Below are 115,343 nucleotides of genomic sequence, written 5' to 3'. Positions count from 1 at the left end.
GGGCACGCCGGAGAGTCGGGGGGCGTCGGCGCCAAGACGGCCCGGGTCGTGACGGTGTTCTCGGCGAAGGGCGGCGTCGGCAAGACGACGTTCGCGACGAACCTCAGTGCCTACCTGGCCTCTACCGGCTCGCGAGTGCTGCTCATCGACCTCGACCTCGCCTTCGGCGACGTCGGCATCAGCCTGCAGATGCTGCCCCAGAACTCGATCATCGACCTGGTCAGCATGGCCGGCAACATCGACGAGCAGGCCATCAAGGCCGTCGTCACCAAGCACGACAGCGGCCTCGAGGCGATCAGCGCGCCGGCCGAGCCGAGTGACGCGGACCGGGTGCCGGGCACCACGGTCGCCGAGCTCGTCCGCGTGGCCAAGCGGCACTACGACTACGTCATCCTCGACACCCCGCCGGCCTTCACCTCGCACGTCCTGGCGGCCTTCGATGACAGCGACCTGCTGATCCTGATCGCCACCCTCGACATCCCCGCGGTCAAGAACCTGCGCCTCACCCTCGACACCCTCGACCTCCTCGGCAACAAGAAGGAGTCACGCCTTGTCGTGCTCAACCGCTCCGACGCGAAGGTCGGGCTCCGACCGGAGGACGTCGTCGCGGCCATCAAGCAGGACATCGCCGTGATGGTGCCGAACAGCACCGCGGTGCCGGCCTCGGTCAACCGTGGGGTGCCGATCATCCTCGACGAGCCGAAGCACGCGGTGAGCGTCGCCCTGCGCGACCTCGCCGACCGCTTCATCCGTGTCCCCGACGCCCCGACGGGTGCGGCCGACGCACCCGGGACGTCACAGCAGTCCCCCAAGGCCAGCCGCTGGTCCCTGTCGCGTGGAGGTAACCGATGAGCCTGGCCGACCGGCTCGAGAGCGTCCGTCGCAGTCAGGCGTCTGCGACCGAGTCCAGTGCGAGTGCGCCCTCGGCCAACGACCGGCCGCGCCTGATCGACCCGTTCGCCACGGTGAAGGCCAGCGTCCACCAGGCGCTGATGGACTCGCTGGGTCCGCAGCTGTACGACCCGCACCTCGACCAGAACGAGCTCGAGCAGAAGGTGCGGCACACCCTGCAGGAGGTCATCGACCACGAGGACACGCCGCTCTCGCTCGCCGACCGCACGCGGATCTCCCAGGAGGTCTCGGACGAGATCCTCGGCCACGGTCCGCTGGAGCCGCTGCTCCGCGACAGCGAGATCACCGAGATCATGGTGAACGGGCCCGACCAGATCTACGTCGAGCGCGCCGGCAAGCTGTATGCCGTCGAGACCCACTTCGCCTCCGACGCCCACCTGCGCCGCACGATCGACAAGATCGTGGGCCGCGTGGGTCGCCGCGTCGACGAGGCCAGCCCGCTCGTGGACGCCCGCCTGCCCGACGGATCGCGTGTCAACGCGGTGATCCCGCCGATCGCCTTGGACGGGTCGCTGCTCACCATCCGCAAGTTCGCGACCGACCCGTTCACGGACAAGGACCTCATCGCCTTCGGCACCTTCACGCCGCAGGTCCGCGACTTCCTCTCGGCCTGCGTCCGGGGTCGCCGCAACATCATCATCTCCGGTGGTACCGGTTCGGGTAAGACGACCCTGCTCAACGTGGTGTCGTCGTTCATCCCCGCCGACGAGCGCATCGTCACGATCGAGGACGCCGCGGAGCTCCAGCTCCACCAGGACCACGTCCTGCGGCTGGAGTCCCGCCCCTCCAACATCGAGGGTCGCGGCGAGATCGCCATCCGTGAGCTCGTCAAGAACTCGCTGCGTATGCGCCCCGACCGCATCGTCGTCGGTGAGTGCCGTGACGGCGCCGCCCTCGACATGCTCCAGGCCATGAACACCGGTCACGACGGCTCGCTCACCACCGTGCACGCCAACAGCCCGCGCGACAGCCTGTCCCGCCTCGAGACCATGGTGCTCATGGCCGGCGTCGACCTGCCCGTGCGAGCCATCCGCGAGCAGGTCGCCGGCGCCGTCGACATGGTCATCCAGCAGGCCCGTATGAAGGACGGCTCGCGTCGCGTCACCGCGATCAGCGAGGTGATCGGCATGGAGGGCGAGATCATCACCATGCAGGATCTGTTCACCTTCGACTACAGCGCCGGCCGGGACGAGCAGGGTCGCTTCCGCGGCGCGCTCAAGAGCAACGGGCTCCGGCCCAAGTTCGCCGACGACCTGCGTGACCAGGGCATCGAGCTGCCGGCAGACCTCTTCATCAAGGGGTTGTGATGGTGCGTGGTACCCAGCGCGCCGGCCGCGCGCTGCTCACCGCGGGACTGGTCGGGCTCCTCGCCGCAGTGCCTGCCTTGGCCGCGGACAGCTCGGTCACGGTGACCGGGATCGAGGTCAAGTCCGGCAACCTGATCGGCCTGATCTCCTCCACGTCCGGGTCGGACATCGACCCCTCGCTCGACGTGACGGTGGCCGGGAAGACCTACCCGGTCGACGCGATCACCAGCGGCTCCGGCTCGCCAGTGGCCCGGACCGCGATCATCGTCGTCGACACCAGCGGCTCGATGGGGACGACGGGGATGGCCACCGTGCGCTCCGCCGTCGGGGCGTTCCTCAAGAGCGTCCCCGACGACGTGCGGATCGGCGTCGTGTCGTTCTCCGGCAAGGCCAAGCTGAACCTCCCGCCCACGGGCGACCAGGGCAAGGTCCAGACCGCGGTCAACGCCCTGACCGCCGACGGTGAGACCGCGCTGTACGACGGGGTCACCCTCGCGGTGAAGTCGCTCGGCAGCAAGGGCGAGCGCAGCCTGTTGATCCTCAGCGACGGTGGTGACACCGCGAGCACGGCCACCCAGGCCTCGACCGTGGCCGCCCTGAAGGGTGCCAAGGTCCGCGCTGAAGCCGTCTCGTTCAAGTCCACCGACAGCAACGTCAGCGTGCTCCAGAGCTTCGCCAAGGCGGGCGGCGGCAGCGTCGTCTCCGCGGCCAACGCAGGCAGTGTGCAGAACGCCTTCACCTCCGCTGCCAAGACCCTCGCCTCGCAGCTCAGCTTCTCGATGCCGCTCCCGGTGGGCGTCGGTGGCGCCCAGAACGTCAAGATCTCCGGCCAGTCGAACGGCAAGCCGTTCGCGACGACCGCGCTCGTGGACTTCGGAGCCGGCGTGGCCGCCCCGACCAAGGCGACCTCGGACAACTCACCGGTCGTCGGCCCCACCGAGGACGTCGTGAAGGCGGCACCCAAGCCTGCGGTCCTGCCGATCCTCGGGGTCTCCCCGATCCTCGGCATCGCCATCGGGGCGGTCTTCCTGGCCCTGATGGTGCTGGTGATCTCGCTGGCGAGCTCGTCCTTCAAGTCCGGTCGCCGCACCCGGGTCGAGAACATCGACCGCTACGTGGCCGCCGGCACCGCCGCGATCGGCAAGGCCAAGTCCCGCCCGAACGTGATGTCGGAGAACCTCGTGTTCCTCGGCGAGCGGATGATGGAAGGTCGCTCGTCGACCAGCAAGACGATGGCCCACATCCAGCGTGCCGACCTGCCCCTGCGCGCAGGAGAGTGGTGGGTGCTGCGCATCGTGGCTGTCGTCGCGACGGTCGCCGCCTCGATGATCTTCTTCCGTGGCGGCCTCCTGGCGACGATCGCGGCTGCCCTGGGCGGTCTGGTGGTCGGGATCTTCGGGCCGGCCTTCGTCCTGCGCTTCCTCTCCAACCGTCGGGGCAAGAAGTTCGACAGCCAGCTGCCCGACGTGCTGACCCTGGTGGCCAGCAGCCTGAGCACCGGCTTCTCCCTGCCGCAGGCGCTCGACGCCGTGGCCAAGGACGCCGCCGAGCCGGCCGCGAAGGAGTTCGCCCGGGCCCTGGCCGAGACCCGCATCGGCTCTGACATCGCGGACTCGCTGGAGCGGATGTCCGACCGGATGGACAGCGACAACATGCGCTGGACCTCGATGGCCATCCGGATCCAGCGTGAGGTCGGTGGAAACCTGGCCGAGACGCTGCGCACCACCGCCAAGACGCTTCGTGAGCGTGAGGAGCTCCGTCGCCACGTCCGCGCCCTCTCGGCCGAGGGCCGGCTGTCGGCCTACATCCTCGTCGCGCTCCCGATCGGGGTCTTCCTCTACACGATGAAGACCAACCGTGAGTACATCGAACTCCTCTGGACCCGACCGATGGGTATAGCCATGATCATCGGCGGCGTCATCTCGCTCGGCATCGGCATGGCCTGGATGCGCAAAGTCGTGGATGTGAAGGTCTGATGGGAACAATTCTGCTCGTCCTCGCGCTCGTCTTCATCGGTGGAGCTCTGGGCACTCTGGTGCTCGCCACGGGCCTCGGCGCCGGCCAGCCCACCGGGGTCGCTCGGTCCCTCGACCTGATCGAGCGGACCATCGACAAGAACGAGGTGGGCAAGTCCGACCTCCCGGCCATGGAGCGGCTCGTCGCCCCGATGCTCAACCAGACCCGCGCCCTCGCGCAGCGCCTGTCGCCGACCGGGGCCAACGACCGCATCGTGCGTCGGCTCAACCTGGCCGGCAACCCCGGCTCCTGGACGGTCGAGCGGGTGATGGGCGCCAAGGGCATCGGCCTCTTGGTGGGAGCGGTCCTCGGCTTCCTGTTGGGCGGACAGCTCAGCATCCGCGGCCTGGTCATCTGCGCCGCCGCCGCGGCAGCCGGGTTCTTCCTGCCCGACCTGCTGCTCATGAACACCGGCCAGAAGCGCCAGGAGGAGCTGCAGCGCGGCCTCGCCGACGCCCTCGACATGCTGACCGTCTGTGTGGAGGCCGGTCAGGGCTTCGACGCGGCGCTGCTGCAGGTCGCTCGCTCCACCACCGGCCCGATCTCGGGTGAGTTCGCCCGCGTGCTGTCGGAGATCCAGATCGGCAAGACGCGAGGCGCGGCGTTCTCCTCGCTGGCCGCCCGCACCACGGTCTCCGAGGCCAAGACCTTCGTGAGCGCCCTGGTCCAGGCCGACCGGCTGGGTCTGCCCATCGGCAACGTGCTGCGCGAGCAGTCCAACCAGATGCGTCTCGTGCGCCGTCAGCGGGCCGAGGAGAAGGCCATGAAGGTGCCGGTGAAGATCCTCTTCCCGATGCTCCTGTTCATCTTCCCCGCCCTGTTCATCGTCATCATCGGCCCCGGTGCCATCCGGATCGCCGACACCTTCGGGAACATGTGAGCTGACCCCACCAGCCGGTACGACAGAAGGACCCCGCCACCGGCGGGGTCCTTCTGCATGCGGTGCGTCCGCGGCACACCCGGTCGCTGTGGTGGGTATGCCGCGTGGTGCTGGTCAGTGCCGCGCGTGGCCCACCGACTCGGCCTTCACCAGCCCGAGGCGCAGCGCGGACATCACCGCGGAGGCGCGGTTGTGGGCGCCGAGCTTCTCGTAGACCTTGGAGACGTGGGTCTTCACGGTCGACTCGCTCATGTAGAGCTTCTTGGCGACGGCCGCGATGGAGTCACCGGCGACGAGGCGGTCGAGGACCTCGGCCTCACGGGGCGTGAGGCGGGGCTTGTCGCTCGAGTCCCGACGGCGCAGCGCCTCGGCGAGCCCGGTCGCCATGAAGGCGTCGGGCGCGACGGCGGCCCGGCGGACCGCGGCGATGACCTCGTCGGAGGGGGCCGACTTCAGGACCAGCGCCGACGCGCCCAGGTCGAGCGCCTCCAGCAGGGTCTCGTCGTCGTTGTGCATGGTCAGGACCACGATGCCGAGCCGGGGCGAGGCCTCGCGCGCGGCGCGGGCCAGCACCAGTCCCGAGCCGTCGGGCATGGACACGTCGACGACGAGCACGTGGATGAGGTTCTGGGCGAGGACGGTGCGTCCCTCTGCGATGCCTCCCGCCTGGCCGACGACGGCCAGGTCGGGCTCGCTGTCGATCATGCGGCAGACGGCTTCGCGGACGAGGGTGTGGTCGTCGATCACCACGACGTTGATGGTCATGAGGGCTGGGGGATCCTTTCGTTGGACAGCGTTGCTGAGGGAGCGGCGCCACGAGCACGCATGCGCATGCGGAGGGCGACGCCTTCAACGCCGAAGGGTTCGATGGAGATCTCCCCGCCGAGGCTGAGCAGGGGATGGTCGCCGAAGTCGCGTTCGGTGAGGGTGCTGGTGCCGTCGTGAGCCATCCACAGCTCCACTCTCGGGGCTGCGACGTTGAGCCGCACCTCGACGGTCTCGGCATTGAGGGAGTGCCGGGCGTCGGCCAGCATCCGCAGGAACAGTCGGTAGATGAGGACCTCGGTGTGCGCGGGCAGCCGGAACCCGGTCTCGCTGAGGTGCATCCGGGTGGTCACGCCCGACGACGACCCGAAGTTCTGGAGCCGGGCGCCGATCATCGCGCCGAGCCCGGTGTCGGGGCGCACCGCGATCCGCAGGTCGGCGATGTGCAGCCGCAGGTCACCCAGGACCCGCGACACGTCCACGCGCAGGGCGTCCAGCTCGTCGGCGAGGGGGGAGTCGGCGCCGCGTGCCTTGCGCCGCACGGCATCGATGCCGAAGCCGAGCGCGACCATCTCCTGGGCGATCCCGTCGTGCATCTCCCGGGCCAGCCGCTCGCGCTCCTCCAGCCCGGCGCGCTCGCGCAGCCCGGCGAAGAGCACCGACAGGTCGATGTTGGCCGCATGGCGGTCAGCCACGCCCTGGGCCGCGACGAGGTCCTCCTCGCGGAACGGCGTGACCAGGGGGCGGTCGGCGACCAGGAGGCCGAGGCGGTCGCCCTTGTCGTCGTTGAGGGGCACGACGATGACCGAGCGGGCGACGAGGTCGTCCTTCCACTCCGCGAGGGTCGCCTCGCCGCGTCGCCAGGTCCACGCGAGGACGGAGTCCTGCTCCATGGGGTCGGGCCAGGGCGTGCGGTCAGCGCCACGGATGGCCAGCGGCACGGCCGGGTCGTCGCCGTAGCCGACGAGGATCGCGCTGCGGGCCGAGCGCATCTGGTTGCTGAGGTCCTGGAGCGCCATCTCGGCGGACCCGGGCGCGTCGAAGCCGGTGTCGAGGGTGTCGGCGAGCTCGTGCAGCCGGCGGAGCAGCAGGCTCGCCTCGGCCGCCACGTTGGCGTCGGGGAGCACCTCCTCCGGCTCGAGCTCGCGGGACCAGGCCCCGAGCAGCCCGAAGAGCACGGCCAACAGCGAGGCGAGGGTGATCAGCTGGGCTTCGGGCGGCGTCAGCTGCTTGAGCCACTGCGAGGTGGCCAAGGCGACGACCAGGCCGACCAGCGGCGCGGAGAAGGCGCCGGTGCGGGCGAACCGCGATCCGGCGTGGTAGGCGGGGATGAGGATGAGCAGCTTGGACCACGATCCCTCGCTCCCCATGCCGATCCCCGCGGAGACGACCCCGACGACCAGCAGCGCGATCAGCTGGGTGTTCCGGAAGGCGCCCTGGATGACGGTGAGGTACCCGAGGCTGGCCGCGGCGAGGTCGAGCGTCACCACCAGCAGGATCCACGGCAGGGCCGTGACGAAGCTTCCGTCGATGTAGGCGAACAGTCCGGCCACTGCGGCCATCGACAGGCGGAGCCGGGTGGACACGGCCAGATGGGGCAGCCAACGCATACACGCCTCCCGTCTCACGTCCCCGGCGCCCAGCAGTTGTCCACAGGCCGAGGCCCAGACTAGTCGTGTCCCCACGCTTGCGCCCCCCAATCAGCGGCAACACACCGTCGAGCCCACGATGTGGCCCATGTCGCGCGAGCGCCCATGGTCCAGCCCGGTCGGAGCCGTCGACGCTCTCCGTGCCCTGACCGACCTCGCGCTCCCCGTCGGCTGCGCCGCCTGCGGGCGCCCGGACCACCTCCTGTGCCCCGCCTGCGAGGCCGACGTGGCGGCCTCCCTGTGGCCGAGCGGCCCCAGGGCCGTGCGTCCGCGGCCGGTCCCGCGCGGGCTGCCGCCGGTGCACAGCGCAGGCCGGTATGCCGGGTCGCTGGCTGCCGTCGTCACGGCCTACAAGGACGACGGCCGCCGCGACTGCACCGGCCTGCTGGGCGGGCTGCTCGCCGGCTCGCTGGATGCCGCGGTGGTGGGGTGTCCGGAGGTGGTCGCGCGCTGGCGCCGCGGCGACGGGCCGGTGCTCGTCGTCCCGGTGCCGTCCTCGGCAGCCGCCCGTCGCCGGCGGGGTGACGCGCCGCTGCGGGCCCTGGCCGAGCGCGCCGTCACCGGCTTCGACCCGACTGAGGCGGTCCTCGCCGACGCGCTGCGCGCCCGGCGCCGGGTGGCCGACCAGGCCGGCCTCGGGGCGCGGGAGCGGGCCGTCAACCTCGAGCACGCGATGGCGGTTCGACCACGCTGGGGGGCCGTCGTCGACGGGGCGGCGTGCGTCGTCGTCGACGACGTCCTGACGACCGGGTCGACCCTGGTCGAGGCCGCCCGCGCGCTGCGTGCGGCGGGCGCGACCGTGGTCGTGGCCGCCACCATCTGCGCCACCCAGCGGCGCTCCGGCGGCCGGACCGGGTCGCTGTCCCACGGGTTGGAACGGCACCCGGGGCCGGGTTTCCCCGTCCACGAACCGCCTGAGCACGGCATACAGGTGGCACACCACGGACTCCGGGCAAACGCTGAACCAATCCTTGTGTCGTAAACCTCCGGCGTGGTCTACCGTCGGTACATGGCCCCCCTGGCCCCCGTGCACGTCACGCGAACAGGGCGCCTCGGACGCGGTCCGAAGGGCGCTCTGCGGCAGGGAGCGGAGCAGCAGGACACGCCGACCACCGGGTGCTCCCGCACGCCCGCGTGGAGGTGCTGCCGCGGCTGACCACCGGGCTGCGCAGCCCGACCCACACTCCCGCCGAACCCATGGAGGAACACCGTGGAGATTGTCGTCACCGGACGCCACATGCAGGTCTCAGACCGATTCCGTGACCACCTCGACGAAAAGCTCGCCAAGATCCCGCAGCTCGCCCCCCGGGTGCAGCGCGTCGATGTCATCGTGAGCCACGAGCCCAACAAGCGGCAGGCGAAGTCCTGCGAACGGGTCGAGATCACCTGTCACGTGAAGGGCCCGATCGTGCGGGCCGAGGCATGTCTCGACGACAAGTACGCCGCGCTCGACCTGGCGCTGGACAAGCTGATGGAACGCCTCAGGCGGGCCCAGGACCGCAAGCGGGTGCACCGCGGGAGGCACGCACCCGAGTCGGTGGCCGCTGCGACGGCGCGGATCCAGGAGCCCGGCGCATCGACCGGCGAGGACCACGTGCACGACGGCCTCGACGGTGACGGCGACCGGTTCGGCGCCCAGGGCAACTCGCCGGTCGAGATCCGCGAGAAGATCCACGCGACCGTGCCGATGGCGCTCGACCAGGCGGTCCGCGAGATGGAGCTCGTCGGGCACGACTTCTACCTCTACCACGACGAGGACACCGGCCAGCCGAGCGTCGTCTACCGCCGCAGGGGCTGGTCCTACGGCGTGATCCACCTCGACGTCACCGAGGACGAGGGCGCGGAGCGCAAGGTCTCCTGACCTGCGACGACGACGACACCGGGCGAGCCCAGAGGGCGTTTCGTCCGGTGTCGTCGCTGTCCGTGACAGTATGTGCCTCGTGTCGAATGGGGATGGTGTGCTGGGCAGCGGTGCCGACCCGATCAGGGTCGTCATCGCGGACGACCACGTCCTCTACCGCCGGGGCCTGCAGATGGTGGTGTCGCAGGACGACGACATCGAGATCGTCGGCGAGGCGGGTGACGGCAAGGAGGCCGTCGACCGCACCGTCGAGCTGCTTCCCGACGTCGTGCTGATGGACGTGCGGATGCCCCACACCTCGGGCATCCAGGCCTGCCAGACGATCAAGGCCCTCGTGCCGTCGACCAAGATCATCATGCTGACGATGTCCGACGAGGAGTCCGACCTCTACGAGGCGGTCAAGGCCGGTGCCAACGGCTACCTGCTCAAGGACGTGCCGGGCGAGGAGATCGCCGACGGCGTGCGCGCGGTGTTCAACGGCGACTCACTGCTGTCACCCTCGATGGCGTCCAAGCTGCTCGCCGAGTTCGCCCACATGAGCAAGCGCCAGGGCGAGCGCCCCAGCGGCGTCGGCGCCCCGCGGCTGACCGACCGCGAGCTCGAGGTGCTGCGGCTCGTCGCGCGCGGGCTGGCCAACAAGGAGATCGCCCACCAGCTGTTCATCTCCGAGAACACCGTCAAGAACCACGTGCGCAACATCCTCGAGAAGCTCCAGCTCCACTCGCGGATGGAGGCGGCCATGTACGCCGTCCGCGAGAACCTCCTCGAACCCGGCGAGTGACCTGCAGGCCTGGTTGACCAAGGACGTGGCGTGACCACTGAACCGGTGCGGCTGACGCGTGCCCAGGCACGGCGGATCGCCCTCGCCGCCCAGGGCTTCGCCGAGCCGCGCCCGGCGCCGGGCAGCGCCACGATGCGGCACGTCCAGCGCGTCATCGACCGCGTGCAGATCGTCCAGATCGACAGCGTCAACGTGCTCACCCGCAGTCAGTACCTGCCGTTCTTCTCCCGGCTCGGCCCCTACGACACCGCCCTGCTCGACCGGGCCCGCGACCGCGCCCCGCGTCGGCTGGTCGAGTACTGGGCCCACGAGGCGAGCCTGATCCCGCCCACGACCTGGCCGCTGCTCGACTTCCGCATGCAACGCGCCCTGCAGGACTCGTGGGGCGGCATGCAGCGGGTCGCCCGCGAGCACCCCGAGCTGGTGGCGGCGGTGCTCGCCGAGGTCGGCGCGCGGGGTCCGATCACGTCACGCGGCCTGGAGGCCGCGCTCGAGCACGACCTCCCGCGCCAGCGTGACGAGTGGGGCTGGAACTGGTCGCTGGTCAAGAGCGCGCTCGAGCACCTCTTCTGGGCCGGCCAGATCACCAGCGCCGGCCGGACCAGCCAGTTCGAGCGACGGTATGCCGCGCTGGAGCGGGTGCTGCCCGGACACCTCGCCGCCGAGGTCGCCGACCCCGCAGCCAGGCCGCCGCACGACGTCGCCTTCCGGGAGCTGGTCCTCATCGCGGCCCGGGCCCACGGGGTGGGCACCGAGCAGTGCCTGCGCGACTACTTCCGGCTCAAGCCGGAACAGGCCCGGCCGGCCCTCGAGTCCCTCGTGGCGGAGGGGGCGCTCGTGCCGGCCACGATCGAGGGCTGGAAACGGCCGGCCTACCTGCACCCCGAGGCGCGCCGGCCCCGGAAGGTGCACGCCCAGGCGCTGCTCAGCCCGTTCGACTCGCTGGTCTGGCAGCGGGACCGCACCGCCGCGATCTTCGGCATGGACTACCGGCTGGAGATCTACGTGCCCGCCCACCTGCGGGTGCACGGCTACTACGTCCTGCCGTTCCTGTTCGGCGACGCGCTCGTGGCGCGCTGTGACCTCAAGGCCGACCGAGCGGCAGGGGTGCTGCGGGTGCAGGCTGTGCACTGGGAGCCAGGGGCCCCCGAGGCGGCCCGGGCCGCCCTCGACGACGAGCTGGCCCTGATGGCCGGCTGGCTGGGCCTGGCCGGCGTCGCCTGACAGGCGTTCCTTGGCGGGGCGCCCCCGTGGCGGGATCCTGCCGGGGGTTGTCCGGAATGCGCTGTCAGGCGCCGACGGTTGGCAGATAGCCTGCGACAGTGACGATTCCTGCCGCTACCCAGGTGACGACCCCGACCCGACGGCCGGCCATCCACCGGGCCTGGTGGGTGGCGCTCGTGATCCTCGGCGCCCTCGTGGCCGCAGCCGGCTTCCGGTCGTCGACCGGGGCCCTGCTCGAGCCGCTCGAGTCCGAGTTCGGCTGGTCGCGGGCCACCACCTCCGGCGCGGTCACGGCCAACCTGGTGATCTACGGGCTGACCGCGCCGTTCGCGGCCGCGCTCATGGAGCGGTTCGGCCTGCGCCGGGTGGTCTGCCTCGCCCTCGTCCTCGTGGCGCTCGGCAGCGGGCTCACCACCGTGATGACCGCCCCCTGGCAGCTGTGGCTGCTCTGGGGGGTGTTCGTGGGCGTCGGGGCCGGGGCGATGGCCCTCGTGCTGGGGGCCGTCGTCGCGAACCGGTGGTTCGTGGAGTCGCGCCGCAGCCTGGTCACCGGGGTGTTCTCCGCAGCCGGTGCCGCTGGACAGCTGGTCTTCCTCCCCGGGATCGCCGCCCTGGCCACCGGGCCGGGCTGGCGCTGGTCGGCGCTCGTGGTCACCGGCGCGGCCCTGCTCCTGGTGCCGCTGGTCCTGCTGGTCGTCCGCGACCGACCGGCCGACCTCGGCCTGCGGCCCCTGGGGGCGCACCCGGGTGAGCCGCTCGACGAGCCGGCCACGCGGCATACCGGGTCGCAGGTCGGGCCGGGCCGGCTCGCCGTGCGGACGCTGCGCGAGAGCACGCGCTCGCGGACGTTCTGGATCCTTGTCGGCACCTTCTGGATCTGCGGCTGGTCCACGAACGGGCTGATCGGCACGCACTTCATCCCCGCGGCGCACGACCACGGCATGCCCGAGACCACCGCCGCCGGGCTGCTCGCGCTGATCGGCGTCTTCGACCTGGTCGGCACGATCGCCTCGGGCTGGCTCACCGACAAGGTGGACCCGCGGCTGCTGCTCTGCGGCTACTACGGGGTCCGGGGGCTCTCGCTGCTGTTCGTGCCCGCCCTGCTCGGGCCGGACATCCACCCCAACCTCTTCATCTTCATCGTCTTCTACGGGCTCGACTGGGTGGCCACCGTGCCGCCGACGATCGCGCTGTGCCGCCGACACTTCGGGGTCGCGCGCTCGGGGGTCGTCTTCGGCTGGGTCTTCGCGTCCCACATGGTCGGCGCCGGAGTCGCCGCGAGCTATGCCGGCTGGGTGCGGCAGAGCACGGGCGACTACTTCACCGCGTGGCTGACGGCCGGCGGGCTGTGCCTGTTCGCGGCGCTCGCCTGCCTGGCGATCTCCCGGTCCCCCGAACGCGGCTCGTGGAGCTCGGAGGGGGAGGACGCCGAGGTGGGCGCGGTGGCCTGACCGGGCCCACCGGTCGGCGGCGGTGAGCCCACCCGTCGGCTGCGTTGACAGCCGTGCTTGGCTTGGCGCATGACGGACCTCCGGACCTCCGACATCGTGGTCACCGACAACCCGGCCGAGCACCGGTACGAGGCCCGCATCGACGGGGCGCTCGCAGGCTTCTCGGCCTACCGCTTCAAGGGCGCCCACATCGTCTTCACGCACACCGAGGTGGACGACGCCTTCGCCGGGCAGGGCGTCGGCGGGGTGCTGGCCAGGGGCGCGCTCGACGACGTCCGGGCCCGGGCCGAGCACGACGTCGTCGCGCTCTGCCCCTTCATCTCCGCGTGGATCGCCCGGCACCCCGACTACCAGGACCTCGTCGCCCACTAGGGCTCCTCGTCGGAACCGCACTGTGCCGTCGACCGGAACCCCGCTGTGTTGTCGACCGGAACCCCGAATGCGCCCGGCGCGTTCGGCCGTGGGGAGCGTTCCCCGCCCGCGGGTCCACGGCGTCGCGTCGACTCGACTAGCCTAGGTCGGGCCTTGCCACCCGGATGACCACGGCTGCGGTCGTCCGGGCGTAGCAGGAGATCAGAAAACTTCAGGAGATGTTGCGTGTCCAAGATCGTCGAAAAGCTGCTGCGTGCCGGTGAGGGACGCATCCTCAAGAAGCTCCACGGGATCGCCGCCCAGGTGAACGCGATCGAGGAGGACTTCGCCGCGCTCACCGATGCCGAGCTGCGGGCCGAGACCGATGTGTTCCGCAAGCGCCTCGCAGACGGTGAGACCCTGGACGACCTCCTCCCCGAGGCTTTCGCGGCGGTGCGCGAGGCGTCCAAGCGGACCCTCGGCAAGCGTCACTTCGACGTCCAGCTCATGGGTGGGGCCGCGCTCCACCTCGGCAACGTCGCGGAGATGAAGACCGGTGAGGGCAAGACCCTGGTCGCGACCCTGCCGTCCTACCTCAACGCCCTCGAGGGCAAGGGCGTCCACGTGGTCACGGTCAACGACTACCTCGCGGAGTACCAGTCCGAGCTGATGGGCCGCGTCCACCGCCTGCTGGGCCTCGAGACCGGTGTCATCCTCGCGTCGATGACGCCCGAGCAGCGTCGCGCCGAGTACGCCAAGGACATCACCTACGGCACGAACAACGAGTTCGGCTTCGACTACCTGCGCGACAACATGGCCTGGTCGGTCGACGAGCTCGTGCAGCGCGGCCACAACTTCGCGATCGTCGACGAGGTCGACTCCATCCTCATCGACGAGGCGCGCACGCCGCTCATCATCAGCGGTCCCGCCGACGCGGCGACCAAGTGGTACACCGAGTTCTCCAAGATCGCCGACCGGCTGACCCGCGGTGAGCTCGAGTCCGGTGAGGGCGACTACGAGGTCGACGAGAAGAAGAAGACCGTCGGCGTCCTCGAGGCCGGCATCGCCAAGGTCGAGGACTACCTGGGCATCGACAACCTCTACGAGTCCGTCAACACCCCGCTGATCGGCTACCTCAACAACGCCATCAAGGCGAAGGAGCTGTTCAAGCGCGACAAGGACTACGTCAACATGAACGGCGAGATCCTCATCGTCGACGAGCACACCGGCCGCATGCTGGCCGGCCGTCGCTACAACGAGGGGATGCACCAGGCGATCGAGGCGAAGGAGGGCGTCGAGATCCAGAACGAGAACCAGACGCTCGCCACGATCACCCTGCAGAACTACTTCCGCATGTACGACACCCTCTCCGGCATGACCGGTACGGCCCAGACCGAGGCCGCCGAGCTGAACTCGATCTACAAGCTCGGCGTCGTGCCGATCCCGACCAACCGCCCCATGGTGCGCAAGGACCAGGCCGACCTGGTCTATCGCACCGAGGAGGCGAAGTACACCGCCGTCGTGGACGACATCGCGCAGCGGTATGCCGAGGGGCAGCCCGTGCTCGTCGGTACCGTCTCGGTCGAGAAGAGCGAGTACCTCTCGGACCAGCTGCGCCGCAAGGGTGTCCCGCACGAGGTCCTCAACGCCAAGCAGCACGAGCGTGAGGCCGCGATCGTGGCGCAGGCCGGTCGCAAGGGGGCCGTCACGGTGGCCACCAACATGGCCGGCCGAGGCACCGACATCATGCTCGGTGGCAACCCCGAGTTCATGGCCGTCGCCACCCTCAAGCAGCAGGGCCTCGACCCGGTGGAGACGCCGGAGGAGTACGAAGCCGCGTGGGACGCCGCCCTGGTCAAGGCCGAGGAGGCCGTCCAGGCCGAGCACGACGAGGTGACCGAGCTCGGTGGGCTCTACGTGCTGGGCACCGAGCGGCACGAGTCGCGCCGCATCGACAACCAGCTGCGTGGCCGCTCCGGTCGCCAGGGTGACCCGGGCGAGTCGCGGTTCTACCTCTCCCTGCAGGACGACCTCATGCGGCTGTTCAACGCCGCCATGGTCGACCGGTTCATGACCACGGCCAAGATGGAGGACGACGTCCCGATCGAGTCCAAGATGGTCAGCCGCTCGATCCAGAGCGCGCAGGGCCAGGTCGAGGGTCGCAACTTCGAGATCCGCAAGAACGTGCTGAAGTACGACGACGTCCTCAACCGCCAGCGCACGGTCATCTACGACGAGCGTCGTCGCGTCCTGGAGGGCGAGGACCTGCACGAGCAGATCCGGCACTTCATCAACGACGTCGTGGGCGGGTACGTCGACGCCGAGACCGCCGAGGGCTTCGCCGACGACTGGGACCTCGACCGCCTGTGGACCGCCCTCAAGACGCTCTACCCGGTGTCGGTGACCCCGCAGGACGTCCTCGAGGCGGCGGACGGGTCACTCACCCGCGACAGCCTGCGCGAGGTCATCACCTCCGACGCGCACCACGCCTACGACGAGCGTGAGGCCCTGCTCGGCGCCGAGGTCATGCGTGAGGTCGAGCGCCGGGTCGTGCTGTCCGTGCTGGACCGCAAGTGGCGCGAGCACCTCTACGAGATGGACTACCTCCAGGAGGGCATCGGCCTGCGGGCGATGGCCCAGCGCGACCCGCTGGTCGAGTACCAGCGCGAGGGCTTCCAGCTCTTCGAGGCGATGAACGAGTCCATCAAGGAGGAGTCGGTCGGCTACCTGTTCAACGTGCAGGTCGACGTCGACCAGCCCGAGGAGCCCGCTCCGGCGCTCCAGCCGGTCAGCGTGTCCGACATGCTCGCCGGGTCGGGGCTGTCCTCGGCCGCGACCGAGGTCGACGAGACCGTCGACGCCTCGGCCGGGTCGAGCAACGGCGGCCGGGCCGCGGACGCCGACCTGGTGCCCGCCGAGTCCGCCCTGGCGGCGGAGCGGCATCCGACGTTCCGGGCCAAGGGCCTCGAGCAGCCGGAGCGTCGTCCGCAACAGCTGCAGTATTCCGCGCCGAGCGAGACCGGCGACGTGGAGCACCGGGCGGTGGGCTCGGTCAACGACACGCTGACCGAGGACCAGCTCAAGGGCGCGTCACGCAACGGTCCGTGTCCCTGCGGCTCGGGCAAGAAGTTCAAGATGTGCCACGGGAAGCCGTGACGCCGACGTCCTGACCTCAGCCGACCTGGAGGGCCTCGACCCGCCAGCGCCCGTCGATGCCCACGAGCCGGAAGGCCAGCGCGCGGACCCGGCCGCCGTCGACCACGACGGCGCTGGCCTCGGCCACTCCGTCGGCCGGCTCGCACACGCGGACGCCACGCACCACGGTGCGCCGCGTCGACCCGGCCCCGCGCCGGGCTGACACGGCCGCGCGGCGGGCCACGGCGGCATACACCTCCGGGGTGGTCCAGCGCAGCACCTGAGGCGCCGGACGGGCTCCGGCCATCACCTCGACGAGCCCCTGGGCGATGTGGCCGGCCCACTCGCGGGGGTCGGGGAGGTCGTCGCGCCGGGTCGGGCGCTCGCCGAAGAGCTGCTCGTCGGTCATCGAGTCGAAGTCGACGGCGAGCGCGTCCTGGATGTAGCGCGGCGGGACGCGGTCCTCGGGCACCCAGGACTCGAGCTCGCTCAGCACCGGGGGCCGGGTGCGGGGAGCCGGGACGATCCGCAGCGGGGTGAGCCGTCCGGGCGCCGTCGGGGTGGGGGAGGCGCCCCGCGCGGGGCTCACGGGTGGGCTCCCACGGGTGCGCGCAGCCGCTGTCCGGGCCGGAGGAGGTCGGGGTCGGGACCGATCACGTCGCGGTTGGCTGCGTACCAGTGCGGCCACGCAGCGGCGACCTCGGTGTCGGTCGCCCCGGGGCCGAGGTGGCGACGCGCGATCGTCCACAGCGAGTCGCCGCGGTGGACGACGACCTCGGTCGAGGCCGGGGCGCTCGGGCCGGTCACGAGGCGCGCGACGGGGGCGGGCGGGTGCACCGGTCGCGACGGGGTCCAGCCGGGCCCGGTGACCGAGGGCGCGGTGACCGAGGGCGCGGTGACGGAGGGCGCGGTGACGGAGGGCGCGGTGACGGAGGGCGCGGTGACGGAGGCTGCTGTGGCGGAGGCCTCCGGGGCGGCTGGTGTGGGTGCCGAAGGCGAAGGCGAGGGCGTGGCCGCCGGCAGGGTCAGGACGAACCCGGGGGAGCGTCCCGCGGGTGCGCCGGGCCCGCCCACGCCGCCCACCGAGCCGGTCGCGGTGCCCGGCGCGAGGGTGGCACCGACGGCAGCACCCACCAGGATCGCGGCGACCCGTCTCGTCGCCGCGGGCGCCACTGTGCGCGACCACCGTCGAGCCCGGTCGCCGAGCCGGCCCGGGAGGTGGGCCGCGCAGGCGATGGTGGTGCTGACCACCAGCCACCCAGCGAGGAGCACGCAGGCGGCCAGGACGACGACCAGCACCGCCTCTTCGAGGCTCGCTGGTCCGGGGGCCCGCACGACCCGCCACGCACTCCGTGCCCCTCCCAGTGCGAGCAGCTCCAGCCCGGCCAGCGCACCGATCGCGGCGACCGGCCTCAGGCCTGCGCCGATCCCGCGGCGTCGGCTCACGGACTCGTTGAGCACCATCCACACCCCCCGTGGCGACTTGCCTTGTATCGTTTCCATGTGGTTGCGTCTGCTTGATGCGGTTTGACGGTAACAACGTGGAGCCATGGTGGCAAGGGGAGGACGATGCGCTGGGACGACCTGTTCTCAGACCTGGGGGCCCAGTGGGACGCCGAGGCGCGGCGCGAGCTGGACGGCGAGGTCGCCGACCGCACCAGGCGGGAGCGGGCGCAGGTGGGCCTGCAGGAGCGGCTGGCGGCGGCCCTCGGCGGGCGGGTGGCGCTGACGGTGCGCGTGGTCGGCTCGCTGCCGGGGCGGGTCCTGGAGGTGGGTGACGGGTGGCTTCTGCTGGCCACCGAGCCCGGCGGCCTGGCGCTCGTGCCGTTCCCCGCGGTGACCGGGGTGACGGGGCTCCCGGCTCGGGTCGACGAGGCCGGTCCAGGACGTCGCTTCGGGCTCGGCTACGCCCTGCGCGGGCTGAGCCGCGACCGCGCCACCGTGCTCGTGACCGACCTCGACGGGGTGGTGGTGAGCGGCACCATCGATGCGGTGGGTCGCGACGTGCTAGAGCTGAGCGAGCACGCCCCGGACCTGCCCCGCAGGGCGGGGAACGTCACCGGGCGTCGCCTCGTGCCGTTCTCCGCGGTGGTGCTGGTGCGCCCCGCCCGACCGGCCGGGGCGCAGCCGGGTCAGTCCTGACCCTGGCCGAACGGGTGGGCGGCGACGAAGGTCTTGGTCTCGCTGTACATCCGCTGGATGTACCCCTCGAGCTCGGCCACCTCGACGCGCCACTGACCGCGGCCGCCGACCTTGATGGCGGGCAGCTCTCCGGAGCGGACGAGTGCGTATGCCTGGGCTGACGAGATGTCGAGAACTTCCGAGACCTCGGAAAGCTGAATGAATCGCTTTGCCACGTTCTTCCCCTCTTCTTCCGCCAGTCGCCTTGACTGGGAGCAGACCTTTCCTTGACCGAATTTTTACCATGTTCTTGTGGCTGCGTCTGTTCGTTGGACAGATTCTGGCATCTATAGCCGTTTGGGGGAGTTGGCCTCCCGACCTTGTGGATGACCCGCGAACCTGTGGACTGAGCGGGTCTGGCCCCTCCCGGCGCGCCATGATGACCGCTCCGGTGCGCTCGTTTGCCCCGGTCAGGAGCCGATGAAGACGTGTTGACGAAGGGGGACCTCGCCATGACTGACCTCGCTGCGCCCAAGGCGGTCCGGCTCCAGCGCCCGGGGTGGCGCGACGCCCGCCTCGGGGTGGGGGTGCTGCTCGTGCTGTCCTCGGTCGGCCTCGGCGCCTTCGTCGTGGCCCACGTCGACGACCGGACCGCGGTGTATGCCGCCCGCGGAGCCTTGGTGCCGGGCCAGCGGCTCACCGACGACGACCTGAGCCGGGTCGACGTCCAGCTGGGGGCGGAGCTGACCGCCTACCTCTCGGCGACCGGTGGCCTGGCGCCCGACCGCTTCGTGCTCCGGCCGGTGCCCGCCGGAGAGCTCGTCCCGGCCGCCGCGGTGGGCGACCGGGACGAGGTCGGGGTCCAGCCGCTGGTCCTCACCGTCGATGCCGGCTCCGCGGCCGCCCTGCAGGTGGGGTCCACCGTCGACGTCTACGTCAACCGGGTCGACCCGGCCGCCGGCAGCGGCTCGGCAGGGGGCTTCCTCGGGCCGGAGCTCACCCTGCAGGCCGTCTCCGTGTCGAGCCTGCCCCGCAGCACGGGCGGGCTGGGAGGTGGCTCGGCGGGTGACCGCGCCGTGCAGGTCATGGCCCCGACCCCGCGGATCAAGGAGATCATCGCCGCGGTCGACCTGGGGGCGCGGGTGACGGTGGTGCCGGTGGCCGGCTCGGCCCTCCGGGTGGAGCAGTGACGCGTCAGGTCATCGCCGCCCTCGACGCGTCCTGGGAGTCGGAGCTGGTCGCGGCGGTCGAGGGCACCGCCGGCTACACCGTCGCGCGGCGGTGCGCCGACCTCGCCGACCTGCTGGCCGCCGCAGCGGCGGGGCACGGGGAGATCGCCCTCGTCTCCGCCGACCTGCGCGCCCTGGACCGTCCGGCGCTGCACGAGCTGGCCAGCCACGGGGTCGAGGCCGCCGGGGTGGTGGGGCCGGGCGACGAGCCGGGTGAGCTCCGACTGCGCCAGCTCGGCCTCCAAGTCGTCCTGCGCGCCGACCTGGCCAGCCACGAGATCGATGACGCACTCGACTCCCTCGAGGCGGTCCACGGCGGGCCGCCCCCCACCGGACCCGACGGGCTGGCCGGTGGCCACCTCGACGACGGCGCGGCACCGCCGACCCCGGCGACCGTCATCGCGGTCTGGGGCCCGACCGGCGCGCCGGGTCGCACGACCGTCGCGGTCAACCTGGCCGCCGAGCTCGCCCTCCGCGAGCCGACCCTCCTGGTCGACCTCGACACCTACGGCTCGTCCATCGCCCAGGTGCTCGGGCTGCTCGACGAGGCGCCGGGGGTCGCCGCGGCGACCCGCGCCGCCGACCAGGGTGGGCTCGACCTCGCGGGGCTGGCGCGAGTGGCTCCGGAGGTGAGCCCCGGGCTGCGGGTGCTGACCGGCCTACCGCGGGCCGGGCGGTGGACCGAGCTCCGGGCGCCCTCGGTGGCGCACGTGCTGGCCACCGCCCGGGGACTGGTCCGCTTCGTCGTCGTGGACTGCGGCTTCGCGATCGAGGACGACGAGGAGCTGTCCTACGACACCCTGGCCCCCCGGCGCAACGCCGCCACCCTCACGGCGCTGGAGGAGGCGGACGAGCTGGTCGTGGTGGGCACGGCCGACCCGATCGGGCTGCAGCGGCTGGTCCGGGCGGTCCAGGACCTCGCCTCGGTGCCGTCGCCCCGGGCCCGGGTGGTGGTCAACCGGGTCCGGCCCACGTCCGTGGGGCCGCGCCCCGAGCGCCGGATCGCCGAGGCGCTCGGGCGCTTCGCCGGGATGGACGACCTCACCTTCCTGCCCCTGGACCAGCCGAGCCTCGACGCGGCCGTGTTCGCCGGGACCACGCTGGCCGAGTCCGCGCCCCAGTCCGCGCTGCGCAGGGCGCTCGCCACGCTCGCTGACGGGTATGCCGCGCCGTTGCCCGAGCGTCGTCGCCGACGTCGCTGACGGGCCCGGCCCCGTCGGGTCAGGAGCTGAACAGCAGGGTGAGCCCGCCCACGGTGTAGCCGACCATCAGGACGAGCAGAGGCACCTGGCCGAGCACGGCGGCCCGGCGCGGGAACAGCGTGATCGCGCGCTCGTGGGCGGCGACGACGCCGAGGACGTGGCCGGTGATGATGGCCACGACCTGGATGCCGGCCACGAGGCCGGGGGCGATGAGCGCGGCCGAGGGCGACACGCCGGCGGTGCCCAGCCAGTTGGCCCCCGTCCCCAGGGGGTCGCTCATCTTGGCGAGGCCGTTGGTGCCCTCCCACACCCACAGCGACCAGTAGTGCGCGACGAGGTACCCCGCGGCGATCGGGATGAGCGAGGGCGCGAAGGCCGTGGCGATTCCTCGCACGCTGACGCCGGCGAGGCGCGCCGACAGCACGGCCGCGGCATACAGGGAGCCGGCGACGACGAGGCTGAAGGTGACCAGCGCCCCGGTCTCCCACAGGCGGGCGGGGAGGCTGGACGACTGGACGAACGTGTACCAGCGGGTCTCGCCGGAGAAGCCGTCGTACGCGGTGGTGCCGAGCATCACCGACGTGACCGCGAGCAGCCCGGGGGCCGCGTCGAGCTGGAGCGGTCCGTGCAGGGGGGTCCGCAGCACCCAGCGACCGTCGGCCCGCCGGCCGAGGGGGCTCAGCGTGCCGTAGAGGGACGACCAGGAGGTGAAGGGGTCGCCTCGACGCAGGTAGGGCGTGCCGAAGGTGAGGGCCAGGACGATGCTGACGATGAGGTAGCCGAGCACCGCGATGCGCAGCACCGGCTGGTCGGCGTTGTCGGGGGCGATCAGCTCGAGCCAGGCGAAGGCGAGCAGGCCGGTCGCGGCCGGCCAGAAGCCGAGGCGGTAGTCCGCGAGGGCGAAGTCGTCGTCGATGCGGGCCGCTCGCAGGATCCCGGTGCGGATCCAGCGCACCGGGTTGAGCAACCGCCAGATGCCGCCGAACACGATGGACAGGAAGGCGAGCCCGACCCAGAGCCACACGTAGACCACGGAGGGCACCGGGTTGTTCGCGTCGTCCTTGCCGAAGGCCAGCGCCAGCAGGGTCCAGGCCGTGATGGCGAGCGACAGGATGACGAACAGCCCCCGGATGGCGCCGCTGTCGAGGGCCAGCGCGACCGGCATCGGGAGGAGGCGCCCGTCCTGGGCATCGAGCCGCGGTTGCTTCCAGAGCAGCCCCAGCGCGACGAACGACACCACGAGGGCCAGCCCGGCCCCGACGAGCAGGAGCGTGAAGGGGAGCGGGAGGTCCTCTCGCGACCCCACGCCGTGGGCGGGCACGAGGCCGGGCACGAGAGCGGGCAGGGCCGTGGCTGCGGGTAGGGCGGCGAGGGCGCCGGGTGTCACCGGACCGCGATCTTCATCAGCCGCAGCTCCGGGTGGTGGGTCTCCACCTCGTAGACGCCGGGCTGCGCACCCGTGACGGTGACGCTCAACGGCATGCCCGCGACCAGGTCCTTCTCGATCTCGAACCCGTGGATGTGGAGCTGGTCGGCGTGGTCGCTGGTCACGGTGAGGGTCAGCTGCTCGCCGACCGCGAGGTCGACCGTGGCGGGCGCGGGAGTGACCTTCGAGCCGGTGACGGTGATGGCGATGGTGCGGCCGCTCGCGCTGGAGCTGCTGCTGGACGAGCTGGAGCTGCTGCTCGAGGAGCTCGAGGACGTCGTCGAGGAGGAGGTGGACCCGCCCGTCCCGGACTCGTCGCCGGAGCTCCCACAGGCGGCCAGACCGAGGGCGAGGGGCAGGCTCAGCGCCAGTCCGGCGGCACACGTCATCGGCCTGCGCAGGGTCATCTTCGTCACGAACCCGAGTCTAAACAGCGCTTTCTGACACGATGAGCGGGTGCCTGACCGCCTGAGCTCCCTCGACGCGTCGTTCCTCTACCTCGAAGAGGCGACGACGCCGATGCACGTCGGTTCGGTCATGGTGTTCGACCCCCCGAGCGACGGGTTCGACTACGACCGGCTGGTGCAGCTCATCTCCACCCGCATCGCCTTCGTGCCCCGTTACCGGCAGCGGATCCGGCAGATCCCCGGCCGGCTGGCCAACCCGGTGTGGGTCGACGACGAGAACTTCGACGTGACCTACCACGTGCGCCGCTCCGCCCTCCCGCGGCCGGGCAGCGACGAGCAGCTGCAGGAGTTCGTCGCCCGGATCCAGCCCCGCGCCCTTGACCGGCACCGCCCCCTGTGGGAGGTCTACCTCGTCGAGGGGTTGGCCGAGGGGCGCTTCGCGATCGTGACGAAGTCGCACCAGGCGCTGGTCGACGGCATCAACGCGGTCGACATCGCGCACGTCATCGTCGACGGCGACCCGGCAGCCGAGGGACTGGTCACCGACACCTGGCGACCCTCCCGCGAGCCGAGCGACATCGAGCTGCTCACCGGCGCCCTCGTCGACGCGGTCCGGCGGCCCAGCGAGGTCGTCGAGAACATCCGCGGCGGCATGGTCGACGTGAAGGCCGTGGGCACGCGCGCCCTTACTGCCGCAGGCGATGTCGTGTCGACGCTGGCCCGCACGGCCGCCCGACCGGCCCCCCACTCGCCGCTCAACGCGCCGGTGGGGGAGGCCCGCCGCTACGTCATGATCGGCACCGACCTCGAGGACTACCGCAAGGTCCGCAGCCGGCTCGCCCGGGGCAACTACGCCGACGACGTGTCGATCAACGACGTGGTGCTCGCCACCATCTCCGGTGCCTTCCGCACCTGGCTGCTGACCCGTGGCGAGTCCGTCCACTCCGGGACGACGGTGCGGGCGATGGTGCCCGTGAGCGTCTACGACGAGGACGCCCGACACGTCGGCAGCCGGCTCACCGCCTGCTTCGTCGACCTGCCCGTCGGAGAACCCGGCCCGTCGATGCGGCTGCACCAGATCGCGTTCGCGATGCGGCAGCAGATGGAGGGCGGCCAGGCCGTCGGTGCCGAGTCCCTTGCCGGACTGGCTGGATTCGCGCCGCCGACCCTCCACTCCCTCGGTGCCCGGCTCGGGAGCGCGGTGTCCCGGCGGCTGTTCAACGTCGTGATCACCAACGTGCCCGGCCCCCAGCACACCCTGTATGCCGGTGACGCGCGGATGCTGTCCACCTACCCGGTGATGCCGCTCGCCAAGGGACAGGCCCTGTCGATCGGGCTGACGTCCTACGACGGTGGCGTCTACTACGGCCTCAATGCCGACCGCGACTCGATGCCCGACATCGACGTCCTCGGCCAGAGCATCGTCGACTCCCTCGGTGAGCTGCTGGACAGCCACCGGTCCAAGGCGCGATGACACCGCCCGCGGCGCCCGGTGCGGCGAGCCGTCGTGGCGGCCCGCGGCGTGGCCTCGTGCTCGGGGGCGGCGGGGTGCTGGGCGCCGCGTGGATGGTCGGTGCCCTCACCGCGCTCGAGGCCGAGCTCGGGGTGGACGTGCGCGAGTTCGACGAGCTCGTGGGCACCTCGGCCGGCTCCGTCCTCGCCGGGCTGCTCGGGGCCGGGGTCTCGGTCGCCGACCTCCTCACCCACCAGCTCGACGGCAGCATCGACGTCGGGCCGCTGGCCGGGTACGCCTGGGACTACGAGAAGGACACCGGCGGCGACCGACCGGGTCTCCCGAAGGTCGGGCTCGGGTCGCGAGAGCTGTTGCGGCGCAACGCACTCCACCTCCGCCACCTGCCCCCGACCGCCGTCCTCTCCGCGATCCTGCCCGAGGGTCGCGGCAGCATCGAGGCCGTCGGTGCCATGGTCGGCCACGTCGTCCCGGACGGGTGGCCGCCCCGAGGCGGGGTCACCGTCGTGGCCCTCGACTACGACACGGGGGAGCGGGTGGCCTTCGGTCGGGAAGGTGCTCCGGTCGTCGACCTCCCGGCCGCGGTGATGGCCTCGTGCGCGATCCCCGGCTGGTACCAGCCCGTGCGCATCGGTGCGCACCGCTACATCGACGGCGGCGCCTGGTCGTCGACGAACCTCGACCTGATGGCCGGTCTCGGCCTCGACGAGGTCTACGTGCTCGCCCCCCAGGTGAGCTTCGTCCGCGACGCCCCCACCCACTGGCGCACCCGCGTGGAGCGGCAGTGGCGCAACCGCGTGACGCTCCGGGTGCTGCGCGAGCTGGGCAAGGTGCACGACGACGGTGCCGAGGTGACGGTGCTCGGCCCCGGCGAGGAGGACCTCGAGGCGTTCGGGTCCAACCTCATGGACGTCAGCCGCCGGCCGGCCGTGATCGCTACCTCGCTGCGCACGTCGGCCGTGGCCCTGCACGACCCGGCACCCCTACCCGACCGTGCCGCCTTCGACGATGTCGGATCACTCAGTGAGGACGTGGGATGACCCAGACCAGGATCTACGTTCCCCTGCTCCCGGAGGCCGTGCGCCGGCTGGCCGCAGACCGCGAGATCGGTCCTGCGCCGGTCGCCGCCTTCGGCGTTACCGAACGCATCGAGCGCGCCGACCCGACCGGCCTCGAGGAGGAGTGGGAGTATGCCGCGCTGACCGAGGCCGCGGACGCGGCAGCCCTGCTCCAGGGCACCACGGTGGCCAAGCGGGTCGTCGCCGCCGCGGACGTCGACCCCGGCGCGGTTTCGTCGGACGGCACCCGTGAGTCCCTCGCGGCCGTGACGGTCGCCAGCCCGGTCTCGCTGCGACAGGTGGTGTCGTTCCACGTCGACGAGGAGGCGGGCGACCAGGGCATGGAGGACCTGCTCTGGTACGACGCGACCGAGCTCGACGAGGTGCTCCGCCTGCTCTGACCCGGTCGGCTGCCTACTGCCACACGGCCGTTCCGCTGCCACTACGGAGAACGCTGGTTCCCCGGACCTGTCGACCACCTCGATGCTCGAGGTCAGGGCGGGAAGTCCGGAGGTGGTGTGGAGACCGACACGCAGCGCCAGGGCCGGCTGGCCGAGGCGGTGGCCGCCAACCTGGCCGGCTCGGCGACGCCGCACGTCGTCGTGGTCCTGCCCGCGTTCAGCCTCGGCGAGAGCCTGCTGGCGCACTACGCCACCCGCCTGGGCGCGTACGAGCACCGTTACCTGCTCGCCACCCTGATGATCCCCAGGATCCCCGGCTGCGAGCTGGTGTTCGTCACCTGCCAGGCACCGGAGCCCGAGGTCCTCGACTACTACGACCGGCTGGGCTCACCCGGCCACCCGGGTGGCCTGCTGGAGCGGCTGCACGTCCTGACGGTCGAGGACCACTCGCCCCGCGCGGTGTCGGCCAAGCTCCTCGACCGTCCTGACCTCCTCGAGCGGCTGAGCAGCCTGACCGACGGCCGCCTCACCCTCCTCGAGCCGTGGAACGTGACGGACACCGAGATCGAGGTCGCGCGCAGGGTCGGCGCGCCCGTCAACGGCACCGCACCGGACCTGTGGCCGCTCGCGTTCAAGAGCGCCGGCCGCAGGCTGTTCCGCGAGGTGGGAGTGCCCACGCCCGCGGGCGTGGAGGACGTCCGGGACGTCGAGGGGGTGGGACGGGCCGTGGCCGCCATCCGGCGCACCCGCCCCGAGGTCACCGCGGTGGTCGTCAAGCACGACAACAGCGGTGCGGGTGACGGCAACGTCGTGGTGCCGGTCCGCGACACCTCCGGTCGTCCCCTGGACCCGGCCGATCTCGTCGGCGCCCTCGAGCAGAGCCTTCCGCCGTGGTACGTCGCGGACCTCCGGGCCGGGGGAGTCGTGGAGGAGCTCTTGGAGGGCGGCGACCTGCGCAGCCCCAGCGCCCAGGTGGACGTCCTTCCGGACGGCTCCGTGCGGGTGCTGGCGACCCATGAGCAGATCCTCGGTGGCGACAACGGCCAGGTCTACTCCGGCTGCCGCTTCCCCGCCGACCCTGCGTATGCCGCGCGGCTGGGTGCGCACGCCGTGGCCGTGGGCCAGTGGCTGGCTGACCGCGGCGCCCGGGGCCGGCTGGGCATCGACTTCCTCGCCGTCCGGCACCGGGAGGGCTGGGACGTGCGCGCGCTGGAGGTCAACCTCCGCAAGGGCGGGACGACCCATCCGTTCACCGCCCTGCGTCACCTGGCCCCCGGGACCTACGACGCGGCCACCGGGAGGTACGAGCTCGCGGACGGCAGTGGCGCACGGTGCTACCGCTCCACGGACGGCCTCATGGACCCGGCGTGGACCCGACTCTCCCCGACCGCGGTGATCGAGGCCGTTGCCGCAGCGGGACTCCAGTTCGACCCGGCGCGACGGGTCGGCGTCGTCCTGCACATGCTCAGCTGCCTGCGCGTCGACGGCCGACTCGGGGTGACCGCGATCGCCGCCGATCCCGACGAGGTCGAGCGACTCTACGAGGCGACCGAACGAGCCGTGCGGTCCCTCGTGACGGCCTGACCCCGACCTCTCCGGTGCCGGCCGTCAGGCGAGGGCGGCGAGCCAGGGGTCGACGATCGCGTGGAACTCCTCGGTGCGGTCGCGGCGTACGCAGTGCCCGGCGCCGTCGACGACCCTGATGTCGACCTGCGGGTTGGCCAGCTCGGCGGCGCGCCCGCGCACGGCAGGGGTGACCGGCCCGCCACGCTCGGCCAGCAGCACCAGCGTCGGCACCTCGATGGCGGCGACGAGCTGGTCCCACGGCTCGAGCAGGTTCGCGATGCCGAGGTCGAGGAAGGCCAGGTCCACCTGGGCCTTGGACTCCACCCACGGGGCGAGCTCGACGTCGGGCCAGGTCGGGTTGTCGGCGCGACCCTTCTCGAGCTGCCCGGCGGGGTCGTCGGCGAAGGCGCGGCACTCCGCGACCCGTTCACGCACGATGCCGCGCGGCTGCACCCGTTCGGCCGGGTCGCGCCAGGCGGGGTCCTCGAGCACGACGCCGGCCACGAGGTCCGGTCGTCGCGCGGCCAGCGCCCCCGCGATGCCACCGCCCATCGAGTGGCCCACCACGAGGACCCGGCCGCCGTGCGCGGCGGCGACCTGCGAGACGGTGGCCTCGGCCGCGGCATACATCGCCTCCATCGGGTCGGGGGAGGCCAGCTGCACGGGCGTGAACCGCGGTGAGCTGCCGTGGCCGAGCAGGTCCACGCCGACCACGCGGTAGTCCGCGGACCAGCGGCGCACCGCGTCCGGCCAGCAGTCGCCGGAGTCACCCAGTCCGTGCAGGAGCACGACGGTGGGGGCGCTCGGGTCGGCGGGGCCGGACCAGCGGTAGGCGAGCTCGGGGGCGTCGAGGGCAGGCGGCATACGTGACACCATAGGTCCGCGCTGCGCTGCCACCGGAGCTGTGCGGCAGCCGCGCCCGAGCCACCGAAGCGACCCCGAGGAGCCAGCCCACATGGATGCCGTCACCCAGGTGCCCGTCCCCGTCAACGAGACCGTCCTGGACTACGCGCCGGGCAGCCCCGAACGCGCCTCCCTCGAGGTGGCGCTCGCCGAGCTGGGCAGCTCCCGCGTCGACCTGCCCCACACCATCGCGGGCAAGCGGGTCATGGGCACGGGCAAGAAGATCGAGGTCCGCCAGCCGCACGCCCGCCGCAAGGTGCTGGGCACGATGCGCAACGCGACCCTCGGTGACGCCCAGGCAGCGGTCGACGCGGCCAAGGCGGCGGCGCCGCAGTGGCGCGAGACGTCGTTCGACGACCGCGCCGCGATCCTGCTCAAGGCGGCCGAGCTGCTCTCCGGCCCGTGGCGTGCGCACCTGAACGCGGCCACCATGCTGGGCCAGTCGAAGACCGCCTACCAGGCCGAGATCGACGCGGCCTGCGAGCTGATCGACTTCTGGCGGATCAACGTCCACTTCGCCCGGCAGATCCTCGCCGAGCAGCCGCCGCTCAACGCCAAGGGCATCTGGAACCGCACCGACCACCGCCCGCTCGAGGGGTTCGTCTATGCGATCACCCCGTTCAACTTCACCGCGATCGCCGGCAACCTGCCGACCGCGCCGGCGCTGATGGGCAACACGGTGGTGTGGAAGCCCAGCCCGACCCAGCAGTTCGCGGCGCAGCTGACCATGTCGCTGCTCGAGGAGGCCGGGATGCCGCCCGGCGTCATCAACATGGTCACGGGCGACGGACTCAACGTCTCGAAGGTCGCGCTCGCCGACCCCGACCTCGCCGGCATCCACTTCACCGGTTCGACCCCGACCTTCCAGCACCTGTGGCAGGAGGTCGGCGCCAACCTGCCGAGCTACCGCACCTACCCGCGCCTGGTCGGCGAGACCGGCGGCAAGGACTTCATCCTCGCCCACCCGTCCGCAGACCCGGAGGTGTTGCGCACGGCCATGATCCGCGGCGCCTTCGAGTTCCAGGGGCAGAAGTGCTCGGCCGCCTCGCGTGCCTACGTGCCGCGCTCGCTGTGGAAGAAGATCAAGGCCGACCTCGTGTCGATCACCAACGGCCTGAGCCAGGGCGACGTCACGGACCTGTCCAACTTCATGGGCGCGGTCATCGACGAGCGGGCCTACGCCAAGCACACCGCCGCCATCGACCGCGCGCACGCCACTCCGGGCGTCGACGTCGTGGCCGGTGGCACCTACGACGACAGCGAGGGCTGGTTCATCCGCCCGACCGTCCTCGAGATCGACGACCCGACCGACGAGTCCTTCCGCACCGAGTACTTCGGCCCGATCCTGTCGGTGCACGTCTACCCGGACCGCCAGTACGACAAGGTGCTCGATCAGATGGAGTCGTTCGCGCCGTTCGGCCTGACCGGCTCGATCATCGCCCAGGACCGCTACGTGATCGCCGACGCGACGTCGCGACTGCGGTTCGCGGCCGGCAACTTCTACATCAACGACAAGCCGACCGGTGCGGTGGTGGGCCAGCAGCCGTTCGGCGGTGGCCGGGCCTCGGGCACCAACGACAAGGCCGGTGCCGCCCAGAACCTCCTGCGCTGGACCAGCGCCCGCTCCATCAAGGAGACCTTCAACCCGCCGAAGGCACACGCCTACCCGCACATGGGCTGACGCGGGCGCGCCGGGTCGCCTCAGCGCTTGAGCCAGGTCTTGGCGGTGGTGGCCTCGATGTCGATGGCCTCCTCGATCGGCGGCGCGGCGGCCTTCTCGATCTTGCCGCCGATCAGCGGCACCTTGGCCTTGAGCTCGGCCTCGAGCGTCTCCACCGTGCCGCCCGCGCCGGGGGCCAGCATCAGGGTGCCCTTGAGGGCGATGGGTGCGCCGGCGACCGCCATCTCGACCGTGCCGCGCCGGCCCCCGCCGGCGGCGGCCGGCCCCCAGTCCTGGGTCTCGGTCACCTTCAGGGTGTCGCCGACCATGGACTTGGCGAAGTCGGGCAGCCCGTCGCTGGGCAGGATGCGCTCGGTGGTGATGACGGTGTGGTCGCCGACGGTCTCGACGTCCGCCGAGTGCTTGATGGCCGCGGTGGCCGCGCACTTCGCCTCCTGGAACTTCACGTCCGACAGGACCGCGAAGACCTCCTCAGGGGTGGCGGCGTACTCGATCGTCTTGGCGATCTTCATGCGTCTTCTCCTGTCACCGGGGTGCTGCCCACCAAGCGGCGGGACGTCGCCTCGCCAGCGTAGCCATCGGGGCTCAGGGCCGCGACGAGGCCATCCGCAGGCGCACCTGCTGGCCGGGCACCAGCTGGGCGGCGAGGTCCGCGGCGCGCTCGGTGACCACGGCGACGACGGGGTAGCCGCCGGTGACCGGGTGGTCCGCGAGGAACACCACCGGGCGCCCGTCGGCGGTGACCTGCACGGCACCCCTGACCACGCCCTCACTGGGGAGCTCGCGGTCCTCGAACTGTGGCGACCTCGTCAGGACGGCACCGTCGAGGCGCAGCCCGACGCGGTCGCTGGCCGGGTCGATGGTCCAGGGCGACGAGGTCAGCTCCGCGACGTCGCGCAGCCAGTCGCGACGCGGGCCGGGTAGGAGGTCGAGCACCACGGTGCCGCTCGACGGAGTGGGGACAGGGGCGACGTCGACCGTCGGCTGGCCCACGGGGGAGCCGACCCGAAGCAGGTCGCCCTGGCGCAAGGGTGCCGGACCTATCGCGGAAAGCGTGTCGTACGAACGTGATCCGAGCACCGGCTCGACGTCGATGCCGCCACGGACGCTCAGATAGGTGCGCAGTCCGCTCGTGGGTCGGCCCAGGTCCAGGACCGCTCCGTCGCCGACCGTGAACGGGGCGGCATGACCGACCCGGCTGCCGTCGACGGTCGCGGTCGTGGGTGCGCCGGTGAGCACCACGGTGACCGCGCCGTGGGCGCGCAGGGCCAGGCCGCCGTGGTGGGCCTCGATGGCAGCGCGGTCGGTGTCCTGTCCGAGCAGCCGGGCACCGAGCGCGTGGGCCCCGCGGTCGGCGGCCCCAGACGGGCCGACCCCGAGCTCGGACAGCCCGGGGCGACCGCGATCCTGGACGAGGGCCAGGGGGCCGGTCGCGAGCACCTCCAGCCGTGCGTATGCCGTCTGGCCGGCGGTGGCCGCCCGGTCACCAGTCATGGCGGTTCCGTCCGTGTCGACACCAACCACATCGACCCGGTCACCATCGACCCGGTCACCATCGGCCCGGTCACCATCGACACTGTCGACATCGACACGGTGCACATCGACACGGTCAGCATCGACGAACTGCACCCGCAGCCCGGGTCGGAGCAGTGCCGGTGGGTCTCGGTCCAGGTCCCACAGGACCTGCTCGGTGCGGCCGATCAGCTGCCAGCCGCCGGGGGAGGACCGCGGGTAGATGCCACTGAACTCCCCGGCCAGCCCGACCGCCCCGGCGGGGACGCGGGTGCGGGGTGAGGCGCGGCGTGGGACGTCGAGGCGAGGGTCGCCACCCACGAGGTAGGCGAAGCCCGGCGCGAAGCCGCTGAACCCCACCCGCCAGACCCGGCCGGTGTGGGCTGCGACGACCTCCTCGGGCGACAGTCCGGTGAGCTCGGCCACGTCGGCGAGGTCGGGGCCGTGGTAGTGGACCGCGATCTCGACGTCGGCGGCGTCCCCGGCCTCGGCCACCGCTGTACCCGACGAGCCCGAGAGCGTGCGGATGGCCGTCTCGGCGGCCGAGCGGACCCGGCCCAGGGCACCCGCCGAGTCGACGACGAGCAGGAGGGTGCGGGCGCCGGTCACGGCGTCGACGAGGCCAGGGGCGCGGTCGTCGACCCACAGGCGTCGGTTCAGCTCGAGCACCTCCTCGAGCGTGTCGACCTCGGCGAGGAGGGCCTGCTCGCCGCTGGGCAGCAGCCGACCGGTCACGACGGCCTAGGAGTCAGCCGCGACGAACGGCCGGATGGTGACACCGGCCGCCTCGAGGCCGGTCCGCACGGCCGTGGCCATCGACACGGCGCCCGGACTGTCACCGTGGACGCACAGGGACCGCGCGGCGACCGGGACCGCTGAACCGTCGGAGGCGTCGACCCGGCCGGTGACCACCATGCGCACGGCCCGTGCGGCCACCGAGTCGGGGTCGTGCAGCACGGCGCCGTCCTCGCTGCGGGGGACCAGCCGGCCCTGCGGCGTGTAGGCGCGGTCGGCGAAGGCCTCGGACACCGTCGGCAGCCCGGCGGCCTGGGCGACGGCCAGCAGGACCGAGCCGGGGAGTCCGAGCACGGGCAGCGACGGGTCCACCCGACGCACCGCCTCGACCACTGCAGCGGCCTGGGCCTCGTGGTGGACGACCGCGTTGTAGAGGGCGCCGTGCGGCTTGACGTAGCGGACCTTCGCGCCGACCGCCGCGCAGATGCCCTGGAGGGCGCCCAGCTGGTAGACGACGTCGGCCAGCAGGTCGGCCGGGTCGAGGTCGATGAACCGGCGCCCGAAGCCTGCGAGGTCGCGGTAGCCGACCTGCGCACCGATGACGACGCCGCGCTCGGCGGCCTGTCCACACACACGCAACAGCCCCCGGGGGTCGCCGGCATGGAAGCCGCAGGCGACGTTGGCGCTGCTGACGACGTCGAGCATCGCCTCGTCGTCGCCCAGGGTCCACCGCCCGAACGACTCGCCCAGGTCGGCGTTGAGGTCGACGGTCGTCACCGGCGCAGGGCTTCCGCGTGGGTGGCCAGCACGTGCTGCGACTCGCGCAGCACCAGGGCCAGGCGGTGCCGGCGCTGGGCGACGAGGCCGGTGACGGCGTCGAGCTCGGCCTGGATGCGTTCGGCGGACGCGAGCTGGTGGGCGCTCACCTCGCCGTCGGCGACCCCGCTGACGCCCCAGGCCGTGCCGACCTCCCCGTCGTCACCCACCCGGAGACCCGCCTGGCTGGCGCGGGCGGCGACTCGGCGGCTGTCGGCGACCGCCTCGGACAGGTCGGCGGCGTGGGCCTGCAGGGCCGAGCCGACCCGGTCGACCTCGCGGGCCGCGGCGGCCGTGGCGGCGTCGAGCGCCGCGACGCGTCGTCGGGCCGGCCGCAGCACCGCGCCGGGTCGAGCGAAGCCGTCGTGGTCGAAGCAGTCATGGTCGAAGGCGTCGTGGGCAGCGCGGCCAGTGGTCCGCAGCCGGGTGGCCAGCTGGCGCAGGGTGCCGCCCAGGCGCGAGCAGGAGGCCGGGTCGCCGGCGACGAGGCTCACGACCGCACCCGATCGTCGCGTCCGGCCGGGTCAGGGAGTCCCCCAGGGTCAGTAGGTCCGGTGGGCTCGGCGAGCGAGGCGACGTGCAGCTGACCGGCGAGGTCGGTGGCGGTCGCCTCGATCTCGCGCAACAGGTCGGCGAGCTGCTCGACCCACCCGTCGAGGACGGCCTGGGTCTCCCGGTCACCCACCTCGGGGAACTGCTCGAGGACCTCCTCGGCGCCATCCCTCGCGCACTCGCGCAGCGGCCCCAGAGCCGCACCGAGCGAACGGAGACGGTCGGGGTCGACCCGGGCGGGCGGCATACCCCTCACTGTAGTGAGGTCATGGCAACGGCCCCCGGAGATACCCACATGGGGCACTCCGAGGGCCGTTCGTCACGAACGAGGTCCGATCAGTACCAGTGCTTCCTGCCGCCGATGGCGCGACCGGTGCCACCCAGGATGGCCAGGACGAGCCCGATCACGATGAGGATGGCGCCGATGGTCACCAGGACCTTGAGGCTGCTGACGAGCAGACCGAGGATCAGCAAGACGATGCCGAGGACGATCACGTGGAACTCCTTTTGATCAGGGGATGCAAACACTCCACCTCACCACACATTGGGGCAAAAATGCACTTTGACCTGCGAAAACGTTCCCTGTATGGGGCACGAGGGGCGGGGTGTGCCGCCTGCGACACGTGAGCGATAGTCTCGGCTGGGTCGCACAGCGTGGTGCGACGGCAGTGCACGACCACCCGCACTGCCCGACGAACCTAGTGAGGATGAAGTCGACAGCCATGTCTGCGTCGCTGGAGCAGTCCCGTCAGCAACTCCTGCACACCGCCGCTGAGCGCGCGGACCACGCCGGTGGTGAGGCGGTCGAGGAGTTCCTGCGCACCTACTACCGCCACGTGGCCACCGAGGACCTCCTCGCCCGTGCCCCCGAGGACCTGCTCGGCGCGGCGATGGCCCAGCGCGAGCTCGCGACGAACCGACCGGTCGGCACCGCGAAGGTCGAGGTCTTCAACCCTGCGGTCGAGGAGCAGGGGTGGGCCAGCGGGCACACCGTCGTTCAGATCGTCACCGACGACATGCCCTTCCTCGTCGACTCGGTGAGTGCCGAGCTGCAGCGGATGGAGCGCGCCGTCTACCTCGTCGTGCACCCGACGATGCGGGTGCGCCGCAACGCCGCGGGCCAGCTGGAGGAGGTCGTCCTCGACGGCGCCGCTGCGGCCGGGCAGCCCGGCCAGGACGACGGGTTCGGCCTGGTGCGCGAGTCCTGGATGCACCTGGAGATCGACCGCGACAGCAGCGCCTCCGAGCGCGCCGCCATCGCCGACGGGCTGCGCCGCATCCTCGGCAACGTGCGCGAGGCCGTCGAGGACTGGCCCAAGATGAAGGCCACCTGCTCGCAGCTGGCGCGCGACCTCGCCGACGCGCCGCCGACCGGCATCCCGGAGGAGGAGGTGGAGCAGGCCCGCGGTCTCCTGGAGTGGCTGGCGGACAACCACTTCACCTTCCTCGGCTACCGCGAGTACGCCCTCCACCGCGGGCCGGACGCCGACACCCTCGAGGCCGTCCAGGGCACCGGGCTGGGTCTCCTGCGCTACGACCGCACCGGTGACGGCGTGCTGCTGAGCGAGCAGGCCAAGGCCGTGGCGCGGGCGCGCGAGCTGCTCATCATCACGAAGGCCAACTCGCGGGCGACGGTGCACCGCAACACCTACCTCGACTACGTCAGCGTCAAGCAGTTCGACGACGCGGGCGAGGTGACGGGGGAGAAGCGCTTCCTCGGGCTGTTCACCTCGAGCGCCTACACCGAGTCCGTGACCCGGGTGCCGGTGCTGCGCGACAAGGTCGCTGCGATCTTCCAGCGCACCGGCTTCCTGCCCGACTCGCACTCGGGCAAGGACCTGCTCGAGGTGCTCGAGAACTATCCGCGGGATGAGCTCTTCCAGGCCGAGGAGGAGTCGCTCTACGACAACGCGACGGCAGTGCTCCACCTGCAGGAGCGGCGCAAGACCAAGCTGTTCCTGCGGCGTGACCGGTTCGGCCGGTTCGTGTCCTGCCTCGTCTACATCCCCCGCGACCGCTACAACACCGGCGTCCGGCTCAAGATGGAATCCATTCTGCGGCAAGCATTTCCGGGTGCCACGGTCGACTTCACGACACGGGTCTCCGAGTCCGTGCTGGCGCGCCTGCACTTCGTCGTGCGCGTCCCCCCAGGTGAGTCGATCCCCTCGATCGACGAGGCGGTGCTCGAGCGTCAGCTCGTCGACGCGACGCGCACCTGGGACGAGGACCTCGGCGAGGCAGCCCGCGCGGAGCACGGTGAGGAGGCGGCCGCGCGGCTGGTCGGCCTCTACGGGCGGGCCTTCCCCGAGGCCTACAAGGAGGACTTCACCTCCCGGATCGGCGTGGCCGACATCCGCCACATGGACGCGCTCGAGAGCGACGACGCCACCGGCCTGAACATGTACCAGGAGCCCGGCGCCCCCGCGAACGAGCGCCGGTTCAAGCTCTACCGCCGCAGCCCGCTGTCGCTGACCCAGGTGCTGCCGATGTTCACCCACATGGGCGTCGAGGTCGTCGACGAACGGCCCTACGAGATCTCGCGGGGCGACGGCGTCGGCCTCTGGGTCTACGACTTCGGCCTGCGGGTGCGTGACGACAAGGTGTGGACCGGTGATGGCGGCCGGGACCGGCTCCGTGAGCTGTTCCAGGACGCGGTGGGCGCCGTGTGGCGGGGCGAGGCCGAGTCCGACGGCTTCAACGCCCTCGTCCTCGGTGCCGGGCTGACCTGGCGACAGGTCGTCATCCTGCGCACCGTCGCGAAGTACCTGCGCCAGACCGGTTCGACGTTCTCCCAGGACTACGTCGAGTCGGCGCTGGTCTCCAACCTGCGGCTGGCCGCGAAGCTGGTGGCCCTCTTCGAGGCCCGGTTCGACCCGAGCCGGTATGCCGGTGCGGCCGGTCCCGAGCGCGAGGCCGAGCAGGGCGCGTTGTGCGACCAGATCACCAAGGACCTCGACGAGGTGAAGAGCCTCGACCACGACCGGATCATCCGGGCGTTCCTCGGGGTGATCACGGCGACGCTGCGGACGAACTTCTACCAGGCGGACTCCGCAGGGGCTGCCAAGACCTACGTCTCGATCAAGCTCAACCCGAAGAAGGTGCCCGACCTGCCGGCCCCGCGGCCGCAGTTCGAGATCTTCGTCTACTCGCCGCGCGTCGAAGGCGTGCACCTGCGCTTCGGGCCGGTGGCTCGTGGAGGGCTGCGCTGGTCCGACCGCCGCGAGGACTTCCGCACCGAGGTGCTCGGCCTGGTCAAGGCGCAGATGGTCAAGAACGCCGTCATCGTGCCGACCGGCTCCAAGGGCGGGTTCTACGCCAAGCAGCTGCCCGACCCCACGGTCGACCGGGACGCGTGGCTCGCCGAGGGCATCGGCTCCTACAAGGTCTTCATCTCCGGGCTGCTCGACCTCACCGACAACCGCGACGGCTCGAAGATCGTGCCGCCTCCCTCGGTGGTGCGGCACGACCCCGACGACTCCTACCTCGTGGTGGCGGCCGACAAGGGCACGGCGACCTTCTCCGACATCGCCAACGGGGTCGCACAGTCCTACGGCTTCTGGCTCGACGACGGGTTCGCCTCGGGCGGCTCGGCCGGCTACGACCACAAGGCGATGGGTATCACGGCCCGCGGCGCGTGGGAGTCGGTCAAGCGGCACTTCCGCGAGATGGGTCACGACACGCAGACCCAGGACTTCACCGCAGTCGGCATCGGCGACATGTCCGGCGACGTCTTCGGCAACGGCATGCTGCTGTCCGAGCACATCCGACTGGTCGCCGCGTTCGACCACCGCCACATCTTCGTCGACCCGGATCCCGTTGCGGCGACGAGCTTCCCGGAGCGCCAGCGGTTGTTCGACCTGCCGCGCTCCTCGTGGGCCGACTACGACACCTCGCTCATCTCGACCGGTGGTGGGGTCTTCGACCGCTCGCTCAAGTCGATCGCCATCACCCCCGAGATGACCGCGGCGCTGGGGCTGCCCAAGAGCGCCACGTCGATGACTCCAGCAGAGCTGATGAAGGCGATCCTGCAGGCGCCGGTCGACCTGCTCTGGAACGGCGGCATCGGCACCTACGTGAAGTCGGCCGGCGAGAGCAGCACCGACATCGGCGACCGCGCCAACGACGCGATCCGCGTCGACGGTGCCCAGCTGCGCTGCAAGGTGGTCGGTGAGGGCGGCAACCTCGGGCTCAGCCAGCTCGGCCGCATCGAGGCGGCCCTGCACGGCGTGCGGGTCAACACCGACGCCATCGACAACTCCGCGGGCGTCGACACCTCCGACCACGAGGTGAACATCAAGATCCTGCTCACCTCCCTGGTCAAGGGCGGTGACATGACGCTCAAGCAGCGCAACACCCTGCTCGCGTCGATGACCGACGACGTCGCCGCGCAGGTGCTGCGCGACAACTACGAGCAGAACGTCCTGCTGGGCAACGCCCGGGCCCAGGAGCACCCGATGCTTCCCGTCCACCAGCGGCTGATCCACTGGCTGGAGGAGCGCGGCGACCTCGACCGGGCGCTGGAGTTCCTGCCGACCGACACCGAGATCGACCGGCGCTTCGCCGACGGCCTCGGCCTGAAGTCGCCGGAGTTCTCGGTGCTGGTGGCCTACGCCAAGCTGGCCCTCAAGGAGGACCTGCTGCCGTCCGAGCTGCCCGACGACCCGTGGTTCCAGGCAACCCTGACCAACTACTTCCCGGCGGCCCTGCGCGAGCAGTTCGCCGGCGAGCTGGCCCAGCACCCGCTGCGTCGCGAGATCATCACCAACTCGGTGGTCAACTCGATGGTCAACCGGGGCGGCATCACGTTCGCGTTCCGGGCGATGGAGGAGACCGGCGCGACCCCGGAGCAGATCGCGCGCGCCTTCGTGGTCTGCCGCGAGATCTTCGACCTGCCGAGCTTCGTGCACGAGGTCGAGGCGCTCGACAACGTGGTGTCCACCGACGTGCAGAGCCAGCTCTACCTCGAGTTCCGACGGCTGATCGACCGCTCGATGCGCTGGTTCCTCACCTCACGCCCGTCGCGGCTCGACGTCGCCAACGAGGTGACGCGCTTCGGTGCGGTGGTCCGTGAGTTCGCTCCCCAGATCACCGACCTGCTCAAGGGCGCCGAGCTGAAGCGGCTGCAGCACAACGCCTCCGGGCTCGAGAAGCTCGGTGTGCCCGAGGACCTCGCCCTGCGCTCGGCGAGCCTGCTCGACCAGTTCTCGCTGCTCGACATCGTCGACATCGCCACCGACACGGGCGAGTCGCCCGCCGACGTGGCACCGCTCTACTTCGTGCTCTCGGAGCGGTTCGGGATCGACGGCATGCTCACCCGGGTCACCAACCTGCCGCGTGACGACCGGTGGGACGCCTTGGCGCGTGGTGCCCTCCGCGACGACCTGTACGCCGTGCTGGAGAGCCTCGTGCGCTCCGTCATCGACGCGTCGACCTCGGGTGCCACGCCGCTGGCGCGGTACGACGAGTGGGCCAAGGCCAACGCCGAGAGCCTGGCCCGGGCCAAGACGGCGCTCAGCGGCATCGAGCGGCTCGACAAGCCGAACATCGCGGCGCTGTCGGTCGCCCTGCGCACGCTGCGCTCGGTGATCCGCTCGGGGGCGGCGACGTCCTAGCGGTCGAGTCTCCTGGCGGTCAGGTGTCGCGTCAGTCGGCGAGTGTCGCGTCAGCCGGCGAGCACGTCGGCCAGCAGGGCGAGGACGCAGAAGACGGCGACGGCGGCCAGGCCCACCCACAGGCAGCCCGTGCCCGGGCGGGGCTGCTTCGTGAAGCCGATGTTGCCGCGCGCGAACTGGTGCACCGGCGAGGCGTACCAGACCTCGACCACCTGCCCGGGCGCCACGCTCGTGTCGATCCAGGCCTGGCCGTAGGTGCGCATCCACTGCGTGTCGATGTCGAGGTGATTCGGCCCGGCGTAGACCGGCAGGTCCTGCACGCCGTAGCGCGACGGCACCGGGTAGCCGTTGATCCGCACCCGCGGGGTGATGGCGTTGGCCGTCCAGATGGACCCCTGGATGGTCAGCCGGATCGTGCCCACGGCGGGCTGCGACGGCGGGGCCGGCGGCATCGACTGGCCGGGTGGCCCGGGTGGCCCGGGTGGCACGGGTGGCACGGGTGGCTGGGACGGTGGCACGGTCATGGTCGCCGAGGGTAGGACGAAACCGGTCCGGAGTGGGGCGAAACCGCGCGGATACAGTGAGCGCGTGGCCGACCAGACGACGCAACCGCAGGTCCTGCTCGTGACCCGCTACCCGGTCAAGTCGATGGGCGGGGAGACCCTCACCTCGGTCGAGGTCGGCCCGACCGGGCTGGTCGGCGACCGCGCGTGGGCGGTCTACGCGGCGGACGGCAAGCTCGCCAGCGGCAAGCACTCACGGCGCTTCCGCAGGATGGACCCGGTCTTCGAGCTGGTCGCGGCGCAGCGGGCCGCCGACACCGTGGTCACCCTGCCGGACGGCTCGGAGGTCACGCTGGGGCGGGACGGCGCGGACGCCACCGTGTCGCGCCACTTCGGACAGCCGGTCACCGTGCGGCAGGAGGGTGAGGTGCCGCACCAGGACGCTGCGACCTTCTCGCTCGTGGGCAGCGCGACGCTCGCCGAGCTCGGTCGGCACGAGGGCGACGGACGCCCTCTCGACCCACGGCACCTGCGCGCGAACCTCGTCGTCACCACGACCGAGCCGTATGCCGAGGAGTCGTGGATCGGGCGCGAGGTCACCATCGGCACGGTGCGGCTGCGCGTGACCGAGGCGATCGAGCGGTGCCGGATGGTGGGGGTCGCGCAGGTGGACCTGGCCGAGCGCCCGGGCATGCTCAAGGCGATCAGCGACCACCACGACCTCAACGCGGGGATCTACGCGTCGGTGCTCCAGCCGGGCACGATCACCGTGGGCGACAGCGTTCACGTCGACTGATCGGGTCACCAGCTGGGCATATCGGACAGCACGGTCCAGCGGGTGACACCGGGGGCGCGCCGAGGGGGGTCGACCCGCAAGGATCAGGCCATGCGGATCCTCGTGGTGTCGGACCTGCACTACCGGCTGCCGCACTACGACTGGCTCGTGGAGGCGGCTTCCGACGTGGACGTGGTCGCCGTGGTCGGTGACCTGGCCGATGTCGTCAGCCCGGTGCCGCACGCGGTCCAGACCGTGGTGCTGACCCGCTACCTCGCGCTCCTCGCGGCCCGGGGCACGGTCCTCGTCGCCTCCGGCAACCACGACCTGGACGGGCCGGGGGCGCACGGTGAGCAGGTGGCCGCGTGGCTGCGGCTGCCCCAGCCCGAGTCGGTGCACGTCGACGGCACCAGTGTCGACCTCGGCGACACCCGCTTCACCGTCTGCCCCTGGTGGGACGGCCCGGTGACCCGTGACGAGGTGGCTGCCCAGCTCGCCGCCGCTGCGGTCGACCGCCCGGCCCGCTGGGTGTGGCTCTACCACGCCCCGCCCGCGGGGACGCCGCTCTGCTTCGACGGCCGCCGGACCTTCCCCGACGAGGAGCTGGCCGCCTGGATCGCGCTGCACGGCCCTGACGTGGTGCTCTGCGGGCACATCCACCAGGCGCCGTGGGCCAAGGGCGGCTCGTGGCACGCCCGGCTCGGTGACACGTGGGTCTTCAACGCGGGCAAGCAGATCGGCAAGGTGCCGGCGCACATCACCCTCGACACCGATGCCGCCACCGCGACCTGGTTCGGCGTCTTCGACTCAGAGCTGCTCAGCCTCGCCTGACGGGTGCTCGTGGTCATCGCGGTGGCCACCGGCGTCGTCGCCGTGGTGGTCGCCCTCGGGGTCGCGCGCGGAGCCGGTGCGGGCCGCCGGGCCCTGGTGGTGGACGAGCACGTCGAGGATCTGGTCGACCAGCCCCAGGTGACCGGCTTGGTCGGCGAACTGCCTCTTCACGTCGACGAGGTAGTGCGTCATCCCATCCAGGCGCGAGGCAGTGGTCCGCAGGACGGCGAGCGCTGCTCCCGGTCGCTCGGACAGGAAGTCGAGCGGGTCCTCGACGACGTGCACCACGACGTCCTCGACCGCGCGGACCGTCGCCGTCGCGGTGCGACCCAGCACGGCGGACATCTCCCCGAACACCGCGCCGGGGGAGTCGATGCGTGCGAAGGGCACCCCGTCGTGCTCGATGACGACCGAGCCGGACACCAGCACCAGCATCCGTCCGGCGGGTGAGCCCTCTGCGATGAGCACGTCACCGGCGTCGACGGTTTCCGACGGCAGGTCGGCGGCGAGACGCAGCAAGTCGGTCACCGACCCAGTGTCGTGCACGATCGGCGCCGCAGACAGGTGCCGCCCACCCGTCGAACAGCCCGCTCCGTGCCCGCTATTAGGCTTCCCGCGTGCCCACCCTCAACGAGGTGCTCCAGTCCGCCACCGACCTCGCCCCCGCAGAGGTCGAGTGGCTGCAGCTGCTCGTCGGTGACTGGCAGCTGATCTCGGACCTCTCCTTCGGCGACCTCGTGCTGTGGGTGCCGGGTGGCCTCGAGGGCTGGCTGGCGGTCGCGCACGTGCGGCCCACCACCGGCCAGATGGTGTTCTTCGAGGACGTCGTCGGTCGCCGGACCCACCGTGGCCGGCAGTCGCTGCTCGACCAGGCCTACCTCGACCAGCGGATCGTGCGCGAGAAGGACCCGATCTTCCGCGACGACATGCCAGTCCGCGAGGAGGCCATCCCCGTCGTGCGGGAGGGGCGCGCGCTCGCGGTGATCACGCGGCATACCAATCTTGCGGCGATGCGGACGCCGAGCCGGCTCGAGCTGACCTATCAGGCCCTCGCCGACGCGCTGGCGCGGATGATCGCGGCGGGCGAGTTCCCCAACAGCTCCGCCCCGACTGGTCAGCGGCGTGGTGCGCCGCGGGTCGGTGATGGCGTCATGCGCCTCGACGTCAACGGCATCGTGTCCTACGCCAGCCCCAACGCGCTCTCCGCCGTCCACCGGCTCGGCCACGTCGGCGACGTCATCGGGGAGCTGCTGGCCAAGGTGGTCGCCGACCTCCTGCGTGACGAGTCGCCGGTCGACGAGTCCCTGGCCCTGGTGGTGACCGGCCGGGCCCCGTGGCGCACCGAGGTCACCTCACGTGGGGCGAGCGTCTCGATGCGCGCCATCCCGATCACCGAGGGCGGCATCCGGGTCGGGGCGCTGCTGCTCCTGCGCGACGTGTCCGAGCTGCGTCGGCGCGAGCTCGAGCTGCTCACCAAGGACGCGACGATCCGCGAGATCCACCACCGGGTGAAGAACAACCTCCAGACCGTCGCGGCGTTGCTGCGGCTGCAGGCCCGGCGGCTCCCCGAGGGGGAGGCCGGCCGGGCGGCGCTGGACGAGGCGGTCCGTCGCGTCGGGGTGATCGCGCTGGTGCACGAGACGCTGAGCCAGGGTTTCGACGAGCTGGTGGACTTCGACGACATCGCGGTGCGCGGGCTGCAGGCGATCACCGAGGTCGCCAAGGTCGAGCACCCGATCACCTCCCAGGTGCGGGGGTCGTTCGGCACGCTGCGCGCCGAGGACGCGACGGCGCTCGCGATGGTGCTCTCCGAGCTGGTGCAGAACGCCGTCGAGCACGGCCTCGCCGAGACCGGTGGCGGCACCGTGGACATCGAGGCGGAGCGGTCGGCCGACGACCGCGGCGACGAGCTGCTCACGGTGACGATCACCGACGACGGCGCGGGCCTGCCCGCCGACTTCAAGCCGGGCGGGTCGGGGCTCGGCACCCAGATCGTGCAGTCGCTCGTGCAGGACCTGCGCGGCCGGATCGCCTGGGACGCAGCAAAGCCGCGCGGTACGCGGGTGCGTTTCATCGCGCGGCTTCGACCACTGGGGAGGGACTCCGCCTGAGGCGGGATCCCGGTCGTCTTGAGTTGTGGTGGTGCGGGGTTCGCCGACGGGGGTCGGCGGCCTGAGCCTGGTGAACCCGTGGGCTCGGTCAGCCGGCGCGGCGGGCGCGGGCGTTGCGACGCTTGAGGGCGCGGCGCTCGTCCTCGGACATGCCGCCCCAGACGCCGGCGTCCTGGCCGGACTCGATGGCCCACTTCAGGCAGACGTCGACGACGGTGCATCGCCGGCAGACGGCCTTGGCCTCCTCGATCTGGAGGATGGCCGGGCCGGTGTTCCCAATCGGGAAGAACAGCTCGGGGTCCTCGTCGAGGCAGGCAGCGCGATCGCGCCAATCCATGAAGGGTGCTCCTTGTAGTGCAGGGGGTCGCATCCGCGCGGTGTGGGCCCTGGGGTGCGGACCTCACAGCACGGACGCGTCATTGCGGGGGTGTGCAGGGGGTCGTGCGCCTGAGCTGGTCAGGGGCCAACGGCAAACACTAGCCGACCCAGTTGCGCACAGGGTGAAACGCGTGCGCACCCAGTTTGAGGGGGTGGACGCACTTCTGCCAACGGGTTGCCGCGGCTTTCTGTTCCAGCCTGACGCATCCACGCTCGAATGGACACCCTCGGCACGACATTTCATCGGGGTAACAGTGAGGTGTTGGTCACATGTCGGACGAACCGCGTCACCTCCATGCAGTTCGGACCACGCGTCCCCGCGCGCAGGACCGACCCGCAGACCTCGGTATGCCGCGTGCGCGCCTTCCGCGCCCGGGCCTAGCCTGAGTGCCGTGACCAGTCCGGCCCCTGCCCCGTCCCGTCCGCGCGACCTGTTCCGTGCCGTCGCGGCTGGCATCTGCGCCCTGCAGGCGCTGGCGCTGCTCGGGTTCGTCGGGTTCTACCTGTGGGAGCTGACCCAGGACTCCTCGGACGACGCGACCCGGGTCGTGATGTCGGCCCTGCTGATCCTCGTCTTCGCGGTGGGCATCGGCGCACTCGCTCGCGGCTGGGTGCGTGGCGACAACTGGCCCAGCACCCCGACGGCCGTCTGGAACGCGCTGCTGCTACCCGTCGGCTGGAGCCTCATCCAGAGCGACCGTGGGCTGGTCGGTGCCCTGGTCATCGTCATCGCCCTGGTCGGCATCCTCGCGGCGATCCGGGCGGACACGAGGGACGACGACACGGCGGAGGACACCGGCAGAGACTGAGCCTCGCTCAGGCCGCTCGGGTCAGGCAGCTTCGTCGGCTGCCGTGATGCGCAGCATGACCCGCTCGGGTGCGCCACGGCGGATGAGTCGCTCGATTCCCATGACGAGGCGGTACTCGAGGGGGTACTTGGCTCCCATGACCGAGTCGAGCCGGTACATCGCCTCCCGGCCCTCGACGACCTCGGCCACGCCGGCGACCGGTGGCACCGAGGTGTCGGCCTTGCCCCGGCGGCTCGAGGGGCGCAGGGAGATGCGCTCGTCGTTCCGCAGCCGCTTGACCTTCCCGCTGCCGCTCGGGGTCGTGACGATCAGCGTGTCGCCGTCCCGACCGATCCACACGGTGGTGTCCACGGCCTCGCCGGACGTGCGGAACGTGGTGAGGGAGACGAACTTCTCGTCACCGAGGGCGGCCAGGTCAGGGGGAAGGGTCACCTCCTGACCGTACGCGAGGCGACCTGGATCGGCAGCGCGGCCCCTGACCGCACCAGGTAGCCACGCCCCGGCGGCGCCTGCCGGTCCACCGGGACCCGCACGCCGAGGAGGTCGGCAGCCGTCGCGCCGGAAGGGCCGAGCAGAATGCCCGTGCGGTGTCGTGCCACGCTGACCGCCACCCCTCGGTACTGCACGGACACGGCGTCGTCCTTGGCCCCCACCACGACCAGCCCTCGGTCGCGGTCGACCGAGGCAGCCACGCCCCGCACGGCCGCGTCGAGCGGTGTGTCGAGCAGCTGGTCGGCGTCGTCGACCACCACGGCGAGATCGGGCACGTGCCGCCGCAGCTCCACGAGCTCGTCGATGCGACCCGGATCCTCGCACCAGAGGATTCGCGAGTCCTGGCGCAGCACCTCCCAGGGAGCGGACGGGACCGCGACCACGCAGACCTGGCGGCCCGTGGTCACCAGGCCTGACACGACCGTCGCGAGGGTGGAGCTGACTCCTGAACCGTTCCCGCCGATGACGGCCCACCGCCGCCCGTCGCGACCCGGACCCAGCCCTCGGGGAGCGAGCTCGTCGCCACCCATTCCCACCAGGACGAGGTCGTCCGCGTCGGTCCCGAGTGGCTGCGACTGCCGCAACGACTGCAGGGACACGCGTTCCGGCAAGGCGTCGACCCGCCACGGCCGGTTGTGTCCGCTGTCGGCGGCGCCGCCGATCGACCTCCCGAGCGTCGCCGGCTGCTGTGCGGACGCCGCGGATACTGCGACCTGGACCTCCGTGCCGTCCAGCAGCAGTCCGCGGCCGGCCGGCTGCTCGGCAGGGACCGCTCGCGGCGGCAGACCGGCCAGGAGCAGGTCGGTGGGGTCGTTCAGCCGGAGCAGGACCCGGTGGGCCAGGGCGGAGGCGGCCCGACCGACCAGGAGCGCCCGGTCACCGGCCAGCACGCAGGTGAGGCCGAGGCCGGCGCCCTCCCGCAACAGGCCCAGCAGCTTCGTGACCACCTGGCCGCCGTGCTGGTCGTCGGCTCGCTGCACGAGCAGGTCCCAGTCGTCGACCAACAGCACCACCGGGACGGGAGCGGTCGTCGGGTCGACCCGGCGCCAGTGGGCCATCGACGGGTGGCCAGCGGTGGCAAGCCGCTCGCGCCGGGTGGCCAGCTCCTCCGACATCCGGGCGACCAGCCGGGTGAGACGGGGGAGGTCGTCGATTCCCACGTGCGCACCGCAGTGGGGCAAGGACTGGACCGCCGTGAGCGAACCACCGCTCACGGCATACACATGGAGGTCTCCCGGGCCGTGCGAGACGGTCGCCGATCCCGCCACCGTGAGCAGGGCCGTGCTGCGCCCGCTCCCCGGACCGCCGACGAAACCCCAGTGACCTGGCTCGTCCAGGGCTACCTCGAGCGGCCGCTGCCGTTGCAGGGCAGGCTCGTCGACGAGGCCGATCGGGAGTCGCATGGCGTCCCCCGACCGCGGCAGGGACTGAGCGTCAACCCGTTGGGGGAGTGGCGCGAGCCATGGACTCGCGGCCCGACGCGCCCCGGTCCTGGCGACGGCGGCCGACACGCCAGCGACCACGGCTGCCAGGTCCGTGGAGCCGCCGGCATCGCCGTGGCCGGGTGCGGGCCCCGGCCACGGCGGCGGCGCCGCACCCCACGGCAGTCGCCTCACCCGTATGCCGTCGGGGGCCTCCCGCGTGCCACCGGACTTGGCCCCGGCGAACGCCGTCTGGAAGGCAACGACCGCTCCGTCCGCCACCCGGGCGAGCGCGCGTCCGGGCGCACCCGGATCCAGTGCCGCGGCATCCGGGGCGTCGATGACGTCGACCGAGTCGGAGCGGTCGCGCAGCCGCAGCCCGATCCGCAGGTTCATGTTCGCCTTGATGTCCGCCGTGACCACGCCGGCTGGTCGTTGCGTGGCAAGGACCAGGTGGATCCCCAAGGATCGTCCGAGTGCCGCCAAGGCCACCATGCCGTCGATGAACTGGGGCAGCTCCTCCGCGAGAGCCCGGAACTCGTCGATGACGACGACCAGCCGGGGCAGGGGACTCGAGGCGGAGGCCGAAGCTGACTGGTACGACCGGAAGTCCGCGACCTCGGCGGCGGCCAGCACTCGCTCCCGCCGCTTGAGCTCGGCCCGGAGCGACGTGAGGGCTCGGGCGGCGAGGTGCTCGTCGAGGTCGGTGACCACGGCGGCGACGTGGGGGAGCGCGGAGCAGTCGCGGAAGGCGGCCCCGCCCTTGTAGTCGACGAGCACGAGCGACAGGTGCTCCGGGCGGCGGTGCACCGCCAGCGAGGCCACGAGGGTGCGCAGGAGCTCGGACTTGCCGGCACCGGTGGTGCCGGCCACCAGCACGTGCGGGCCGTCGGACGCGAGGTCGACACGAAAGGCGCCTTCTCCGGTGTGACCGATCGGCACCGAGGTGCTCCCCGGGCTCTCCGACCAGGTGCGGCCGATGGTCGCGCCCATCGACTCGGGGTCCTCCAGACCGAGCAGCTCGCGGAGCCCGAGCCCGACCGGAGGCGCGCCGGCCGCGCGTGCGGGGGTGGCGTCGCGCAGTGGCGCGAGGCCACGGCTCAGCCGGTCCGCCCACCACGGCCCGACCCGGTCCACCACGAGGTGGGTGGGGGCGGCGCCGGGAACGTGCAGCACTGATGTGGGGAGGTCGAGGTCGAGGACCGCCCGACACTCAGAGGGCAGTCGGGGCCGCTGGTCGGCGACGGCCACGACGACGATCCCCACGGATGGGCCGTGCTCGAGCACGGTGGCGAGGTCGGGCAGCCCATCCAGGCCGGACCCGTCGAGCACGACGAGGGTCCGCGCCCCCGACCGGGCCTCGGCCACGACGTCGCGGTGGGCGATCCGGTGTCGGACCACGGCCGCGAGCGCGGCGACGCCGGCCCGTGCGGCGTCGGCCCGTGTGGTGTGGGGTTGCTCGAACGCCAGCAGCCAGTCGGGGCGCGGGTGCCCGTCGGCGGTGCGGACGTGGGGCAGCCGGCCGACCCAGGACCAGGCAGGGTCGGCGGGACCCGGTCCCGTGACGAGGACCAGCTCGAGGTCGCGAGGGGAGTGCAGCGTGACGAGCTGGCCCACCAGGGCTCGCAGCGCACCCATCACGGCGGTGCGCTCACCACAGATGCCCGTGACCCCCAGCTCGGCCAGGGGGAGGGCGCAGGGAACCCGTTGCAGCAGAGGGGCTTCCGGCATGTCCGCGCCGATCTCGCTGACCACCTGCACGGAGGCCGGTTTGTTGCACCACCCGACGCTCGCGGTGAGTGCGTCCGGATCGGTGCTCCGTCGTTCCCAGACCTGCACCGTCGGCGTCGTGGCGGCCACCAAGACCTGCGCCGGATCGGGGAACGTACGGGCCAACAGGTCGGCCTCATCGCGGCAGGCGGTTTGCACCTGGTCCTCGGCCTCTCGGCGGCGATGCCTGTAGGCCGCGTGCTCCGTGGCATACCGGCGTTTGGTGGTCAACCGATCGCCGATGACGTTGCCTGCCATGAGAACTGGGCTCATGAGGGCGAAGGCGAGCATCATCGGGCCGAAGACCAGCGCCATGACCCCCGCGATCGGAAGCGGCAGCAGCATGGGTAGCCACGGCACGCGAGTGGCGTGGGGCGCCGCGGGCGGAGCCGGCAGCGAGATCGACCGTCGACCTGGTGCCCCCATGAGTCGTGGTCTGCGGCTGACGGTCAACGTGCCGTCGTCCCGCGCCACCACGGCAGCCGGTTCGCCGCCTCCCGCGCGGAGCACCACCAAGCTGTCGCCGACCCGGACGGTGGCTCCGATCCGGGTCGGGTGAGGATGCGCCGAGACGGGCACGCCGTCCAGCTCGGTGCCGTTCGTCGACCCCAGGTCGGCGACCGTGATGGAGTCGGCGGCGACGGTGAGCACGGCATGGACTCGCGAGATCCGCGGGTCGTCGATCACGATCGCGGCCTCCGAGCCGCGTCCGAGTGTGTGTGCGCCGAGGACCAGCTCGATCGTGCGCCCCGCATCCGGGCCGTGGGTGATCGCCACCGCGACGGGCGCCCGAGGGTTCGTCGGACGTGGTGGTGGCAGCGGAGCCGGGCCGAGGAGGAGGGTGACGGCTGCGCCGTCGACCAGGGGTGACCGCCCCAGCGCCGCCCCCGCCCCGACGATGGCTCCGCCCACCGAGAGGGTCGGACCAGGGGGAGGGGTGCGGTCGACGGTCGCGGGGTCGACGAAGGCAGCAGCGAGCGCCCTGGCCAGCTGACCGGCCGTGGCCCCGGGAGCGGCCTCCACCTCGACCTCCACCGGCGCGGCGGGAGGTTCGCCGTCGGACGCCGACAGCAGGACGGTGAGCTGGAGACGCATCCGGCGACGGTAGGGACGGGCGACCGGCGCACCGCCACGTCGTCCACAGCTGTGGACAAAGGACCGCATCGCATGCTCACCGCACCTATCATTCCGCAAACAAAGGCAAACGAACGTGATCGTGATGACTGGCGATCGAAGGGGGGTGAGGTCATGGACGCGCTCGTGACGGTCGAGTCCGAGGTGCGGGAGCTCATCCGCCGCTCCGGGGTGGACCCGGCGCGTGATGTCGGTGAGCTCGATCGCCTGGTCCGTGACGCGGTCGCCGACTACGACGAGCGGTCACTGCACGGCAGCCTCCCGGCGCTGCCCAGCATCGACGACGCGGTCAAGTCGGTGAAGGACGCTGTCGCCGGGTTCGGTCCGCTGCAGCAGTACTTCGACGACCCCACCGTCGAGGAGATCTGGATCAACGAGCCGTCGAAGGTGTTCGTGGCCCGTGGGGGCGTCGCCGAGCTCACCACGACCATGCTCACGGCAGACGGCGTGCGCGACCTCGTCGAGCGCATGCTCAAGACCAGCGGGCGCCGGGTCGACCTGTCGAGCCCCTTCGTCGACGCCGTCCTGCCGGACGGTTCGCGGCTGCACGTCGTCATCCCCGACATCACGAGGAGGCACTGGTCGGTCAACGTCCGGAAGTTCGTGGTCCGCGCAGCCCATCTGGACGACCTCGTGGGCCTCGGGACCCTGACCGCCCACGCGGCGCGGTTCCTCGGCGCAGCAGTCGCGTCGGGATTGAACATCCTCGTCGCCGGTGGCACCCAGGCAGGTAAGACCACCCTGCTCAACTGCCTGAGCGCCGCGATCCCGCCCCGGGAACGCGTGGTGACCTGTGAGGAGGTCTTCGAGCTGAAGATCCCCTTGCGTGACGTCGCCTCCATGCAGTGTCGACAGCCCAGCCTCGAGGGGACGGGTGAGATCCCGCTGCGGCGGCTGGTCAAGGAGGCGCTGCGGATGCGCCCATCCCGGATCATCGTCGGCGAGGTCCGTCAGGGAGAGAGCCTCGACCTGCTCATCGCGCTCAACAGTGGGCTGCCGGGCATGTGCACCATCCATGCGAACAGTGCTCGCGAAGCCATCACGAAGATGTGCACGCTGCCCCTGCTCGCAGGCGAGAACGTCGGCAGCCGGTTCGTCGTCCCGACGGTCGCGGGGTCGATCGACCTCGTCGTCCACGCAGCCCTCGAGCACGACGGGGTCCGGCGGGTCCGGGAGGTCGTGGCGATCCCGGGTCGGGTCGAGGGAGACGTGGTCGAGACCGCCGACATCTTCACCCAGCGCGAGGGCGTCCTCAGCCGCGCCGACGGCTTCCCTCCGCACGCCGAGCGTTTTCGGCGGGCCGGCTACGACGTCGCGGCTCTTCTGGCCCCGGAGTGATGAGATGAGCGGGATCGTCGTGGGCCTGCTGCTGGGGTGCGGGCTGTTCTGCGTGTGGTGGGCCTGCTGGGTGCCCGGTGCCACGCCCCGAGCCGCCCGTCGGGTCTCGCTGGTGGGCCGCACGCGCGACCAGCTCGCCCAGGCCGGCTACGAGACGCTCGGGCCGCGGGGGCTGCTGGCCGCGTGCCTGCTGGCGTTCGGTCTCGTCGGACTCCTCCTGTATGCCGCGACGCGCGTTGCGCCGGTCGCCCTCTGCTTCGCCGCCATGGCCGGGTACGCGCCGGTTGCCCTCGTGCGGACGCGTGCGCGCCGGCGCCGGGCCAACCTGCGGGAGCTGTGGCCGGACGCCGTCGACAACATCACCTCGGGGGTGAGGGCTGGCCTCGCGCTCCCGGAGGCGTTGAGCCAGCTGGCGATCCGGGGACCCGAGGAGCTCCGGCCGGCCTTCCAGGTCTTTGCCGAGGACTATCGATCCACTGGGCGCTTCCACGACTGCCTCGACCGACTGAAGGCGAGCCTGAGCGACCCCGTCGGTGATCGGCTGGTCGAGTCCCTGCGGATCGCGAGGGAGGTTGGCGGGAGCGACCTGGGCACGCTCCTCCGCACGCTGTCGACCTTCCTGCGCGAGGACAGCCGCACCCGCTCCGAGCTGGAAGCGCGGCAAGGCTGGACGGTGAATGCGGCCAGGCTCGCGGTCGCCGCGCCCTGGGTCGTGCTCGGCATGTTGTGCACTCGACCGGAGTCCATCCAGGCGTACGCGAGCTCGACCGGCACGTTGGTCCTGGTGGCGGGCGCGGTCGCCTCCGTCGCGGCATACCGGATCATGATCTTCGTCGGGCGGCTGCCCGAGGACGAGCGGGTGCTGCGGTGAGCCCGTCGCTGGCCGGTGCGCTCCTGGGGCTGACCCTCGGGATCGGGTTGGTCCTGGTCTGGGCGCGGCTCCCGACCCGCCGCCGCGCCACGCTCGACGACCGACTGTTCCCCTACCTGCGCGATGCTCCGCAGCCGTCCCGGCTGCTCGCCGCGCGGCAGGTGGGCGGCGGCGGCGTCCTCCACGTCCTCGCCCGGCCGGTGGTGACCGACCTGGCCAGGCGCGTCGAGTCCGTGCTCGGCGGGTCGGCCTCGGTCGCGAGGCGGTTGCTCCGCGCCGGGAAGGCTCCGGACGTCGACCGGTTCCGTGCGGAGCAGGTGGTGTGGGGTGCGGCGGGCATGGGCGTCGGACTCGCCCTCGGCAGCATGGTCTGGCTGGGACAGGGCGGTTCGGTGGTGCGTCCCCTCCTCATCGTCGTCAGCGGGACGGGGGCGGGCGTGGTGGCGCGCGACCAGTGGCTCAGCCACGAGGCCACCGTCCGTGAGCAACGGATGCTCAGCGAGTTCCCCACGATCGCCGAGCTGCTGGCCCTCGCCGTCGGCGCTGGCGAGGGCGCGGTGGGAGCCCTGGAGCGCGTGTGTCGGCTGTCCCAGGGCGACCTGTCCGCCGAGCTCAGGCGGTGCCTCGCCGACGCGCGCGCGGGGGCGCCGCTACCCACCGCTCTGCAGGGCCTCGGCGACCGGACCGGGCTGGTGAGCCTCGCGCGGTTCGTGGACGGCATGGTCATCGCGGTCGAGCGCGGCACCCCGCTCGCCGAGGTCCTCCGCGCGCAGGCCCAGGACGTGCGGGAGGACGGCCGACGAGCGGTGCTGGAGGCCGGCGGCAAGAAGGAGATCGCGATGATGGTGCCGGTCGTCTTCCTCGTGCTCCCGATCACCGTGCTCTTCGCCGTCTTCCCCGGATTCGCCTTCCTGCGGTTCCAGATCTGACCCCCGGTGACGCCTTTGCAGCCCACGAGAGGAACGCCATGACCCGTCTCCACCGAACCCTGCTGCGGTCGCAGCTCGCCCTGGCCCGAGCCACCCGTCGGGTCTATGCCCGAGGTGAACGCGGCGACGTCCCCGGATGGGTGCTGATCACCCTGATGACCGCCGGGCTCGTGGCGGTGCTGTGGGCTGTGGCCGAGGACCAGCTCAAGGCGCTCTTCACGGACGCCCTCGACAGCGCGCGTCGCTGACCGTCGTGGTACCTGTACCTGCTCTCCGGCCGCACGGTGAGGCCGGGTCGGCGGTGGCGGACTTCGTCCTCGTCTCGGCGCTGGTGTCGGTCCTGTTCGTCGCGGTCCTCCAGGTGGGGCTCACCCTCCACGTGCGGAACACGTTGATCTCCTGCGCCTCGGAGGGTGCGCGCCTCGGGGCGCGTGACGGGTCCAGCCCGGAGGAGGGGGCTGCCCGGACCCGGGCGCTCATCTCGACGTCGCTGTCGGCACGGTTCGCGAGGGACGTGTCCGCGGGCGTGACCGTCGACGGTGGCGTGCAGGTGGTGGCGGTCCGGGTCCGGGCGCCGCTGCCGGTCCTCGGACCCCTCGGTGTCGACGACGGCTTCGACCTCGTCGGGCATGCCTTCATAGAGGCGCAGTGAGCACTGCGATGCGTCGTCGGCTGGCCGCACGCTGCGGCCCGCCCGACAGCGGCAGTGCCGTGGTGGAGTTCGTGTTCCTCACCGTGCTGTTGATGGTGCCGTTGTTCTACCTCGTGATGACGGTCTCGCGAGTTCAAGCCGGCTCGTATGCCGCGTCGACCGCGGCGCGCGAGGCCGGGCGCGCGTACGTCACGGCTCGCGCCCAGGACTCGGCAGAGGAGCGGGCCCACGCTGCAGCCCGGGTGGCCTTCGAGGACCAGGGATTCGGCCCCGCTGACGCGCAGCTGGCGATGGTCTGCGACGGGGACCCCTGCCTGCGACCGGAAGGACGGGTGGAGGTGACCACGACGATCGTGGTCCCGCTGCCGCTGGTGCCGTCGTTCGCGCGACGAGTGGTGCCGCTCGACGTGCCGATCACGGCCAGCCACCTGGCCGTGGTCGACCGCTTCCGGGGCGAGCGGTGAGGCCGGGTGCCGCCGATCGGCCGTGGTGGCCCCGGTCGGTCCGCCGGGGCCGTCATGGGCGATCCGAGTCCGGCCAGGTGACGCTGCTGGTCCTGGGCTTCAGCGTCGTCGCGATCCTGCTCATCGTGGGGACGGTGGCGGTGACCTCCGTCCAGCTGTCGCGGATGCGCCTGCTCGACGTCGCCGACGGGGCGGCCCTCGATGCCGCCGACTCGCTCGACGTCGGCGCCTACCACCAGGGCCTCGGGGGTGCTGTCTTACTCAGCGACAGCACCGTCCGCCACACCGCGGTCGACTACCTCGCGCAGCGACCGCGACCCGAGAGCTTGCTCGGCTGGGAGGTGGTTGGCGGCACGGGAAGCCCGGACGGGGAGACCGCCGTGGTGCGGATCTCGGGTGAGGCGAGGGTGCCGCTGGTCGGCGGGTTGCTGGAGTCGGTCGGCGGCTCGGTCACGATCACCGTGGAGTCACGGGCCCGAGCAGACCTGGGTTAGCCACGAGCATGATCCCCGTCGGGAGGGCGACGCCAGTGGTGCGCCGCGACGCAAGGAGGGGGAGGCAGCCGTAGCGCCTCAGTCGATTGCAGTACGTGCGGATACCCGCGTTTCACTAAAGTTGCGGCTAGGGAATGGTCTGAGCCGGAAGGAGCCAGACGATGCCCCGCGATCCATCCCTTTCGCCTGAGCCGGAAGGCCAGCAGACGCCGGGCGTGCGAGTGCGGCCACGCGGCCTCAAACAACTCGCGACCAGTGCGGCGGGGATCGCCGCCGGCGTCCTGGGCTACGTCTTGGTGGCAGGAGGCGGCCCTGAGACAGCGGCTCCCGACCTGCCAGTTGGTGACCTGGGCACGAGCTCCACCGTCGGTCAGCAGACTGCATCTGTCGCTGTTACGGACAGGTCTGCGTCAGGCTCCAACCAGCCGACGGCGATACTCCTGAAGCCCAAGAAGGTCTGGTGGCATGACCTGAGATCCACCATGTGCATCCGTGTGCCTGAGGACCAGGGCTTCATCAACGTCACCGTGGTCGACTGCCGTGCGGAACATCAGGCTGAGGTGATGGGTCGCGCTGCGCTGTCTGGTCCCAAGAAGTGGCCGGGTGACGAGGCGATGGACACCATGGCGTTGCAGAAGTGTAGGGAGGCATTCGAGCCATACATCGGACTTAGCTTCGACGAGTCGGCGCTCGACATGGACTACTTCACCGCCGACCGCGAAGGCTGGCAGGTCGGAGACCGTACGGTGGTGTGTCTCGTGTTCGACCCCAACGACGACGGGGCCAGCAATAGAGCGCTGCGGGGCGTCCGGGAGTAGCCCTGCGCCGAGCGGTTGGTGCGGCGGGACCTCATCATTGACGCTGCCGATGGCCATCCAGCATCGTTGTCAGTGCGTGACGGACATCGACGAGATAGGTCCCAGGGTCGATGGCACCGGTGGGTGACTCTGCTGGTAACCGCCGGCCCTCACGTGTCACGAAGACGAGTTTGTGGAAGTCCAGACCGAACCCGTTGGCGGGCAATCCCTCGAACTCGATGGACTCGAGGTGAGACCAAGGGATGATCACCTCCCGGAAGGTGTTGGTGATGATGACACCGCTCTGGTTTGCCACCAGCCCCACCCGAAACTGAAGCGCGGCCACCCATGCGAGCAGGACGCCGCCGAGGCCGAGCGCGACGGGCGCGAAGGTGTCCAGCGTCGACCTCGATTCCCCGATGGCCATCGCGACCATGAGGAGCGACAGGGCAAGAAGGATGCCACCCCACCAGCGCGGCCCTCTGGGTCGTATGGATAGCTGAAGCGGCGCTTGACCTCCCCCCTGGTCCGAGCCCGGAAAGTGTCTCGTGGGAGGGGCGCCGTGGTGGCGACGAGTTGGCGGCCACCCATCCTCAGAGGCAACGGTCTGCCCGGCTGCCTCCAGCGATTCGGGAGGTCTCGCCCGCTGGTCGAGCCAGGTGACCACGAGCGGGATGGCGATCGCGCCGATGAGCACGATAGGTACGGCCACCCATGATTCCAGGTGCTTGGCGATCGCAACGCCCAGGGCTAGGAGTCCAGCCCCAACGACGGCAGCAATGCGGCTTCCCACGGGCTTCGGAGCCGGCTCGGGGTCCGGTCCGGGTGGCTCGGAAAGCTGGCCCTCCGAGATGGCATCCGTTGACGAGCTGGACGGCACGGTGGTCGCCAACTGGTCGACCCCTGGTGGCATGGCCTGTCTCCAGTGCTCCGGCGTGAGGCTCCTGCTGCCGATCTGGCTGCGCACGACGACGTAGAGGACCCACCAGACGGCCATGCCGGCAGCGCCCGGTAGGACCGCACCGGACATCCCGCCGCCATCGGCGTAGCCCAGGGCACCCGTTCCTACGCCCACGGTGACCAAGCCCGCCATGCCGGGGTGCTCCGAGGCATGTCCGACGCCCCTGTGTCGGATGCGGTGGTGGGCAGCGGCAAGGACCAGCACGCACCCTAGGTAGGCCAACAGCAGCACCACCAGAAATCCGGTCAGCCCCTCGCTCCCTGCAGCGCTGGTGCGGTCCCTCAGAGCCGCGACCACCCACACCACGGTGGCCGAAGAGATCGCTATCACCGAGGTCAAGAAGGGATGGTTCTTGCTCCACCGCGCGATCCGATCACGATACTCCGGTCGGTCCGTGACCGAGTGATCGTCGGGAACGCCCTCTCGTAGCCGCTCAGCCGTGCGAGACGCCGCCGAGGACGCGCCAGGAGCCACCGCGGAGCAGCTGGATGAGCTCCGCGCGCTCGACCTCTGAGAGGGTCCGGGCGTCGTCGTTCTGGTGGCTGGGGTTGCGCATGCGTGAAGGGTAGCTACGCCGAACGAGGCCACGCGTCACCCCGCGGTGGGACACCGAAAGTCCACCAAAAAGGTGAGAGGACCGGGACGAAAGGCCGACGGGCGTTATCGGGACACAACGGCACATGTCGGGCGCCGGCCGTGAAGACCGTTGGGCGTTGACGATTTTCGACACCCGCTGGCGGGGAAGGCTCGGTGCCGTGAATGTCGAGGTTTGCGTCGTGGGGGATGGCGGTTCTGTGACAGGTCGTTGACCGTCGAGTCTCGCCACTGGTTACCTGCAGGGAGCACCACTGGCTTGCATTCGCTTGGAGTGGCTACGAGGGGACCCGCAGCCAGCTTCGCACCGGGCGGCACCCGTGTGCCGTCCTCCTGAGGTTCGCGCCGCCCCCGGGGAGGTGTGCTGTGACGCTGTGGGACGACGTTCCCTCGAGCGCGCGGAACTCCGGTGCCCTCGACCAAGTGCGACCCCTCCTGCAGGGCCTGACCGGCACCGACGACGGCCTGCAGACCGACGACGACGGCACCTGGCACGTCTACACGGCCACCGGCACCTGGCCGACCCCGATCACCCTCGACCCGGGCTCGGGTGGCTTCGGCAACGGCGGCACCACCTCGACCACCCCGATCGAGTTCCCCGACCCGAGCGTCAGCGTCGAGCTCGGCCTGCACCAGACCGGCGGGGTCGGTGACGGCGGCTGGCGGGTCACCCTGCGGGTGCCGATCGTGCTGGTGCGGCTGCCGTTCCTGCGCGGCGCCGAGCTCGACGGCCAAGGGCAGCTGCGGGCCAACGGCCTCCCCGTCACGTTCACGCTGCCGTCACTGCGGATCCGCGCCAAGCAGCTCGCCGGCCAGTCCGTCGGCGTCGAGCTGCTGTCGGCCGAGACCGGTGGCACCCCGGTCGACCACATCTACGAGTTCATCTCGATGAACCCGCCCTACGCGCTCGTCGGCCCCTCCGACGTCGTCGGCTTCGCCTTCCGCACCGCTGTCCTCGACCTGTCCGGCACGGCCGGCCCCAACGTCCCTGCCGTCCCGGCCGAGGCCCGCTCGATGCCCGCCGACTGGCAGGGCTTCTACCTCCCCGAGGCACGGCTCTTCGTCGCCCCGACCGGGCTGACCGGCCTCGCCGTCAGCGCCGGCGTGCGCAGCCTCTGGATCGGTCTCGGCGTGCACGCGGGCGTCACCGGCATCTTCGAGGCCGAGGTGGTCAACCGCGGCGCGGCGCCGGTCATCACGGTCAGCTTCCGGACGGCGTCAGGGGAGTGGATCGGTGACCCCGGCACCGGCGCCGCCGAGCTGCCGGAGCACGCGACCCTCTTCGTCGACACGGCCGGGGGGCTGGCCCCGATCACCATCAGCATCAGCGTCGACGGCGTCGTCACCGCCGACGACCGGGTCGAGCTCACCGTCCCCTCCAGCGGCAACCTCAGCATCACGGTCACGGCTACCCCCGGCACGGGCTCGCCGACCACCCGCACCTTCACCGTGGTCCGCCGCAGCGCGCCCACAGGCGCCGGCTCGGGCTCGTCGACGGTCACGGTCACGCCGACGAACAGCCGGCCGCACGGCATACGCAGGGTGTCGGAGACCGCCACCCACGTGAAGCTGACGACCGACCCACCGGTGGCCGCCAACTGGACCTGGGCCGGTGGAGGGGCCGGCCCATCGGTGCAGGCCGACGTGCCGGTGGCTGCCGGCGCGCGGGTCGACGTCACGGCCACCCTGCCGCCCACCCAGCCGCAGGCGGTCGACGCGTTCTTCCGGTTCGCCAAGCCGGATCCCTTCAACACCAGCACCGGCGCCCCCAACAACTGCGCCGTCTGTGGGCGCCCCGCCACCCCGGTGCACCTCTTCGCCACCAACTCCGACAACGTCGGCACCGCCCGCGCACCGGCCCAGGGCGCCGCGCCCACCGGAGGTGCCCTGCTCGACGCGATCACCGCGCAGGTCGTCACCGAGATCGGCGCGGCCACCGCGCTGACCGTCAAGGGGTACGCCTCGTGGGAGGGGCCGCAGCACGACTCCGCGAGCGACGCGACCTACAACCGGCTGCTCAGCGAGCGACGCCGTGACGTGCTCGTCGAGCTGTTGCTGCACAAGGGGTTCACCAACGTCACGGCCGGTGCAGCGGATGGCTTCACCCAGGCCAAGGCCCAGACGACTTCGGCGGAGGGAACCACCCCGCCACCAGCCGCCGGCAGCGGCGCCTGGTGGCGGGCTCGCGCCACCACGGCCGGCAACGGCCAGGAGACCATCACCGCCCGGGTGGAGCGAGTCGTGCGGCCACCGGCCCGCGAGGTGGACCGTACGCCGCCGACCGGTGGTCGCCCTGACTGCTTCCGCAAGCTCGGGGTCCGGGTCGAGCTGCTCCGCAGCACCTTCATCCGGGCGGAGGTCTACGGCGAGTTCGACATCGAGACGGCCGCCGAGACCGCCCTGCGCCAGCACTCCCAACCCGCGCTGCGCAACGGCCCCCGCAACCCGTCCGACGGGATCTGCAACTTCCTCGTCCGGCTCCGGATCGCCGAGGACCGCGAGTCGTGGTTGGTCAGTGCCGAGTTCCGCGCGGCCGAGGCCGACCTCGACGGACTCGCCCAGATGGACCTGGCGCACTCCAACCCCAACGCCCTCAACGTCTTGGGCGCGCTCAGCGTCCTCGCGCCGCTCAGCTCCGCTGCGGCCGAGCTGTCACCCGCCGCCGGGGCGCTCGTCTCGATCGGCAGCATCGCCCTGGGCGCGAGCAGCCTGATCAACACCCAGAAGCTGATCCTGCGCGGCGGCGAGCTCGTCGTCAGCCAGGGCATCATCGCCTCCGACGGCTCGGCCACCGTCGACCCGCGCGGCACCACGGTCAGCGTGCTGCTCGACATCGAGGTCACGTTCACCTTCGACCTCGGCATCGTCAAGGTGAACCCGGCGCACCCGGTCACCACGCGCTACAAGGCGATCGGCGTGCGGTCGTCGTGGAACACCGCCCCCGACCCAGCCCACCCCGGCCACATCGACTACCTGCCGATCCCGGTCTTCGACCCCAGCAAGGGCTACACCCTCGACATACCCGCCGGTGCCCTCAGCGCCAGCCCGCCGCTCGACGAGCTGCTGCGGGTGCTGGGCTTCCGGGTCAGCCGCGACAACCCCACCTACATGGAGGTCGAGGTCGGCCTCGGGCTCGACCTCGGCATCGTCACCGTCGACACGGTCCGCGTCAGGGCCCGGCTCGACGGGCCGTTCGAGATCACCCTGACCAAGCTGGCCGCCTCGCTCGAGGTGCCGGGGGTGCTGCACGGCAAGGGGTCGCTGGAGTTCACGCCGTTCGGGTTCAAGGGCTACTTCGACCTCACCGTCACGCCGATCAATCTGCGCGCCAGTGCGGTGCTCGCGGTCGAGACCAAGAACGGTGTCACCGGCGTGCTCATCGGCGCCGAGGTCGAGCTGCCCGTGCCGCTGCTGCTGGGCAACTCGGGGCTGGGGATCTACGGCTTCCTCGGCGGCGTCGGCATCAACTACGCGCGTGACGAGTCCCCTTACGCCACGAGGCCCGTCCCCTCGCTCGACTGGCTCCAGGCGCAGCTCCAGCGCGGCCACGTCATGCACCCCGACGGGTGGACCCACACGGCCGGCTCCTACGCGTTCGCGGCGGGCATGCTGCTCGGCACCGTCGACGGCGGCTTCGTGGTGCACCTCAAGGGCATCATCCTCATCGAGGTGCCGGGGCCACGGCTGCTGCTGGTGATGAAGGCCGACGTCCTCAAGCTGCCGCCGGTGCTCAAGGACGCCAGCCAGAGCGCCACCTTCCTCGCCGTCCTCGACATCGACTTCGGCCGGGGCACGATCACGCTCGGCATCGTCGCGGCATACGAGATCCAGAAGCTGCTGAAGATCCGGGTGCCGGTCACGGCGTTCTTCGACACCCGCAACCCCCAGAACTGGCTGGTCGACCTCGGGTCCTACGACGACCGGGTCACCATCGAGGTGCTCGACGTCATCAAGGGCAGCGGCTACCTCATGGTGCACGGCAACGGGATCAGCATCCCGGTGCTCCCGCCGGTCACGGGTGGCATGGCCATCGCCACCGGCTTCCACATCAGCTGCGTGCTCATGGGCAGCAAGAGCATCGGGCTCTACCTCGAGGTGGCCGGTGGCTTCGACGCGATCCTCGGCTTCGACCCGTTCTTCCTGGCCGGCAAGATCTACGTGCGCGGCGAGCTGCGGCTGTTCATCATCAGCATCGGGGCCAGCGCCGAGCTGGACGTCCTCGTCGGTCGCACCACCCCGAGCAGCCCCGACATCACCTACGTCCACGGTGAGGTCTGTGGCGAGGTCGACTTCTTCTTCTTCTCCGTCAAGGGCTGTGTCTCGCTCACGATCGGCACCCAGCCCTCGGAGACGCTCACCCCACCGCCCCTCGTCGCCGGCGTCAGCCTGGTGTCGCGCTCGCCCGCCCTCGTCGAGGGCACCGGGGCCGAGCGCGCCATCGACGGCAAGCTCGCCGACGCCTTGCGGACCGGCGTCAGCGGCACACCCCCCTCGGTGCCGCTGGACGCCATCCCGGTCGTGCTGTTCAACACCGCCCCCAACGTCGGCGGTCAGGTCATGGGGGGCACCCCGCTCGGCAACAGCGGCGCCCGGCCGTGGGTGCGACTCGGCGACCGCTGGTGGACCTACGAGATCACCTCTGTCACGCTCACCGGCGACCTCCAGCCCGCACCCCCGGCCGGCAAGACCCCGAGCTCGTGGTGGAAGCAGACCTCACCCGCCGACCCGTCGTCCGGCCCCGCGCTCGCCCTCCTCAACTGGCTGCCCACGCCGTTCAGCCGTGCGCTGCCCTACGGCGAGGCGCTCACCACCAGCGTCACCGACCGGTGGGGGACGGTCTGCAACCCGGCCGCCCCACCCGCGCCGGTGCTCTGGACGTTCGACGGCAAGCCGCCCGGTCCGAGCAGCGTCGGGTGGGACCTCGACGGCATCCCGTGGCCTGACCCGCCCGACACCCTGCGCACCCGGCCGGTCCACGGCGAGTGCGACGTCACCGAGGCGTGGCGCTCCGGCGACCCGGCCATCGACATCCTCCAGGGCACCACACCCGCCGTGGTCGTCGGCGACTCGGTGCGCTGCTGCAAGCCCCGTCGTGGCCGCGACGTCCCCAACCCCCTCAAGGCGTGGGTCGCGACCGCGGGCTCGGACTGGTCGACCCGGGCGACGGGCAACGACGACAGCGCGCTGGGCGAGGTCGCACAGGCGCTCGCCGCCGGTGCCAGCCTCGGCGACGTGCAGGCCGTGCGGCTAGCGCAGGGCTGGGACCCGCAGCTCAACCCGGCGGCGACCGCGGCCAGCGCGACCCTCGCCGTGACCCCCGCGGCGGCGACGACCGGGCTCGGCTGCGAGGGTCGCATCCTCCGCTCGCCGGTGCGCGACTCCGACCAGCCCGCACCGATGGGCACCGAGGAGGACATGGACCGCGTCAAGCGCGCCTGGGACCGCCTCAAGTTCACCCCCAGCGACCTGCGCGACACCCTGCGCGTGCGCCCGGACGGCGGTGCGGGCGACCTGACCATGCTGCTGCTCGTGCCCGAGGAAGTCTTCATGCAACGCCTCGTGGTGCGCTGGCTCGACGAGAAGGGCACCGTCCTCGACCAGCGTGCGCTCGACAGCGACGACCGCCTCGACAGTGACAACCCTCTGCCGGCCGCGTGGGTCGACGGCGACGGCCCGTGGTTCGACCCGGTATGCCGCGCCGGCCAGGTCGCGGCGCGCGTCGCCTCCCGGGCGACCTGGCCGCACACCCTGCTGCTCGTGCACTCGCGCGACGTCCAAGGTGTGGCGACGGTCGAGATCGGTTGGGACGCAACGCGTTTCCCGAAGGACCAGCAGCCGCCGGCGTTCTACCTCGTCGCCATGACGGGCATCCTCACCAGCGAGGCCACCCGCTGGTCGTGGGACACCTCGGTCGTCACCAGCGAGCAGGAGGCCATCTCCACCGCCCTCACCCAGGACCCCGACGACCACGCGCTGCTCGTCCCGGGTCGGGCCTACACGGTGGCCGTCAACTGGCGCGCCGCCTCGGTCAAGCAGGACACCCAGCCGACCTCCGCGCCGTCGTGGGACGGCGGGCACACCGACAGCTACCGGTTCACCGCTGACGGGGCCGACGAGTCGCCGAAGGACCTCTCGCCGTGGCTGCTCGCGTCCGCGCCCGGCATGGACGACGTCGGCGTCCTGTGTGCCGAGCCGATCCGGATCGCCCTCGCCACGCAGAACGTCGCGGCCCTCTTCGACGCCTACGACAAGGAGCTGCGGGTCATCGTCCTGTCGGCCTCCGGCAAGCACCCCGCGCCTCCCGGTGGCGGGGCCCCCGGCACCGGCTTCACGATCCCGCTGGAGGCGGACGGCATCCACCTCAAGAAGCTCAAGGGCCTGGCCGTCTCGACGCCCTGGGAGGAGGCCGTCCTCGAGGTCCTTGGCGAGGGCCAGCGGTGCATCGACATCAGCGGCGAGCGGGTGCGGCACGACGTGCTCGAGCTGCCCTACGACCTCGAGCCGCTCACCGACTACCTCATCGACGTCCACGCCGTGCCGAAGGGATCACCGGCCAGCGCCCGCGGCCTGGTCCACCGGATCGGCTTCACCACCAGCGCCTTCGGCACCGTCGCGCAGCTGGCGAACCTGCTCCGGGAGGCGCGCTGGCGGCATACCGTGGTGCCGGCGATCGGACCACTCACGGCGCTGCCGGACGCACCCACCGGTGACCAGCTCGACACGGCCTTCCAGGCCGCCGGGCTCACCACACCCCAGACGCCCGTGGCGCCGATGGTGCAGGTGCTGTGGTCGACCGACGCCACGCCCGCACCGCTCGCGCTGGTCGTCGAGTGCAGCGAGACGTTGTGGCGGTCGCGGCTGATGCCCACGCAGGTGCAGGGCCCGATCGACTCCGTCGACCCGACGCACCACTGGTGGGCCGCGCGGATGACCGACTGGCTGTCGCTCAAGCCCAGCACGGCACCCGCACCGGCCGGTTCGCTCCCCGCCGCCGGGATCACCCGCATCATCCGTGGGCCCGGCCTGGGGCGCGCCGTCGTCCTCCTCGCCCCCGGAGCCCGCGGCACCCGCGCCGCCCTCGACCTCGTCGTCGCCGCGGACGCCCTCGCGGGCAGCGCCGAGTCCCGGGCTGTGGCCGTGGACGTCCCGCTGCAGCGCGCACCCTGGGAGGAGGAGCTCTGATGGCACGCAGGTCAGACTCGTCGCGGTTCCGCGCCAAGGCCGTCCGGCTGCCCTGGGCCACCCTCGCCGCGCGCCAGCGGGAGCTGGCACGACAGTTCGACCTCGACCTCGACCTCGGTGTGGCCGACTCGGGCGCGTTCGGGACACACGCCCTGACCCACGTCGCCCCGCGCGCTGCCCTCGCTCCCGAGTTCGACGACCGCCAGCTCAAGCTGCGCTCGCTCGACATCCACCTCAGCTGGGCGTGCGGACCGGCGCTCGGGGTGCCGCGTGGCCCCTTCACGGTCTGGACGCGCAGCCCGAAGGACGCACCCAAGCGCGCGCGGATCTCGGTCTCCGGCGACAGCATCCCGTTCGTCACGTGGGGACCGGTCGAGGCCGGCTGCGTGCGGGTCACCTGCCGGCCCCTGGACCCGTCGTCACCTGTGGCGGTCTACCTCTTCCGCACCGGTGAGGACGCGGACTACGCGGTTGCGGCCGGGTCGGTCCAACCCGTCAACGCCGACCCGCTCAGCATCACGGTCCGCACCTCGGGCGCGACCTACGCCAAGGTCTGGAACGGCACCGACATCAGCGTGGCGATCCAGCCGCTGGCCGACATCGTCGACGACCCGAGCTGGACGCCGCTCGAGGTCGTCGGCCTACCCGTCGACCAGCCCGGGGCAGGGTTCGAGTACGACACCAGCGACCAGGGGCCGGTCGCGACCCCGATGTCGCCGGTCGACGCCGCCGTGCACCGGCTCCTGCGTGGCGGGCCGCCGATCGGCTGGGGGCCGGTCACCCAGGCCGGCCGGATCGCCCCGCCGTGGGCCGCGCCCGACCCCAAGCTCCTCGTCGAGGAGGTCCGTCGCGACCTGTTCCCCGAGCTCCCACCGATGTACGACCTGTCGGTGCGCGAGTACCAGCAGTTCGCCGTCACCAGCCCACGCACCGTCGACCCGCCGCAGCAGGACGGGAAGTACTCGTCGATGACGACCCAGGCCGACACCGGACCGTGGCCGATGCTCATGCTCCCCGCGCTGAGTGACCCGTTCCTCAACCTCGCCACCGGGTTCGGGGCGTCGTACACGATGGAGCGGCTCGACGACCTCCAGGTCTCGGTGGGTCACTGTGACTTCCTGGTCACCGGCAAGTACTCGCGGCTCGCCCCGCCGGACCGCGGAGGTGCCGAGTTCGCGGCCTACGCCCCGGCCCCGGACCCGCACCTCGTGGTGCCGACGCCGACCGCGCTGCTGTCCGAGCGGGCCGGTCTGGTCGGCCCGATCACCGCCGACGCGCCCTGGCGCGAGTCGATCCGGCTCACCTGGGACCGGGTGCCCAAGAACGCCGCCGCGTCGCCGGTCACCGAGTCGGCGCTCGCGCGCTACGAGCTGGGGAATGCCAGCCCGGCCCAGTCGCTGCTGCCCAAGCGCGACGCCGGGGGAGACCGACCCCTGCTCATCAGCCCGGACGGCTCCGAGGGCAACACCGGCTTCAACCGGGTGGCGCTCGTCGACGGTGGCCAGGAGATCGTGATCGGCAGCGGCGGGCGGCACGTCGGCTACGCGGTGGCGGTGAGCGATGTGCACGGCATGTGGTCGCCGTGGCAGGACGTGCCGTGGGACGGCACCGAACCGGCGCCGCAGCCGACCCGCCTCATCTCGGTCGCCCTCGACACCCACTACGCCGGGAGCCCCAGCTGCCCGGGCACCCTCAAGGCCGAGGTGGCCGTCGAGTGGCTCGAGCGCACACCCACCCAGGTCGACATCGTCGCGATGTACTTCCCCATGGCGGCGGCGACCGACGTGCCGCCGTTCGGGATGTCGCCGGCCGCTCCGACCCCGGTCGGCTGCTTCCGTCGCGACCTCGGCTTCACCTTCGCCGGGGACACGCCAGTGCCGAGTGGGTGCACGGTGCAACCCCTCAGCGCCGACGGCACCGAGGCGGTCACCCCCGGACCGGGCCAGGGCGACGGCGGACGCCGGTATGCCGTGGTGGCAGCCGTCCCGTCCCTCGACTTCGGGAGCACCTCCCGGTGGGGCGTGCAGGTGTGGGCGCGGCGGCACCTGCTCGTCGGGTCGAGCCCGACCCGGTGGTCGCCGGTGGACCCGAACCCCGCGCGCACCAGCGCTGCCAGCCCCGTGCCCGTCCTCCCGCTGCCGCCGCCACCGCTGCCCGGCGTGCCGCTCGGGAGCACCGTCGACGCGCAAGGATGCAGCCACGTGCGCGTTGCGTGGTCCCTGCCCGGCGGTGCCGACGTGCGCACCTGCATCATCTGGGAGGTCAACGAGACGTCGCTGCGCCAGCGGGCCGGGCTGCCCGCGCGCCCACCCGACTCGACCCTGCCGGGCCAGCGGCTCGTCGACCTGCGGACCGCGTACGACGCGATGACCCCCACGCAGCGCCGCGCGTCGTTCCGTCGGCTGGTCGAGGTCGACGGGGCGGTGCGCTCGCACGACGTCACGCTGCCGAAGGGGTCCAACGACATCCACCTCTTCATCGTCACCACGATGACGAAGACCGGCATCGAGAGCCCTTGGCCGTCGAGTGGCACTCCGCACGAGCACTTCCAAGCCGTCATGGCACCGCGGCTGCGCCGCCCCGCGCCCCCGGTGACGCGACCGTCCATCGCCGTCGACGGCACCGTCACCATCGCTCTGTATGCCGCGAGCTCCATTGCGGTGCAACGCTTCCGGATCTACCGCACCACCTCCGAGGAGGCGGCCAGGGAGGTCTCGACGATGGGACCGGCCTTCGCCGACGCGGTCGTGACCACGGTCCCGCTGCCGACCGAGGTCGACCCGGTGCTGGGCCAGCCGATCTACTCCGCGACCTGGACCGGCAGCCTGCCAGGCCGGTGGGACCAGTGGCTGCTGCGCGCCGTCGCGGTGCCCGTCGACGTCGTCCCGCAGAAGGGCGAGCGCGGGCTGCCGTCTGCGGCCTCCGACGTGGTCGGGCTGCTCGTGCCACCCGGACCTCCCGAGCTCGAACCGCTCGCCGCCGACGTCTGGGGCGGTGACCACCGCGGCGTGGTCGTGCGGACCGCCACGACGGCACCACCTCGAGTGCTGCCGGCTGGCGTCCACCGAATCGACGGCGACGCGGGCGCCCAGCCGATCGCGTCGGTCGAGCTGCAGGCGGTGCCGACGACCCCGCTCACGAGCGCCCCCGCGGCCGCTGCGACCACGCCGGTGCTCGAGCAGGGGACCAGGGTGACCGGCCGCTCACCGTTGGCGCTGTGGTTCACCCGACCGGTCGCCGCCGACCCGGTGGACGTCCGCGTGCGGCTGGTGGACCCCTTCGGCCGAGAGGTCGTCCGCGAGCTGACCGTGCCCGGCTGGGTGCCCCCACCCCCGGATGTGACGGTCTCGATCGTCGACGTGTTCGCGATCGTCGGGCGAGGCGTCCACGTGGGCATCATCACCGACGCGAGCTATCGCCGCCGGCCGCCCTACGTGATGGAGATCGTCGCCCAGCAGCGGCTGCTCGCCCCGCTCCCGATGCCCATCAACCCCGCGCCCATCGCGCCCATCGGCCCCGGTGTACCTCGGCGGGTCGTGCCCGGCCCGCTCGACCCCGGAGCCCTGCCGGCCGGACCCGGCGCACCCGCACGGTCGCCCGGACGAGTCCCGGGCGAAGGGGTCCGGCCCGGTGGTCCGTTCCTGCCTCGCGAACCCTTCCGGCCGCCGATCGGTCCGGCCCTGCGGCCGCGGACCCTCAGCGGGTCGTTCCCGCTCGACGAGATCCCGCTGGCCGGCGATGGCTTCCCCCGGACGACGGAGATCGTCGTCGTGCGCAACCGGCTGCGCCGCGGACTCAACCCGCCGCCGCCCTACGAGGCGTTCATCCCGCTGGCCGGACCACTGCGGATCACCGTCTCCATCATCACGCCGGACGGCCAGCGGGTCACCGACGTCTACACCGACTGACGTCGGACGGTGGACAGACTGACACCGGGCGCCGACAGCGTGACGTCAGGCGGCGAGGGCCAGCTGGCGTTCGAGGTGACGTTCGAGGGCTGATGGCCAGCTCGCCGGATCACTCAGTGCCGACGGCGCAGGCGCACGGTCTGGGCTGGTGTCAGCCTTTTCGGCGTGGTCAGCGGCGACGAAGTCAGAGTTGGCGTGGTCGAGGCGAGCCCAGTCCGCCGGCGCCGAGGGCGTCGTCGGGCTCTCGGGCGGGTCGTCGGGGAGACAGCGCTCGGCGTGGAGGAGGTCGGCCGGCGTCATGCCCACCGGCAGCCCCGGCAACCAGCCCCGACGCAGGTCGTGCAGCCGGTCGGGGTCCAGCCGGTCAGTGAGGCGCAGGTCCTCGCGGATGCCGTGCGGCCGTGGTTCGGTGACCCAGCTGCGGCCGTCGGGCGCGCGCCAGGTGGCCGTGCCGTCACCGGCCAGGCCCAGGGTCCACCCACCGTGGTGCTTGAACCCGTGGTGGGTGCGGCACAGGCAGACCAGGTTGGCCGGGTCGGTGGGACCGTTGGGGAACGCGATGACGTGGTCGAGGTCGGTGTTGCGCGCCGGCGTGTGGCACCCGGGGAAGCGGCACCCACCATCCCTCGACCTGACCCGACGCCTGACCGAGGCGCTCGGTCGGTAGCTGGTCGGGTCCTGCACGATCGACCCGTCAGGGTCGAGACGGGTGAGCCGCAGCGTGACGTCGGGGTCGCTCAGGAGTCGGGCGACGGACTCGGGAGCGAGTGCGCCGTGCCGGGGGTCGTCGACGACTCCGGGGATGACCCAGCGGACGCCCTGACCCTGCTCGGCGCCAGGAACCTCGTCCGCGGTTGCCGTGCCGGTCGAGGTCACCGCCTCATCCGAGGTCGCCGCCACGTCCGAAGGTGCCGCCTCCTCGCCGGACTCCGCCGCGACCAGCACTGCCGCGGTCGGGAGGGCCGGCACCAGAAGCTCGACCACCGTCGACACCTCGGCGCTGGAGAGCACCAAGTCGGTCAGCGCATCCGCCCGTGCGGCGTCGATCGGGGTGCCGGGGTTGGCCCGCGCGTACTGCCCGGCAAGCGCGTCGACGGCCGCAGCCATCTGCTGGCTCGCGTCGGCGGGGAGCGTCACCACCCAACGAGCCATGCCCGGGTTGCCGCGGTCGGGCTGGATGACGACCCGGCGGGCGTCCCGGGCCCTGGCCTCGGAGGTCTCCTCGCTGCTCGGGTCGAGCTCGCGGGCGATCTTGGTCGCCCGGCTCGTCAGCTCGGACCGCGACAGCTCGCGGACCCGGTCGGACACCACGACGTACTCGCCGGTGACCTCGTCGACCGAGGACTCCAGCACCAGGGCCTCGAAGGCGCCGCGCAGCTCTGCCGGCACTGACAGACCAGCCTCGACCACGACCTCGGTGCGGCGACGCTCGAGGTCGCCGTCCCAGGCGGCGTCGAACGTGGCGCCGAACTCGCAGGCCAGCCACCGGGCAGCGACCAGTCGCCGCTGCACCGTGCGGGTCGCGCAGTGCAGGGCGGGGGACAGGGTTGAGGCCACCAGCCCGTGGGTGTCGATCCCGGCGGCCCCCACCGGCAGGTCTGACTCCTCGAGTCGTCGGAAGTGGTCGTCCTCGACGCGGCTGGCCATGGTGTCCATGGCGAGCGACTGGCGCGCCTCGATGGCGGCCGTGACGCGCTCGCAGGCGATGACGTAGGCCTCCGCCTCGACCCGGTCCAGGCCTGCGACGTCGGACTTCGAGAGCGAGCACACCGCTGCGGCCAGGGTGTCGGGGTCGACGTCGCGCACCAGGGCAGCGGTGACCACCCCGGAACCGAAGATGATCGCCGCCGGTGCTGCCGTCACCAGTCGCTCAGCCCTGACCACGCCTCCCACAGCCATCACCCCCCCGGGTCGCTTCCCAATTCATTCGAACGTGTGTTCGAAGTCTAGGTGACGGAGGGGCAACTGGTCAACCCCTGTCGACCAACCGATTCGGCTGTCGCGCAACCGGATTCGCCATGCTGCGCAGGGCTCGGGTATGCCGACGACAGCCTGGCCGCGGCCCGAGCCAGGGCCGCCCGCGTGCCGGCGCGCAAGGCCCCACGAGCGCAGGCAGGGTGGGCTGGGAGGCCACCACGCGGCATACCCGAGTGTGGTCAGCACCACCAGCCCGGGCGGACCCGGGCGCGGCCCGCCGCATTAGAGTGAACGGAGGTAATCCCCAATGGCGCTGGAGGCCTCCAACCATGTCTGACCGTCCCGTTTCCGTCATCGTCGCGGGTGCCCGCACGCCCATGGGCCGCCTGCTCGGCTCGCTCAAGGACTTCTCGGGCGCAGACCTCGGCGGCTTCGCCATCAAGGGCGCCCTCGAGAAGGCCGGGGTCAGCCCCGACCAGGTCGACTACGTGATCATGGGCCAGGTGCTGCAGGCCGGCGCGGGTCAGATCCCCGCGCGCCAGGCCGCCGCCAAGGCCGGCATCCCGATGACCGTCCCCGCGCTGACCATCAACAAGGTCTGCCTCTCGGGCATCAACGCCATCGCGATGGCCGACCAGCTGATCCGCGCCGGCGAGTTCGACGTCGTGGTAGCCGGTGGCCAGGAGTCGATGACCAACGCGCCCCACCTGCTCGAGAAGTCCCGTGAGGGCTTCAAGTACGGCGACGTCACGATGCGCGACCACATGGCCTTCGACGGCCTCTGGGACGCGTTCACCGACCAGGCCATGGGGCTGCTCACCGAGCAGGCCAACACCGGCGACCAGGCGTTCACCCGCGAGCAGCAGGACGAGTTCAGCGCCCGCAGCCACCAGCTCGCCGCGCGCGCCTGGAAGGACGGCCTCTTCGACGACGAGGTCGTCGCGGTCTCCATCCCGCAGCGCAAGGGTGACCCGCTCGAGTTCAAGACCGACGAGGGCATCCGCGCCGACACGACCACCGAGACGCTCGGCAAGCTGCGTCCGGCCTTCTCCAAGGACGGCACCATCACGGCCGGCTCGGCGAGCCAGATCAGCGACGGTGCCGCCGCGGTCGTGGTCATGAGCAAGGCGAAGGCGGAGGAGCTCGGGCTCACCTGGATCGCCGAGATCGGCGCCCACGGCGTCGTCGCCGGACCGGACTCGACGCTCCAGCAGCAGCCCGCCCGCGCCATCGCCAAGGCCTGCGAGCGCGAGGGCATCACGCCCGCCGACCTCGACCTCGTCGAGATCAACGAGGCGTTCGCCGCCGTCGGCCTGGCCTCCGCCAAGGAGCTCGGCATCGACGTCGACAAGGTCAACGTCAACGGTGGCGCGATCGCGCTCGGCCACCCGATCGGCATGTCCGGCGCCCGCATCGCCCTCCACCTCGCGCTCGAGCTGGGACGACGTGGCGGCGGGATCGGCGCGGCTGCCCTCTGTGGTGGTGGCGGCCAGGGCGATGCGCTGATCGTGCGCGTCCCACGGACCTCCTCCGACAGCGCCTGACGCTTGGCTCCCCGCACCGTCGACGTCCCTGCCCTGGTCGAGTCGGCCAGGGCAGGGTCGCCTCGCGCCGTCGCGCGGTTGATCTCCCTCGTCGAGGACGGCCATCCCGCCCTCCGCGAGGTGATGGCAGCGCTCGCCCCCCACTCCGGGCAGGCGCACATCATCGGGATCACCGGCAGTCCCGGCGTCGGCAAGTCCACCTCGACGAATGCCCTCGTCGGCGCTCTTCGCAAGCAGGGCAAGCGAATCGGCATCCTCGCGGTCGACCCGTCGTCACCCTTCTCGGGCGGCGCGCTGCTCGGAGACCGCGTGCGGATGCAGGACCACGCCCTCGACCCCGATGTCTACATCCGCTCGATGGCGAGCCGCGGACACCTCGGCGGCCTGTCGTGGACGACGCCGCAGGCCCTGCGGGTGCTCGACGCAGCCGGGTGCGACGTGATCCTCGTCGAGACCGTGGGAGTCGGGCAGTCGGAGGTCGAGGTGGCCGGTCTGGCCGACACGACGATCGTCCTGCTGGCGCCGGGCATGGGTGACGGCATCCAGGCCGCCAAGGCGGGCATCCTCGAGATCGGCGACGTGTTCGTCGTCAACAAGGCCGACCGTGACGGCGCCGACGCCACGGTGCGCGACATCCGCCACATGATCTCGCTCGGCGACCGCACCGAACCCGGGCTCTGGCGCCCACCGGTCATCAAGACCGTGGCGCAGCAGGGGCAGGGCATCGACGAGGTCATCGAGGCGATCGAGAAGCACACGTCGTGGATGGAGGAGTCCGGCACCCTGCGCGAGCGCCGGATCCGCCGGGCCGGCGACGAGATCGAGTCGATTGCCCTCCAGGCGCTGCGCGCCAAGATGGGCGACCTGCGCCACGGCAACGGGGTCGAGGAGCTCGCCGCCGCGGTCGTGGACGGCACGACCGACCCGTATGCCGCCGCCGACCAGGTCGTCGACGCCCTCGCCTGACCTCCCCCGGCCGTTGTTCGGAGGATCCACCGGGTCCAGGCACGGCGGATCCTCCGAACAACGGGCGCGGGTGGGGTCATCACCGGCCGGAGGTGACCAGCCCGTCCCAGTCCCAGCGCGGCATACCGAAGCCGTCGGGGACGGTGGCGCCCTCGTCGTGGAACTCGTTGACGTCGGCGACCGCCCACTCCATGTAGGCCCGCAGGGCCGCGCGGAACTCGGGGTCGGCGGGCAGGCCCACGTCGTCTGCGGCGGCCACGAAGCAGTCGACGAACCGGGGCCCGAGCTCCAGCATGCCGGGGCCGTTGCCGGCGTGCAGCCGGAGCAGCGACGAGTGGTCGCTCAGCTGCTCGGAGAAGCGCGGCGGCCCACCCAGCACCTCGGCCCAGTAGGCGGCCAGGCGCTCCACGTGGTGCGGGTTCAGGTCTTCCTTGCTGAACGGGTGGTTGAGGAGGGGGTCGGCGACGCACCGCTCGTGGTGCGCACGGGCGAGGGCGAGGAACGCCTCGTCGCCCCCGGCGAACTCGTACAGGGTCGGCCGCATCTCCGGAGCGTGGCACGGGGGTCCCGCCGAGTGTCAAGGAACAGCCGCGGCGAATAGGGTGATCGTCGGACCCCATCGAAAGGACCCCAGTGCAGCCCCAGGTCATCGCCGGACGCTACGAGGTGGTCCGTCCCATCGGCAGCGGCGGGATGGGCACGGTGTGGCTGTGCCTCGACACGGTGCTCGGTCGAGAGGTCGCCGTGAAGCAGATCGGTGCCCTGCCGGGCGAGCCGGCTGCGGCCGCGCGGGCCATGCGGGAAGCGCGGATCGCGGCGTCGCTCAACGACCCGCACGCCGTCGGGGTCTTCGACGTGGTCGACGAGAACGACTCGCACTGGCTGGTCATGGAGTACGTCGAAGGGCAGAGCCTCGCCGAGCGGATCCGCGACGTCGGCGCCCTGCCCCCGACCCGGGTCGCTGAGATCGGCTCGGCGGTGGCGAGTGCGCTCGCGACCGCCCACGAGCGGGGCATCGTGCACCGCGACATCAAGCCCGGCAACATCCTCATCGACCTGGCGGGCACGCCGAAGATCAGCGACTTCGGGATCGCCCGGGCCCACGCCGACGACCAGCTGACCCAGACCGGGTTCATGACCGGCACGCCCGGCTACCTCTCGCCCGAGCTGGCCCGCGGCGGCAATCCGACCCCCGCGTCGGACGTCTGGGCCCTGGGGGCGACGCTCTACTACGCCGTCGAGGGGCAGCCGCCCTACGAGTCGCAGGCCAACCCGCTGGCCACCCTGCAGGCGATCGCGCGCGGCGACGCGCGGCCCGTGCAGAAGGCCGGACCGATGGGTGGCGCCATCGCGGCGATGATGGACCAGGACCCCGAGCGCCGCTGGGACATGGCCACCGCCTCCGAGCGGCTCGACCGGATCGCCCACGGCGACGCCACCATGGCGCTTCCGGCAGGGACGGCGCTGGGTGGGGCTGGGGCCGCTGCCGCCGCCACCGAGGTCCTCGGCACACCCCTCGAGAGCACCCAGCGGCTCGAGACACCTCCGCCGCCCCCGCCTGCACCCCCGCGGGACCAGGCCTACGACGAACGCCGTGATCGCTACGACGACCGTCGTGACGACGGGCGCTCGCGGTCCACCGCCTGGATCGTGGCACTCGTCGTGCTGGCGCTGCTCGCCCTCGGCATCGCCTACGCGCTGACCGACGGCTTCGGCACGAACAGGCCGACCCCCGGCCAGACCACCACGGTGACCTCCACCAAGACGCAGACGCAGACCCCCTCGAAGACGTCGTCGTCGAGCAGCTCGTCGAGCTCGTCGTCGTCCACCACGACGACCACCACGACCGCCGACACGGCCCAGGACGACGCGAGGCTGACCCGGTTCGTCGAGTCCTACTACCGCGACGTCACGAAGGCGAACAAGCGCGACGACACCTTCGCCCAGCTGACGCCGAAGATGCAGCAGGACTCCGACGGGCGCGAGGGGTACGAGACCTTCTGGGACAGCATCGAGTCGGTGGACGTCGGCAACGTCGAGGCCGACTCGGCCAACGACAAGGCAGTCGTCGAGCTGACCTTCAAGCCCAAGGACGGCGACAAGAGCGACGAGACCCACACGCTGACCTTCGTCCAGGACGGCGACTCGTGGCTCATCGACAGCGACAAGCAGTGACGCGAAGGCCATGACCACCCCGGCTCGCGTTCGTCCGGCGATCGTCCTCATCGTCGCGGCCGAACACATCCCCGTGGTCGACAGTGAATTCGGGCGCTACGCAAGGGATTACGACATCCTGTGCGCCGACGACGCGGCCGGTGGGCGCGAGCTGGTGCGCCAAGCGCTCGAGGACCAGCAGCCCGTGGCGTTGCTCGGGGTTGGGTGGACCCTGCCGGGTGTGGAGGTGGGGCTCGACCTGCTCGACGAGCTGCACACCCTGCTGCCGGCCGCCCGCAGGATCTGCCTCACCACCCGGGGCGACTACAACCTCTCGCTGGCCAAGCTCCGGGAAGCGTTGGGGCGCGGGCGGATCGACACCTACCTGCTGATTCCGCAAGGACCCCGCGACGAGGAGTTCCACACCGCCGTCACCGAGTACCTCTCCGACTGGGGCTGGACCGCCTCGACCCCCGAGGTCGAGGGCGTGCAGATCATCGAGGGTGGGTCGCGGGCCGAGGTCGCCCGTATCCGTGACTTCCTCGACCGGATGGGCCTCCCGCACCGGGTCTACTCACCTGACAGCGAGGTCGGCCGACGGGTGCTGTCGGAGCTGCCGTCGGTGCAGAGCGGCGCTTCCCCGGCGTTCCCCGTCGTGGCGTCCGGGGTGATCAACCAGGTCATCGAAGGCGCGACCGCCCGCATGGTGGCGCGCGCTGTCTACGGCTCGCCCCAGACGATGGACGCCGACGACCTGATCGACCTCGTCGTCATCGGCTCCGGACCGGCCGGCCTGGCCGCCGCGGTCTACGGCGCGTCCGAGGGCCTCGACACCGTCGTCATCGAGTCCGACGCCGTGGGGGGACAGGCCGGCACCAGCTCGATGATCCGCAACTACCTCGGCTTCCCCCGCGGCATCTCCGGCATGCGGCTGGCTCAGCGGGCGCGCTTCCAGGCGGCCCGGTTCGGGGCGCGGATCTACACCGGTGTCGCCGCCGAGGGCATCGTCCCCGGGGTGGGGCCGGGCGACCCCCACGTGGTGCGCACCGAGGGTGGTGAGCTGCAGGCGCGAGCCGTGCTGGTCGCCACCGGCGTGACCTACCGGCGGCTCGGCATCGACTCGCTCGAAGAGCTGGTCGGCCTCGGCGTCTACTACGGCGCCGCGACCAGCGCGGCCCGCGAGATGGAGGGGCGCGACGCCTTCGTCGTCGGCGGTGGCAACTCCGCGGGACAGGCGGCGGTCTACCTCGCCCGGTATGCCGCGAGCGTCACCCTCTGTGTGCGTCGCCCCGACCTAGCGGCGACCATGTCCGACTACCTGATCCGTGAGATCGCCTCGACGTCCCGGATCAGCGTCCGGACCACCACGCAGGTCGTCGGTGGCGGAGGCGACTCGTCGCTCCAGTGGCTCCAGCTCAGGGGACCGGACGGCTCCGAGCGGCTCGACGCGGGCGGGCTCTTCCTGCTGCTCGGGGCCGACCCCTGCGGCGACTGGCTGCCCGCGGAGGTCGTCCGCGACGAACGTGGCTTCGTCTACACCGGTCGGGAGGTGCCGATGGAGCACTGGTCCGACGGCCGCCCACCCGCCGCCCTCGAGACCACGGTGCCCGGCATCTTCGCGGCCGGGGACCTCCGGGCCGGCTCGATGAAACGGGTCGCCTCCGCCAGCGGTGAGGGCGCCGCGACGGTCGCCCTGGTCCACGCCTACCTCGCCCCCTGACCCGGAAAGGTCCCCATGCACGCCTACGTGTCGCTCGAGCAGGACGAGGACGGCTACCCGCCGTTCGACAGCGAGGAGCTCGACGTCGAGCTGCGCCACGACGGTGCCTGCACAGTGGTCGGCGTGCCCGTCTTCACCAACGGCATCGCCGTGGACGACATCGTGTCGGTGGTCCAGACCGAGGACGACGACCGGTGGTGGGTCACCTCGGTGCTGCTGGCGTCCGGGCACGGGACGGTCCGGGTGGTGCCGTTCGCCGAGACGACCTTCGAGGAGGTCGTCGCCGAGCTGGAGGCCATCGGGTGCGCGGCCCAGGGCACCGAGCACGGGTTGGTCGCCGTCGACGTGCCGGCGGACGTGGACCCCGGCGCGCTCGACCGGGTCCTAGAGGCCGGCCGGTCGGCGGGACGGTGGGACTACGACATCGGCGTCCCCGTGGGCGCGACGGAGTGAGCGAGAGGACTTTCGAGGCCACGACCACGTTCGCCGAGAAGCCCACCCTCACCGGCGATCTCGTGGTGCTGCGTCAGCGCCGGGACTGCGGACGTGCCGGACGAAGCCAGCGGCTTCGTGCGCGAAGGGGTCCGGCGCGACGCGCTGCGCCTCGACGGCGAGTGGGTCGACTCGATCGTGATGGCCGTGCTCGACCACGAGTGGGCCACCCACCACGGCCACCCCGTCGCCGCTGGCTAAAACCCGTTGTCGCGGGACCAGTCCAGGTCGGACACTCGAGGTATGGAGACGACGACGGACTCACCCGTGACCCTGCGCGACGACGTGGCGCACGGCGTCGTCGTCCGCCCGCTCGACATCCACGACGACGCGGAGGTCGCGGCGGCCCACGAGGCGAGCAACGCCTCCAAGAAGTACCAGCGCCCGTGGGGCAAGACGTGGTCCCTGCGCGAGATGACCGTCCAGCTGCGGTCGGAGAGCACGGTCGAGCGTCTCGAGCCGATCGTCGCGCTGGTGGACGGTCGCGTCGCGGGCCTCGCGCTGCTGTGGTTCCCGCTGCTCGACAACACCCAGTTCACCTGGGCCGAGCTCGACGTCGATCCCGAGCTGCGCCACCGGGGAGCCGGCGGTGCCCTGATCGAGCGGATGATCGAGCGGACCCGCGAAGAGGGACGCCGGACGGTCCTCGTCGAGACCAACGTGCCCGACGACGCCCGCGAGGGCCACCCCCATGCGCGGTTCGCCGAGCGACACGGCTTCACCTACGCCAACACCGAGATCCGCCGCATCCTCGACCTGCCGCTCGACCCGGGTCGGCTGACCGAGCTCGCCGCCGGGGCGGCAGCGCACCACGAGGGCTACCGCATCGAGTTCCACCGCGGCTCGCTCCCGGAGGAGCTGCAGGCGTCCTACTGCGAGTGCTGGAACCAGCTGGCCGTCGACGCCCCGACCGGCGAGGTCGACTTCGAGGAGGAGGCGCTCAGCCCTGAGACCTATCTCGAGGAGCTGGGTCGGCTGCAGGCCCAGGGCCGCACGATGCTGCACACCGTGGCGATCGCACCCTCGGGCGAGGTCGTGGCCTACAACGACCTGGTGGTGTCGGCCGACGACCCCGACGAGGTCATGCAGTGGGGCACCCTGGTCCGCAAGGACCACCGGGGCCACCGGCTCGGCATGGCGGTCAAGGCGCGCGGCCTGCAGGGCCTGGCCGAGGTGGCTCCCGAGGCGAAGCGGGTGCAGACCTGCAACGCCGAGCAGAACGCCCACATGGTCGGCGTCAACGTCGAGCTCGGGTTCCGTCGCGTCGAGGCCCTGCTGGCCTACCAGCGCCACCTCGACGGCTGAGCCGAGACCGGGGGCCCAGCCCCGTCGCACCGGGGGGTGCGACGGGGCTCAGGCACGCGGCATACGGTGGGCTCATGCTCGTCGCCTTCTCCGTCGCCCCGTCCATGCCCGCCGACTCCACCGGTTCGGTGAGTGAGGCGGTCGCCGCCGCCGTCACCGTCGTGCGCGAGTCGGGGCTGCCACACCGCACCTCGTCGATGTTCACCGAGGTCGAGGGGGAGTGGGACGAGGTGATGGCCGTCGTGAAGGGCGCCGTCGACGCCGTGGCCCGGTACGGTCCGCGCGTCAGCCTCGTCCTCAAGGCGGACATCCGCGACGGGTATGCCGGTGAGCTCACCGCCAAGCTCGACCGCCTCGAGGCGGCCATCGACGCGCAGGAGTAGCCCGCCGCAACACCTGCGCCGTCGTAGGTCCGGGACCGTGAATCGTTGCCGGAATGTGGCCCGCTCCCGGACGAATCCGCCTTAGGGTCGAGCGGGTACGGGACGGCCCGTGGGGGTTTCTTCCGCCGGACACACGGAGGCACTGACGGCATGTGGGCTGCGATCAGATATCGCCGGGCCCAGGCGGTCGTGCTCGTCCTGCTCGCCGCGCTGGTCGCCACCTGCGCCGTCTTCGCACCGCTCTACCAGCGGGCCCTCGAGCAGTCGCTGCTGCGCTCCAGCATCAGCTCGGCCAGCGTCGCCGACACCGCGCTCGTGGTGCGCGCCGGCCGCGGCACGGCCAACCCGGTGTTCGGGCCCTCCGCTCTCAGCGGCAACGTGCCGGGGTCGGTGCGCGTCCTCTACGGCGCCCCGGTCGGGCAGCTGGCCGACTCGATCAACATCGTGCCGCGAGCCGGGCTGAAGCCGTCGCCGGGTGACCTCGTCGCTCGCGACCAGGTGTGCCAGCACCTGAAGATCACCACGGGGACGTGCCCGCGCGTTCCGGGGGAGATCCTCGTGTCGGCCAAGGACCTGGCGGCCTGGCAGTGGCCGGTCGGCACCAAGCTCACGACGCCGGTGCCGAGCATCAGCCAGACCGAGCGACCCACGGCGACCCTGAAGGTCGTCGGGGCCTACGAGGTCGTCCCCGACGCTGCGTACTGGCAACGCACCCAGCTCGACGGCAAGTCGGGCACGCTCATCACCGTGGGCCTGGAGCAGGTGCCGGGCATCGACGACTTCGTCACCACCGAGGCCACCTTCACCCGCGACTGGAGCGTGGCGCAGGCGACCCTGACGTTCCCCCTCAAGCGCGACCTGTTCACGCTCGGCAACCTGCAGCAGATCTCGGACGTGCTCGCGGCCAAGGGCGGCGACCGGTCGGCCGGCGAGGGCATCGACGGCGCGCTCGTCGAGACCCAGCTGCCGACGATCATCGACGGCATCAGGGTCGGCCAGCACCAGCTGCGGGTCATCGTGCCGTTGCTGATGGCCCAGCTCGGTCTGCTCGCCGCCGCCATCCTGCTGCTGGTCGCGCAGGCGGCCGTGGAACAGCGTAGACCCGAGGTGGCGCTGGCCAGGCTCCGCGGCCGCAGCCGTGAGGGTGCCGGGCGCATCGTCATGGGTGAGCTGGCCGCGACCGTGGCGATCGGCCTGCCGATCGGCTTCGCCCTCGCGCTGCTGCTGACGACGCTGGTGCGGTGGTTCCTCCTCCCTGACGGTGTTCCCTTCGAGGTGCCCTGGTACTCCGTGGTCGCGCTGGCTGCCTCGGCCGTCGTGTGTGCAGTGGCCATCTGGCTGGCCGCGCGGCCGGTCCAGCGGCTCACCGTGTCGGCGCTCCTGCGCCGAGTGTCGAGGGAACGCGCGCGGGCCTTCGGGATCGTCGACATCCTGGCCGTGGCGCTCGCGGTGTTCGGCCTGATCGGGCTCGCGACCGGTTCGCTCGAAGGCCCGCTCGCGCTCGTCACCCCCACCCTCGTCGCCCTGGCTGCCGGGCTGGTCGCCTCGCGGCTGGCGGTCCCGGTCGCCGGGGCCAGCGGACGCGCGAACCTGCGCCGCGGGCGGATCGGGCCGGCCCTCACCGCCTTCGGGCTGGAGCGCCGACCCACCTTGCGCAAGGTCGTCACGGTGGTCAGCGTCGCGGTGGCCCTCACCGTCTTCGCGGCGAACGCCCTCGTCGTGGGTGACCGCAACTGGCAGGCCCGGGCAGAGGTCCAGACCGGTGCCCCGGCGGTGATCGACACCGACAGCCGCAACCCGACCAGCCTGCTCGCCACCGTCCGCGCCATCGACCCGACCGGCACGCTGGCCAGCCCCGTCGCGATCGTGCGGCAGGCCGACCGGAGCTCGACCGCCACGATGGCGGTCGTCACGAAGGACTTCGAGGAGACCTCCTTCGCTCCTCCCGGTGAGCCCTACCGGCTCGGGGCGCTCGCCCCTCCCGACATCGCGCCCGTGCAGCTCTCCGGCAGCAGGGTGACCGGCCGGCTTGCGTGGGACCTCACCATTCCCGGGGACGACTCGACGCCTCGACCTGCCGGGCAGTCCGGCGCCCCGGTGTCGCCCACGATCGGCCCCGGCTCCGAGGAGCCGAACGAGCTGCGGGTCTCGGTGACCAGTCCTACCGGCCAGCGACTGACCAGGCTCATCGCGCAGATCCCGTTGCGCGGCAAGGGATCTGCCGAGCTCAACGGGCTCCTCCTCTGCCCCGACGGTTGCCGGCTCGACGGCCTGGAGTTCCGGAAGACCGACGAGCAGGTCAGCCAGGTGAGCGGCACGCTGAGCATCACCGGGCTCGGCATCGACGGGAAGTCGCTCGGCATCTCCGCCCCGAACCAGTGGAACCCCTTCGTCGCCCCGCCGACCAGCACCAGCGACAAGCTCGAGCAAGTGCCCGCGGGGGCCGACACGCTGGCGCTCGAGCTGAACAGCACCGGGTTCGCGGTCGCGCTGTCACACGCCGATGTGCCGGCTGTCGTGCCCGGGCTGCTCGCCGGACCGGTGCCGCCGGGCGGCACTGCACAGGGGTTCGACGCCATCGGCCTCAACGGTGCGCCGATGGTCGCGGCGGCGCAGCAGACCGTCGACACCCTTCCCGTGCTGGGCAGCCAGGGCGTCCTCGTGGACTATGAGACGCTCGCCCGCCTCGGCGGTCGCCTCCCCGACGCCGGCACCCTCTCGGTGTGGGTCGCCGACCCGGCCGAGGCCGACTCCGTGGCCACGCAGCTGCAGGCCCAGGGCGTCGGGGTGCTCGCCCGGCACAGCACGGCCGCCGCCAAGGACCGCCTCGACGAGTCGGCCTCCGCGTGGGGGCTGCGCCTGGCCGTCTTCACCGGCGGGATGGGTGTGCTGCTGGCCGCCCTCGTCGTCCTGGTCATGACCGTGACCGGATGGCGCGTGGTGGCCCGTGACCTCGCCGCGCTCCACATGTCGGGCGTGCCGCTCAAGGAGCTGCGTCGGTCGCTCGTGCGCGAGCAGGTCGTGCTGGTCCTCGTCGGCACGGTCGTCGGCGTCGTCTGCGGGGCGGTCAGCTCGTGGGTGGCCATGCCGCTGGTGCCCCTGTTCGACAGCGCCGCCGACCCGGTGCCCGCGCTGGAGCTGGCGCCGGACGCCCTGGCCATCGTCGGCTCGGCCGTCGGTGCCGCCCTCGTGCTCGTCGCCGTCGGCTGGCTTGCCGCGGTCGGTGCGGGCCGACGGATCACCTTGCGCCGGATCAGGGAGTCACTGTGAGCACCGACAGCCGCGTGACGGCGACGACGCGCGCCGGCGGGCTGCGGGTGAGCACCCGTGGCCTGGTCCACATCTACCGCGCCGAGGGCCACGACGTGGCCGCCCTGTCCGGGGTCGACCTCACCGTCCACCCCGGTGAGGTGGTCGGCCTGCTCGGTCCGTCCGGCGCCGGCAAGTCGACCCTGCTCACCTTGTTCGGCGGCCTCATGCGACCGAGCGCAGGGCGGGTGCTGGTGGGTGAGCACGAGCTCTCGACGATGACCGAGGCCGATCTCGACCGGTTCCGGGCCGCCGAGGTGGGACTGGTCCTCCAGGGCGCCGCGCGCAACCTGTTGCCCTACCTGACCGCCCGCCAGAACGTCGAGTTCGCGCAGCGGTCCGCCCGCCGGGCCGGCCGCGAGGTGCCGCCTCCCGGAGAGGTGATGGAGCTCGTGGGGCTCGACCACGCGGCCACCGCGCCCCTCGACTCGCTGCCGCCGGGGCAGCTCCAGCTCGCGGCGCTCGCGGTCGCCCTGGCCAGCCGGCCGGGTCTCCTGCTCGGCGACGAACCCACTTCCCAGCTGCACCACTCGTCGCGGGACCTCGTGCTCGACACCCTGCACCGGGTCAACCGGGAGTGGGGGACCACCGTCGTCGTCGTCACCCACGACCCCGAGGTGGCCGCGCGCCTGCCGCGCACCGTCACCATCCGCGACGGCCGCGTCGGTGGTGAGGGCCGGTCCGGCGAGGCGTATGCCGTGGTGTCGGCCGACGGGTCCCTTCCCCTCCCGCCTGCGGCGGTGGATGCGTTCCCGCCCGGTGCGCTGGTGCGGGTCGCGGAGGTCGATGGCGTGTGGACGCTGATCCCGCAGGGGAGGGGTGAGACCGGTGGGTGACCGGACCAGGTGGGCCGACGGCCCGGAGCTGCTCGAGGACGTTGAGTCGCCGCCGCTGCGCGTCGATGGCGTGACCGTCCGCTACGGCTCCACGGTCGCGGTGTCCGAGGCGACCTTCGATGCCTACCCGGGTGAGTTCATCGCCGTCACCGGCCACAGCGGCGCCGGCAAGTCGTCGCTGCTGTGGGCCATCGGTGGCGCCGTCGGGTTCGACGGCGTGGTGCGCCTCGGCGACGACGACGTGCGCGACCGCGCGCAGGCGGCCCGGCTGGGGATCGAGGTGATCCCGCAGGGCAGCGCCTTGGCCGTCCTGCTCTCCGCCCAGGAGAACGTCGCCCTGCCCCTGCTGGCCCGCGGGGTGCGGCCGGACCACGCCCAGCGCCGGGCGCAGTCCGCCCTGGAGTCGGTGGGTCTGCACGAGTCGGGCAGCCACCTGGCCGAGGAGCTGAGCGGCGGCCAGCAGCAGCGGGTCGCGGTCGCCCGCGGCCTGGCCCTGCGCGGCCACGTCCTGCTCGCCGACGAGCCCACCTCCGAGCTCGACCACGACAACCGCGAGCGGGTCCTCGCCCTCCTGCGGGCCGAGGCACGCCGCGGCGCCATCGTCATCATGGCGACGCACGACCCCGAGGCCGCCGAGGAGGCCGACGGCGAGATCCGTCTCGATGATGGACAGCTCGAGACGGTCCGCACCCCCCAGGGCTAGCCTGCTGCGCGTGCCGAAGCCGATCCGCCTGCCGTTCGACCCCATCACGCGTGCGGCGCAGCTGTGGACCCGCCGGTGGGGGCGCACCTCGCAGCCCTTGGCGATGGCCAGCGCGACATCGATCATGCGGGTCCAGCAGCTGCTGATCACCGACTACGACGCGATCGTCGGGCGACACGGCCTCACCTTCGCCCGCTACGAGGCGCTGGTGCTCCTCGCGTTCAGCCGGGACGGCCGGCTCGGCATGAGCAAGATCGGGCAGCGCCTGATGGTGCACCCCACGAGCGCCACGAACATCGTCCAGCGGCTCGACGCCCAGGGTTTCGTCGAGCGGGTCCCCAACCCCGACGACGGGCGCGGCACCCTGGCGATCATCACGCCTGCGGGTCGCGACGCGATGGAGGCCGCCACCGCCGACCTCGTACAGCGCAAGTTCGGCCTGGGGATGCTCTCCGCCGCCGAGCACGAGCAGCTCTTCGACCTGCTGCGCAAGGTGCGGCTCGGGGCCAGCGACTTCGACGCCTGACCCAGCCCCGCGGCATACCTCACCTGTCACACCTTTATCGGGTCATGGGACAAACAGCGGCCTCACCCCGGAACGGTTTCGGGGTGAAGCAGACCTTTGTCCCTAGACCCGATAAAGGTGAGGCAGCCGTGTCGACGGCGGGCGGCTTGGACATTTACTAGGACGTCCTAGTAAATTGGCGCGCATGGCCGAGAACCCCGCACCCACCACCCCCGCGACGAGCGACGGCGCCGCCCGCTGGCAGGCCCGCTACGACGCGGCCCAGGCCAAGGGACAGGTGCGGGACGCCGACTTCACCACGCTGTCGCAGATGGAGGTCGAGCCGGTCTACGGGCCGGCCGACGGCTCCGAGGTGCCCGAGCGGATCGGGTGGCCGGGGGAGTACCCCTTCACCCGTGGTCTCTACCCGACCGGCTACCGCGGCCGCACCTGGACGATCCGCCAGTTCGCCGGCTTCGGCAACGCGGTGCAGACCAACGAGCGCTACAAGATGATCCTCGAGCGCGGCGGCGGCGGCCTCTCGGTCGCGTTCGACATGCCCACGCTGATGGGCCGCGACTCCGACGACCCGATGAGCCTCGGCGAGGTCGGTCACTGCGGGGTGGCGATCGACTCGGCCAAGGACATGGAGGTGCTCTTCGACGGGCTGCCGCTCGAGGACATCACCACGTCGATGACGATCAGTGGCCCGGCCGTCCCGGTGTTCTGCATGTACCTCGTCGCCGCCGAGCGCCAGGGCGTCGACCTCGGGGTCCTCAACGGGACGCTGCAGACCGACATCTTCAAGGAGTACATCGCGCAGAAGGAGTGGCTGTTCGCCCCCGAGCCGCACCTGCGCCTGATCGGCGACCTGATGGAGTACTGCGCCGAGAACATCCCGGCCTACAAGCCGCTGTCGGTCTCCGGCTACCACATCCGCGAGGCCGGCTCGACGGCCGCGCAGGAGCTCGCGTTCACCCTCGCCGACGGCTTCGGCTACGTCGAGCTCGGGCTGTCCCGCGGTCTCGACATCGAGACCTTCGCGCCCGGCCTGTCGTTCTTCTTCGACAGCCACCTCGACTTCTTCGAGGAGATCGCCAAGTTCCGCGCCGCCCGCCGGATCTGGGCGCGCTGGCTCCGCGACGTCTACGGCGCCAAGACCGACAAGGCCCAGTGGCTGCGGTTCCACACCCAGACGGCCGGGGTCTCGCTCACCGCGCAGCAGCCGTACAACAACGTCGTCCGCACCGCCGTAGAGGCGCTCGCGGCGGTGCTCGGCGGCACGAACTCGTTGCACACCAACGCCCTCGACGAGACGCTGGCCCTCCCCAGCGAGCAGGCGGCCGAGATCGCGCTGCGCACCCAGCAGGTGATCATGGAGGAGACCGGCGTCGTCAACGTCGCCGACCCGCTCGGTGGCAGCTACTACGTCGAGGCGCTCACCGACAAGATCGAGGCCGAGGCCGAGGCGATCTTCGACAAGATCAGGGCGATGGGCGAGCTCGGCAAGCCGCTCAACTCCGAGGGCGGTGTCGACCACGCCGTCGGCCCGATGACCTCCGGCATCCTCCGCGGCATCGAGGACGGCTGGTTCATGTCAGAGATCGCCGAGGCGGCCTTCCAGTACCAGGTGTCGCTGGAGAAGGGTGACAAGAAGGTCGTCGGCGTCAACTGCCACACCGCCTCCGTGACCCACGAGCTGGAGATCCTGCGGGTCAGCCACGAGGTCGAGCGCGAGCAGGTAGCCACCCTCAAGACCCGCAAGACTGACCGCGACGAGGACGCCGTGCGCGCCGCCGTGCGGCACATGGTCGAGGTCGCCCGCACCGACGACAACATGGTGCCCGCCATGCTCGACGCGGTCCGCGCCGAGGCCACGCTGGGCGAGATCTGCGACGCGCTGCGCGACGAGTGGGGCGTCTACCGCGAGCCCGCCCGCTTCTAGAGACCAGAGGTATGCCGCGTGGCCGGCCGGCGCTGTCAGCAGCGCTAGCCGGCCTCGCCGACCTCACGCTGCTCGCGGCGGAGTCGGGCGTAGGCGACATCGGCCAGCAGGGCGATGAGCCCGTCGACGAACGCCGCGTCGGGCTCGCCGGTGGCCAGCGCCCGGTGCATCACCGACCCGACCACCACGTCCGCGAGCAGGTCGACGTCGATCATGTCGCGGCGGATCTCCCCCCGCTCGATGGCGCGTTCGACCGAGAGCGCGACCAGCGCGTGCAGGCGCGTCGACAGCGACGCGCGGACGCGCTGGCCGACGCCGTCGGGGTCCCGGGCCGACTCGGCCAGCAACGCGGCATACGCACCGCCGGTGGAGGGGTCGCGCAGCAGGCGGGCCGCCTCGCCGATACCCGCACGCATGTCGGCCTCCAGCGAACCGTGGTCCTCGATCTCGATCTCGTCGAAGGTGGCGGCGACCGCGTGCACCGCGAGCTCGATCTTCGACGGCCAGCGCCGGTAGAGCGTGCTCTTCGCCACACCCGCCTTGGCGGCGACGTGCTCCATGGACATCCGGGCCACGCCCTTGTCCGCGAGCACCTGACGTGCTGCTGCGGTGATCGCCTGCTCGGTGGCCTCCTCACGGGGGCGTCCCGGGCGGCGACTTCGGTCCTGCCGTGGGCGTGTGGTCATCACGCGTGATCATGCCACCGAACCGGTGAACCACGCCGTGTTGCGGGGGGGTGCGGATGGGGTCGGGGATTTGTCGTCGTGGGGGAGACTGAGCCATGGTGGTGTGAATGCCGGCTGCGGGGAACCCCCGTTGGCCGGCCCGCTCACGTAAGGATTTCTACTGTGTCGATGGTCGCCAAGCGCGTGCTGTCCGCGGCGCTGACGGTGATCGGACTCGTCCTCGTGTCCCTCGGTGCCTGGTTCACCGTGCACCTCGGTTCGTCCGGCAGCGCCACGCTGCACAGCACCCCTGCCCACGGGGCCCTGGTCGTCGTGGAGCCGTCCGTGCTCAACCGGGTCGACGCACCAGCCACCGTGACGGCGGTCGCCGCGCCCGGAACGACGATCTGGATGGGGCGGACCACCCCCGCCGACGCCGACGCGATCGTGGGTGGCGCCGACCACACGTCGGTCACCGGTGCCCACCTCCGGGACTGGAGCCTCGTCGCATCGCGGGCCGGGGCCGGGCCAGCCCCCGACCTCGCCGGTGCAGACGTCTGGCGCCAGACCGCGACCGGACAGGGCCGGGTGCACCTCAGCGTCGAGCAGACCGGCGCCCCGGAGTCCATCGTCATCGCTGCACCGGACGGCAGCCCCGTCGACCTGACCGCCCTGACCGTCACGGTCGAGCGACGCACGTGGTTCTTCCAGGCGCTGCTCGTGACGCTGGTCGGACTGCTCGCGGCGGTCACCGGGGTGGCCACCCTCTGGCAGACCCGACCTCGGCGCCGGCGCCAGACCGACGCGCCACCGAAGCAGGCCGACGCGCCGAAGCAGGCCGACTCGGCGAAGCAGGCCGACTCGGCGAAGCAGGCCGACTCGGCGAAGCAGGCCGAGACCCCCACGACCACCGACGCACCGACCCCGGAGGTGACCGCATGAGCCGCCGCACCACCCAGCTGGCCGCCGTGGCCGCCCTCAGCCTCGCCCTCGCCGGGTGCGGTGTCGGCACCGGCTTGGCCGGGGTGCACGACGCCCCCGCCCAGGTGACGACCACCGCACCGATCTCCCCCGACACGGCCCAGGCCATCGCTGCCCGGGTCCTCGCGAAGGCGGCCGAGGCCGCGGCGGCCAAGCCCGCCGATGCCCAGAAGCTGCGCACCGAGGCGCTCACCGGCAGCGCGCTCGCCGTCGCCAACGCTGCGAGCCGGCTCGAGTCCGGTGCGGCCGCCGCCCCGACCCCGCTGACCCGCACCGAGCCCCCGAAGGTCCTCGCGGTCTCCCGCGGCACGGCCTGGCCGCGGCTCATCCTGGTGCAGACCGCGACCGCCGACGGCGGAGCCGTGCTCAACCTGCTCGTCTCGCCGGACGCCAGGACGCCGTTCCGGCTCAGCGTTGCCGCACCCATGCAACCGGGGGCGAGCGTCGCCGCCCTCGACTCGCTCAACGCCGGGTCGCCAGTGGTGACCACGGGCAGCACCCTCCCCGTGCCGCCCGCGGCGCTGATGACGGAGTATGCCGCGAGCCTCGCCTACCCGAAGCCCGCCGCTGCCAAGGACATCGACCCCGCGGACCCGTTCTCCGCGGCCGTCCGCGCCCACGCGGCGGAGCAGGCCAAGGCGTTCGGGAAGCTCGCCTCCCTCAAGCAGGTCCACACCGTGGAGCCGCAGAGCACCGTCGCCATCGCGCTGCGGGGCGGGGGAGCGCTGGTCTTCGGGCTGGTCGAGCGCACCGACACGATCACCCTGGGCAAGGGCGGGAAGTCGCTCACGCCGAGCACCGACTTCCAGCGGCTGGTGCGCAAGAAGACGCTCACGAAGAGCGCCACGCTGCGGACCTACGAGACCGTCGTCCTCACCGTGCCCGCCGAGGGCAAGGCCAGCGTGGTCGCCGCGGACGAGGTGCTGTTCTCGGCCAAGGGCTCGTGAGGGAGAATCACCGCCATGAGTGACCAGCCGTTGACCTCCGGTGGCCTGCGTGGCGCCGTTGACCTGACCGCCCTGCGCAACCAGCCCCCGTCGGGAGGCCAGCCGGCCGGCCCAGCGGGCGGCTCGGCTCCTGCTGCCCCGGGTGCCGCCGCGGGACCGTCGTCCGCCGGGATCCCCGGCCGCAGCGGGGTCGTCGTGGAGGGCAGCGACGCCACCTTCCAGGAGATCGCGAACGCCTCGGTGGGCGTGCCGATGCTGCTCGTCCTGTGGGCCGCCCAGATCCCTGAGTCGCGCGACTACCTCGACACCGTGGTGGCGGTCGCCGGGACCTACGAAGGCCGCTTCCAGGTCGTCAGCATCGACGTCGAGCAGAACCCCACGCTCCTGCGCGCCTTCCAGGTGCAGAGCGTCCCGATGACGATGGGGCTGATCCAGGGCCAGCCGGTCCCGATGTTCGCCGGCCTCCAGCCGGAGTCGGCGCTGCGGCCGGTGCTCGACGAGTTCCTCGCGCTGGCCGTGCAACACGGCGTGACCGGCCGGGTGGAGATCGCCGCCGCCGCGCCGGCGGCCGACGGTGAGGCGGTCGAGGAGCAGCTCCCGCCCCTGCACCAGGAGGCCTACGACGCCATCGAGCGCGGCGACCTCGACGCTGCCGCCGCGGCATACCAGCAGGCGCTCAAGCAGAACCCGACGGACTCCGACGCCGAGCTGGGCCTGGCCCAGGTGGGCCTGATGCAGCGCACCGAAGGTGCCGACCTGCAGCAGGCCCGCGCTGCCGCGGCGGACCGCCCCACGGACGTCGCTGCACAGGGACTCGTCGCCGACCTCGACGTGCTCGGTGGGCACGTGGAGGACGCCTTCCTGCGCCTCATCGACCTCGTGCGAGCGACCTCCGGTGACGAGCGCGAAGCGGCCCGGAACCACCTGCTGCAGCTGTTCGCCGTGGTCGGCTCGCACGACGAGCGCGTGCGCAAGGCGCGGACCGCGCTGATGAGCGCCCTGTTCTGACGCCTCTGGGCAGCGAGCGGGCCCTGAGGGGTCGCGGCCGGACTGCTGAGCCGACAGGATGGGTCGCATGGCGAAGACTCAGGAACACCTCATCGGACTGTTGCTGGGCGCGGAGGGTGACTGGCCGCGCGCGTTCGAGACCCTCGCGGGCAGGCTCGGCGTCCTGACCGGACCCGACGGCGCGAGCCACCAGGTCAACACCGAGCGCGTGACCATCGAGCCGTTCAACCTGCGCGACAAACCACGACACGACCTGGTCATCGACCGGTTGGCCTACTGGTACTACCACCCGCGCGAGTGGCTCAAGAAGGTCGCGCTGATGGACGACGTCTACCTGCTCAACAGCCCGTTCACCTTCCAGTCCATGGAGAAGCACTCCGCGTACTGCGCGCTGCTGCGCCTGGGCATGCACGTCCCCGAGACCGTCCTGGTGCCCTACAAGAACCCGATCGACAACGTCCGGTGGGCCTACACCGCCGAGCGCTACAACAAGTCCTTCGACCTCGACCAGATCGCCGAGGAGATCGGCTACCCGCTGTTCATGAAGCCGTTCGACGGTGGCGGCTGGCGCGGGGTGTCCCAGGTCAAGAACGTCGACGACCTGCACAGTGCCTACGACGACTCCGGCGAGATGCTCATGCACCTGCAGGCCTCGGTGAAGGACTTCGAGGTGTTCGCGCGGGCGCTGACCATCGGGCCCGAGACGATGGTGATGAAGTTCCAGCCGGACGAGCCGATGCACAACCGGTATGCCGTGCAGCACGGCTTCCTGTCCGAGGGCGTCGGGACCGAGGCGGTCACCATCGCGCAGACCGTCAACGCGTTCTTCCGCTGGGAGTTCAACTCCTGCGAGATGCTCGTCAAGGACGGCGTGGTCTACCCGATCGACTACGCCAACGCCTGCCCCGACGTGGCCGTCACCTCCCTGCACTACTACTTCCCCTGGGCGATGAAGGCCCTGATCAAGTGGTCGGTGTTCTGCGTGGCCACGGGACGCAAGGCGCGCACCCAGGTCGACACCGACCCGTGGTTCAGCGTGGCCGACGACGCCGACCTCGACTACGGCGGCAAGCTGTCCGCCTACCAGGGGCTCGCCGACGCGCACTTCGACACCGACCGCTACCGCGAGTTCTGCGACGCGGCGCTGCCGCACATCGACGAGATGGTGCTGGAGTGGGTCGACTCCGACGACTTCCGCAGCCTGCTCAGCGAGACCATCCAGACGACCTACCCGAAGCACGAGTGGGACAAGTTCGAGGGGCACTTCGGTGGCCTGACCCGCATGTGGGTCAAGGACGAGCAGTCCCGGCTCGGCTCGGGCAGCTCGGCGGTGGACGAGACCGTCGTGAGCGGCCCCGCGCCGGCGGTCACCACCGACTGAGCATCATCGACTGAGCATCATCGACTGAGCCCAGACGCACGAACGGGCCCCGCCAGCTGGCGGGGCCCGTTCGGGTCAGGTGGGGAGGAGCCTCAACAGGCCCGACACTCCTGCTCGATCTGGTGTCGGCGAGCCTCCGGCTGCATCAGCCGGGGGCGGCGCAGGCCGCGGAGCTGGTCGAGGGTGGCGAGGTTGGGACGGGAGCTGCCCGTGCGAGGCACACTGCGAGGCCCGGGCGTCTGGTGCGTGTTCGTGGGCGTCATGTCCGGTCCAACGGAGCGTGCCTCCGGTTTGTTCCGGAGGATGCCTCCGAATTTCGGTGCGCCGGTCGAAACGCACCCGGCGTCGGTGAGCCTGCTGTCAGCCGCCGAGGGCGGCGCCCACGACCTCCTTGGCCTCGGCCTGGACCTGCGCGAGGTGCTCCGGGCCCTGGAAGGACTCGGCGTAGATCTTGTACACGTCCTCGGTCCCGGACGGGCGGGCCGCGAACCAGGCGCTCGCCGTCGTCACCTTGAGGCCGCCGATGGCCGCGCCGTTGCCGGGAGCCTCGGTGAGCTTGGCCGTGATCGGCTCCCCAGCCAGGGAGTCCGCCGCGACGTCGCCGGGGGACAGCGCCGCGAGCTTGGCCTTCTGCTCGCGGTTGGCGGCTGCGTCGATGCGGGCGTAGGCCGGGTCACCGTGCCGGGCCGTGAGCTGGCGGTAGTGCTGGCTCGGGCTCTGGCCGGTCGCGGCGAGGATCTCGGAGGCCAGCAGCGCCAGGAGGATGCCGTCCTTGTCGGTGGTCCAGGCCCTGCCGTCGCGACGCAGGAACGAGGCCCCGGCGGACTCCTCGCCGCCGAAGCCGAAGCTGCCGTCGATGAGGCCGGGGACGAACCACTTGAAACCCACCGGCACCTCGACGAGTCGACCGCCCACATCGGCCGCGACCCGGTCGATCATCGACGACGAGACCAGCGTCTTGCCGATCGCCGCATCCGCGGGCCAGTCGGGACGGGCGCCGCCGAAGAGGTACTGGATGGCGACGGCGAGGAAGTGGTTGGGGTTCATCAGGCCGCCGTCGGGGGTGACGATCCCGTGGCGGTCCGAGTCGGCGTCGTTGCCGGTGGCGATGTCGTACTCGTCCTTGCGGGCGATCAGCGACGCCATCGCCGACGGCGACGAGCAGTCCATCCGGATCTTGCCGTCCCAGTCGAGGGTCATGAACCGCCAGGTCGGGTCGACCAGCGGGTTGACCACGGTGAGGTCCAGCCCGTGGCGATCGGCGATCTCGCCCCAGTAGTGGACCGAGGCGCCGCCCAGGGGATCTGCGCCGATCCGGACGCCGGCGTCCTTGATTCGTTGCAGGTCAACGACATTCGGCAGGTCGTCGACGTAGGTGCCCAGGAAGTCGTAGGGCTGCGCGTGCGCGCGGGCCCGGCTGAACGGCATCCGGCGGACGCCCTCGAGACCACTCGCGATCAGCTCGTTGGCGCGGGCGGCGATGACCTTGGTGGCGTCGCTGTCGGCGGGGCCACCGTGCGGCGGGTTGTACTTGAAGCCGCCGTCGGAGGGCGGGTTGTGCGACGGGGTGACGACGATGCCGTCAGCGAGGACCGGGCCCGTGGTGCGGCCCTCGTTGGCGCGGATGATGGCGTGGCTCACCGCCGGCGTCGGGGTGTAGCCGTCGCGGTCGTCGACGAGCACGATGACGTCGTTGGCGGCGAGCACCTCCAGCGCGGTGGCCCAGGCCGGCTCGGAGAGCCCATGGGTGTCCCGGCCGATGAACAGCGGGCCGTCGTAGCCCTGCGACTTCCGGTAGTCGCAGATCGCCTGCGTGGTCGCGAGGATGTGCGCCTCGTTGAACGCCGTCCGCAGGCTCGAGCCCCGGTGCCCGGAGGTGCCGAACGCGACCTGCTGGTCGAGGTCGTCGGGGTCGGGGTCGAGCGTGTAGTAGGCGGTCACCAGGTGGGCGACGTCGACCAGGTCGGAGGGCTGGGCGAGCTGTCCAGCGCGCGGGTCACTCATCGGCCAGTGCCTTCCGGTCGGTGTCCACCGGTGCGAGGTAGACGGCGGACAGCGCGGCGACGCGGACCTCGACCGACCAGGGCTGACCGTTCGCGCCGTGCTCCTGTGCGGTCACGACGACCTCCGCCTGGCTCGGCGTGCCGAACTCGTCGTAGCCGCTGGTGTCGAGGATGACCTTCCAGTCGCCCGGTCGCGGCACCCCGATCCGCAGGGGGTCGCGGGCCAGGCCGCCGAAGTTGACCGCCACGGCAACCACGGCGCCCTGCCGGTCCGGCGTGCCGAAACGCAGGTAGGAGTAGGTGTTCCACGCGTTGTCATCGGCGTTGAGCCACTCGAAACCCGCAGGGTCGGAGTCCAGCGCCCACAGAGCGGGGTTCTCCCGGTAGACCCGGTTCAGCTCCTTGACCAGGTTGTGCACCCGGTAGTGGGCGGCGTGGTCGAGCAGCCACCAGTCGAGCTGTCGGCCGTCGGCCCACTCGGCCTCCTGCGCGAACTCGCTGCCCATGAAGATCAGCTGCTTGCCGGGGTGGCTCCAGATGTACGCCAGGAAGGCGCGCACCGTGGCGAGCTGGTCGTAGCGGCTGCCGGGGGCCTTGCGTAGCAGCGAGCCCTTGCCGTGGACGACCTCGTCGTGGCTGATCGGCAGCAGGTAGTTCTCGCTGTAGGCGTACATCAGCGAGAAGGTCAGCAGGTGGTGGTGGTACTGCCGGTGGATCGGGTCCTCCTTGAGGTATTTCAAGGAGTCGTTCATCCAGCCCATGTTCCACTTCAGCCCGAACCCGAGACCACCGCTGTCGGTCGGTTTCGTGACGCCCGGCCAGGAGGTGGACTCCTCGGCGATCGTGACGATCCCGGGCACCCGCTTGTATGCCGTGGCGTTGGCCTCCTGGAGCAGGCCCACCGCTTCGAGGTTCTCCCGCCCGCCGTGGATGTTGGGCACCCACTCGCCGTCCTTGCGGGCGTAGTCGAGGTAGAGCATCGAGGCGACACCGTCGACGCGCAGCCCGTCGACGTGGAACTCCTCCATCCAGTACACGGCGTTGGCGACGAGGAAGTTGCGCACCTGCATCCGGCCGAAGTCGAAGATGTAGGAGCCCCACTCCGGGTGCCAGCCCTTGCGGGGGTCGGCGTGCTCGTAGAGGGGGAGCCCGTCGAAGCGGGCCAGTGCCCACGGGTCGGTGGCGAAGTGTCCCGGCACCCAGTCGAGGATCACGCCGATCCCGGCTTGGTGCAGCCGGTCCACGAGGTAGCGGAAGTCGTCGGGGCGGCCGAACCGCGCGCTCGGGGCGTAGTAGCTGGTCACGTGGTAGCCCCACGACGGCGGGTAGGGGTGCTCCATCACCGGCATGAACTCGACGTGCGTGAAGCCGAGGTCGGCCACGTAGTTGACCAGGTGCTCGGCCAGGTCGCGGTAGCCGTGACCGCTGCGCCACGAGCCGAGGTGCACCTCGTAGACGCTCATCGGCTGCTTGTGGGCGTCGTTGCCGGCCCGCTGCTCCATCCAGGCGTCGTCGCTCCAGCTGTAGCGGGACTGGACGACCGAGGACGCCCGACCGGGCGGGAGCTCGGTGGCCTGCGCCATCGGGTCGGCCTTCTCGCGCACCTTGCCGTCGGCGCCCCGGACCAGGAACTTGTAGAGCGTGCCGTCACCGACGCCGGGCACGAACAGCTCCCACACGCCGGACTCGCCGAGCAGTCGCATCGAGTGGCTGCGGGTGTCCCAGCCGTTGAAGTCGCCGGCCACGTGCACGGCCTGGGCGCGCGGGGCCCACACGGCGAACGACGTGCCCACGACGGTGCCCATCGGCCCCGGGTACTCGCGGACGTGGGCGCCGAGGACGGTCCACAGCTCCTCGTGCCGCCCCTCGCCGATGAGGTGCAGGTCGATCGGCCCGAGGGTGGGAGCGAACCGGTAGGGGTCGTCCATCTCGTGCTCGATGCCGTCCGCATAGGCGACGAGGAGGCGGTAGTCCTGGGTCTGGGTGGCCCCGACCCGCATGCCGCCCCAGACGCCGTCGGACTCGTGCAGCAGCTCGATCCGCTCGCCGTCCTGGAACCGGACGCCGACCGACGACGCGAACGGCTTGTAGGTGCGGACCAGCAGCCCTTCCTCGTCGAGGTGGTGCCCGAGCAGGTCGTGCGGCTGCTGGTGGCGACCGTCGGCGAGGGCGCGGATGGCCTCCTCCGGGGTCGACGGCGTGGGGACCGGCTCGGGGACGCGCTCGACCGGGGGCTCCACGGGCTGCTCGACGGCACGCCGCGCAGCCGAACGGCTGGTGGGCGTCTCGGCCGGTGGCGTCTCGGCCGGGTCGGCCAGGCCGAACCAGCCCTTGGCGGGCTCTTCCTCGGCCGCAGCAGGCTCTGGGGGTGCGGCCGGGCTCTCGTCAGTCGCCGTCGCTGTCGCCGTCACCTCATCCGTCGCTGTCGCCGTCACCCCTTCCGTCGCTGTCGCCGTCACCTCTTCCGTCGCCGTCACGTCGTCGTGCGGAAGATCTGCGGGGTCAGGACCCGGTGACTCTTCCGAAGACTCGTGGGTGGCAGCGATCTCGGGGGTGACCTGCTCCTCCGGGGTCTCGTCGGAGCTGGACTTCTGCTTCTTCTTGCCGAACCGTGGACTCACGTCAGGTCCTTCCTCGCGTCGTCGAGCAGTCGGACCACGGCAGCCGTGGGGATGGTCAGCCAGGTGGGCCGGTTGCGGGCTTCGTACACGACCTCGTAGAGCGCCTTGTCGAGCTGGAAGGCGATGAGCAGCGCGGCGTCCGCGCGCGGGTCGCGACCGGACTCTGCGGCATACCCGTCGAGGAAGGCGCGCTGCGCGCTCTCGGCCCAGTCGCGGGCACTGCCGCCGGGGTGGGACTGCTCCCACGAGCCCGCGGCGTAGTCGAACGAGCGGAGCATGCCGGCGATGTCACGCACCGCGAGGTCGGGCAGCATGCGCTCGGAGAGCGGGCGGAGGGGCTCGCCCTCGAAGTCGAGCAGCACCCAGCCGCGGCCGTCCACCTTGAGCACCTGGCCGAGGTGGTAGTCGCCGTGGATGCGTTGCAGGGCGGGCCAGCTCGCGTTGACGGCCCGGTCGACGACGTCGGCGATCCGGTGCTCGTAGGCGGCCAGCGCCGGGACCTCCGAGGCGGCCGCGACATAGCGAGCCCGCATGCCGGCCGCGACCGTGGCGATCGCCTCGGCGGACACGGCCTCGGTGGGCAGGATCTCCGCCAGCCGCTTGTGCACCTCAGCGGTGGCGGCGCCGAGCTGGCGGGCCGGCTCGGCGAAGTCCTCGTGCGCCCCGACGGCGCGCAGCGCGACCCGCCAGGCGTCCTCGGTGCCGGGGAAGAACTCCTGCGCGAAGGCCAGGTGGCCACGGGAGGGCTCGTCGCCCCCGGTCACCGCCGGCCAGGCGGCACTCACGGTGCCGACCATGGTGGGCACCCGGGACGAGCCGGCCTCGGAGAGTGCGCCCTGCACCGTCACGTCGGGGTTCTCACCCGACTGCAGCATGCGGAAGACCTTGCAGATCAACGGTTTCGCGGCACCATCGGAGTCGGTGCAGTCGAACACGATCGAGGTGTTCGACTGCTCGCCCGAGAGCACTTTCGAGGAGCGGAGGGCGGTCTCGGTCATCCACGACGGATGACGGCGCGGCACGACATCGGGCTCCACGGTGTCGGACTCGCTGCCCGCCTGGGGGATGGCCTGCTCCAGCACGAGCGCGAGGAGCTGCGCCGCGTACACCGGGTCCTGGGGCCCGTCGTAGACCCACCGCGGACCGAGGACGCTGTGCTCCATCGTCCCGACGAGGGCCTGCTGTCCGCCCTCCAACGGCGCGCCGCGGTAGGTGAGCGGCACCTGGTAGACCACCGGCTCGGGCCCACCCTCGTCCACGACGATGAGCGTCTCGATGCCCACCTGCCCAGCGGGGTCGTCGAGCCGCCACGACCAGAGCTTGCGCAGCACCGGGAGCCGCCCCTTGGCGGCATACCAGCGCTGGCGCGCCATCCACGGCCCCACGAGCTCGAGCTTCGTGGGGGAGAGCGTGGCGTCGTGGATCTCAGCCATGCGCTGCACCCGGCACCAGGCGGAGCCAGAAGAAGTCGCGGGAGCCGAGGGTCAGGGTGATGGTGCCGTCGTCGCTGATCTTCGGGAACCCCTGGCCACCGAAGAGGTCCTCGAGGTGGGCGCCCCGGAACTCGTCCGGCACCCGGACGGTCGTCGCCTGCGGTCGGCTCGCGAGGTTGTTCACGCAGAGCACGGCCTCGGAGTCGCTGTTGCCGTCGTGGTCCCACGTCACGCGCAGGAAGGACAGCACCGCCTCGTTGTCCGACGGGCAGACCTCGAAGTCACCGAGCCCGAAGACGGGGTGGCGCTTGCGGATCTCGAGCATCGCCCGCACCCAGTGCAGCAGCGACGAGCTGCTCGCCATCTGGGCCTCGACGTTGACGTTGTTGTAGTGGTAGACGAGCGACGACACGACCGGCAGGTAGAGCTTGCCGGGGTCGGCCGAGGAGAAGCCCGAGTTGCGGTCGGGAGTCCACTGCATCGGGGTGCGGACGGCGTCACGGTCGTTGAGCCAGATGTTGTCGCCCATGCCGATCTCGTCGCCGTAGTAGAGGCACGGTGACCCCGGCAGTGAGAGCAGCAGCGCGTGGATCAGCTCGATCTCGGCGCGGCTGTTGTCCAGCAACGGTGACAGCCGTCGCCGGATGCCGACGTTGGCGCGCATCCGGGGGTCGGGTGCGTACCAGCCGTACATCGCGGTGCGCTGCTCCGGCGTGACCATCTCGAGGGTGAGCTCGTCGTGGTTGCGCAGGAAGGTGCCCCACTGGGTGCCGGCCGGCTTGTCGGGGGTGTCGGCCATGACGTCGACGATCGGCGCGGCCTTCTCCTCGCGCAGCGAGTAGTAGAGCATCGGCATGACGGGGAAGTGGAAGCACATCTGGCACTCCGGCTCCTCCTCGGTGCCGAAGTAGTCCACGACGTCGGCCGGGGGCTGGTTCGCCTCGGCGAGCAGGATCCGCCCGGGGTACTCGGTGTCGACCATCTTGCGGAGCTTGGCCAGGAACTGGTGCGTCTTCGGGTGGTTCTCGCAGTTGTGGCCCTCCTCCTCGTAGAGGTAGGGGACCGCGTCGAGCCGGAACCCGTCGATGCCCATGTCCATCCAGAACCGGACGACGTCGAACATCGCCTCGTGGACGGCCGGGTTCTCGAAGTTGAGGTCGGGCTGGTGGGAGAAGAACCGGTGCCAGAAGAACTGCCGCCGCACCGGGTCGAAGGTCCAGTTCGAGACCTCGGTGTCGATGAAGATGATCCGGGCGTCCGAGTAGGGCTCGTCGGTGTCGGACCACACGTAGAAGTCCCCGAACGGGCCCTCGGGGTCGGATCGCGAGGCCTGGAACCACGGGTGCGCGTCGCTCGTGTGGTTCATGACGAAGTCGGTGATGACGCGGATGCCACGGGCGTGCGCCTGCGACACCAGCTCCTGGAAGTCGGGCAGCGTGCCGAACTCGGGCAGCACCGCGGTGTAGTCGGCGATGTCGTAGCCACCGTCGCGCAGCGGTGAGGCGTAGAACGGCGGGAGCCACAGGCAGTCGACCCCGAGCCAGGCGAGGTAGTCGAGCCGGGCCATCAGCCCGGTGAAGTCGCCGGAGCCGGAGCCCTTGGAGTCACCGAACCCGCGGACGAGCACCTCGTAGAAGACGGCGGTCTTGAACCACTCGGGGTCGTTCTTCAGCCCGGGCTGGGCGAGGTTGAGACCCTGCATCAGAACCTCCGGATAGCGACGATGTGGACGGGCTCGGTCTCGGGCCCGAGTCGGACGTAGACGTGCTCACCCCAGTGCCACGAGGCCCCGGTGAGGAGGTCCTGCGCGGCGATCCCGTCGTGGTGGTCGAGGCCCAGGGCGGGCATGTCGAGGTGCATGGTGGACTCACGGGTGCTGTGCGGGTCGAGGTTCGCGACCACCACGAGGGTGTCCTCGGTGCCGTCGGCCAGCACGCGTCGCTTGGAGAACGCCATGATGTTCTCGTCGTCGACGTGGTGGAACGTGATGTTGCGCAGCCAGTGCAGGGCAGGGTGCTCGCGCCGGATCTCGTTGAGGCGGGTGAGGTAGCCGGCCAGCGACTGGCCCTCCTTGACCCCGCCGGGCTCGTAGTCCTCCCAGTGCCGGTTCTTGTACTGGTACTTCTCGTTGTCGATCTGCTCCTCGGCGCCCGGCCGGGCCACGTGCTCGATCAGCTCGTAGCCGGCGTAGATGCCGTAGGTGGGGACCAGGGTGGCGGCGAGCGCGGCCCGCAGCTTCCAGGCGGCCGGACCACCGAACTGCATGTAGGGGGTGAGGATGTCGTGCGTGGTCGGCCAGAACGACGGCCGCATGTAGGACGCGGCGTCCCCGGCCAGCTCCGTGACGTACTCCTCGAGCTCCCACTTCTGGTTGCGCCAGGCGTAGTAGGTGTAGGACTGCTGGAACCCGGTCTTGCCCAGGGTGTGCATCATCGCCGGCTTGGTGAACGCCTCGGCCAGCCAGATCACCTCGGGGTGGTCGCGCGCCACGTCGGCGATCAGCCACTGCCAGAACTCCACCGGCTTGGTGTGGGGGTTGTCGACGCGGAAGATCTTGACCCCGTGGTCGATCCACACCTGGATGACCCGGCGCATCTCCGCGTACGACCCGGCGGGGTCGTTGTCGAAGTAGAGCGGGTAGATGTCCTGGTACTTCTTGGGCGGGTTCTCGGCGTAGGCGATGGTGCCGTCGGCACGGTGCTTGAACCACTCGGGGTGCGTGGTCACGTAGGGGTGGTCGGGGGAGGCCTGCAGCGCGATGTCCATCGCGACCTCCAGGCCCAGCTCCTCAGCCTGCGCGACGAAGAAGTCGAAGTCGTCGAAGTCGCCCAGGTCCGGGTGGATGGCGTCGTGGCCACCGGCGGCGCTGCCGATGCCGTAGGGGCTGCCCGGGTCGTCGGGACCGGCCTCGAGGGTGTTGTTGGGCCCCTTGCGGTTGGTGGTCCCGATGGGATGGATCGGGGTCAGGTAGATCACGTTGAAGCCCATCCGGGCGATGGCGGGCAGCCGCTTGGCCGCCGTGCGCAGCGTGCCACTGGTCCACTTGCCGGTCTCGGGGTCCCGCACCGCACCCTCGGAGCGCGGGAAGATCTCGTACCACGCGCCATACAGGGCCCGCTCGCGCTCCACGAGCAACGGGTATGCCGCGGACGGGCTCACGTAGTCGCGCAGCGGGCGGGCGGCGAGCTCGGCGCGCACGGAGGGGTCGGTGCCGGCGTGCAGGCGGGCCAGGGGTGGGCGCCGGGTGTCGCGCAGCGCCGTGATCGCGTCGGCCAGGACGGCTTTCTGGTCCTTGGACCGCTTGACCTCGGCCAGGGCGCGCTCGAGGGTGCGGGCGCCCTCCTCGAGCATCAGCTCGGCGTCGACGTCGGCGGCGACCTTGATCGTGGCGTCGTGGTCCCACGTGCCGTAGGGGTCGGACCAGCCCTCGACGCGGTAGGACCACCAGCCCACGGCGTCGGGCTCGACCACGGCCGCCCAGGTGTTGAGCCCGGGGTTCACGGGGGTCATGGCGGTGACCCGCTCGGACCCGTCGGGGGCGACCAGGACGACCGACGCGTTGACCGCGTCGTGGCCCTCGCGGAAGACCGTGGCGCCGATCGTGAACTGCTCGCCGACGACCGCCTTGGCGGGTCGGGCGCCGTCGTCGACGACGGGGCTGACCCCCTGGACCGGGATCCGGCCGATGGGGACCTGCGGGTGCGAGGTGGTCGGTGCCTTGGTCACCGCGGGTCTCTGGCCGGTGCTGCCGGCACTGGGTGCGTCAGGAGGGCTGGGCATGGCTGCCTGGGGCTTCGCTGTCACGCGCCCGACGCTACTCGGTCGGCCCCTCGCGCACCTCCCCACGTGCAGAGATGGACGGTCCCGTGAAAATTCTTGAAAGTTCTGCAAGAACGCGTCATTCACTCTGCCCTCGAGGCCTTAGGATGCCCCACGTGAAGGCGATCCGACGCTTCAGCGTCCGTACAGTCCTGCCCGCGCCCATCGCCGCCCTCGGCGACCTGGCGAGCAACCTTCGGTGGTCCTGGCACCCACCCACCCGTGACCTGTTCCAGCGCATCGACCCGCAGCGCTGGGACAAGGTGCGCAAGGACCCCGTCCGGCTGTTGTCGGCGCTGTCCCCGCAGGAGCTGAGTGACCTCGCCGGCGACGCCGAGTTCGTCTCGGCGGTCGCCGCCGCGAAGGCAGACCTCGACACCTACCTGACCGAGCCCCGCTGGTTCCAGGCCTGGGCCGACGAGGTCGAGGGTGGCGCCCCGAAGGCGATCGGCTACTTCAGCCCCGAGTTCGGCATCACCGAGGTGCTGCCGCAGTACTCCGGCGGCCTGGGCATCCTCGCGGGTGACCACCTGAAGACGGCCTCCGACCTCGGCGTCCCGATCGTCGGCGTGGGCCTGTTCTACAAGACCGGCTACTTCAAGCAGAGCCTCAACCGCGACGGCTGGCAGCAGGAGACCTACCCGGTGCTCGACCCGGACGGCCTGCCGCTCAGCCTGCTGCGCGAGGAGGACGGCACCCCCTGCGTCATCACCCTCGACCTGCCCGGTGGCCGGGAGCTGCACGCCCACGTCCTCAAGGCGCAGGTCGGCCGCGTGCCGCTGCTCCTGCTCGACTCCGACGTGCCCGACAACGACGAGGCCGCGCGCAACATCACCAACCGCCTCTACGGCGGCGGTGGCGAGCAGCGACTGCAGCAGGAGATGCTGCTCGGCATCGGCGGCGTCCGCGCCCTGCGCCTGTGGTCGCGACTGACCGGAGCGCCGACCCCGGACGTCTACCACACCAACGAGGGCCACGCCGGCTTCCTCGGTGTCGAGCGGATCCACGAGCTGACGAAGTCGGCCGGGCTCACCTTCGACGAGGCCCTCGAGGCGGTCCGTGCCGCCACCGTCTTCACCACGCACACCCCCGTGCCGGCCGGCATCGACCGGTTCGAGGCCGACCTCATCACCCGGCACTTCGGCGGCGACCGCGCCGTCGAGGGCGTCCCCGTGGAGCGGCTCCTCGCCCTCGGCGCGGAGGACTACCCGGGCGGTCAGGCGGGCATGTTCAACATGGCCGTCATGGGTCTGCGCCTCGGCCAGCGCGCCAACGGCGTCTCCCAGCTGCACGGGGTCGTCAGCCGCGGGATGTTCGATGGGTTGTGGCCGGGCTTCGACGACGACGAGGTCCCGATCTCCAGCGTCACCAACGGTGTCCACGCCGGCACCTGGGTGGACCGCAAGGTCTACGAGGTCGCGGCCAAGCACCTCGGCACCACCGACATCGAGCGCGACAACGCCTGGGACCGCATCGGTGACGTGCCCCGCGAGGCGATCTGGTCCACCAAGCGCGAGATGCGTGAGCAGCTGGTCAAGGAGGCCCGCCGCCGCACCCGTTCCTCGTGGAAGAAGCGCGGAGCCAGCCCGGCCGAGCTCGGCTGGGTGGACGACATCCTCGACCCCGACGTGCTGACCATCGGGTTCGCCCGACGGGTGCCGACCTACAAGCGGCTCACGCTCATGCTTCGCGACCCCGACCGGCTCAAGCGCCTCCTGCTCGACGAGAAGCGCCCGATCCAGCTCGTCATCGCCGGCAAGTCACACCCCGCCGACGAGACCGGCAAGCAGCTCATCCAGCAGATGGTGCGCTTCGCCGACGACCCGGAGATCCGCCACCGCATCGTGTTCCTCCCGAACTACGACATCGCCATGGCGCAGTACCTCTACCCGGGCTGCGACGTCTGGCTCAACAACCCGCTGCGTCCCTTCGAGGCGTGTGGCACCTCTGGCATGAAGGCCGCCCTCAACGGTGGCCTCAACCTGTCGATCCTCGACGGCTGGTGGGACGAGTGGTTCGACGGCGAGAACGGCTGGGCCATCCCGACCGCTGACGGCGTCGAGGACGCCGAGCGTCGCGACGACATCGAGGCCGCTGCGCTCTACGACCTCATCGAGAACTCGGTGGCGCCGCGCTTCTACGACGTCGACGCCGAGGGCCTCCCGCAGAACTGGATCTCGATGATCACGCACACCCTCGCGACGCTGGGCCCGAAGGTCCTGGCCAGCCGGATGGTGCGCGACTACACGACCCAGCTCTACGGGCCCGCTGCCCGCGCCGGCTGGGCGCTCAACGGCGAGACCTTCGAGGGCGCCCGCGACCTGGCCGCCTACAAGGCCAAGGTCAAGGCCGCGTGGCCGACCGTCCGCGTCGACCACGTCGAGTCCTCGGGCGTCGGTGACAGCCCCGAGATCGGCGAGACGCTGCACGTCAACGCCTACGTCTCCCTCGGTGGGCTGGAGCCCGACGAGGTCGACGTCCAGGTCGTGCACGGCACCGCCCGTGACTCCGACGAGCTGCGCGACGTGGTCAGCGAGTCGCTGCACTTCGTGGAGTCCTACGAGGGTGGTCGCCACCACTTCGCCGGTGACCTCGCGCTGGCCCGCACCGGCTCGTTCGGCTACACGGTCCGCGTGCTGCCCAAGCACGCCGGCCTGGCCAGCACCAGCGAGCTCGGCCTGGTCGCCAACGCCTGACCCCAACACGGCAGTGAGGTATGCCGCGTGCGGACGTCCGCACGCGGCATACCTGTCTTCGTGGTCAGGACCCGCGGAGGAGCTCGACCACCGGCGCGAGCAGGTCGGCGTTGTCGACGCCGGCGCAGACGTACGACACCCCGGTGACCTCGCGGCGACGCTGCAAGGTCTCGGCCATCTCGTCCGGCGTCCCGCGCAGGTGGCTGAAAGCCTTTGCAGCGACGAGCTTCTCGACGCTCAGGCCCATCCGCTCCTGCAGCCAGGAAGGGATGTCGTCGCCCACCGCGCTGAGGTTGGCGTTGAGCACCACGTCCCGGCCAGCCTCCGCCGCAGCCTCGGTGACGACGCGCGCGCCATGCGGGCTAGGTCCAGAAGGGCACGCGCCAGTCATCGGTATCGGTCACGTGATAAGAATCGCCCAGCAGGTCGTCGAGGAGAGCATTGACAGCGACCGCGCATGCAGCAGCGTCAAACCGTTCGAATCGGTGGTGGCGCTCAAAGGTCCCGTCATCTTGCACGTTGTGTTGGGTCCAAAAGATGACCACTGAGCCAAAGCCGGACGCGTCCGCCATGTCCCGCAGGTCCTTCGATTGGTGGTGGAACGGCGTACCGCCCGAGTCCCTGACCGCGGCATGCAGGTTGGTCACGTCAATGGCCAACACATTGTCAGTCGAGCAATAAGGCTTCCCTGACTTGGTTCGGACGATACCGGCGAGTTTCTGCATGGCGAATGGACCCTTCTCCTGATCGGGCAGGTTGCCGCTCGCGCACTCAATCCCGGCTCCCGCGAACGCGCCTTGTGCCACCAAGTCGGGGCCGCCCTGACTCCGGTGTCTGAAGGCAATCGCCTTGTCCACAAGCAATGCAGCGATGAATATTTCGAAGCGCGTGCCGAAGAAGTTGCCGACGTCCGAATCCAAGAGCTTCTTGCGGTAACTGCGAAAGGCGTCGGGGTTCCCGTGTTCCAACAACCGTAGTTGGTCGACCAAGTCCACCATTCGCCTGAAGTGGATCTCGCGACCTTGGAAATCACCTTCATTCTGACGCCGGATGATGAGCGCTACCGCTTGGCCTATCTGACTGGCTTGTGCCTTCGTGCCCGGGGTGAATGTTTCGCCCAACAGTCGACTGAGTTCCGTGGTGAGCGGGAGGTACCGCGTCAGAATGAAATTCAGATCGACGGCCATCGGATGACCCTAGTCGCCAGAGTCGCCGGGCTTGACTTGAATGGCACGGGCGCCGGCACGCGTGATTGGCCCATTCGGCGGATTCGGAGACCAACCGCGGCCGGTCACACTTGCGCCCATGACACGAGCGGGACCGCTGGGCTACCGGCCGGCACTCGACGGGCTGCGCGGCGTCGCAGTCCTGCTCGTCCTCGCCCAGCACGCGGGCCTCCCGTACTTCTCGCAGGGTGGCACCGTCGGGGTGACCCTGTTCTTCGTCCTGTCGGGCTTCCTGATCACCTCGATCCTCCGGGCCGAGCACGAGGCGACCGGTCGGATCGACCTCCGCGGCTTCTACCTGCGGCGCGCGCGGCGCCTGCTCCCCGCACTGGCGCTGCTCCTGATCGGCGTGAGTGCGTACCTGCTGGTCTCGCACCAGTCGCTGCTGGACGTCGTGCTGGCGGCGGGCTACGCCTCGAACATCGCGGGCGCCGCCGGTCACAACCTGGGCAACCTCGTGCACACCTGGACCCTCTCCCTGGAGGAGCAGTTCTACCTCCTCTGGCCGCTCCTGCTCCCGGTGGTGGCGCGACGCCGGCGACCTGCCGTGATCCTGGCTGCCGTGGCCGCACTGGTCGTCGCCTGGCGCGTGCTCCTGTCGTCGAGCGGGACCCCGGTCGAGCGGATCTACTTCGGGCCGGACACCCGCGCCGACGCGATCGTGCTCGGCTGCGCCCTGGCGTTCGCCCTCGCGAGCATCCCCGTGGGCCGGCTGAGGCTGGCTGCGGCGGGGAGCGCAGTGCTGGTGGCGGGCCTGTGTGCGGCCCGACCGGAGTCCTCCCTCTCCTGGCTGCTGCCCCTCGTCACGGTCGCCTCCGTGGTGCTGGTCGCGTACGCGGCACGCAGCACCTCGCGACTGCTCACCTGGCGACCCCTCGTGGCGACCGGGCGGATCAGCTACGGGCTCTACCTGTGGAGCTTCCCGGTGGCCCTGAGCGTGGCGTCGCGGGACCTGCCGCTGTGGGTCAGCGCCACCACGATCACGGCCGTCAGCGTGGCCCTGGCGCTGGCCTCCTGGTTCGTCGTGGAGACGCCGTTCCTGCGCCACCACGTGAAGGGCGCGGCAGAGGCCGACGAGGTCCATGCACTGCCGGTGGGGCTCCCCGCCCACTGAGGAAGAGCCGATGGCCCGGGCTGGCATGATCGACGGCGACCGGACCGCGACATGACCGACGGCGACATGACCGACGGCGACATGACCGACGGCGACATGACCGACGGCGACATGACCGACGGCGACATGACCGACGGCGACTCGGGCGAGGGGGCGACATGAACGACGTGACGATCGTCGGTGCCGGGCCGACCGGCCTGATGCTGGCCGGAGAGCTGGCGCTGGCCGGCGTGCCGGTCGTCGTCCTCGAACGTCGCCCGACCCCTGACCTGGTGGGCACCCGCGCCCGAGGCTTCCACTCGCGGACGATCGAGGTCTTCGACCAGCGCGGCATCGCCGACCGCTTCCTCGCCGAGGGCCAGACCTTCCAGGCGATGAGCTTCGCCGGCATCCCGCTGGACGTGGCCAGCCTCCCCACGCGCCATCCCTACACGCTCGGCCTGTCCCAAGGTCACGTCGAGGACATCCTGCGCGGCTGGGTCGACGAGCTCGGGGTCTCGATCAGCTTGGGCGTGGAGGTCACCGGACTCCGCCAGGACGACAACGGGGTCGACGTCCTCCTCGCGGACGGCACCTGGCGGCGGACCGGCTACCTCGTCGGTGCCGACGGCGGTCGCAGCGTCGTCCGCAAGGCGGTCGGCATCGAGCTCGTCGGTGCTCGGGCCACCCGCAGCCACCTCATCGCCGAGGCCGAGCTCTCGGAGGAGCCTCCCACCGGGATCCGGCACGACGACGTGGGGATCCACGGCATCAACCTCGTCCAAGGCACCACCTTCGGCATGGTCGTGACCGAGCGGGAGCTGGGCGACGCCACCGAGCCCACCCTCGCCGACCTCAGCGCCGCCCTCACCGACGTCTACGGCACGGATTTCGGGATCCACGACCCCGCGTGGATCTCCCGGTTCACCGACGCGGCCCTCCAGGCGGCCGACTACCGGCGTGGGCGGGTCCTGGTCGCGGGGGACGCCGCGCACATCCACCCGCCGACCGGCGGCCAGGGGATCGGGCTGGGTGTGCAGGATGCGGTCAACCTCGGCTGGAAGCTGGCCCAGGTGGCCAAGGGCGACTCACCCGAGGTGCTCCTCGACACCTACGTCGCCGAGCGCCACCCAGCCACGGCTCGCGTCCTGAGCAACGTCGTGACCCAGGCGCTGTTGCAGCGCAGCGACGCGCGCACCGACGCCCTCCGGGCGACGTTCGCCGACGTGCTGCGCTCGGACGAGCCACGCAGCCAGCTCGCCGGCCTCCTGTCCGGACTCGACGTGGCCCACGACCTCGGCGAGGGACACCCCTTGCTGGGACGACGCATGCCCGACCTGGACCTGGTCACCGCCGACGGCCCCCGCAGCGTCTTCGAGCTGCTCCACGACGCCCGCCCCCTCCTGCTCGACCTCGGCGAGCCGGGCAGCCTCGAGACCGCCGGGCTGGCGGACCGGTTCAAGCGGGTGGACGCCGAGAGCCCCGGCCCCTGGGTGCTGCCCGTCGTCGGGGCCGTCACGGCGCCGACGGCAGTCCTGGTCCGACCCGACGGCCACGTGGCGTGGGTGGGCGAGGGGACGGCAGCCGGGCTCGACGAGGCCGTCACGACCTGGTTCGGGACACCCGCCGGCTGAGCGCAGCCAGGGCGCCAGGGCTCGCGCGGTCAGGTGGCGTCGGTCGCCCGGTAGACCCGGATGCAGGTCGGCCCGACCTCGACCGGACCCGGGGGCGTCGAGTCGCCGGGCGGTCCCGGGCGCTCGTCGGTCGAGTCCCACAACAGCTGGTATGCCGTGAGGCCGGGAACGGCGGGCAGCGTCACCTTCCCGGCGTCGGAGGAGCCGTGCAGCACGACCAGCACGGAGGCGTGGCCCACCCACGCGCCGTTGAGCAGCATCTGCAGGGTGCGGGTCGACGGGTCCTCCCACCGGCCGTTCTCCATCGGCTCGCCCTCGATGTCGAACCATGCGAGGTCGGTGGAGCCGTCCTCGTGCACCTCGCGACCGGTGAAGAAGGTGCGCTGGCGCAGGACCGGGTGGTCGGCCCGCAGGCGGGTGAGGAACCGCGTCGTCGCGAGCAGGTCCTGCTGCCACGGCTCGAGCCCCCACGAGAACCACGACGTCGGGTTGTCCTGGCAGTACGGGTTGTTGTTGCCGCTCTGGCTGCGGCCGAACTCGTCGCCCGCGTTGAGCATCGGCACCCCCGTGGCGAGCAGGGTGGAGCCCAGCAGGTTGCGCACCGAGCGCCGCCGCACCTCCTCGACCTCGGGATCCGCGAGGCCGGTGTCCGGGCCCTCGACGCCGTGGTTCCAGGAGCGGTTGTTGTCGCTGCCGTCGCGGTTGCCCTCGCCGTTGGGGCCGTTGTGCTTGGAGTTGTAGCGGGTCAGGTCGCTGGTGGTGAAGCCGTCGTGGGCGGCGACGAAGTTCACCGACGCGACCGGTCCGCGGTCGCGGGACCCGAACAGGTCCTGCGACCCGGCCATCCGGGTGGCCAGCTCGCGCACCCCGTGGCCCTGGTGGTGGCCGGCGGCCTGGGCCTTGAGGTCGTCGAGCCAGAAGGTGCGCACCGAGTCGCGGAACCGATCGTTCCACTCGGCGAACGGGGGCGGGAACTGACCCGTCCGCCAGCCGTGGATGCCGACGTCCCAGGGCTCGGCGATGAGCTTGACCCGGGACAGCACGGGATCGGTGCGCAGGGCCACCAGGAAGGGGTGGTTGGGGTCGTAGTCGTCGTTCTGGCCACGCCCGAGCGCGACGGCGAGGTCGAAGCGGAAGCCGTCGACGTGGCACTCGTTGACCCAGTACCGCAGGGAGTCGAGCACCATCTTGCAGACCATCGCGTGCCGCAGGTCGAGGGTGTTGCCGCAGCCGGTGACGTCGATGTCCTGGCCGCGTTCGTCGAGCCGGTAGTAGGCCCGGTTGTCCAGGCCCCGCCACGACAACGAGGCGCCGACGCGTCCGGACTGCTCGGCGGTGTGGTTGTAGACGACGTCGAGGATCACCTCGATGCCCTCGGCGTGGAGCAGTCGCACCATGCCCTTGAACTCGTCGACGGCACCCTGTGGGTCGGTCGTGGAGGCGTACCTCGCGTGGGGGGCGAAGAAGCCGAGGGTGTTGTAGCCCCAGTGGTTGGTCAGGCCGCGCTGGACGACCTCGGGCTCGGACGTGAAGGCCTGCACGGGGAGCAGCTCGACCGCGGTGGCGCCCAGCGCCTTCAGGTGGGCGATGACCGACGGGTGGCACAGGCCGGCATACGTGCCTCGGAGGTGCTCGGGCACCTCGGGGTGCTGCATCGTGAGGCTGCGCACGTGGGCCTCGTAGATGACGGTTTCGGCCAGCGGCGTGTGCGGTGGCGCGTCGCCGCCCCAGTCGAAGGCCCCGTCGACCACCACGCACCGCGGCACCGACCCCGCGCTGTCGGTGGGGCTGCGCACGAGGTCGTCGCCCTTGAGCCGCTCGTCGACCCGGTGGGCGAACACCTCGGGGGTCCAGGCGACGTCACCCTCGATGGCGCGGGCGTAGGGGTCGAGCAGCAGCTTGGCCGGGTTGTAGCGCAGGCCCTCCGCGGGGCGCCACGGCCCGTCGGCCCGCAGGGCGTAACGCTGGCCCGGACCCACCCCCGGGAGGAAGCCGAACCAGATGCCGTGGGTGCGCTCGGTGAGGGGCAGCCGACGCTCCGAGCTGCCGTCCAGGTCGTCCGCGTCGTAGAGGCAGACCTCCACCGAATCGGCGTGACCTGCATAGACGGCGAACTCGGCACCGCCCTCGACGAGCGTCATGCCGAGGGTGGGAGGAAGGTCACGCAGGCGCGTGGCGGGCGACATGGCCCTCAGCCTAGGCAGTGGTTACGGTTGGGCACATGACGGATCCGACTTCGCTGCCCAACTTCCCCCCGCCCGCGAACGAGCACCCCCTGCGCGGACGGGTCCTGGACGCCCTGATCGACCAGTCACTGGCGCCCAACGTGGACAACGACGGCGACGTCGCCTTCACGGTGCAGGACCAGCAGCTGTTCGTGCGCTGCACCGAGGGCGACTTCCAGATCATGCGCGTCTTCGGACAGTGGGCGATCAGCGACGCGGTCCCGAGCGACCCGCTGACCCGCCTGGCCACCTGCAACGAGATCACCCTGCAGATGAACGTCGTGAAGGCCGGGCTGGCCAACGACACCCTGGTCGTGACGAGCGAGCACATCGTCGACCAGAACAGCGACGTCCCGGCCCTGGTCAACGTCTCCATCCAGCTCGTCCTCGCGGGTGTGCAGATGTGGCACGAGCGGATCATGGGCGGCGGCGAGGACACCGGTCCCGGCGCGGGCCAGCCCGCGCCCGGGGGAGGCCCGGCATGAGCGACGGCACCGCCACGGACGTGGTCTCGCTCGAGGTCGAGGGTGGGATCGCCACGATCCGGCTCAACCGCCCGCCGATGAACGCCCTCAACGCCGAGGTCCAGTCCGCCCTGTCGGCGGCGGCGATCGAGGCCGGCCAGCGACGTGACGTCGCCGGGGTCGTCCTCTACGGCGGCGAGAAGGTCTTCGCCGCCGGGGCCGACATCAAGGAGATGGAGCGGATGTCCTACACGGACATGGCCGACCACTCCGGCGCCCTCCAGGACTTCACCCGCACGCTGGCCCGCATCCCCAAGCCGACCGTGGCCGCCATCACCGGCTACGCGCTCGGCGGTGGCTGCGAGGTCGCCCTGGCCTGCGACTTCCGGGTCGCGGCCAAGAACGCCAAGCTCGGCCAGCCCGAGATCCTGCTCGGCATCATCCCCGGCGCCGGCGGCACCCAGCGGCTGGCCCGTCTGGTGGGCCCGGCCAAGGCCAAGGACATCGTGTTCTCCGGACGTTTCGTCTCCGCGGACGAGGCGCTCGCGATCGGGCTCGTCGACGAGGTGGTCGAGGCCGAGGACGTGTATGCCGCCGCGAAGGCGCGACTCGCGCCGTACGTCGGCGGTCCCGCCTACGCGATCCGCGCTGCCAAGGAGGCCATCGACCGTGGCCTGGAGACCGACCTCGAGACCGGGCTGGAGATCGAGCGGATGCTGTTCAGCGGCCTGTTCGCCACCAAGGACCGCGAGATCGGCATGCGGTCGTTCGTCGAGAACGGTCCGGGCAAGGCGAAGTTCGAGGGCGCCTGACCCATGTCGTCCACGCCGACGAGCGCGGCCGGCCCGGTGCGCGCGGCCACCGCCGAGCAGGTCGCCGCCGCCTACGCCGACAACAAGCTGGCCCAGGTGCTCTACCACGACTGGGAAGCGCAGACCTACGACGACAAGTGGTCGATCTCGTTCGACGAGCGCTGTGTCGACTACGCCCGCGACCGGTTCCACGCCATCACCGGCACGCCCGACCCACTGCCGTACGGGACGGCCCTCGAGCTGGGCGCCGGCACCGGGTTCTTCTCGCTCAACCTCAAGCAGGCCGGGATCCTCGACGAGGTGCACGTCACCGACCTCTCGCCCGGGATGGTCGAGGCCGCCAAGGCGAACGCCGAGGCGCTGGGCTTCACGGTGCAGGGCAGGGTCGCCGATGCCGAGCGAATTCCCTATGACGACAACACCTTCGACGTCGTCGTCGGTCATGCCGTGATCCACCACATCCCCGACGTCGAGGCGGCGTTCCGCGAGGTCCTGCGGGTGCTCAAGCCCGGCGGCCGGTTCGTCGTCGCGGGGGAGCCCACCAGGGTGGGCGACTGGTACGCCCGCAGGCTCGGCCGGGTGACCTGGCAGGCGACCACGGCCGTCACCCGGCTGCCGGCGCTGCGCGACAGGTGGGCGAAGGACAAGGAGGAGCTCGACGAGTCGTCGCGCGCCGCGGCCCTCGAGGCCGTCGTCGACCTGCACACCTTCGACCCGGACGAGCTGGCCCGGATGGCGCTGCGCGCGGGTGCCGTCGGCGTCCGCACCCAGACCGAGGAGCTCACCGCGGCGTTCCTGGGGTGGCCGATCCGCACGTTCGAGGCGGCCGTCAAGCCCGGTGCGCTCGGCTGGGGCTGGGCGATGTTCGCCTACGGCTCCTGGAAGCGGCTGTCGGCCGTCGACCGCGTGCTGGCCAAGGCGGTGCCGGCACGGCTGTTCTACAACGTCGGCATCACCGGCGTGAAGCCCGGCTGACCGAACCCCACCGAGACGAGCCACCCGTGACCTCTGCAGCCAATGCGGACATGTCGCCGGCCGACCACGGCGAGCGCGGTTCCTCCGGCCTGCCCCGGCCGCTCGCGTGGGTCCGCTGGGTGGTCTGGGCGACGACCAACCGGGCCTTCACCCGGCACCACCTGCTGAGCTACCTGCGGATGGCGCGGGCGAGTGCGCGGTACCCGTCGCTGCGCTTCGAGGGGCCCTGCTTCATCGGCCCGGACGTGCGGTTCGAGGTCAGGGAAGGCTACGGCCGGCTCGTGGTCGGCGCGTACACCCACTTCGGTGCGCACGCCCGCGTCCGCGCCCACGAGGGCACGCTGCGGATCGGTCCCAAGTCGGTCATCGGCATCCGGAACACCATCAACTGCTGGATCGACATCTCGATCGGCCAGGCGTGCCTGTTCGGCGACGACGTCTACATCTGCGACTTCGACCACGTGACGACCTCGCTGGAGGTGCCGATCAAGGACCAGGGCATCGTCAAGACGCCGGTGCGCATCGGTGACGACGTCTGGCTCGGCACCAAGGTCGTCGTCACGCGTGGCACCGACCTCGGCGACCAGAGCGTGGTCGCGGCCTCGGCCGTCGCCCGAGGTGACTACCCGCCGCGGTCGGTCGTGGCCGGCATACCGGGGCGGGTCGTCAAGACCCGCGAGTGAGCGGCCGAGGCACGCCCGCGCCAGCGCCCTGTCACGTGCGCGACGCCCTGCTCGGGAGTCACCCGAGGCGGGCGTCCAGCGCAGGAAATGCGTTGTCCTGCAAGCCCTGTCGCCTGGCCTCGTCGAGCGCCTGGTCGCGGCGGCCGTCCTCGATGAGCTGGGCGAGGAGGTGGAAGTCGCGGCGGTGCTCCTCGGCCCGGCGTCGGGCGTAGTCGACCGACTGCCCACGCGTGACGAGGAAGGCCCAGTCGCTCGACAGCGCGTGCCACAAGGTCTGCAGCAGCTGGTCGAGGTCGGGTCGGCGGGTGTCGAGGCGACCGGCGGCGCGCTCGCGGCCAAGCACGTCGAGCCAGCGCCGTTGCAGCCACTCGTTCTCGTGCGCGATCTGGCGCACCGCCGGGCCGTCCCACACCGAGTAGTCCTTGCCCGCGCCCCACGAGCCCGGAGCCAGGTCGAGGTCGCCGGCGACGTGACCCAGGGCGATCGCCTTCTCGACGGTGGTCACCGTGACCCCCGCGCGCCGCAGGGCACGGATCGCCTTGCCGAGGAACGCCGGCCCCTCGTGCCACCAGTGCCCGAAGAGCTCGGTGTCGTAGGCCGCGACGACCAGTCCCGGCGCGCCGCGCACCTCGTGCGCGTGCAGCAGCTGGTCGCGGACGGCGTCGACGAAGTGCGCCACGTCGTGGTCCACCTGGCCGCGAGCCTCGTCGGGGTCGTAGGGCCGTTTGCGCCCCACGTCCACGTCGGGCTCGGTGATCGCCCACAACCGGATGCCGGTGAGCTCCTCGCGGGCGTGGAAGTCGCGGTAGGCGGGTGAGGCGGGGTAGCCGCTGCGCGAGGACCAGATGAGGTTGGTGACCTCGAGGTTGCGGGGCACGGCCACCACGTCGGTCCCGGCCACCCGCCACGCGGCATGCGGGTGGCCGCCGGAGTCGCGCACCGTCTGCTCGTCGACGACGAAGTGGCCGACGCCGGCCTCGGTGAACGCCTGCGCGAGCGCCGGGTGCCACCCGCACTCGGGTGACCAGATGCCGCGGGGCCGTTCGCCGAGTCGCCACGCGCTGTCGGCCATGCCCGCCTGCAGCGCGAGCGCCGCCAGCTCCGGCATCAGCAGGGGAAGGAACGGGTGGGCGCTCGGCCCGCCCAGCAGCTCGACCACGCCCTGGTCGCGCAGCCCCCGCAGGACCGGCGACCCGCCGGCACTCCAGCGCGACCCGAGCAGGCGTGCGGCACCGGTGGCACCGGCATACTCCCGCTCGGCGGTCGACCGGCGGTGCGGGTCGGGGTCGAAGCCCATCTCGCGGGCCCGCAGGCCCCACAGCCCCGCCCACGTCGCGGCGTCCCGGCGCATCCGGGGGTCGTCGAGCTGGGCGGCGAGCACGGGGGTGACCCCGAGCGTCAGCACGTCGCGATGGCCTTCGGCCGCCAGCGAGTCCAGCTCCGCGACCAGGGGCAGGTAGGACTCCACCCAGGCCTGGAAGAGCCACTCCTCGCCGAGCGGCCACACGCCGTGTCCGGGGAGCCAGGGCAGGTGGGAGTGCAGGACGAGGCAGAAGGCGCCCGGCACAGGTGGAGTCACAAGCCACCAGTCTGCCGCACTGCCCTTGGCATCGGAGGGGTCAGGGAGGTGGCTGGACCAGGCGGGCGAGCTTCTTCGGGGCCATCAGGCAGTAGCTGTCGGCCAGCAGCTCGGCGACCTCGTCCCAGTCGGTGTCGTCGTCGAGCACCATGCCGATGACGTGGGGGCTCCAGTCCGGCTTGTAGAACGGCAGCCCCGAGCGGACCAGGGCCTCGAGCTCCGCGCCGGAGGAACGGAACGTGATGACGTCGGCCGGACTGCGCAGTCGCGCGGCCAGCCCGAAGACCGAGCCGCCGCGCGGGTCGACGTGGGCGAGGTGGGCGAAGGTGCGCTGGCGGATCCGCCACCGCACGCCGATCCAGGCATCCTGCTCGTGGGTCTCGGGCAGCGCGAGGCAGATCGCGGCGACCCGGGCCACCAGGGCCGGGTCGAGATCGTCGTCGACGTCTCCCACGGCCGCGACCCTAGTCCCGCGCACCGACACGCGCAGGCCCGTGCAGCCCAGCCGCCAGCCAAATCCGGTTGCCCCCTCGTCGGGCCCATGACACGGTGCGGGCATGTCCTCCACCCTGGTGGCCGTCGACTTCGACGCACACCGTCCTGCCGAGCTGGCCCGCTTCTGGGGATCGGTGCTGGACCGACCGGTGGAGGAGCGGGCCGGCGGCCTGCTCCTGGCAGGGGACCAGACCCAGGTGGGTCTGCGGTTCGTGGCCAGCCCCAGCGAGAAGACCGGCCCCAACCGGATCCACCTCCACCTCACCAGCACCGACGAGGGCGACATGGAGCGGGTCGTGGCGGAGGCGATCGGCCTCGGGGCCAGCCACCTCGACGTCGGCCAGCTGCCGGAGGAGGGGCATGTCGTCCTGGCCGACCCGGAGGGCAACGAGCTCTGTGTCATCCCGCCGGACAGCTCGTTCCTCGCGGGCTGCGGCTTCCTCGGCGAGCTGGCCTGCGACGGCTCGCGCGCCGTGGGCGTGTTCTGGAGCGAGGTGCTCGGCTGGCCGCTGGTCTGGGACCAGGACGAGGAGACCGCCATCCAGTCGCCCGCGGGGGGGACGAAGGTCGCCTGGGGAGGTCCGCCACTGGCCCCCAAGCCCACCACGAACCGCCAGCGCCTGCTGCTGGCCACCACGGACGACCACGAGTCGGAGGTCGGCCGCCTCCTGTCGCTGGGGGCGACGCGGGTGGACGACTGGGACCTGGCGGGCCGGGAGGGCGGCGGCACGACCCTGGCCGACCCCGACGGCAACGAGCTGCGCCTCCTGCCGTGATCGCGGCTCCTGGCGGCAGGCCGCAACCCGGGGCGCCCCTGCGCGTGCCGGCGGGTCCCGGCCTGCGCCACGGCCTGGTCATCGACGCCGGCGAGCTGGTCGAGCGGTTCTCCCGCTCGTCCGGGCCCGGCGGACAGGGGGTCAACACGACGGACAGCCGGGTCGAGCTCGACTTCGACCCGTCGGCGTCCCGCGCGGTCGCGGCCCTGCCCGACGCCACCCGCGAGCGATTGCTGGAGAGGTTGGCGCCGAAGCTGGTCGGCGGCCGGCTGCTCGTCGTGGCGTCGGAGCACCGTTCCCAGCGCCAGAACCGCGTGGTCGCGCGGCAGCGCCTCGTGATGATGCTGCGCGAGGCGGCCGCCCCCGACCCGCCGACCCGTCGGCCGACCCGGCCGACCAAGGGCTCGCAGCGGCGCCGGGTCGACGCCAAGAAGCGTCGCGGTCAGCTCAAGTCCGGCCGGCGCACCGTCGACGACGGCTAGGTGTACTGACCGGGCACGTTGGTTGAGGGAGTGTGACTCCTCGATCTGAGGGGATGACGTGGGAGGGCCTCCCGCGGTGGAGTGGAACTGCTGAGGGAGGGCCTCCCGCGGTGGAGTGGAACTGCTGA

The 115,343-nt window shown here is 71.6% G+C and carries 94 protein-coding genes (1 of these 94 running past the window's edge); 60 read left to right on the top strand and 34 right to left on the bottom strand.

Features of this window, described 5'->3' with window-relative positions; all coding sequences use genetic code 11:
• The 4 genes in view from ASG91_RS11675 to ASG91_RS11660 are tightly spaced (each overlapping or abutting the next) and all read left to right on the top strand, a layout consistent with a single transcriptional unit that may run on beyond the window.
• Positions 1-852: the 3' portion of an AAA family ATPase gene (locus ASG91_RS11675; RefSeq protein ID WP_056922828.1), read on the top strand. The gene continues 354 nt to the left of window position 1, outside the view; the window shows 852 of its 1,206 coding nt (coding positions 355-1,206); its start codon lies off the left edge, out of view; its stop codon occupies positions 850-852.
• A complete protein-coding gene (locus tag ASG91_RS11670) occupies positions 849-2,219 on the top strand; it encodes a CpaF family protein (protein ID WP_056922827.1) in 1,371 nt (456 codons plus the stop codon). The genes ASG91_RS11675 and ASG91_RS11670 overlap by 4 nt, the downstream gene beginning before the upstream one ends.
• Positions 2,219-4,195, top strand: a complete 1,977-nt coding sequence (locus ASG91_RS11665) for a type II secretion system F family protein (protein WP_056922826.1) — start codon at positions 2,219-2,221, stop codon at positions 4,193-4,195. Before ASG91_RS11670 ends, ASG91_RS11665 begins: the two co-directional genes overlap by 1 nt.
• Positions 4,195-5,115: a type II secretion system F family protein gene (locus ASG91_RS11660; protein WP_056922825.1), complete on the top strand. Its 921-nt coding sequence runs from the start codon at positions 4,195-4,197 to the stop codon at positions 5,113-5,115. The genes ASG91_RS11665 and ASG91_RS11660 overlap by 1 nt, the downstream gene beginning before the upstream one ends.
• 114 nt (positions 5,116-5,229) lie before the next feature.
• On the opposite strand, the gene ASG91_RS11655 is transcribed toward ASG91_RS11660, so the two are convergent.
• Together ASG91_RS11655 and ASG91_RS11650 are read right to left on the bottom strand one after the other, a co-directional pair.
• Entirely contained in the window at positions 5,230-5,880 is a 651-nt protein-coding gene (locus ASG91_RS11655; protein WP_056922824.1) for a response regulator transcription factor, read from the bottom strand.
• A complete protein-coding gene (locus ASG91_RS11650; protein ID WP_056922823.1) occupies positions 5,877-7,466 on the bottom strand; it encodes a sensor histidine kinase in 1,590 nt (529 codons plus the stop codon). The genes ASG91_RS11655 and ASG91_RS11650 overlap by 4 nt, the downstream gene beginning before the upstream one ends.
• 151 nt (positions 7,467-7,617) lie before the next feature.
• On the opposite strand from ASG91_RS11650, the gene ASG91_RS11645 reads away from it, so the two are divergent.
• From ASG91_RS11645 to secA, 7 genes are all read left to right on the top strand, one after another.
• Positions 7,618-8,511 (top strand): ComF family protein, encoded by an 894-nt coding sequence (locus ASG91_RS11645; protein ID WP_056922822.1) that lies wholly within the window; start codon positions 7,618-7,620, stop codon positions 8,509-8,511.
• 228 nt (positions 8,512-8,739) lie between these two features.
• Positions 8,740-9,390 (top strand): ribosome hibernation-promoting factor, HPF/YfiA family, encoded by a 651-nt coding sequence (gene hpf / locus ASG91_RS11640; RefSeq protein WP_056922821.1) that lies wholly within the window; start codon positions 8,740-8,742, stop codon positions 9,388-9,390.
• Positions 9,391-9,460: 70 nt separating this feature from the next.
• Positions 9,461-10,171: a response regulator transcription factor gene (locus ASG91_RS11635; RefSeq protein WP_056922820.1), complete on the top strand. Its 711-nt coding sequence runs from the start codon at positions 9,461-9,463 to the stop codon at positions 10,169-10,171.
• A gap of 30 nt (positions 10,172-10,201) precedes the next feature.
• Positions 10,202-11,395: a winged helix-turn-helix domain-containing protein gene (locus ASG91_RS11630; RefSeq protein WP_235545576.1), complete on the top strand. Its 1,194-nt coding sequence runs from the start codon at positions 10,202-10,204 to the stop codon at positions 11,393-11,395.
• 98 nt (positions 11,396-11,493) lie between these two features.
• The gene (locus tag ASG91_RS11625; protein WP_157606321.1) at positions 11,494-12,846 is read left to right on the top strand and encodes an MFS transporter; all 1,353 of its coding nucleotides are present in this window, start codon (positions 11,494-11,496) and stop codon (positions 12,844-12,846) included.
• A gap of 69 nt (positions 12,847-12,915) precedes the next feature.
• Positions 12,916-13,218, top strand: coding sequence for a GNAT family N-acetyltransferase (locus ASG91_RS11620; protein WP_056922817.1), 303 nt, complete (start codon positions 12,916-12,918; stop codon positions 13,216-13,218).
• 225 nt (positions 13,219-13,443) lie between these two features.
• A complete protein-coding gene (gene secA, locus ASG91_RS11615) occupies positions 13,444-16,353 on the top strand; it encodes a preprotein translocase subunit SecA (RefSeq protein ID WP_056922816.1) in 2,910 nt (969 codons plus the stop codon).
• 16 nt (positions 16,354-16,369) lie between these two features.
• Here the strand turns inward: secA and ASG91_RS11610 are convergent, their stop codons facing one another.
• A complete protein-coding gene (locus ASG91_RS11610) occupies positions 16,370-16,921 on the bottom strand; it encodes an Rv3235 family protein (RefSeq protein WP_157581757.1) in 552 nt (183 codons plus the stop codon).
• Positions 16,918-17,835, bottom strand: a complete 918-nt coding sequence (locus ASG91_RS21045; protein WP_235545575.1) for a LysM peptidoglycan-binding domain-containing protein — start codon at positions 17,833-17,835, stop codon at positions 16,918-16,920. Before ASG91_RS21045 ends, ASG91_RS11610 begins: the two co-directional genes overlap by 4 nt.
• A gap of 66 nt (positions 17,836-17,901) precedes the next feature.
• On the opposite strand from ASG91_RS21045, the gene ASG91_RS11600 reads away from it, so the two are divergent.
• Entirely contained in the window at positions 17,902-18,474 is a 573-nt protein-coding gene (locus ASG91_RS11600) for a hypothetical protein (RefSeq protein WP_056922814.1), read from the top strand.
• On the opposite strand, the gene ASG91_RS11595 is transcribed toward ASG91_RS11600, so the two are convergent.
• Positions 18,465-18,689, bottom strand: a complete 225-nt coding sequence (locus ASG91_RS11595) for a helix-turn-helix domain-containing protein (RefSeq protein ID WP_056922813.1) — start codon at positions 18,687-18,689, stop codon at positions 18,465-18,467. The genes ASG91_RS11600 and ASG91_RS11595 overlap by 10 nt on opposite strands.
• A 276-nt stretch (positions 18,690-18,965) precedes the next feature.
• Here ASG91_RS11595 and ASG91_RS11590 point away from each other — a divergent pair, with 276 nt between their 5' ends.
• The gene (locus tag ASG91_RS11590) at positions 18,966-19,643 is read left to right on the top strand and encodes a hypothetical protein (protein WP_157606320.1); all 678 of its coding nucleotides are present in this window, start codon (positions 18,966-18,968) and stop codon (positions 19,641-19,643) included.
• Positions 19,640-20,884, top strand: coding sequence for a ParA family protein (locus ASG91_RS11585; protein WP_056922811.1), 1,245 nt, complete (start codon positions 19,640-19,642; stop codon positions 20,882-20,884). Before ASG91_RS11590 ends, ASG91_RS11585 begins: the two co-directional genes overlap by 4 nt.
• 19 nt (positions 20,885-20,903) lie before the next feature.
• On the opposite strand, the gene ASG91_RS11580 is transcribed toward ASG91_RS11585, so the two are convergent.
• On the bottom strand, positions 20,904-22,271 hold the full coding sequence (locus ASG91_RS11580; RefSeq protein ID WP_235545574.1) for a hypothetical protein: 1,368 nt from the start codon (positions 22,269-22,271) through the stop codon (positions 20,904-20,906).
• Positions 22,268-22,717, bottom strand: coding sequence for a hypothetical protein (locus tag ASG91_RS11575; protein ID WP_371262052.1), 450 nt, complete (start codon positions 22,715-22,717; stop codon positions 22,268-22,270). Before ASG91_RS11575 ends, ASG91_RS11580 begins: the two co-directional genes overlap by 4 nt.
• A 49-nt stretch (positions 22,718-22,766) precedes the next feature.
• Between ASG91_RS11575 and ASG91_RS11570 the strand changes: the two genes are divergently transcribed.
• From ASG91_RS11570 to ASG91_RS11555, 4 genes are all read left to right on the top strand, one after another.
• Entirely contained in the window at positions 22,767-24,191 is a 1,425-nt protein-coding gene (locus ASG91_RS11570; protein WP_056922809.1) for a wax ester/triacylglycerol synthase family O-acyltransferase, read from the top strand.
• Positions 24,188-25,228: a patatin-like phospholipase family protein gene (locus tag ASG91_RS11565; protein WP_082594113.1), complete on the top strand. Its 1,041-nt coding sequence runs from the start codon at positions 24,188-24,190 to the stop codon at positions 25,226-25,228. Before ASG91_RS11570 ends, ASG91_RS11565 begins: the two co-directional genes overlap by 4 nt.
• A complete protein-coding gene (locus ASG91_RS11560; RefSeq protein ID WP_056922807.1) occupies positions 25,225-25,647 on the top strand; it encodes a hypothetical protein in 423 nt (140 codons plus the stop codon). The genes ASG91_RS11565 and ASG91_RS11560 overlap by 4 nt, the downstream gene beginning before the upstream one ends.
• A gap of 117 nt (positions 25,648-25,764) precedes the next feature.
• Positions 25,765-27,231 carry a peptide ligase PGM1-related protein gene (locus tag ASG91_RS11555; protein WP_056922806.1) on the top strand — a complete coding sequence of 489 codons (1,467 nt, stop codon included), beginning with the start codon at positions 25,765-25,767 and terminating at the stop codon, positions 27,229-27,231.
• 24 nt (positions 27,232-27,255) lie between these two features.
• Here ASG91_RS11555 and ASG91_RS11550 read toward each other — a convergent pair whose 3' ends face one another.
• Positions 27,256-28,077 carry an alpha/beta fold hydrolase gene (locus ASG91_RS11550; protein WP_056922805.1) on the bottom strand — a complete coding sequence of 274 codons (822 nt, stop codon included), beginning with the start codon at positions 28,075-28,077 and terminating at the stop codon, positions 27,256-27,258.
• A gap of 91 nt (positions 28,078-28,168) precedes the next feature.
• Between ASG91_RS11550 and pruA the strand changes: the two genes are divergently transcribed.
• Complete coding sequence (gene pruA / locus ASG91_RS11545; RefSeq protein WP_056922804.1) at positions 28,169-29,797, top strand: L-glutamate gamma-semialdehyde dehydrogenase; 1,629 nt, start codon at positions 28,169-28,171, stop codon at positions 29,795-29,797.
• A 20-nt stretch (positions 29,798-29,817) separates the two neighbouring features.
• Here pruA and ASG91_RS11540 read toward each other — a convergent pair whose 3' ends face one another.
• The 6 genes from ASG91_RS11540 to ASG91_RS21040 all read right to left on the bottom strand — a co-directional run bounded on the left by ASG91_RS11540 (position 29,818) and on the right by ASG91_RS21040 (position 33,907).
• Positions 29,818-30,309, bottom strand: coding sequence for a DUF2505 domain-containing protein (locus ASG91_RS11540; RefSeq protein ID WP_056922803.1), 492 nt, complete (start codon positions 30,307-30,309; stop codon positions 29,818-29,820).
• Positions 30,310-30,382: 73 nt separating this feature from the next.
• On the bottom strand, positions 30,383-32,044 hold the full coding sequence (locus ASG91_RS11535; protein ID WP_056922802.1) for a 5-oxoprolinase/urea amidolyase family protein: 1,662 nt from the start codon (positions 32,042-32,044) through the stop codon (positions 30,383-30,385).
• A 6-nt stretch (positions 32,045-32,050) separates the two neighbouring features.
• Complete coding sequence (locus tag ASG91_RS11530; RefSeq protein ID WP_056922801.1) at positions 32,051-32,821, bottom strand: LamB/YcsF family protein; 771 nt, start codon at positions 32,819-32,821, stop codon at positions 32,051-32,053.
• Positions 32,818-33,354 carry a hypothetical protein gene (locus ASG91_RS11525; protein ID WP_056922800.1) on the bottom strand — a complete coding sequence of 179 codons (537 nt, stop codon included), beginning with the start codon at positions 33,352-33,354 and terminating at the stop codon, positions 32,818-32,820. Before ASG91_RS11525 ends, ASG91_RS11530 begins: the two co-directional genes overlap by 4 nt.
• Positions 33,351-33,659 carry a hypothetical protein gene (locus ASG91_RS11520; protein ID WP_056922799.1) on the bottom strand — a complete coding sequence of 103 codons (309 nt, stop codon included), beginning with the start codon at positions 33,657-33,659 and terminating at the stop codon, positions 33,351-33,353. Before ASG91_RS11520 ends, ASG91_RS11525 begins: the two co-directional genes overlap by 4 nt.
• Before the next feature lie 89 nt (positions 33,660-33,748).
• Entirely contained in the window at positions 33,749-33,907 is a 159-nt protein-coding gene (locus ASG91_RS21040) for a DUF6131 family protein (RefSeq protein WP_200961291.1), read from the bottom strand.
• 227 nt (positions 33,908-34,134) lie between these two features.
• On the opposite strand from ASG91_RS21040, the gene ASG91_RS11515 reads away from it, so the two are divergent.
• Positions 34,135-39,024 carry an NAD-glutamate dehydrogenase gene (locus ASG91_RS11515; protein WP_056923210.1) on the top strand — a complete coding sequence of 1,630 codons (4,890 nt, stop codon included), beginning with the start codon at positions 34,135-34,137 and terminating at the stop codon, positions 39,022-39,024.
• A gap of 50 nt (positions 39,025-39,074) precedes the next feature.
• Here ASG91_RS11515 and ASG91_RS11510 read toward each other — a convergent pair whose 3' ends face one another.
• Positions 39,075-39,548 (bottom strand): hypothetical protein, encoded by a 474-nt coding sequence (locus ASG91_RS11510; protein WP_162257535.1) that lies wholly within the window; start codon positions 39,546-39,548, stop codon positions 39,075-39,077.
• Between the two features lie 64 nt (positions 39,549-39,612).
• Between ASG91_RS11510 and ASG91_RS11505 the strand changes: the two genes are divergently transcribed.
• Entirely contained in the window at positions 39,613-40,323 is a 711-nt protein-coding gene (locus ASG91_RS11505) for an MOSC domain-containing protein (protein WP_162257534.1), read from the top strand.
• A gap of 90 nt (positions 40,324-40,413) precedes the next feature.
• Positions 40,414-41,133, top strand: a complete 720-nt coding sequence (locus ASG91_RS11500; RefSeq protein WP_056922796.1) for a metallophosphoesterase — start codon at positions 40,414-40,416, stop codon at positions 41,131-41,133.
• On the opposite strand, the gene ASG91_RS11495 is transcribed toward ASG91_RS11500, so the two are convergent.
• Positions 41,110-41,661, bottom strand: coding sequence for a cyclic nucleotide-binding domain-containing protein (locus ASG91_RS11495; protein ID WP_056922795.1), 552 nt, complete (start codon positions 41,659-41,661; stop codon positions 41,110-41,112). The genes ASG91_RS11500 and ASG91_RS11495 overlap by 24 nt on opposite strands.
• 89 nt (positions 41,662-41,750) lie before the next feature.
• On the opposite strand from ASG91_RS11495, the gene ASG91_RS11490 reads away from it, so the two are divergent.
• Positions 41,751-43,244, top strand: a complete 1,494-nt coding sequence (locus tag ASG91_RS11490) for a sensor histidine kinase (RefSeq protein ID WP_056922794.1) — start codon at positions 41,751-41,753, stop codon at positions 43,242-43,244.
• A gap of 88 nt (positions 43,245-43,332) precedes the next feature.
• Here ASG91_RS11490 and ASG91_RS11485 read toward each other — a convergent pair whose 3' ends face one another.
• The gene (locus tag ASG91_RS11485) at positions 43,333-43,581 is read right to left on the bottom strand and encodes a WhiB family transcriptional regulator (protein ID WP_056922793.1); all 249 of its coding nucleotides are present in this window, start codon (positions 43,579-43,581) and stop codon (positions 43,333-43,335) included.
• Positions 43,582-44,014: 433 nt separating this feature from the next.
• On the opposite strand from ASG91_RS11485, the gene ASG91_RS11480 reads away from it, so the two are divergent.
• A complete protein-coding gene (locus ASG91_RS11480; RefSeq protein ID WP_235543482.1) occupies positions 44,015-44,431 on the top strand; it encodes a hypothetical protein in 417 nt (138 codons plus the stop codon).
• 21 nt (positions 44,432-44,452) lie between these two features.
• On the opposite strand, the gene ASG91_RS11475 is transcribed toward ASG91_RS11480, so the two are convergent.
• Positions 44,453-44,863: a PPOX class F420-dependent oxidoreductase gene (locus tag ASG91_RS11475; RefSeq protein WP_200961290.1), complete on the bottom strand. Its 411-nt coding sequence runs from the start codon at positions 44,861-44,863 to the stop codon at positions 44,453-44,455.
• Positions 44,860-49,209 carry an FtsK/SpoIIIE domain-containing protein gene (locus ASG91_RS11470; protein WP_056922792.1) on the bottom strand — a complete coding sequence of 1,450 codons (4,350 nt, stop codon included), beginning with the start codon at positions 49,207-49,209 and terminating at the stop codon, positions 44,860-44,862. The genes ASG91_RS11475 and ASG91_RS11470 overlap by 4 nt, the downstream gene beginning before the upstream one ends.
• A 153-nt stretch (positions 49,210-49,362) precedes the next feature.
• Here ASG91_RS11470 and ASG91_RS11465 point away from each other — a divergent pair, with 153 nt between their 5' ends.
• From ASG91_RS11465 to ASG91_RS20220, 8 genes are all read left to right on the top strand, one after another.
• Positions 49,363-50,586 carry a CpaF family protein gene (locus ASG91_RS11465; protein WP_056922791.1) on the top strand — a complete coding sequence of 408 codons (1,224 nt, stop codon included), beginning with the start codon at positions 49,363-49,365 and terminating at the stop codon, positions 50,584-50,586.
• Between the two features lie 4 nt (positions 50,587-50,590).
• Positions 50,591-51,457, top strand: a complete 867-nt coding sequence (locus ASG91_RS11460) for a type II secretion system F family protein (RefSeq protein WP_056922790.1) — start codon at positions 50,591-50,593, stop codon at positions 51,455-51,457.
• Complete coding sequence (locus tag ASG91_RS11455) at positions 51,454-52,386, top strand: type II secretion system F family protein (RefSeq protein WP_056922789.1); 933 nt, start codon at positions 51,454-51,456, stop codon at positions 52,384-52,386. The genes ASG91_RS11460 and ASG91_RS11455 overlap by 4 nt, the downstream gene beginning before the upstream one ends.
• Positions 52,387-52,424: 38 nt before the next feature.
• The gene (locus tag ASG91_RS21220; RefSeq protein ID WP_056922788.1) at positions 52,425-52,634 is read left to right on the top strand and encodes a hypothetical protein; all 210 of its coding nucleotides are present in this window, start codon (positions 52,425-52,427) and stop codon (positions 52,632-52,634) included.
• A gap of 53 nt (positions 52,635-52,687) precedes the next feature.
• The gene (locus tag ASG91_RS11445) at positions 52,688-53,038 is read left to right on the top strand and encodes a TadE family protein (RefSeq protein ID WP_056922787.1); all 351 of its coding nucleotides are present in this window, start codon (positions 52,688-52,690) and stop codon (positions 53,036-53,038) included.
• Positions 53,035-53,502, top strand: coding sequence for a TadE/TadG family type IV pilus assembly protein (locus ASG91_RS11440; RefSeq protein ID WP_235545573.1), 468 nt, complete (start codon positions 53,035-53,037; stop codon positions 53,500-53,502). Before ASG91_RS11445 ends, ASG91_RS11440 begins: the two co-directional genes overlap by 4 nt.
• Before the next feature lie 77 nt (positions 53,503-53,579).
• The gene (locus ASG91_RS11435) at positions 53,580-53,996 is read left to right on the top strand and encodes a pilus assembly protein TadG-related protein (RefSeq protein ID WP_056922785.1); all 417 of its coding nucleotides are present in this window, start codon (positions 53,580-53,582) and stop codon (positions 53,994-53,996) included.
• Positions 53,997-54,157: 161 nt separating this feature from the next.
• The gene (locus ASG91_RS20220) at positions 54,158-54,814 is read left to right on the top strand and encodes a septum formation family protein (RefSeq protein WP_082594109.1); all 657 of its coding nucleotides are present in this window, start codon (positions 54,158-54,160) and stop codon (positions 54,812-54,814) included.
• 34 nt (positions 54,815-54,848) lie between these two features.
• Here the strand turns inward: ASG91_RS20220 and ASG91_RS11425 are convergent, their stop codons facing one another.
• Positions 54,849-56,093 (bottom strand): hypothetical protein, encoded by a 1,245-nt coding sequence (locus ASG91_RS11425; RefSeq protein WP_157606312.1) that lies wholly within the window; start codon positions 56,091-56,093, stop codon positions 54,849-54,851.
• A 94-nt stretch (positions 56,094-56,187) separates the two neighbouring features.
• On the bottom strand, positions 56,188-56,310 hold the full coding sequence (locus ASG91_RS21355; RefSeq protein ID WP_255358316.1) for a hypothetical protein: 123 nt from the start codon (positions 56,308-56,310) through the stop codon (positions 56,188-56,190).
• Between the two features lie 461 nt (positions 56,311-56,771).
• Between ASG91_RS21355 and ASG91_RS11420 the strand changes: the two genes are divergently transcribed.
• Together ASG91_RS11420 and ASG91_RS11415 are read left to right on the top strand one after the other, a co-directional pair.
• Positions 56,772-63,530 carry a hypothetical protein gene (locus tag ASG91_RS11420; protein ID WP_157606311.1) on the top strand — a complete coding sequence of 2,253 codons (6,759 nt, stop codon included), beginning with the start codon at positions 56,772-56,774 and terminating at the stop codon, positions 63,528-63,530.
• The gene (locus ASG91_RS11415; protein ID WP_056922781.1) at positions 63,530-67,438 is read left to right on the top strand and encodes a hypothetical protein; all 3,909 of its coding nucleotides are present in this window, start codon (positions 63,530-63,532) and stop codon (positions 67,436-67,438) included. The genes ASG91_RS11420 and ASG91_RS11415 overlap by 1 nt, the downstream gene beginning before the upstream one ends.
• Positions 67,439-67,483: 45 nt before the next feature.
• On the opposite strand, the gene ASG91_RS11410 is transcribed toward ASG91_RS11415, so the two are convergent.
• A complete protein-coding gene (locus ASG91_RS11410) occupies positions 67,484-69,301 on the bottom strand; it encodes an HNH endonuclease signature motif containing protein (RefSeq protein WP_157606310.1) in 1,818 nt (605 codons plus the stop codon).
• 383 nt (positions 69,302-69,684) lie between these two features.
• On the opposite strand from ASG91_RS11410, the gene ASG91_RS11405 reads away from it, so the two are divergent.
• Together ASG91_RS11405 and meaB are read left to right on the top strand one after the other, a co-directional pair.
• The gene (locus tag ASG91_RS11405; protein WP_056922779.1) at positions 69,685-70,899 is read left to right on the top strand and encodes an acetyl-CoA C-acetyltransferase; all 1,215 of its coding nucleotides are present in this window, start codon (positions 69,685-69,687) and stop codon (positions 70,897-70,899) included.
• Positions 70,900-70,902: 3 nt separating this feature from the next.
• Positions 70,903-71,865: a methylmalonyl Co-A mutase-associated GTPase MeaB gene (gene meaB, locus ASG91_RS11400; RefSeq protein WP_056922778.1), complete on the top strand. Its 963-nt coding sequence runs from the start codon at positions 70,903-70,905 to the stop codon at positions 71,863-71,865.
• A 79-nt stretch (positions 71,866-71,944) separates the two neighbouring features.
• On the opposite strand, the gene ASG91_RS11395 is transcribed toward meaB, so the two are convergent.
• Positions 71,945-72,409, bottom strand: a complete 465-nt coding sequence (locus tag ASG91_RS11395) for a group II truncated hemoglobin (RefSeq protein WP_056922777.1) — start codon at positions 72,407-72,409, stop codon at positions 71,945-71,947.
• 89 nt (positions 72,410-72,498) lie between these two features.
• Here ASG91_RS11395 and ASG91_RS11390 point away from each other — a divergent pair, with 89 nt between their 5' ends.
• The 11 genes from ASG91_RS11390 to ASG91_RS11345 all read left to right on the top strand — a co-directional run bounded on the left by ASG91_RS11390 (position 72,499) and on the right by ASG91_RS11345 (position 85,217).
• Positions 72,499-74,040, top strand: a complete 1,542-nt coding sequence (locus tag ASG91_RS11390; RefSeq protein WP_056922776.1) for a serine/threonine-protein kinase — start codon at positions 72,499-72,501, stop codon at positions 74,038-74,040.
• Positions 74,041-74,050: 10 nt separating this feature from the next.
• On the top strand, positions 74,051-75,739 hold the full coding sequence (locus tag ASG91_RS11385) for an FAD-dependent oxidoreductase (RefSeq protein ID WP_056922775.1): 1,689 nt from the start codon (positions 74,051-74,053) through the stop codon (positions 75,737-75,739).
• Between the two features lie 15 nt (positions 75,740-75,754).
• The gene (locus ASG91_RS11380) at positions 75,755-76,192 is read left to right on the top strand and encodes a DUF4265 domain-containing protein (RefSeq protein ID WP_056922774.1); all 438 of its coding nucleotides are present in this window, start codon (positions 75,755-75,757) and stop codon (positions 76,190-76,192) included.
• Between the two features lie 93 nt (positions 76,193-76,285).
• Entirely contained in the window at positions 76,286-76,432 is a 147-nt protein-coding gene (locus tag ASG91_RS20215) for a hypothetical protein (protein ID WP_200961289.1), read from the top strand.
• 42 nt (positions 76,433-76,474) lie between these two features.
• A complete protein-coding gene (locus ASG91_RS11375) occupies positions 76,475-77,536 on the top strand; it encodes a GNAT family N-acetyltransferase (protein WP_082594108.1) in 1,062 nt (353 codons plus the stop codon).
• Positions 77,537-77,610: 74 nt separating this feature from the next.
• A complete protein-coding gene (locus ASG91_RS11370; RefSeq protein ID WP_056922773.1) occupies positions 77,611-77,919 on the top strand; it encodes a thiamine-binding protein in 309 nt (102 codons plus the stop codon).
• A 1,029-nt stretch (positions 77,920-78,948) separates the two neighbouring features.
• Positions 78,949-81,189, top strand: coding sequence for an FtsX-like permease family protein (locus tag ASG91_RS11365; protein ID WP_371262051.1), 2,241 nt, complete (start codon positions 78,949-78,951; stop codon positions 81,187-81,189).
• Entirely contained in the window at positions 81,186-82,064 is an 879-nt protein-coding gene (locus ASG91_RS11360; protein ID WP_235545572.1) for an ABC transporter ATP-binding protein, read from the top strand. Before ASG91_RS11365 ends, ASG91_RS11360 begins: the two co-directional genes overlap by 4 nt.
• Complete coding sequence (locus ASG91_RS11355; protein WP_235545571.1) at positions 82,057-82,767, top strand: ABC transporter ATP-binding protein; 711 nt, start codon at positions 82,057-82,059, stop codon at positions 82,765-82,767. Before ASG91_RS11360 ends, ASG91_RS11355 begins: the two co-directional genes overlap by 8 nt.
• A gap of 10 nt (positions 82,768-82,777) precedes the next feature.
• Positions 82,778-83,293, top strand: a complete 516-nt coding sequence (locus tag ASG91_RS11350; RefSeq protein ID WP_056922771.1) for a MarR family winged helix-turn-helix transcriptional regulator — start codon at positions 82,778-82,780, stop codon at positions 83,291-83,293.
• Positions 83,294-83,477: 184 nt separating this feature from the next.
• On the top strand, positions 83,478-85,217 hold the full coding sequence (locus ASG91_RS11345; protein WP_056922770.1) for a methylmalonyl-CoA mutase: 1,740 nt from the start codon (positions 83,478-83,480) through the stop codon (positions 85,215-85,217).
• A gap of 44 nt (positions 85,218-85,261) precedes the next feature.
• Here ASG91_RS11345 and ASG91_RS11340 read toward each other — a convergent pair whose 3' ends face one another.
• Positions 85,262-85,903, bottom strand: coding sequence for a TetR/AcrR family transcriptional regulator (locus tag ASG91_RS11340; protein ID WP_157606309.1), 642 nt, complete (start codon positions 85,901-85,903; stop codon positions 85,262-85,264).
• A gap of 162 nt (positions 85,904-86,065) precedes the next feature.
• Here ASG91_RS11340 and ASG91_RS11335 point away from each other — a divergent pair, with 162 nt between their 5' ends.
• The 4 genes from ASG91_RS11335 to ASG91_RS11320 all read left to right on the top strand — a co-directional run bounded on the left by ASG91_RS11335 (position 86,066) and on the right by ASG91_RS11320 (position 90,199).
• On the top strand, positions 86,066-86,824 hold the full coding sequence (locus tag ASG91_RS11335) for a hypothetical protein (protein WP_056922768.1): 759 nt from the start codon (positions 86,066-86,068) through the stop codon (positions 86,822-86,824).
• Positions 86,821-87,810 (top strand): hypothetical protein, encoded by a 990-nt coding sequence (locus ASG91_RS11330; protein WP_056922767.1) that lies wholly within the window; start codon positions 86,821-86,823, stop codon positions 87,808-87,810. Before ASG91_RS11335 ends, ASG91_RS11330 begins: the two co-directional genes overlap by 4 nt.
• Before the next feature lie 15 nt (positions 87,811-87,825).
• Positions 87,826-88,818 carry a tetratricopeptide repeat protein gene (locus tag ASG91_RS11325; protein ID WP_056922766.1) on the top strand — a complete coding sequence of 331 codons (993 nt, stop codon included), beginning with the start codon at positions 87,826-87,828 and terminating at the stop codon, positions 88,816-88,818.
• Positions 88,819-88,885: 67 nt separating this feature from the next.
• On the top strand, positions 88,886-90,199 hold the full coding sequence (locus ASG91_RS11320) for a RimK family alpha-L-glutamate ligase (RefSeq protein WP_056922765.1): 1,314 nt from the start codon (positions 88,886-88,888) through the stop codon (positions 90,197-90,199).
• A 360-nt stretch (positions 90,200-90,559) separates the two neighbouring features.
• Here the strand turns inward: ASG91_RS11320 and pgm are convergent, their stop codons facing one another.
• Genes pgm through ASG91_RS11295 form a run of 5 tightly spaced genes read right to left on the bottom strand, consistent with a single transcriptional unit; the run spans position 90,560 to position 100,036 of the window.
• Positions 90,560-92,203 (bottom strand): phosphoglucomutase (alpha-D-glucose-1,6-bisphosphate-dependent), encoded by a 1,644-nt coding sequence (pgm, locus tag ASG91_RS11315; protein ID WP_056922764.1) that lies wholly within the window; start codon positions 92,201-92,203, stop codon positions 90,560-90,562.
• A complete protein-coding gene (glgB, locus tag ASG91_RS11310) occupies positions 92,196-94,823 on the bottom strand; it encodes a 1,4-alpha-glucan branching protein GlgB (RefSeq protein ID WP_235545569.1) in 2,628 nt (875 codons plus the stop codon). The genes pgm and glgB overlap by 8 nt, the downstream gene beginning before the upstream one ends.
• Positions 94,820-96,256: a hypothetical protein gene (locus ASG91_RS11305; RefSeq protein WP_056923203.1), complete on the bottom strand. Its 1,437-nt coding sequence runs from the start codon at positions 96,254-96,256 to the stop codon at positions 94,820-94,822. Before ASG91_RS11305 ends, glgB begins: the two co-directional genes overlap by 4 nt.
• Positions 96,249-97,958, bottom strand: a complete 1,710-nt coding sequence (gene treS / locus ASG91_RS11300; RefSeq protein ID WP_056922763.1) for a maltose alpha-D-glucosyltransferase — start codon at positions 97,956-97,958, stop codon at positions 96,249-96,251. Before treS ends, ASG91_RS11305 begins: the two co-directional genes overlap by 8 nt.
• A complete protein-coding gene (locus ASG91_RS11295; protein ID WP_082594179.1) occupies positions 97,958-100,036 on the bottom strand; it encodes an alpha-1,4-glucan--maltose-1-phosphate maltosyltransferase in 2,079 nt (692 codons plus the stop codon). Before ASG91_RS11295 ends, treS begins: the two co-directional genes overlap by 1 nt.
• Positions 100,037-100,191: 155 nt before the next feature.
• Between ASG91_RS11295 and glgP the strand changes: the two genes are divergently transcribed.
• Positions 100,192-102,771, top strand: coding sequence for an alpha-glucan family phosphorylase (glgP, locus tag ASG91_RS11290; protein ID WP_056923202.1), 2,580 nt, complete (start codon positions 100,192-100,194; stop codon positions 102,769-102,771).
• A gap of 64 nt (positions 102,772-102,835) precedes the next feature.
• Here the strand turns inward: glgP and ASG91_RS11285 are convergent, their stop codons facing one another.
• The gene (locus ASG91_RS11285; RefSeq protein WP_056922761.1) at positions 102,836-103,081 is read right to left on the bottom strand and encodes a hypothetical protein; all 246 of its coding nucleotides are present in this window, start codon (positions 103,079-103,081) and stop codon (positions 102,836-102,838) included.
• Positions 103,082-103,133: 52 nt separating this feature from the next.
• Complete coding sequence (locus ASG91_RS11280; RefSeq protein WP_056922760.1) at positions 103,134-103,958, bottom strand: hypothetical protein; 825 nt, start codon at positions 103,956-103,958, stop codon at positions 103,134-103,136.
• 118 nt (positions 103,959-104,076) lie between these two features.
• On the opposite strand from ASG91_RS11280, the gene ASG91_RS11275 reads away from it, so the two are divergent.
• The gene (locus ASG91_RS11275) at positions 104,077-105,111 is read left to right on the top strand and encodes an acyltransferase (RefSeq protein ID WP_056922759.1); all 1,035 of its coding nucleotides are present in this window, start codon (positions 104,077-104,079) and stop codon (positions 105,109-105,111) included.
• 158 nt (positions 105,112-105,269) lie between these two features.
• Complete coding sequence (locus ASG91_RS11270; RefSeq protein WP_056922758.1) at positions 105,270-106,724, top strand: FAD-dependent monooxygenase; 1,455 nt, start codon at positions 105,270-105,272, stop codon at positions 106,722-106,724.
• 29 nt (positions 106,725-106,753) lie between these two features.
• On the opposite strand, the gene glgX is transcribed toward ASG91_RS11270, so the two are convergent.
• Positions 106,754-108,910, bottom strand: a complete 2,157-nt coding sequence (gene glgX / locus ASG91_RS11265; protein ID WP_082594105.1) for a glycogen debranching protein GlgX — start codon at positions 108,908-108,910, stop codon at positions 106,754-106,756.
• A 35-nt stretch (positions 108,911-108,945) separates the two neighbouring features.
• On the opposite strand from glgX, the gene ASG91_RS11260 reads away from it, so the two are divergent.
• Genes ASG91_RS11260 through ASG91_RS11245 form a run of 4 tightly spaced genes read left to right on the top strand, consistent with a single transcriptional unit; the run spans position 108,946 to position 111,883 of the window.
• Complete coding sequence (locus tag ASG91_RS11260) at positions 108,946-109,434, top strand: hypothetical protein (RefSeq protein WP_056922757.1); 489 nt, start codon at positions 108,946-108,948, stop codon at positions 109,432-109,434.
• Positions 109,431-110,225, top strand: coding sequence for an enoyl-CoA hydratase/isomerase family protein (locus ASG91_RS11255; RefSeq protein WP_056922756.1), 795 nt, complete (start codon positions 109,431-109,433; stop codon positions 110,223-110,225). The genes ASG91_RS11260 and ASG91_RS11255 overlap by 4 nt, the downstream gene beginning before the upstream one ends.
• A gap of 3 nt (positions 110,226-110,228) precedes the next feature.
• On the top strand, positions 110,229-111,200 hold the full coding sequence (locus ASG91_RS11250; protein ID WP_056922755.1) for a class I SAM-dependent methyltransferase: 972 nt from the start codon (positions 110,229-110,231) through the stop codon (positions 111,198-111,200).
• Between the two features lie 26 nt (positions 111,201-111,226).
• Positions 111,227-111,883 carry an acyltransferase gene (locus ASG91_RS11245; RefSeq protein ID WP_235545567.1) on the top strand — a complete coding sequence of 219 codons (657 nt, stop codon included), beginning with the start codon at positions 111,227-111,229 and terminating at the stop codon, positions 111,881-111,883.
• A gap of 58 nt (positions 111,884-111,941) precedes the next feature.
• Here ASG91_RS11245 and ASG91_RS11240 read toward each other — a convergent pair whose 3' ends face one another.
• Together ASG91_RS11240 and ASG91_RS11235 are read right to left on the bottom strand one after the other, a co-directional pair.
• Positions 111,942-113,462, bottom strand: coding sequence for a 1,4-alpha-glucan branching protein domain-containing protein (locus ASG91_RS11240; RefSeq protein WP_056922753.1), 1,521 nt, complete (start codon positions 113,460-113,462; stop codon positions 111,942-111,944).
• A 40-nt stretch (positions 113,463-113,502) separates the two neighbouring features.
• The gene (locus tag ASG91_RS11235; protein ID WP_235545565.1) at positions 113,503-113,916 is read right to left on the bottom strand and encodes an MmcQ/YjbR family DNA-binding protein; all 414 of its coding nucleotides are present in this window, start codon (positions 113,914-113,916) and stop codon (positions 113,503-113,505) included.
• A 103-nt stretch (positions 113,917-114,019) separates the two neighbouring features.
• On the opposite strand from ASG91_RS11235, the gene ASG91_RS21215 reads away from it, so the two are divergent.
• Positions 114,020-114,733, top strand: a complete 714-nt coding sequence (locus ASG91_RS21215) for a VOC family protein (protein WP_056922752.1) — start codon at positions 114,020-114,022, stop codon at positions 114,731-114,733.
• The gene (gene arfB, locus ASG91_RS21210) at positions 114,730-115,215 is read left to right on the top strand and encodes an alternative ribosome rescue aminoacyl-tRNA hydrolase ArfB (RefSeq protein ID WP_235545563.1); all 486 of its coding nucleotides are present in this window, start codon (positions 114,730-114,732) and stop codon (positions 115,213-115,215) included. Before ASG91_RS21215 ends, arfB begins: the two co-directional genes overlap by 4 nt.
• Positions 115,216-115,343 lie beyond the last annotated feature (128 nt).

Source organism: Phycicoccus sp. Soil802, from assembly GCF_001429605.1.
In the GTDB taxonomy this organism is placed as follows: Bacteria; Actinomycetota; Actinomycetes; order Actinomycetales; family Dermatophilaceae; genus Pedococcus.
This window is presented reverse-complemented; position numbering and strand designations above follow the sequence as displayed.

Excerpts from the sequence above, each read along its gene's own strand:
- ASG91_RS21355 (WP_255358316.1), bottom strand. The coding sequence starts at position 56,310 with ATGCGCAACCCCAGCCACCAGAACGACGACGCCCGGACCCTCTCAGAG.
- ASG91_RS11320 (WP_056922765.1), top strand. The coding sequence starts at position 88,886 with ATGGCGAAGACTCAGGAACACCTCATCGGACTGTTGCTGGGCGCGGAG.
- treS (WP_056922763.1), bottom strand. The coding sequence starts at position 97,958 with ATGCAGGGTCTCAACCTCGCCCAGCCCGGGCTGAAGAACGACCCCGAG.
- ASG91_RS21045 (WP_235545575.1), bottom strand. The coding sequence starts at position 17,835 with ATGGAAACGATACAAGGCAAGTCGCCACGGGGGGTGTGGATGGTGCTC.
- ASG91_RS11635 (WP_056922820.1), top strand. The coding sequence starts at position 9,461 with ATGTGCCTCGTGTCGAATGGGGATGGTGTGCTGGGCAGCGGTGCCGAC.
- ASG91_RS11395 (WP_056922777.1), bottom strand. The coding sequence starts at position 72,409 with ATGCGGCCGACCCTGTACGAGTTCGCCGGGGGCGACGAGGCGTTCCTC.
- ASG91_RS11385 (WP_056922775.1), top strand. The coding sequence starts at position 74,051 with ATGACCACCCCGGCTCGCGTTCGTCCGGCGATCGTCCTCATCGTCGCG.
- ASG91_RS11280 (WP_056922760.1), bottom strand. The coding sequence starts at position 103,958 with ATGGCCGTCGATCTGAATTTCATTCTGACGCGGTACCTCCCGCTCACC.
- ASG91_RS11560 (WP_056922807.1), top strand. The coding sequence starts at position 25,225 with ATGACCCAGACCAGGATCTACGTTCCCCTGCTCCCGGAGGCCGTGCGC.
- ASG91_RS11645 (WP_056922822.1), top strand. The coding sequence starts at position 7,618 with ATGTCGCGCGAGCGCCCATGGTCCAGCCCGGTCGGAGCCGTCGACGCT.
- ASG91_RS11515 (WP_056923210.1), top strand. The coding sequence starts at position 34,135 with ATGTCTGCGTCGCTGGAGCAGTCCCGTCAGCAACTCCTGCACACCGCC.
- ASG91_RS11550 (WP_056922805.1), bottom strand. The coding sequence starts at position 28,077 with ATGCCGCCTGCCCTCGACGCCCCCGAGCTCGCCTACCGCTGGTCCGGC.
- ASG91_RS11370 (WP_056922773.1), top strand. The coding sequence starts at position 77,611 with ATGCTCGTCGCCTTCTCCGTCGCCCCGTCCATGCCCGCCGACTCCACC.
- ASG91_RS21215 (WP_056922752.1), top strand. The coding sequence starts at position 114,020 with ATGTCCTCCACCCTGGTGGCCGTCGACTTCGACGCACACCGTCCTGCC.
- glgX (WP_082594105.1), bottom strand. The coding sequence starts at position 108,910 with ATGTCGCCCGCCACGCGCCTGCGTGACCTTCCTCCCACCCTCGGCATG.
- ASG91_RS11620 (WP_056922817.1), top strand. The coding sequence starts at position 12,916 with ATGACGGACCTCCGGACCTCCGACATCGTGGTCACCGACAACCCGGCC.
- ASG91_RS11365 (WP_371262051.1), top strand. The coding sequence starts at position 78,949 with ATGGCCCAGCTCGGTCTGCTCGCCGCCGCCATCCTGCTGCTGGTCGCG.
- ASG91_RS11510 (WP_162257535.1), bottom strand. The coding sequence starts at position 39,548 with ATGACCGTGCCACCGTCCCAGCCACCCGTGCCACCCGTGCCACCCGGG.
- ASG91_RS11575 (WP_371262052.1), bottom strand. The coding sequence starts at position 22,717 with ATGACCCTGCGCAGGCCGATGACGTGTGCCGCCGGACTGGCGCTGAGC.
- ASG91_RS11340 (WP_157606309.1), bottom strand. The coding sequence starts at position 85,903 with ATGACCACACGCCCACGGCAGGACCGAAGTCGCCGCCCGGGACGCCCC.
- ASG91_RS11375 (WP_082594108.1), top strand. The coding sequence starts at position 76,475 with ATGGAGACGACGACGGACTCACCCGTGACCCTGCGCGACGACGTGGCG.
- ASG91_RS11665 (WP_056922826.1), top strand. The coding sequence starts at position 2,219 with ATGGTGCGTGGTACCCAGCGCGCCGGCCGCGCGCTGCTCACCGCGGGA.
- ASG91_RS11330 (WP_056922767.1), top strand. The coding sequence starts at position 86,821 with ATGAGCCGCCGCACCACCCAGCTGGCCGCCGTGGCCGCCCTCAGCCTC.
- ASG91_RS11260 (WP_056922757.1), top strand. The coding sequence starts at position 108,946 with ATGACGGATCCGACTTCGCTGCCCAACTTCCCCCCGCCCGCGAACGAG.
- ASG91_RS11670 (WP_056922827.1), top strand. The coding sequence starts at position 849 with ATGAGCCTGGCCGACCGGCTCGAGAGCGTCCGTCGCAGTCAGGCGTCT.
- ASG91_RS11565 (WP_082594113.1), top strand. The coding sequence starts at position 24,188 with ATGACACCGCCCGCGGCGCCCGGTGCGGCGAGCCGTCGTGGCGGCCCG.
- ASG91_RS11590 (WP_157606320.1), top strand. The coding sequence starts at position 18,966 with ATGACTGACCTCGCTGCGCCCAAGGCGGTCCGGCTCCAGCGCCCGGGG.
- ASG91_RS11250 (WP_056922755.1), top strand. The coding sequence starts at position 110,229 with ATGTCGTCCACGCCGACGAGCGCGGCCGGCCCGGTGCGCGCGGCCACC.
- ASG91_RS11500 (WP_056922796.1), top strand. The coding sequence starts at position 40,414 with ATGCGGATCCTCGTGGTGTCGGACCTGCACTACCGGCTGCCGCACTAC.
- ASG91_RS11470 (WP_056922792.1), bottom strand. The coding sequence starts at position 49,209 with ATGCGTCTCCAGCTCACCGTCCTGCTGTCGGCGTCCGACGGCGAACCT.
- ASG91_RS21220 (WP_056922788.1), top strand. The coding sequence starts at position 52,425 with ATGACCCGTCTCCACCGAACCCTGCTGCGGTCGCAGCTCGCCCTGGCC.
- ASG91_RS11270 (WP_056922758.1), top strand. The coding sequence starts at position 105,270 with ATGAACGACGTGACGATCGTCGGTGCCGGGCCGACCGGCCTGATGCTG.
- pruA (WP_056922804.1), top strand. The coding sequence starts at position 28,169 with ATGGATGCCGTCACCCAGGTGCCCGTCCCCGTCAACGAGACCGTCCTG.
- ASG91_RS11415 (WP_056922781.1), top strand. The coding sequence starts at position 63,530 with ATGGCACGCAGGTCAGACTCGTCGCGGTTCCGCGCCAAGGCCGTCCGG.
- ASG91_RS11540 (WP_056922803.1), bottom strand. The coding sequence starts at position 30,309 with ATGAAGATCGCCAAGACGATCGAGTACGCCGCCACCCCTGAGGAGGTC.
- ASG91_RS11655 (WP_056922824.1), bottom strand. The coding sequence starts at position 5,880 with ATGACCATCAACGTCGTGGTGATCGACGACCACACCCTCGTCCGCGAA.
- ASG91_RS11380 (WP_056922774.1), top strand. The coding sequence starts at position 75,755 with ATGCACGCCTACGTGTCGCTCGAGCAGGACGAGGACGGCTACCCGCCG.
- ASG91_RS11405 (WP_056922779.1), top strand. The coding sequence starts at position 69,685 with ATGTCTGACCGTCCCGTTTCCGTCATCGTCGCGGGTGCCCGCACGCCC.
- pgm (WP_056922764.1), bottom strand. The coding sequence starts at position 92,203 with ATGAGTGACCCGCGCGCTGGACAGCTCGCCCAGCCCTCCGACCTGGTC.
- ASG91_RS11600 (WP_056922814.1), top strand. The coding sequence starts at position 17,902 with ATGCGCTGGGACGACCTGTTCTCAGACCTGGGGGCCCAGTGGGACGCC.
- ASG91_RS11485 (WP_056922793.1), bottom strand. The coding sequence starts at position 43,581 with ATGGATTGGCGCGATCGCGCTGCCTGCCTCGACGAGGACCCCGAGCTG.
- ASG91_RS11460 (WP_056922790.1), top strand. The coding sequence starts at position 50,591 with ATGAGCGGGATCGTCGTGGGCCTGCTGCTGGGGTGCGGGCTGTTCTGC.
- ASG91_RS11305 (WP_056923203.1), bottom strand. The coding sequence starts at position 96,256 with ATGGCTGAGATCCACGACGCCACGCTCTCCCCCACGAAGCTCGAGCTC.
- ASG91_RS11295 (WP_082594179.1), bottom strand. The coding sequence starts at position 100,036 with ATGCCCAGCCCTCCTGACGCACCCAGTGCCGGCAGCACCGGCCAGAGA.
- ASG91_RS11465 (WP_056922791.1), top strand. The coding sequence starts at position 49,363 with ATGGACGCGCTCGTGACGGTCGAGTCCGAGGTGCGGGAGCTCATCCGC.
- ASG91_RS11520 (WP_056922799.1), bottom strand. The coding sequence starts at position 33,659 with ATGCCGCCCGCCCGGGTCGACCCCGACCGTCTCCGTTCGCTCGGTGCG.
- ASG91_RS11255 (WP_056922756.1), top strand. The coding sequence starts at position 109,431 with ATGAGCGACGGCACCGCCACGGACGTGGTCTCGCTCGAGGTCGAGGGT.
- ASG91_RS11325 (WP_056922766.1), top strand. The coding sequence starts at position 87,826 with ATGAGTGACCAGCCGTTGACCTCCGGTGGCCTGCGTGGCGCCGTTGAC.
- ASG91_RS11660 (WP_056922825.1), top strand. The coding sequence starts at position 4,195 with ATGGGAACAATTCTGCTCGTCCTCGCGCTCGTCTTCATCGGTGGAGCT.
- ASG91_RS20220 (WP_082594109.1), top strand. The coding sequence starts at position 54,158 with ATGCCCCGCGATCCATCCCTTTCGCCTGAGCCGGAAGGCCAGCAGACG.
- ASG91_RS11345 (WP_056922770.1), top strand. The coding sequence starts at position 83,478 with ATGGCCGAGAACCCCGCACCCACCACCCCCGCGACGAGCGACGGCGCC.
- ASG91_RS11275 (WP_056922759.1), top strand. The coding sequence starts at position 104,077 with ATGACACGAGCGGGACCGCTGGGCTACCGGCCGGCACTCGACGGGCTG.